At 52.0% G+C, this 115,343-nt stretch carries 100 protein-coding genes and 1 tRNA gene (2 of these 101 only partly in view); 62 read left to right on the top strand and 39 right to left on the bottom strand.

Annotation, left to right across the window (positions count from 1 at the left end; all coding sequences use genetic code 11):
- Positions 1 to 899: the 5' portion of a foldase protein PrsA gene (locus EV294_RS23400; RefSeq protein WP_132311251.1), read on the bottom strand. The gene continues 286 nt to the left of window position 1, outside the view; the window shows 899 of its 1,185 coding nt (coding positions 1-899); its start codon is at positions 897 to 899; its stop codon lies beyond the left edge, outside the window.
- 204 nt (positions 900 to 1,103) lie between these two features.
- On the opposite strand from EV294_RS23400, the gene EV294_RS23395 reads away from it, so the two are divergent.
- From EV294_RS23395 to EV294_RS23365, 7 genes are all read left to right on the top strand, one after another.
- Complete coding sequence (locus EV294_RS23395; RefSeq protein ID WP_132311249.1) at positions 1,104 to 3,155, top strand: bifunctional diguanylate cyclase/phosphodiesterase; 2,052 nt, start codon at positions 1,104 to 1,106, stop codon at positions 3,153 to 3,155.
- A 23-nt stretch (positions 3,156 to 3,178) separates the two neighbouring features.
- Positions 3,179 to 4,588 carry an HD-GYP domain-containing protein gene (locus EV294_RS23390; protein ID WP_132311247.1) on the top strand — a complete coding sequence of 470 codons (1,410 nt, stop codon included), beginning with the start codon at positions 3,179 to 3,181 and terminating at the stop codon, positions 4,586 to 4,588.
- A 181-nt stretch (positions 4,589 to 4,769) separates the two neighbouring features.
- A complete protein-coding gene (gene mgrA / locus EV294_RS23385; RefSeq protein WP_132311245.1) occupies positions 4,770 to 5,759 on the top strand; it encodes an L-glyceraldehyde 3-phosphate reductase in 990 nt (329 codons plus the stop codon).
- Positions 5,760 to 6,132: 373 nt separating this feature from the next.
- Positions 6,133 to 6,654, top strand: a complete 522-nt coding sequence (locus tag EV294_RS23380; protein ID WP_132311243.1) for a GrpB family protein — start codon at positions 6,133 to 6,135, stop codon at positions 6,652 to 6,654.
- Positions 6,655 to 7,181: 527 nt separating this feature from the next.
- Positions 7,182 to 11,021, top strand: coding sequence for a response regulator (locus EV294_RS23375; protein WP_132311241.1), 3,840 nt, complete (start codon positions 7,182 to 7,184; stop codon positions 11,019 to 11,021).
- Between the two features lie 104 nt (positions 11,022 to 11,125).
- Entirely contained in the window at positions 11,126 to 11,848 is a 723-nt protein-coding gene (locus EV294_RS23370) for a response regulator transcription factor (RefSeq protein WP_132311239.1), read from the top strand.
- A 168-nt stretch (positions 11,849 to 12,016) separates the two neighbouring features.
- On the top strand, positions 12,017 to 13,303 hold the full coding sequence (locus tag EV294_RS23365) for a putative bifunctional diguanylate cyclase/phosphodiesterase (protein ID WP_132311237.1): 1,287 nt from the start codon (positions 12,017 to 12,019) through the stop codon (positions 13,301 to 13,303).
- Positions 13,304 to 13,406: 103 nt separating this feature from the next.
- Here EV294_RS23365 and EV294_RS23360 read toward each other — a convergent pair whose 3' ends face one another.
- Positions 13,407 to 13,625: a hypothetical protein gene (locus EV294_RS23360; protein ID WP_132311235.1), complete on the bottom strand. Its 219-nt coding sequence runs from the start codon at positions 13,623 to 13,625 to the stop codon at positions 13,407 to 13,409.
- A 106-nt stretch (positions 13,626 to 13,731) separates the two neighbouring features.
- The gene (locus tag EV294_RS23355) at positions 13,732 to 13,935 is read right to left on the bottom strand and encodes a hypothetical protein (RefSeq protein ID WP_132311233.1); all 204 of its coding nucleotides are present in this window, start codon (positions 13,933 to 13,935) and stop codon (positions 13,732 to 13,734) included.
- Positions 13,936 to 14,347: 412 nt separating this feature from the next.
- Between EV294_RS23355 and EV294_RS23350 the strand changes: the two genes are divergently transcribed.
- A complete protein-coding gene (locus EV294_RS23350) occupies positions 14,348 to 15,157 on the top strand; it encodes a serine/threonine protein kinase (RefSeq protein ID WP_243711769.1) in 810 nt (269 codons plus the stop codon).
- Positions 15,158 to 15,226: 69 nt separating this feature from the next.
- A tRNA-Thr gene (locus EV294_RS23345) sits at positions 15,227 to 15,301 on the top strand.
- Positions 15,302 to 15,476: 175 nt separating this feature from the next.
- On the opposite strand, the gene EV294_RS23340 is transcribed toward EV294_RS23345, so the two are convergent.
- Both EV294_RS23340 and EV294_RS23335 read right to left on the bottom strand, forming a co-directional pair.
- Positions 15,477 to 15,863, bottom strand: a complete 387-nt coding sequence (locus tag EV294_RS23340; RefSeq protein ID WP_132311231.1) for a hypothetical protein — start codon at positions 15,861 to 15,863, stop codon at positions 15,477 to 15,479.
- A 550-nt stretch (positions 15,864 to 16,413) separates the two neighbouring features.
- The gene (locus EV294_RS23335; RefSeq protein ID WP_132311229.1) at positions 16,414 to 16,671 is read right to left on the bottom strand and encodes a hypothetical protein; all 258 of its coding nucleotides are present in this window, start codon (positions 16,669 to 16,671) and stop codon (positions 16,414 to 16,416) included.
- A 546-nt stretch (positions 16,672 to 17,217) separates the two neighbouring features.
- Here EV294_RS23335 and EV294_RS23330 point away from each other — a divergent pair.
- The gene (locus EV294_RS23330; protein ID WP_132311227.1) at positions 17,218 to 17,778 is read left to right on the top strand and encodes a superoxide dismutase family protein; all 561 of its coding nucleotides are present in this window, start codon (positions 17,218 to 17,220) and stop codon (positions 17,776 to 17,778) included.
- A gap of 61 nt (positions 17,779 to 17,839) precedes the next feature.
- On the opposite strand, the gene EV294_RS23325 is transcribed toward EV294_RS23330, so the two are convergent.
- From EV294_RS23325 to mscL, 3 genes are all read right to left on the bottom strand, one after another.
- On the bottom strand, positions 17,840 to 18,109 hold the full coding sequence (locus EV294_RS23325) for a phage holin family protein (protein WP_132311225.1): 270 nt from the start codon (positions 18,107 to 18,109) through the stop codon (positions 17,840 to 17,842).
- 762 nt (positions 18,110 to 18,871) lie between these two features.
- On the bottom strand, positions 18,872 to 19,504 hold the full coding sequence (locus tag EV294_RS23320) for an NUDIX hydrolase (protein ID WP_132311223.1): 633 nt from the start codon (positions 19,502 to 19,504) through the stop codon (positions 18,872 to 18,874).
- Between the two features lie 27 nt (positions 19,505 to 19,531).
- Positions 19,532 to 20,038, bottom strand: a complete 507-nt coding sequence (mscL, locus tag EV294_RS23315) for a large conductance mechanosensitive channel protein MscL (protein ID WP_132311221.1) — start codon at positions 20,036 to 20,038, stop codon at positions 19,532 to 19,534.
- Positions 20,039 to 20,281: 243 nt separating this feature from the next.
- Here mscL and EV294_RS23310 point away from each other — a divergent pair, with 243 nt between their 5' ends.
- Together EV294_RS23310 and EV294_RS23305 are read left to right on the top strand one after the other, a co-directional pair.
- Entirely contained in the window at positions 20,282 to 21,049 is a 768-nt protein-coding gene (locus EV294_RS23310) for a sporulation protein (RefSeq protein ID WP_243711768.1), read from the top strand.
- 244 nt (positions 21,050 to 21,293) lie between these two features.
- Entirely contained in the window at positions 21,294 to 22,367 is a 1,074-nt protein-coding gene (locus EV294_RS23305; protein WP_132311217.1) for an FUSC family protein, read from the top strand.
- 739 nt (positions 22,368 to 23,106) lie between these two features.
- Here the strand turns inward: EV294_RS23305 and EV294_RS23300 are convergent.
- The 5 genes from EV294_RS23300 to EV294_RS23285 form a co-directional block, all read right to left on the bottom strand.
- A complete protein-coding gene (locus EV294_RS23300; RefSeq protein ID WP_132311215.1) occupies positions 23,107 to 23,394 on the bottom strand; it encodes a transposase in 288 nt (95 codons plus the stop codon).
- A 27-nt stretch (positions 23,395 to 23,421) separates the two neighbouring features.
- Complete coding sequence (locus EV294_RS30425) at positions 23,422 to 23,565, bottom strand: hypothetical protein (protein WP_165930788.1); 144 nt, start codon at positions 23,563 to 23,565, stop codon at positions 23,422 to 23,424.
- Between the two features lie 95 nt (positions 23,566 to 23,660).
- The gene (locus tag EV294_RS23295) at positions 23,661 to 24,257 is read right to left on the bottom strand and encodes a TVP38/TMEM64 family protein (protein WP_243711767.1); all 597 of its coding nucleotides are present in this window, start codon (positions 24,255 to 24,257) and stop codon (positions 23,661 to 23,663) included.
- Between the two features lie 69 nt (positions 24,258 to 24,326).
- A complete protein-coding gene (locus EV294_RS23290; protein WP_165930793.1) occupies positions 24,327 to 25,496 on the bottom strand; it encodes an MFS transporter in 1,170 nt (389 codons plus the stop codon).
- A gap of 39 nt (positions 25,497 to 25,535) precedes the next feature.
- Positions 25,536 to 26,732 (bottom strand): diglucosyl diacylglycerol synthase, encoded by a 1,197-nt coding sequence (locus EV294_RS23285; protein WP_165930787.1) that lies wholly within the window; start codon positions 26,730 to 26,732, stop codon positions 25,536 to 25,538.
- A gap of 178 nt (positions 26,733 to 26,910) precedes the next feature.
- Here EV294_RS23285 and EV294_RS23280 point away from each other — a divergent pair, with 178 nt between their 5' ends.
- Positions 26,911 to 27,891: an aldo/keto reductase gene (locus tag EV294_RS23280; protein WP_132311207.1), complete on the top strand. Its 981-nt coding sequence runs from the start codon at positions 26,911 to 26,913 to the stop codon at positions 27,889 to 27,891.
- A 48-nt stretch (positions 27,892 to 27,939) separates the two neighbouring features.
- On the opposite strand, the gene ilvA is transcribed toward EV294_RS23280, so the two are convergent.
- A complete protein-coding gene (gene ilvA / locus EV294_RS23275; protein WP_132311205.1) occupies positions 27,940 to 29,208 on the bottom strand; it encodes a threonine ammonia-lyase IlvA in 1,269 nt (422 codons plus the stop codon).
- A gap of 101 nt (positions 29,209 to 29,309) precedes the next feature.
- Here ilvA and EV294_RS23270 point away from each other — a divergent pair, with 101 nt between their 5' ends.
- The 13 genes from EV294_RS23270 to EV294_RS23215 all read left to right on the top strand — a co-directional run bounded on the left by EV294_RS23270 (position 29,310) and on the right by EV294_RS23215 (position 45,811).
- Complete coding sequence (locus tag EV294_RS23270) at positions 29,310 to 29,855, top strand: hypothetical protein (protein ID WP_132311203.1); 546 nt, start codon at positions 29,310 to 29,312, stop codon at positions 29,853 to 29,855.
- A gap of 131 nt (positions 29,856 to 29,986) precedes the next feature.
- On the top strand, positions 29,987 to 30,994 hold the full coding sequence (locus EV294_RS23265; protein ID WP_132311201.1) for a LacI family DNA-binding transcriptional regulator: 1,008 nt from the start codon (positions 29,987 to 29,989) through the stop codon (positions 30,992 to 30,994).
- A gap of 1,232 nt (positions 30,995 to 32,226) precedes the next feature.
- On the top strand, positions 32,227 to 33,267 hold the full coding sequence (locus tag EV294_RS23260) for a LacI family DNA-binding transcriptional regulator (RefSeq protein ID WP_132311199.1): 1,041 nt from the start codon (positions 32,227 to 32,229) through the stop codon (positions 33,265 to 33,267).
- A gap of 83 nt (positions 33,268 to 33,350) precedes the next feature.
- Entirely contained in the window at positions 33,351 to 34,262 is a 912-nt protein-coding gene (locus EV294_RS23255; RefSeq protein WP_132311197.1) for an ABC transporter permease, read from the top strand.
- A 13-nt stretch (positions 34,263 to 34,275) separates the two neighbouring features.
- Positions 34,276 to 35,163 carry a carbohydrate ABC transporter permease gene (locus EV294_RS23250; RefSeq protein WP_132311195.1) on the top strand — a complete coding sequence of 296 codons (888 nt, stop codon included), beginning with the start codon at positions 34,276 to 34,278 and terminating at the stop codon, positions 35,161 to 35,163.
- A gap of 60 nt (positions 35,164 to 35,223) precedes the next feature.
- Positions 35,224 to 36,828: an extracellular solute-binding protein gene (locus tag EV294_RS23245; protein WP_132311193.1), complete on the top strand. Its 1,605-nt coding sequence runs from the start codon at positions 35,224 to 35,226 to the stop codon at positions 36,826 to 36,828.
- A 116-nt stretch (positions 36,829 to 36,944) separates the two neighbouring features.
- On the top strand, positions 36,945 to 38,927 hold the full coding sequence (locus EV294_RS23240) for a glycoside hydrolase family 2 TIM barrel-domain containing protein (RefSeq protein WP_132311191.1): 1,983 nt from the start codon (positions 36,945 to 36,947) through the stop codon (positions 38,925 to 38,927).
- Positions 38,914 to 40,374: a glycoside hydrolase family 30 protein gene (locus EV294_RS23235; RefSeq protein WP_132311189.1), complete on the top strand. Its 1,461-nt coding sequence runs from the start codon at positions 38,914 to 38,916 to the stop codon at positions 40,372 to 40,374. The genes EV294_RS23240 and EV294_RS23235 overlap by 14 nt, the downstream gene beginning before the upstream one ends.
- Before the next feature lie 33 nt (positions 40,375 to 40,407).
- The gene (locus EV294_RS23230; RefSeq protein WP_132311187.1) at positions 40,408 to 41,802 is read left to right on the top strand and encodes a glycoside hydrolase family 30 protein; all 1,395 of its coding nucleotides are present in this window, start codon (positions 40,408 to 40,410) and stop codon (positions 41,800 to 41,802) included.
- Between the two features lie 1,077 nt (positions 41,803 to 42,879).
- Positions 42,880 to 43,032 (top strand): hypothetical protein, encoded by a 153-nt coding sequence (locus tag EV294_RS30420; RefSeq protein WP_165930786.1) that lies wholly within the window; start codon positions 42,880 to 42,882, stop codon positions 43,030 to 43,032.
- A 41-nt stretch (positions 43,033 to 43,073) separates the two neighbouring features.
- On the top strand, positions 43,074 to 43,925 hold the full coding sequence (locus EV294_RS23225) for a hypothetical protein (RefSeq protein WP_132311185.1): 852 nt from the start codon (positions 43,074 to 43,076) through the stop codon (positions 43,923 to 43,925).
- A gap of 289 nt (positions 43,926 to 44,214) precedes the next feature.
- Positions 44,215 to 45,063 (top strand): AraC family transcriptional regulator, encoded by an 849-nt coding sequence (locus EV294_RS23220; protein ID WP_012772486.1) that lies wholly within the window; start codon positions 44,215 to 44,217, stop codon positions 45,061 to 45,063.
- Positions 45,064 to 45,133: 70 nt separating this feature from the next.
- On the top strand, positions 45,134 to 45,811 hold the full coding sequence (locus tag EV294_RS23215) for an SOS response-associated peptidase (RefSeq protein ID WP_132311183.1): 678 nt from the start codon (positions 45,134 to 45,136) through the stop codon (positions 45,809 to 45,811).
- Positions 45,812 to 45,915: 104 nt separating this feature from the next.
- Here EV294_RS23215 and EV294_RS23210 read toward each other — a convergent pair whose 3' ends face one another.
- The gene (locus EV294_RS23210) at positions 45,916 to 46,899 is read right to left on the bottom strand and encodes an electron transfer flavoprotein subunit alpha/FixB family protein (RefSeq protein WP_132311181.1); all 984 of its coding nucleotides are present in this window, start codon (positions 46,897 to 46,899) and stop codon (positions 45,916 to 45,918) included.
- 658 nt (positions 46,900 to 47,557) lie between these two features.
- Positions 47,558 to 48,376 carry an electron transfer flavoprotein subunit beta/FixA family protein gene (locus EV294_RS23205; RefSeq protein ID WP_132311478.1) on the bottom strand — a complete coding sequence of 273 codons (819 nt, stop codon included), beginning with the start codon at positions 48,374 to 48,376 and terminating at the stop codon, positions 47,558 to 47,560.
- Between the two features lie 423 nt (positions 48,377 to 48,799).
- Here EV294_RS23205 and EV294_RS23200 point away from each other — a divergent pair, with 423 nt between their 5' ends.
- The 12 genes from EV294_RS23200 to EV294_RS23145 all read left to right on the top strand — a co-directional run bounded on the left by EV294_RS23200 (position 48,800) and on the right by EV294_RS23145 (position 64,035).
- Positions 48,800 to 51,034, top strand: coding sequence for a (Fe-S)-binding protein (locus tag EV294_RS23200; protein WP_132311179.1), 2,235 nt, complete (start codon positions 48,800 to 48,802; stop codon positions 51,032 to 51,034).
- Positions 51,035 to 51,134: 100 nt separating this feature from the next.
- Complete coding sequence (locus tag EV294_RS23195; RefSeq protein WP_132311177.1) at positions 51,135 to 53,552, top strand: 3-hydroxyacyl-CoA dehydrogenase/enoyl-CoA hydratase family protein; 2,418 nt, start codon at positions 51,135 to 51,137, stop codon at positions 53,550 to 53,552.
- Positions 53,553 to 53,967: 415 nt separating this feature from the next.
- Positions 53,968 to 55,179, top strand: a complete 1,212-nt coding sequence (locus EV294_RS23190; protein ID WP_132311175.1) for an acetyl-CoA C-acyltransferase — start codon at positions 53,968 to 53,970, stop codon at positions 55,177 to 55,179.
- A gap of 54 nt (positions 55,180 to 55,233) precedes the next feature.
- The gene (locus EV294_RS23185; RefSeq protein ID WP_132311173.1) at positions 55,234 to 57,009 is read left to right on the top strand and encodes an acyl-CoA dehydrogenase family protein; all 1,776 of its coding nucleotides are present in this window, start codon (positions 55,234 to 55,236) and stop codon (positions 57,007 to 57,009) included.
- Between the two features lie 429 nt (positions 57,010 to 57,438).
- Positions 57,439 to 59,199 (top strand): long-chain-fatty-acid--CoA ligase, encoded by a 1,761-nt coding sequence (locus EV294_RS23180; RefSeq protein WP_481856088.1) that lies wholly within the window; start codon positions 57,439 to 57,441, stop codon positions 59,197 to 59,199.
- Positions 59,200 to 59,219: 20 nt separating this feature from the next.
- Positions 59,220 to 59,651, top strand: a complete 432-nt coding sequence (locus EV294_RS23175) for a PaaI family thioesterase (RefSeq protein WP_243711766.1) — start codon at positions 59,220 to 59,222, stop codon at positions 59,649 to 59,651.
- Between the two features lie 147 nt (positions 59,652 to 59,798).
- Positions 59,799 to 60,011 (top strand): hypothetical protein, encoded by a 213-nt coding sequence (locus EV294_RS23170; RefSeq protein WP_132311169.1) that lies wholly within the window; start codon positions 59,799 to 59,801, stop codon positions 60,009 to 60,011.
- Between the two features lie 187 nt (positions 60,012 to 60,198).
- Positions 60,199 to 60,387 carry a hypothetical protein gene (locus tag EV294_RS23165; protein ID WP_012772497.1) on the top strand — a complete coding sequence of 63 codons (189 nt, stop codon included), beginning with the start codon at positions 60,199 to 60,201 and terminating at the stop codon, positions 60,385 to 60,387.
- A 209-nt stretch (positions 60,388 to 60,596) separates the two neighbouring features.
- A complete protein-coding gene (locus EV294_RS23160; RefSeq protein WP_132311167.1) occupies positions 60,597 to 60,848 on the top strand; it encodes a hypothetical protein in 252 nt (83 codons plus the stop codon).
- Between the two features lie 130 nt (positions 60,849 to 60,978).
- Positions 60,979 to 61,719, top strand: coding sequence for a response regulator transcription factor (locus EV294_RS23155; RefSeq protein ID WP_132311165.1), 741 nt, complete (start codon positions 60,979 to 60,981; stop codon positions 61,717 to 61,719).
- Positions 61,716 to 62,771, top strand: coding sequence for a sensor histidine kinase (locus EV294_RS23150; protein ID WP_132311163.1), 1,056 nt, complete (start codon positions 61,716 to 61,718; stop codon positions 62,769 to 62,771). The genes EV294_RS23155 and EV294_RS23150 overlap by 4 nt, the downstream gene beginning before the upstream one ends.
- A 13-nt stretch (positions 62,772 to 62,784) precedes the next feature.
- Positions 62,785 to 64,035, top strand: coding sequence for a molybdopterin-dependent oxidoreductase (locus EV294_RS23145; protein ID WP_132311161.1), 1,251 nt, complete (start codon positions 62,785 to 62,787; stop codon positions 64,033 to 64,035).
- A gap of 50 nt (positions 64,036 to 64,085) precedes the next feature.
- Here the strand turns inward: EV294_RS23145 and EV294_RS23140 are convergent, their stop codons facing one another.
- Positions 64,086 to 65,681 (bottom strand): stalk domain-containing protein, encoded by a 1,596-nt coding sequence (locus tag EV294_RS23140; RefSeq protein ID WP_132311159.1) that lies wholly within the window; start codon positions 65,679 to 65,681, stop codon positions 64,086 to 64,088.
- 197 nt (positions 65,682 to 65,878) lie between these two features.
- Here EV294_RS23140 and EV294_RS30415 point away from each other — a divergent pair, with 197 nt between their 5' ends.
- A complete protein-coding gene (locus EV294_RS30415; RefSeq protein WP_207918184.1) occupies positions 65,879 to 66,883 on the top strand; it encodes a hypothetical protein in 1,005 nt (334 codons plus the stop codon).
- A gap of 59 nt (positions 66,884 to 66,942) precedes the next feature.
- Here the strand turns inward: EV294_RS30415 and EV294_RS23130 are convergent, their stop codons facing one another.
- The 4 genes from EV294_RS23130 to EV294_RS23115 all read right to left on the bottom strand — a co-directional run bounded on the left by EV294_RS23130 (position 66,943) and on the right by EV294_RS23115 (position 69,360).
- Positions 66,943 to 67,623, bottom strand: coding sequence for a DUF4386 domain-containing protein (locus EV294_RS23130; RefSeq protein ID WP_132311157.1), 681 nt, complete (start codon positions 67,621 to 67,623; stop codon positions 66,943 to 66,945).
- Between the two features lie 17 nt (positions 67,624 to 67,640).
- Positions 67,641 to 67,865: a helix-turn-helix transcriptional regulator gene (locus EV294_RS23125; RefSeq protein WP_132311155.1), complete on the bottom strand. Its 225-nt coding sequence runs from the start codon at positions 67,863 to 67,865 to the stop codon at positions 67,641 to 67,643.
- A gap of 1 nt (position 67,866) precedes the next feature.
- The gene (locus EV294_RS23120; protein ID WP_132311153.1) at positions 67,867 to 68,313 is read right to left on the bottom strand and encodes a hypothetical protein; all 447 of its coding nucleotides are present in this window, start codon (positions 68,311 to 68,313) and stop codon (positions 67,867 to 67,869) included.
- 183 nt (positions 68,314 to 68,496) lie between these two features.
- Entirely contained in the window at positions 68,497 to 69,360 is an 864-nt protein-coding gene (locus tag EV294_RS23115; protein WP_132311151.1) for a hypothetical protein, read from the bottom strand.
- Between the two features lie 185 nt (positions 69,361 to 69,545).
- On the opposite strand from EV294_RS23115, the gene EV294_RS23110 reads away from it, so the two are divergent.
- The 4 genes from EV294_RS23110 (at position 69,546) to EV294_RS23095 (ending at position 73,189) form a co-directional block, all read left to right on the top strand.
- Entirely contained in the window at positions 69,546 to 70,382 is an 837-nt protein-coding gene (locus tag EV294_RS23110) for a sulfurtransferase (RefSeq protein WP_132311149.1), read from the top strand.
- 734 nt (positions 70,383 to 71,116) lie between these two features.
- Positions 71,117 to 71,842, top strand: coding sequence for an adenylate/guanylate cyclase domain-containing protein (locus tag EV294_RS23105; RefSeq protein ID WP_132311147.1), 726 nt, complete (start codon positions 71,117 to 71,119; stop codon positions 71,840 to 71,842).
- 12 nt (positions 71,843 to 71,854) lie between these two features.
- Positions 71,855 to 72,565 carry an adenylate/guanylate cyclase domain-containing protein gene (locus EV294_RS23100; RefSeq protein WP_132311145.1) on the top strand — a complete coding sequence of 237 codons (711 nt, stop codon included), beginning with the start codon at positions 71,855 to 71,857 and terminating at the stop codon, positions 72,563 to 72,565.
- A gap of 18 nt (positions 72,566 to 72,583) precedes the next feature.
- Positions 72,584 to 73,189: a Pycsar system effector family protein gene (locus tag EV294_RS23095; protein WP_132311143.1), complete on the top strand. Its 606-nt coding sequence runs from the start codon at positions 72,584 to 72,586 to the stop codon at positions 73,187 to 73,189.
- Positions 73,190 to 73,806: 617 nt separating this feature from the next.
- Here the strand turns inward: EV294_RS23095 and EV294_RS23090 are convergent.
- Both EV294_RS23090 and EV294_RS23085 read right to left on the bottom strand, forming a co-directional pair.
- Positions 73,807 to 75,321: a hypothetical protein gene (locus EV294_RS23090; RefSeq protein ID WP_132311141.1), complete on the bottom strand. Its 1,515-nt coding sequence runs from the start codon at positions 75,319 to 75,321 to the stop codon at positions 73,807 to 73,809.
- 347 nt (positions 75,322 to 75,668) lie between these two features.
- Positions 75,669 to 76,502, bottom strand: coding sequence for a phytanoyl-CoA dioxygenase family protein (locus EV294_RS23085; RefSeq protein ID WP_132311139.1), 834 nt, complete (start codon positions 76,500 to 76,502; stop codon positions 75,669 to 75,671).
- 226 nt (positions 76,503 to 76,728) lie between these two features.
- Between EV294_RS23085 and EV294_RS23080 the strand changes: the two genes are divergently transcribed.
- Together EV294_RS23080 and EV294_RS23075 are read left to right on the top strand one after the other, a co-directional pair.
- Positions 76,729 to 77,622, top strand: a complete 894-nt coding sequence (locus EV294_RS23080) for a helix-turn-helix transcriptional regulator (RefSeq protein WP_132311137.1) — start codon at positions 76,729 to 76,731, stop codon at positions 77,620 to 77,622.
- Positions 77,623 to 77,762: 140 nt separating this feature from the next.
- Complete coding sequence (locus tag EV294_RS23075) at positions 77,763 to 78,803, top strand: NADH:flavin oxidoreductase (RefSeq protein WP_132311135.1); 1,041 nt, start codon at positions 77,763 to 77,765, stop codon at positions 78,801 to 78,803.
- A gap of 406 nt (positions 78,804 to 79,209) precedes the next feature.
- On the opposite strand, the gene EV294_RS23070 is transcribed toward EV294_RS23075, so the two are convergent.
- Genes EV294_RS23070 through EV294_RS23055 form a run of 4 tightly spaced genes read right to left on the bottom strand, consistent with a single transcriptional unit; the run spans position 79,210 to position 83,270 of the window.
- Complete coding sequence (locus EV294_RS23070; protein ID WP_132311133.1) at positions 79,210 to 80,322, bottom strand: GerAB/ArcD/ProY family transporter; 1,113 nt, start codon at positions 80,320 to 80,322, stop codon at positions 79,210 to 79,212.
- Positions 80,319 to 80,564: a hypothetical protein gene (locus tag EV294_RS23065; RefSeq protein ID WP_132311131.1), complete on the bottom strand. Its 246-nt coding sequence runs from the start codon at positions 80,562 to 80,564 to the stop codon at positions 80,319 to 80,321. Before EV294_RS23065 ends, EV294_RS23070 begins: the two co-directional genes overlap by 4 nt.
- Positions 80,565 to 80,579: 15 nt before the next feature.
- Positions 80,580 to 81,734: a Ger(x)C family spore germination protein gene (locus EV294_RS23060; RefSeq protein WP_167198949.1), complete on the bottom strand. Its 1,155-nt coding sequence runs from the start codon at positions 81,732 to 81,734 to the stop codon at positions 80,580 to 80,582.
- Between the two features lie 18 nt (positions 81,735 to 81,752).
- Entirely contained in the window at positions 81,753 to 83,270 is a 1,518-nt protein-coding gene (locus tag EV294_RS23055; protein WP_132311474.1) for a spore germination protein, read from the bottom strand.
- Between the two features lie 202 nt (positions 83,271 to 83,472).
- On the opposite strand from EV294_RS23055, the gene EV294_RS23050 reads away from it, so the two are divergent.
- Positions 83,473 to 84,183, top strand: a complete 711-nt coding sequence (locus EV294_RS23050) for a ThuA domain-containing protein (RefSeq protein WP_132311127.1) — start codon at positions 83,473 to 83,475, stop codon at positions 84,181 to 84,183.
- Positions 84,184 to 84,241: 58 nt separating this feature from the next.
- Here EV294_RS23050 and EV294_RS23045 read toward each other — a convergent pair whose 3' ends face one another.
- Positions 84,242 to 85,837 carry a GMC oxidoreductase gene (locus EV294_RS23045; protein WP_165930784.1) on the bottom strand — a complete coding sequence of 532 codons (1,596 nt, stop codon included), beginning with the start codon at positions 85,835 to 85,837 and terminating at the stop codon, positions 84,242 to 84,244.
- 187 nt (positions 85,838 to 86,024) lie between these two features.
- Positions 86,025 to 87,095, bottom strand: coding sequence for a YheC/YheD family endospore coat-associated protein (locus EV294_RS23040; protein ID WP_132311124.1), 1,071 nt, complete (start codon positions 87,093 to 87,095; stop codon positions 86,025 to 86,027).
- 342 nt (positions 87,096 to 87,437) lie between these two features.
- Here EV294_RS23040 and EV294_RS23035 point away from each other — a divergent pair, with 342 nt between their 5' ends.
- The 6 genes from EV294_RS23035 (at position 87,438) to EV294_RS23010 (ending at position 94,797) form a co-directional block, all read left to right on the top strand.
- Positions 87,438 to 88,586: a YheC/YheD family endospore coat-associated protein gene (locus tag EV294_RS23035; RefSeq protein WP_165930783.1), complete on the top strand. Its 1,149-nt coding sequence runs from the start codon at positions 87,438 to 87,440 to the stop codon at positions 88,584 to 88,586.
- Positions 88,587 to 88,588: 2 nt separating this feature from the next.
- On the top strand, positions 88,589 to 89,947 hold the full coding sequence (locus EV294_RS23030; RefSeq protein WP_132311120.1) for a YheC/YheD family endospore coat-associated protein: 1,359 nt from the start codon (positions 88,589 to 88,591) through the stop codon (positions 89,945 to 89,947).
- 149 nt (positions 89,948 to 90,096) lie between these two features.
- Positions 90,097 to 92,211: a GMC family oxidoreductase gene (locus EV294_RS23025; protein ID WP_132311118.1), complete on the top strand. Its 2,115-nt coding sequence runs from the start codon at positions 90,097 to 90,099 to the stop codon at positions 92,209 to 92,211.
- Positions 92,212 to 92,439: 228 nt separating this feature from the next.
- Positions 92,440 to 92,784 carry a YciI family protein gene (locus EV294_RS23020; protein WP_132311116.1) on the top strand — a complete coding sequence of 115 codons (345 nt, stop codon included), beginning with the start codon at positions 92,440 to 92,442 and terminating at the stop codon, positions 92,782 to 92,784.
- Between the two features lie 10 nt (positions 92,785 to 92,794).
- Positions 92,795 to 94,054 (top strand): RNA polymerase sigma factor, encoded by a 1,260-nt coding sequence (locus tag EV294_RS23015; RefSeq protein WP_132311114.1) that lies wholly within the window; start codon positions 92,795 to 92,797, stop codon positions 94,052 to 94,054.
- 113 nt (positions 94,055 to 94,167) lie between these two features.
- Positions 94,168 to 94,797: a nuclear transport factor 2 family protein gene (locus EV294_RS23010; protein ID WP_132311112.1), complete on the top strand. Its 630-nt coding sequence runs from the start codon at positions 94,168 to 94,170 to the stop codon at positions 94,795 to 94,797.
- Between the two features lie 60 nt (positions 94,798 to 94,857).
- On the opposite strand, the gene EV294_RS23005 is transcribed toward EV294_RS23010, so the two are convergent.
- Positions 94,858 to 95,589 (bottom strand): suppressor of fused domain protein, encoded by a 732-nt coding sequence (locus tag EV294_RS23005; protein WP_132311110.1) that lies wholly within the window; start codon positions 95,587 to 95,589, stop codon positions 94,858 to 94,860.
- Between the two features lie 194 nt (positions 95,590 to 95,783).
- Here EV294_RS23005 and EV294_RS23000 point away from each other — a divergent pair, with 194 nt between their 5' ends.
- Together EV294_RS23000 and EV294_RS22995 are read left to right on the top strand one after the other, a co-directional pair.
- Entirely contained in the window at positions 95,784 to 96,692 is a 909-nt protein-coding gene (locus tag EV294_RS23000) for a metallophosphoesterase family protein (protein WP_132311108.1), read from the top strand.
- A 115-nt stretch (positions 96,693 to 96,807) separates the two neighbouring features.
- Positions 96,808 to 97,722, top strand: a complete 915-nt coding sequence (locus EV294_RS22995; RefSeq protein ID WP_132311106.1) for an AraC family transcriptional regulator — start codon at positions 96,808 to 96,810, stop codon at positions 97,720 to 97,722.
- A 43-nt stretch (positions 97,723 to 97,765) separates the two neighbouring features.
- Here the strand turns inward: EV294_RS22995 and EV294_RS22990 are convergent, their stop codons facing one another.
- The 3 genes from EV294_RS22990 to EV294_RS22985 form a co-directional block, all read right to left on the bottom strand.
- Positions 97,766 to 100,654, bottom strand: a complete 2,889-nt coding sequence (locus tag EV294_RS22990; RefSeq protein WP_207918183.1) for an amidase family protein — start codon at positions 100,652 to 100,654, stop codon at positions 97,766 to 97,768.
- Positions 100,647 to 100,868 (bottom strand): hypothetical protein, encoded by a 222-nt coding sequence (locus EV294_RS30540; protein WP_207918182.1) that lies wholly within the window; start codon positions 100,866 to 100,868, stop codon positions 100,647 to 100,649. The genes EV294_RS22990 and EV294_RS30540 overlap by 8 nt, the downstream gene beginning before the upstream one ends.
- Positions 100,869 to 101,114: 246 nt before the next feature.
- Positions 101,115 to 101,477, bottom strand: a complete 363-nt coding sequence (locus EV294_RS22985; protein ID WP_132311104.1) for a DUF1304 domain-containing protein — start codon at positions 101,475 to 101,477, stop codon at positions 101,115 to 101,117.
- A 216-nt stretch (positions 101,478 to 101,693) separates the two neighbouring features.
- Here EV294_RS22985 and EV294_RS22980 point away from each other — a divergent pair, with 216 nt between their 5' ends.
- From EV294_RS22980 to EV294_RS22965, 4 genes are all read left to right on the top strand, one after another.
- Positions 101,694 to 102,662 (top strand): MraY family glycosyltransferase, encoded by a 969-nt coding sequence (locus EV294_RS22980; protein WP_132311472.1) that lies wholly within the window; start codon positions 101,694 to 101,696, stop codon positions 102,660 to 102,662.
- 121 nt (positions 102,663 to 102,783) lie between these two features.
- The gene (locus EV294_RS22975; RefSeq protein ID WP_132311102.1) at positions 102,784 to 103,551 is read left to right on the top strand and encodes a DeoR/GlpR family DNA-binding transcription regulator; all 768 of its coding nucleotides are present in this window, start codon (positions 102,784 to 102,786) and stop codon (positions 103,549 to 103,551) included.
- Positions 103,552 to 103,698: 147 nt separating this feature from the next.
- Complete coding sequence (locus EV294_RS22970; RefSeq protein WP_243711765.1) at positions 103,699 to 104,568, top strand: DMT family transporter; 870 nt, start codon at positions 103,699 to 103,701, stop codon at positions 104,566 to 104,568.
- 12 nt (positions 104,569 to 104,580) lie between these two features.
- The gene (locus EV294_RS22965) at positions 104,581 to 105,441 is read left to right on the top strand and encodes a metallophosphoesterase family protein (RefSeq protein WP_132311100.1); all 861 of its coding nucleotides are present in this window, start codon (positions 104,581 to 104,583) and stop codon (positions 105,439 to 105,441) included.
- A gap of 64 nt (positions 105,442 to 105,505) precedes the next feature.
- On the opposite strand, the gene EV294_RS22960 is transcribed toward EV294_RS22965, so the two are convergent.
- The 4 genes from EV294_RS22960 to EV294_RS22945 all read right to left on the bottom strand — a co-directional run bounded on the left by EV294_RS22960 (position 105,506) and on the right by EV294_RS22945 (position 108,309).
- On the bottom strand, positions 105,506 to 105,928 hold the full coding sequence (locus EV294_RS22960) for a DUF1259 domain-containing protein (protein WP_132311098.1): 423 nt from the start codon (positions 105,926 to 105,928) through the stop codon (positions 105,506 to 105,508).
- A 46-nt stretch (positions 105,929 to 105,974) separates the two neighbouring features.
- Positions 105,975 to 106,394 (bottom strand): DUF1259 domain-containing protein, encoded by a 420-nt coding sequence (locus EV294_RS22955; protein WP_132311096.1) that lies wholly within the window; start codon positions 106,392 to 106,394, stop codon positions 105,975 to 105,977.
- A gap of 304 nt (positions 106,395 to 106,698) precedes the next feature.
- Complete coding sequence (locus tag EV294_RS22950; RefSeq protein WP_132311094.1) at positions 106,699 to 107,340, bottom strand: nitroreductase family protein; 642 nt, start codon at positions 107,338 to 107,340, stop codon at positions 106,699 to 106,701.
- A 6-nt stretch (positions 107,341 to 107,346) separates the two neighbouring features.
- Entirely contained in the window at positions 107,347 to 108,309 is a 963-nt protein-coding gene (locus EV294_RS22945) for a DMT family transporter (RefSeq protein ID WP_132311092.1), read from the bottom strand.
- Between the two features lie 147 nt (positions 108,310 to 108,456).
- Here EV294_RS22945 and EV294_RS22940 point away from each other — a divergent pair, with 147 nt between their 5' ends.
- Complete coding sequence (locus tag EV294_RS22940; protein WP_132311090.1) at positions 108,457 to 109,797, top strand: aminotransferase-like domain-containing protein; 1,341 nt, start codon at positions 108,457 to 108,459, stop codon at positions 109,795 to 109,797.
- A gap of 13 nt (positions 109,798 to 109,810) precedes the next feature.
- On the opposite strand, the gene EV294_RS22935 is transcribed toward EV294_RS22940, so the two are convergent.
- Positions 109,811 to 110,614: a helix-turn-helix domain-containing protein gene (locus EV294_RS22935; protein ID WP_132311088.1), complete on the bottom strand. Its 804-nt coding sequence runs from the start codon at positions 110,612 to 110,614 to the stop codon at positions 109,811 to 109,813.
- 205 nt (positions 110,615 to 110,819) lie between these two features.
- Here EV294_RS22935 and EV294_RS22930 point away from each other — a divergent pair, with 205 nt between their 5' ends.
- Positions 110,820 to 112,295: a sulfatase family protein gene (locus EV294_RS22930; protein ID WP_132311086.1), complete on the top strand. Its 1,476-nt coding sequence runs from the start codon at positions 110,820 to 110,822 to the stop codon at positions 112,293 to 112,295.
- A gap of 67 nt (positions 112,296 to 112,362) precedes the next feature.
- Here EV294_RS22930 and EV294_RS22925 read toward each other — a convergent pair whose 3' ends face one another.
- Positions 112,363 to 113,604 (bottom strand): mechanosensitive ion channel family protein, encoded by a 1,242-nt coding sequence (locus EV294_RS22925; protein ID WP_132311084.1) that lies wholly within the window; start codon positions 113,602 to 113,604, stop codon positions 112,363 to 112,365.
- A 176-nt stretch (positions 113,605 to 113,780) separates the two neighbouring features.
- Here EV294_RS22925 and EV294_RS22920 point away from each other — a divergent pair, with 176 nt between their 5' ends.
- Both EV294_RS22920 and EV294_RS22915 read left to right on the top strand, forming a co-directional pair.
- The gene (locus EV294_RS22920) at positions 113,781 to 114,377 is read left to right on the top strand and encodes a GNAT family N-acetyltransferase (RefSeq protein ID WP_132311082.1); all 597 of its coding nucleotides are present in this window, start codon (positions 113,781 to 113,783) and stop codon (positions 114,375 to 114,377) included.
- 96 nt (positions 114,378 to 114,473) lie between these two features.
- Positions 114,474 to 115,343, top strand: partial view of an enolase C-terminal domain-like protein gene (locus tag EV294_RS22915; protein ID WP_132311080.1) — the 5' portion only. Its footprint extends 282 nt past the window's final position; only the first 870 of its 1,152 coding nucleotides appear in the window; its start codon is at positions 114,474 to 114,476; the stop codon falls past the right edge of the window.

Genomic DNA, 115,343 nt, shown 5'->3' with positions numbered 1-115,343 from the left:
CTCAGCTCGCCTTTTTTCAGGGCGAAGGCCGCGTCTTCGAAAGCTGGCTCCATGCTGCCTTTGGCGAAGAAGTTCAGGTCGCCGCCGTTGTCTTTGGTGCCTGTATCCGTCGATTTCTCTTTGGCCAGGGTAGCGAAGTCCGCGCCGGCTTTCAGCTGCTTCAGGATATCTTCCGCTTCTTCCTTCGTAGCTACGAGAATGTGCGAAGCACGGATTTGCTCAGGCGTCGACATGGATGCTTTGTTCTCGTCGTAGTACTTTTTGATGTCGTCGTCCGTTACCGTAACTTTAGGTTCAAGAATTTTGCGGATTTTCACTTGCACTTCCGCGTCTTGGCGCAGGCTGTCAACGGTCATGCCGTATTGTGCAAGCGTTTGGTTGAACTCGTCTTCGGAACCGAACGATTTCTTCAGGTTCTCGATTTCTTTGTCTACGTCCGCTTCGGTAACCGTTACTTTCGCGTCTTCCGCCGCTTGGTCGATCAGCTCTTGCGTAATCATATTGTCCAGCGTCGACTTGCCGCCTTGATCCACGAGGGAATCATACAGCTTGTCCTTTGTAATTTTAACACCGTTAACCGTTGCGACAGCTTTGTCGCCTGCGCCAAACGGCGGTTTAATCAGAACGATGATAAGCACGATGGCCAAAATCGCGGATACGGCAATCCAAGCTTTACCGCCGCTGCCGCTTCGGCCGCCTGCCGCTTGCGCCGGGGTTTCGGAAGTAGGCGCCTGCTCGCGCTCCTCTTCTGCAACTTCTTCGTCTTTCCCGTCTTGAAGGGCGTCTACGGCTTGATCGTCTTTGTTGTCATCCTCATAGACGTATTGTTGATTCTCTTGCTCCGCAGCCGTGTCGAGCTCCTCGTTTTCTCTTTTGTGCTGCGAGTCTTTGTTTTCCATTGTCAATAAACTCCCTTCAACAAAAAGGCACTATTTTTACAATCTTCACCTACTATAACAAAACAATCGCCCAAAAACCTTAATTCTAAATAAAAATATGTTGCATTCAGTCGCTTTTCGTATAATGGTATATGTATACAAAAATATTAGACTTTAGTCACATCAGATGTGTCCGGAGTACTAGTTGCGAAAGGTGGGGGACGTTTGGTCACATTACACGGAGAGTATAACGGCTGGGTTATTCTTCTCTCATTCATCATCGCGTTATTCGTTTCGTACTCTGCCTTGAATCTGGTGTACAAAATCTCGCAATCCCAAGGAAAGGTGCGGCTGGGCTGGATGCTCGCAGGCGCCTTTGTTATGGGCAGCGGGGTGTGGACCATGCATTTTATCGGGATGATGGCCTTTCACATCGGCATTCCGATTGCTTATGACGTACCCATTACTTTATTGTCGATTACCGCAAGCATATGCGCTTCCTACGTCGCCTTTTATTTAACGCTGGCCAAAGAAATTAACCGCCTTAAACTCCTTGGGGGCGGCTTTATCATGGGTGCGGGAATTGTCGCCATGCATTACACCGGAATGGCGTCGATGCATTCCCCGACAATGTCTATACAATATAACCCATTTATAGTGATATTATCCGCTTTGATCGCTGTCGCGGCATCATGCGCGGCGTTATATTTCTTTATAAATTTTCGGGACGGCAGTAAGGCTGCGTGGTCCAAATGGGCGGCTGCTTCGCTAATGGGGCTGGCGGTCTGCGGGATGCATTACACCGGAATGGGAGCCGCATCCTTCTGGTGCGGCGAAGCGGCTGCCTCCTCGTTAACGGAAGATATCCCGATCAATCTGTTTCTTCTAATAAGCGTCACCCTGGTAACTCTTTTGATTATGCTCGTTACCTGGACCGCGATTTATCTGGACCGTACCGTTCTTGAGCGCATGGCCTACAGCGACCCGTTGACCGGACTTGCGAACCGTCACGCGATGAACCGGTATTTCGATCAAAAGCTGGACAAAGCCCGTACGTACGGCTTGCTCTTCCTCGATCTCGACCAGTTCAAAATCATTAACGACACGCTTGGCCACGACATCGGCGATTTGCTGGTACAAGCTGTCGCGAAGCGGCTTCGCTCCCATGTGAGCGAAGGGGCGCAGGCCTTCCGCCTTGGCGGGGATGAATTCCTGTTGATGACGAGAGGGATGGAACCGTATGAGGTGGAGCAGCTCGCCAACCGGATCCTGGAGGACATCCGCAAGCCGTATTTGCTGGAGGGCAATGAACTCTACATCACCGGTAGTATCGGAATCAGCTTGTCACCGCAGCACGGTAACGAAAGATCGTCGCTTCTCATCGCGGCGGATACCGCGATGTACCAGGCGAAACGCAGGGGCAAGAACCAATACTGTCTCTACGACGAGCAGATGGAACGGGAGCTGCTGCGCCGGATGGAGCTGGAGAAGGATCTCCGGCTAGCCTTGCCGAGAGAGCAGCTCGTTGTTCACTATCAGCCCAAGTGGGATGCAGCCGTAAACCGGCCAATCGGCGTTGAAGCGCTTTTGCGCTGGAATCATCCTTTCCTCGGCCAGATTCCGCCGGAGGAATTTATCCCGATTGCGGAGGAGACGGGGCTTATCGTTCCGATTACCCGCTGGGTGCTGGGACAAGCCTGCCGGGATTGCTTCGAATGGAATGAAGGCAGGGCGGTCCCCCTTAGCGTCTCGGTTAATATGTCTGTCAGCGTGTTCGACAGTAAAAATCTCGAGGATATGGTCATCTCGGCGCTTCTGCACTCCGGCCTGGACGCCAATCTCCTGGAGCTGGAGATTACGGAGACCATCGTGATGCATAACGTCGAGGATGTCATTGAGCAGTTGAAGACCATCCGGGAGATGGGCGTTAATATTTCGATGGATGATTTCGGGGCAGGTTATTCTTCGCTTGGCTCGATCGATCTGATTCCCTTCCAGACGTTAAAGATAGATAAGCTGTACATGCAGCAGAGCGACTCGCCTTCGAAGCGCGCCATCATCCAGACGATTATTATACTGGCCAAGCAGCTTAATCTGGCGGTTATCGCCGAAGGGGTCGAAACGGAGCAGCAAATGGCGTTTCTGCAATCTGCCGGCTGCAGCATGATGCAGGGTTATTACTTCAGCAAGCCGATGTCGCGCGCTGATCTTGATCTTTGGTTACAGCAGTCGATGGTTGTTGATAGAAGTCAAACGTCGCAGAGCTTGTTCGTATAACGTAAGCCAAGGAGGGCGTCAATTTGAACAGTCAGGCGAAAATCTATCTGTATCTTCTTTTATCGCTCGCAGTCCCACTTATCGTATTCATGGTCCTTCATATGAATCCCGCTTGGGATTATCATCTGCACTCTCCTAACGTTCATTTCTACGTGGTCAGCATCGTGTCGGGCGCGGCATTTGCGCTTGCGATAGCAGTTGGCGTAGCAGCCATTCGGCTTCGCAATTTGAAAATCAGCTTCTTATCTTTGTCCTTCGTATCATTAGCAGCGTTATTCCTTGTTCATGGATTATCGACACCGAGAGAGGCGTATCACACTACGGCGCTGCCCAGCAATGCGGCTCAAATGAGCATATTGCTCGCCGTCATGTGGCTGTGGCTGTCGTCGATGTCCTCGGATCGCCGAATTATAAGCTGGCTGTCGGCGCATCAGCGCTGGCTGCTCCCGATCTGGACGGCGTCGATTGCCGTGATTTGCGCGTTGCTATGGCTATTCTCCGACCAGATGTCCTGGCTTCAAATGAAGCAAGGGCCAATCAAATGGTCGGCAACCTTGCTTATTTTCGGTTTAAACGGCTGGACGATGTACCGGTATCTGGAGACGTATCTGTCTACCAGATTTCCGCTGCAGCTGGCGATCGTGTACAGCTCCGGCTGGATGATTGCGGCCCAATTGATTAACGTAACGGGCGAAATGTGGATGTTAAGCTGGTGGATTTACCACCTGTTGCTGCTGGCCTCCATCTGCGCCATGGTTGTCGGCATTTATTATCAGTACCGCAGCTCCGGCTCCTATACGATGTCGCTGAAGCAGCTGTTCCAGAATGATCCCAAGGAATGGATTCACGCCTATATGTCGCCGGCGGTTCGCGAGCTTATCCGGACGACGGAAACACGCGACGCGTATACGGCTGGCCATAATTACCGCGTTGCGTTGTACGCCATACAGCTCGGAGAGGAGCTGGGGCTGAATCCCGACCAGCTTCGCGCTATTGCGCAAGGCGGAATCGTGCACGACATCGGGAAGCTGGCTGTTCCAGACCATATTCTGAACAAGCCGGGAAAGCTGACGCCCGAAGAGCGGGAGGTTATCGAGAAGCATCCGATGACCGGGTTCAACCTGTGCCGGCGGTTGGGCTTCATGCAGGAGGAGCTGGCCGTCATCCGCTCCCATCATGAGCGCTGGGACGGAAACGGCTATCCGGATGCGCTGAGCGGAGACAATATTCCGCTGCTGGCCCGCGTAACGGCTGTAGCCGATGTATACGATGCCTTGACGTCCTCCCGTTCTTACCGCGCGGCTTTGTCGCATGAGGAAGCGATGGCGATTATTTTGAAGGAGCGGGGGAAGCATTTTGACCCGTTATGCGTAGATGCGCTGGTGCGGATCGCCGGCGATAAGGGCTGGGCCTTTAAGGCGTCGGCCAGCTGAATGGAATTTGGCCCGATTGTAAAGATTGTTCATAGGCGTATAGCCCGGGTTTATTTCCATAAGCCGCGGGTGTATGATAGAGGAGTTACATAGACAAAGTTGTTCACCGCAAAAAGAGCCCTCGCATCTTCGAATGGCATCGATAAAGAGGTTTACTCAAGGAAGGGAAGGAATAAGAGATATGACATACGTAGCAGACAAGTCCCGTTATGAAGACATGAAATATTTCCGCGTAGGCAAAAGCGGCCTCAAGCTGCCTGCCGTTTCGCTTGGCTTATGGCATAATTTCGGCGGTAATGACCGTCTGGAGAACGGACGCGCGATGATCCACCGCGCTTTTGATCTGGGGATTACCCATTTCGACCTGGCAAACAACTATGGACCGCCACCGGGCTCGGCTGAAGAGACGTTCGGCAAAGTCCTGAAGCAGGATATGGCGGCTTACCGCGATCAAATGATCATCTCCACCAAAGCAGGCTATTACATGTGGGAAGGTCCGTACGGCGACTGGGGCTCCCGCAAATATCTGGTGTCGAGCCTCGATCAAAGCTTGAAACGGATGGATCTCGAGTATGTGGATATTTTCTACCACCACCGCCCGGATCCGGAAACGCCGCTTGAAGAGACCATGGCCGCGCTCGACCATATCGTGCGTTCGGGTAAAGCGTTGTATGTCGGCTTGTCCAACTACAGCGCGGAGCAGACGGCTCAAGCTTCGGCAATCCTGAAGCAGCTTGGCACGCCATGCCTGATTCACCAGCCGTCGTATTCGATGTTCAACCGTTGGATCGAAGACGGCTTGCAGGACGTGCTTGATCAAGAAGGCATCGGGTCGATCGTATTCTCGCCGCTTGCCGGCGGCTTGCTGACGAACCGTTACCTGGACGGTATTCCTTCGGATTCCCGAGCTGGCGGACCAAGCGTCTTCCTGAACTCGAACAGCATCACCGAAGAGAAGCTGGCTAAGGTCCGCGCCTTGAACGAAATCGCACAAAGCCGCGGCCAATCGCTGGCGCAAATGGCGCTTGCTTGGGTGCTTCGCGGCGGCCGCGTAACTTCCGCGCTGATCGGCGCAAGCCGCGTCGAGCAAATCGACGACAACGTTGCCGTGCTCAGCCGCCTCGATTTCTCGGGCGACGAGCTGCAGGCGATCGAGAACATCCTGGCGTAGGAATTGGGGATATCGACGTGTCGCCTGAGGAATGTATCTCCTTCCGGTTGCTGTTGTCCTCACATGGCTTTGATTGAATGGTTTAAAGAAGCCATGTTCGGACAAAGGCAAACGCTTCGCTCCTACAGGAGATACATTTCCTCTGGCTCTCATCGATATACTTTTAAACAGAGAAGGCTGCCGATTAATCTCGGCAGCCTTTTTTTGCAACATAGGTTGCTCCTCTTACATACGGCGTGTCGCTAACGAAAGTTTTAAAATCTAACGAAACCTGGTAACGCTATATGACCGATTTTGGGTTAAAAGAGGCGGTTAGATAGTAAATAACGATATGTGGTTTCGTTAGCCTGTTTTTAAAAGAAGGAGGGATAGCATGGAAGTGAGATTGAGCGAATACAAGGAAGACTGGGCTATGATGTTTCGGGTGGAAGCGGAGTGCCTAAAGTCTATCTTTGGCGGAGTGGAGATCCGATTCGAGCATTTCGGGAGCACGGCTGTTCCGGGGATGAAGGCCAAGCCCGTTATCGACATGATGGGAATCGTTGACGATATTAACAGGATTGATCTATTCAATGCTACGATGGATTCTCTCGGATACGACGTAGCGGGAGACTGGGGCATTTCCGGCAGGCGGTTGTTTCGCAAAGGCGGAGAGCAGCGCACCCACCATATCCACTTCTACCAATCCGATAGCCCCCAGATCGGACGGCATCTCATCTTCCGCGATTATCTGCTCTCCCACCCTGAGGAAGCTGCCAGATACAGCCGCTTTAAAGAACAGCTGGCCCAGCGATACGAACGCACCAACGAGTACAGCCCCGCCAAAAAAGCATTCGTAAGCGAAATGGAACAAATCGCCCTCAACTGGCACTCCCAATTAAACGAATACCCTTGATTTGCTCGCCGCCCTGCATGGTTACGTTGCACGCTTTACACTATATTTGCCCAAAATGCCTCTTCTCCTAGAATACGCTGCACGAAATACACCATATTTGCCTCATCTCCCCTCATTTTGCCCATATACAATAGAATATCCTGCATTCCATGCATCCTATCTCCCTCTACGCCCCCAAACCCTTCATATATCCTGCAAAACGTACAACGTATCAAGGGGATGGTTCTGCGCAAAAGGGAGCGAATTAGAAAGGAACTAGACTCCCCTCCATGCTGCGACAGGGAGGCCGCAAGGCTGATATGTGCGCACCGTCTGTCGGGCCTGCCGCAGGCAGGCAACCCGCCAAGGAACGGAGGCGGTTGGTTTGCGCCCTCCCCAACGAATCGAAGACGAGTGGAGGGAGATACATCTCCCGGAGTGAGCCCACGGTTCTGGCTGCACTCTCCTTCCGACAAATCGTCTATCGATTCCACCCCCTCGTGACGATATAATACATGTAGATTTACTCGGGAAGGGGACCGCGCGTCTTGAACAACCTATCATTGCGGACAAAAGGCCTGCTCATCATCGTCCTAATCACCTTCATTCCGCTTGGCATGGCTGGAATATTTAATTACCTGTCCGTTAAGCAGGAAATGATTAGTACCGCGTCTGAAAGGGTGGCCAGCCGGCTGAGCGTCAGCGCCAATTATCTGGCCTCTTGGCTGCAGATCAGGCGGGCCGAGGTAGTCGTGATGAGCCGCACGGATATTGTCCGTTACGGAAGCGATACGGAGAGGCTGAATTATTTCAGGAAGGAGCTGTACCGCTCGGATTATACCTATTACGCGATTGGGTATATTGATGCGAGCGGCCGGGCGATCCGTACGAACGGAGACCCGGTCAATATGGGCGGGCAAGCTTTTTTTCGGGATGCGATGAAGGGGAAATCGCAAATTACGGATCTGTTCCTTCCCTCTTTCGATAGCCTGAGCCTGAAGCAATCCCTTATTGTCATTCCGGTCTATGATCAGACAAACAAGATTAACGGTGTTTTATACGCATCGATGCCGATGTCATCGATTTCGCCCTATTTTCTTGTGGATAAGGATCCAAGCTCGGAGTATTGGCTCTACAACGAGCGGGGAGTAGTCTTGTTCCATTCCTACTCTACCTCTGCAGGCGTGAAGCCGATTCAGGGGCTGCTTAACGGGCAGCCGGGTCTAACTCTCGACAAGCTGCTTCACCCGTCCGGGCAAATCCATATCCAGCGCGGAAATATGGATCATATCCTTTTATACATGGACGTAGACAGCACCGCACCTTGGCATGCTGCGATCGAGATTCCGAAAGCGAGCCTCACTACAGGCGTGTCCAATGTATTGTGGCGGATCTTTGCCACAATCGCTTTGTCCGAAGTGGTGATCGTCATTCTCTTCTCGCTCTATTTCAATACGATTATTAACCGGCTGAAAGGAATCTTATCCGTCACGAAGCAGGCGGCCGACGGCCAATTCGAGGTGGAGCATCTGTCCCAGGAGCCCGGGGATGAGGTAGGCAAGCTGGCGGAATCGGTTAACGGGATGATGGAGCATTTGAAGGACATGTTCGGACGCCTCGAGGCGATTATCAAGCAGAACGAATACTCTTTTATTTTGCTGGACGAAAATTACCGCGTCAGTTATATGAACCAGGCGGCGGAGAAGCTGATCGGCTATACGACGGAAGAACTGAAGGGGCATGCGACACCTCTTTTGTTCATGGACCCGGATGAAATCGAGCGCGAAGCGGAGATTCTGTCGCAGAAGCTTGGCGTCCACATCGAGCCGGGCCTCGAAGTTTTCCGGACGCTGCGCCAGGTGGACTTCTCCTATGAACGGCAGTGGACGTATGTCCATAAGGACGGGACCAAAATTCCGGTACGCCACTTCTCGAACGGACTGCGCGACCAGCAGGGCCGCCTGACCGGCGTTCTTGGCATGGCTTATGATATCTCCGAGCACGTAAGAGTGGAGAAATCCCGCAACCTTCTGCTCGACATTATCGGCTCGGCCAAAGACCTGATCGCATCCATCGACCATAACGGGAAGGTTGCCTACATTAACAAGGCCGGCAAGAGGATGCTTGGCCTGCCGCTGGATTACAAGCCGAAGGACTATAAGAGCTACGTGGAGCCGTCCATGTACCTGTATTTGATAAAAGGCTCCCGGATCGCCGAGAAATTTGGCTATTGGGAAGGGGAAGCCGAGCTTCTCACTCAGGCCGGAGACAAGGTCAACGTCTCGCTTGTTATCGTAGCCCATCCATACAGAAATACAGGGGAGCTGTATTTCTCCTGCATCGCCCGCGATATTACCGAGCAAAAGCATACGCAAGAGGAGCTGATTCAGGCGACGCAGGAAGCCGAACAGGCGAATGCGGCCAAAAGCCGGTTCCTTGCGATGGTCAGCCATGAGATCCGCACGCCTCTTAACGGCATTATCGGCCTGACGCAGCTAATGCGCCGCACCGGCTTGTCCCCCTCGCAGAAGGATTATATGGACAAGCTTGGCAACTCCTCGGAATCGCTGCTTCGCATCATTAACGATCTGCTCGATTTCTCGAAGATCGAAGCGGGCAAGGTCGAGGTGGAGCGGGTAGCGTTCCAGCCTCAGGAGATGCTCAGCCGGTTGACCGGTCAGCTCAGCGTCTTTATGGGCGGCAAGGAGCAGTTCGAATTTATTTTGGAGGTTCCGGAGCAGCTGCCGACCACACTTCTGGGCGATCAGATGCGAGTGGAGCAAATTTTGCTTAATCTATGCATGAACGCCGTTAAGTTTACGGAACGCGGTCATGTGAAGCTTTCTCTTGAGGTGTTGGAGCAGTGCCCTGACGGGTTAAAGCTGCAATTCACCGTGGAAGACACCGGTATCGGCATGACGAAAAAACAAATCGACAGATTGTTTACCCCGTTCACGCAAGCAGACGGTTCCACCACCCGCAAATACGGAGGTACCGGCTTAGGACTTGTCATTGCGAACGGTCTCGTCAAAATGATGGGCGGAAAAATCCAGGTGGACAGCGAGCCCGGCATAGGCAGCCGGTTCAGCTTTGCCTTGTCATTCCCCGTCTTGTCTTCCGTCATGGAAGAGAAGCTGAATGTCGGCAAGGAGCTGGAGGACCAATGCATCTGGGTCGTGGAAGACAGCGACGAGATGCGGCTGCATTGGTGCGGGCTTGCGGAATCGTTCCGCTTGACCCCGGTAGCGTTCTCCTCTTGGGGAAGCGCGAGGGAAAAGCTGCGCCGGATGGGCGCGGGAGCGATGCCGAAGCTGATTATGCTGGATATGGAAATGCCCGATATGTACGGAGCGGAGACCTGGCTGGAATTCCACAAGCAGGCTACCGCCGCAGGAGTGAAGACGATTGCGCTTACGACCTCTTTCGGCCGTGACGAGCTTATGCAAATGCCGGATTCCGGCCGTCCTTACGCGATTCTGACCAAGCCGGTTACCCGTCTGGCCTTATTCCATGCTTTAACGGGAACGCTGGATCAAAGGGCGGTACCGGTCAAGGAATGGACAATGGCTGCCCAGGAGGCGGCCGTGTCCGCGGAGCTTCGGGAAAAAATACGGGTTCTGCTTGCCGAGGACAATCATATTAACCAGCTGGTAGCCATCGAATTGCTGAAGGAGCGGGGCTTCGAGGTCGGCCTTGCGGAGAACGGGCGGGAAGCTCTGGAGAAGCTGGAGCAGGGGAGCTGGGATCTTGTCCTGATGGATATTCATATGCCGGAGATGGACGGAATGGAAGCAACGACGTTAATCCGCAAAGATCCCCGGTACGAGCACCTGCCGATTATCGCGGTAACCGCAAACTCCCTTCGCGCGGATCATGAGCATTACTTGCAGCTTGGCATGAACGGGGTAGTAACGAAGCCTCTGGATCCGGATCAGCTCTACATCGTCATTATGAATCTGCTGAACAATAAGAAGTTTCCGGTGCTGCAGCAGCAGGCATGGGGCGTTTCCGGCTTATCGGTGCCTGAGCTGGACGGGATTCAGGTTGAGACCGCACTGGCCAGAGTCAGCGGCAAAGTCTCTATTTTGCGACATATGCTGGTGCATTTCCTGAAGGATTACGAAGGCTTCCCGGACAAGCTGACCGGGGAGTTGACCAATGGCCAGATCGCAGCCGCGAGACGAATGATTCATACGCTGATGGGGGCAGCCAGCTACTTGTCGGCCAATGACGTGGTGCAGGCGGCGGCAAGGCTGAACGAGATTTTGAAGAAGGAGGAGGGGGAGGAGGAGTGGAAGGCGCCGGCCGAATGGCTGAAAAAAGAGCTGGATCGCGTGATAGCCGGTCTGCAGCGGGCGTCGATTTCAACTTTCGACAGTTTCTCCTAACAATCTTCTAACATTTTATTGTTAACCCTTACAATCGTATTGTATATTAGAGATAGATTTATATTTTTTGACAGAAATCTTTCTTTCCCCAAGGGGTGGCGCCGGTGTATAAAGTTTTAGTAATTGAAGATGACGTCATGATGAGGGATATGCTGTCGATGTACTTGTCGGAAGAAGGGTATTCGGTTAGGCAGGCGGGAACGGGTGAAGATGGCTTGCGGATCGTTCAGGAGTTTGCGCCTGATGTTGTTTTGCTTGACCTGATCCTGCCTGATATGGATGGTATGGGGGTTTGCGCCTCTATTCGTGAACGATCGCATGTGCCTATTATGATTTTGTCGATGAAAAGCGAAGTCTCCGAGCGCGTTCAGGCCTTGAAGGCCGGAGCTGATGATTATATGTGCAAGCCATTTAGCATGCATGAGATGACGGCTAGAGTGGAAGCCCTGATCCGTCGTTCCCAGTTTAGTGCGGCGGAAGCGGAGACGGCTGGCGCGGCGGAAGCGGAAGCGATGGATCTCGCGCCGATTCAGCTGGACGCCGAGCGCAGAATGCTTCTTGTCAGAGGCAAGCTGATCGAGACAACCTTTTCAGAATTCGAGATGATGAAACTCTTCTTATCCCATCCGGGCAAGGTATTCAGCAGGGAAGAACTGATTAATACGATTAGAGGGTTTGATTCTTTTGTAACGGATAGAGCCATTGATGTGCATATCGTGAATCTTCGCAAAAAAATCGAGCAAAACCCGAAAGAGCCCCGTTTAATCCGTACGGTATGGGGCTTTGGTTACAAATATACGACCGACCACAGTCAGGAACATGATTAAGGTAAGCGACCTGAAGATCACCTCCGCTGCAAGGTGATCTTTTTTATACCCACTTGTCCGAATGCTGGCAAATACCTAACATACTTCTAAAGAACAATCCGCAATTTTTCTAATACTTATATGGGACTATAGGATTAACAGTAATGACAAAAGGATGGTGTAGCAATCGTGCATGGGTTAGCCAGTTTACCTGAACGGCAGGAGGCTTATGCTCAGCTGGAGGTGGCTTTGAGCCGCGCGCGGGCGTCAGGACAGCGGCTCGTTGTGGCATTGATTCAGATCGATCGTTTCTATGGTGTGAATGAGGCCAAGGGCTTAGAGGCAGGCAACCAGGTACTAGAAAGTATCGGAGGACGGTTAAGTCAAGGGGCTGAGACGGCCTTTGTTACCTTGATCAGCGGCGATACTTTTTTAATGGCTAGAGAAATCGGATACTCGCAGGCGGAATGTGCCAATGCGGTGGAAGAGATGAAATATGCAGCGCAATACCCGGTTTCCTATGGGGGAGCGGAATTGAATTTGACGGCAAGCATCGGTACCTGCCTGTTCCCGCAGAACGGACGGACAAGCGAGAGACTGCTCGGGCATGCCGAGACAGCGCTCTTCAAATCGCGGGAGCAGGGCGGCAACCGGATTACGTTTTACAGTGAAGAAGAGACGGCCCAGATGAACCGCTGGCTGGAGGTTGGAGCATTGCTGCGTCCGGCCCTTTACATGCGTCAGTTCCATCTGAGCTATCAGCCGATCTTCCGCACGGACGGCGGGCGTCTACGCGGCTTTGAAGCGCTTCTGCGATGGAATCAGCCGGAGCTTGGGGCGATTTGGCCGGCGGAATTTATCCCGATCGCCGAGCAGAACGGCCTGATCGTGCCAATCGGCGAATGGGCGCTGCGCGAGGCCTGCAGGATGCTGGCGGGCATGCAGGAGTATGGCCTGAAGGAGCTTGTTATTGCGGTTAATGTTTCGCATGTCCAGCTGATGGACAACAGCTTCTGCAGCATGGTTGCCCATGTGCTGGAGGAGGCGGGACTCGAGCCTTCTTGCCTGGAGCTTGAGGTGAAGGAGGATGTTATTCTTCATTTCACGGACAAAACATTAGCCGTACTCAGCCAGCTGCGCGCATTAGGCGTCAGAATTACGCTGGATAACTTCGGAGAAGGCTATGCTTCGCTTGCGAACCTCAAGCAGCTGCCGGTCAACAGCGTAAAGATCAGCAAATCGTTCATCCGCCAGATTGATGTGCAGAGCGTCGAGCGCCATATCGTGGAAGCCATGATCGGGCTGCTGCACAAGCTGGAGATTGAGGTTATTGCGGGCGGCGTCGAATACGAGGAGCAATACAAGCTGCTGAAGGAATGGAGCTGCGACTTTGTGCAGGGCTTCCTCCTGGGATCCCCGATGCAGCCGGACTTGCTCGATATGTCGATCATCCGGAAGTCGCCGCAAACGGCATAAATAATCAACCAGGTAAAATCTAAAAGCCCTGAAGGATTCGCGTTTGGCGGATCTTTCAGGGCTTTCGTATTTGCCGGGTCATTGGATTGGTTAATCGCCGTTGTTAGCTTACTTCAAGATACAGCTTCGTCCCGTCATTGTATTGGAAAATGGCGACATCGCGGACAACCTCGACCTTCGATATGCGTTTCCACTTCTTGCGGAAATCGAAGTTGTATTCCATCTCAAGCAATTTATGATGAAGTTGTTCAACGGAAGCCGCCTGTTCGTTAACGTAATAAACGGGAACCGAACGGTCTTTGAAGGTAATGATTTTCATCATACCATTCGCACCTCCACTCGTTTTTTTCCAGTTTACTAGAAACGTTTTAGCCGCTTATAAAAAGGTCATAAGGATATTGTTTAGTTTGCTAACAATATTCTAACAATTAGCTGCTGTAGCTGCCATATTTCTTCTTGTAATGGCTATGACCGTATGGGGGCTGCTGCGGCGGATAATAGTTTCCTTTTTTGTAATCGCTGCTGCTATGGCTGCGGTGACCGTAATGGCCGTTGTGGCCGTAGTGCCCATGTTTGTTATAGTGTTTACCTGTGACGGAGCCGAGGAATCTTTGCAACAAGTGTTTAAGCATGATTGACCTCCTAAAAAGAATTATCACCCAAACAGACCAATAGGGACTGTTCGTGATGATTCTTGCTTCGAAAGCATAAGCCTAAAGAATTATCACCCAAACAGGCCAATAAGGACTGTTCGTGATGATTCTTGCTTCGAAAGCATAACCTTAAAGAATTATCACCCAAACAGGCCAATAAGGATTGTTCGTGATGATTCTTGCTTCGCAAGCAGCAGCTTACCTATAATTAAGTCTTTGTTAAGGAATTGAAACATTCCGGACTTATGAAATACTACGCGGCCGATAAACTCTGGTTTCATGAAAAGCCGCCTATTCCGCTGCTCCGCGCGGAAACCAAACCTACTCTCATCCCGTATGCAAAGGGCAAGGAGGGATTCCTATCTGGTGGAAGCAATGGATAAATAATTGGGTGGACTACCCTCTGAGGCAGGGGATGATCTGGGGCGGGAAATACCGGATCGAGGAATTTCTGGGGATGGGCAGCTACGGTCAAGCCTACCGCTCGACGGATTTGCGGAGCGGCGAGACCGTTCTTCTGAAGCGGGCAAAACCAAGCAAGCGCGATACCGGCCGGAGATTGCTGGAGCGGGAAGGCGATATACTTCAAAAGCTTGTTCATCCGCAGATGCCGAAGCAGTTGGACTGGACTGTTCACCGCCGGGAAGAGGCGCTTGTTATGACCTATGTTGAAGGCATGACGGCAGAACAGGCTATTCTGCTTGAAGGAAGAACGTTCACGCAGCTGGAAGCCCTGCGCATCATAGAGGCTTTGTTATCTCCCCTGCAGTATCTGCATGAAGCCGGTTATGTGCATCGGGATGTGCGAATCCCGAATGTTATGATAAACGCAAAGGGGATTTATCTGATTGACCTAGGCTTAGCCTGCAGGATTGGTGAAGAGAACCCTGACGGACGAGACGCTGCCGGACCGCCTAGCGGCTTCGCGGATAGCTGGGGAGCCGTGAAGTTCCGTATGCGCCAGCCGGAGCAGGCCAGCGATTTATATGGGCTCGGACATTTTTTTCTGTTCCTGCTGTATGCTGGATATACGCCGCGGAAGGGCGAGGAGGAACGGAGCTGGGAAGAGGAACTTGCGCTTGAGCCGGAAATCAGGAGCTTCGTGAGGGGATTGCTTGACGGCAGGTGGACGTCGGTAACCGAAGCAAGACAGTTGCTGGAACAAATGATGAAGCATTATTCCTCGGGAAATAACGAATAAGGCTGCAAAATGTCGAATGATAATACGGTTGACTTTTACCGCAAAAATTCGTATCCTAAATAATGTCTCGCTGATGTAGCTCAGGGGTAGAGCAACGCACTCGTAATGCGTAGGCCGGGGGTTCAATTCCCTTCATCAGCACCATTTTACTAAAAAGTCCGTTAAATCAACGTTTTGACAATGTTGAATGTTACGGATTGACATACGGAGGGCTACGCATTCCGCGCAAAGATTCGGACGTGCGTAGCTCCATAATACGGGGCCTCTCGCGAAATTCGCGAAAGGCCTTTTAGTTGTCAAATCAATATATTCCTTACATTCAGATAATTATACGATACCAATCTAACAATGCATTTTTAACTGCGGTTCTAATCTCTTTTTCCATGAAACTTCCTGAGTATATTCGGGTCTTAACCGAGTCAAACACAGCCTCGATGTTGATGCTATCTAAACTGGTTGCCGACACCCATAGGCCATAGAGCCTTGAGTTTGCATACGAGATATAAATAGCTCGAGATCTATTCGATTGCATTTCCAAAGTACGATCAGTATCGACAAACGCTTTAATAACTGGCATCATTTCAGACTTCACACGCTTTATCACGTCGTTTACATCTTCTTGATCACTGTAGCTTTTGTGCTTTTTCTCATTCTTCAATTTCTTCATTTGGTCACGGAAGTCTACGAATTCATCTTCTTTACTCATTTAGTGTTACTCTCCATTCCAAAATGTAATGCCTTGGTAGGGCTGCCCGTCTCATGGCGGTCTGTATTGATGCCCGTGGATTCTCAATAAAAAGGGTACGGATTATATTCCGTACCCTCTAAATAGACACCGACAGAATGGATTCGACTTCGCATTCTTCTCTTTAACGTCGAGATGAATGCAGCGAGATTGCTTGAATACTGCGAGGATTAATGAACAAGACTTCATTATCGACCAAGAACAGTGCAGAATTCCCTTCAAATCCAAGGAATGTCGCATTGATCCCACGTGGACCCGTGTGGTCAAATACAACGTCTACGCGTACCCCCGGAGAGAGACGGAATAGAATGCTTGGAGCTCCACCAAACCCTCCATTAAAACCAGAACCGCAACTCATATTTTTTTCCTCCCTTCAATGATTCTCATACAGAATATGAGAGTTGGTTAGCAAACGACAAGGCTAATCTACTAATGAATGAATGGATTTTGTGAGATTAATAGAGTACGGATCATAGTAGCCTTAATTAGGCAATCGCAAGAAGGTAGTGACTTAACATCCTTCTCTGTGATTTCGAGGCGCATGCAACGAGATTGCTTGAATACTACGAGGATTAATGAACAAGACTTCATCATCGACCAAGAACAGTGCGGAATTCCTTTCAAATCCAAGGAATGTGGCTTGAATCCCACGTGGACCCGTGTGGTCAAATACAACGTCTACCTTTACTCCTGGAGAGAGACGGAATAAAATGCTTGGAGCACCACCAAACCCTTCATTAAAACCGACACCACCACAACCACAACTCATATATTTATCCTCCTTCAATGATTCTCATGCAAAATATTAGATTTTATTAACAAAAAACAAGGCTAATCTACTAATGAATCACATTCTTCTCCTTTAATTTCGAGATGAATGCAACGAGATTGCTTGAATACTACGAGGATTAATGTACAAGACTTCGCAATTGACTAAAAACGTTGCAGAATTCCCTACAAATCCAAGGAATGTAGCCTCGATCCCACGTGGACCCGTGTGGTCAAATACAACGTCTACACGTACTCCTGGAGAGAGACGGAATAGAATGCTTGGAGCACCACCAAACCCACCATTAGAACCAACACCACAGCCACAACTCATATATTTTCCTCCCTTCAATGACTCTCAAACAAAATATGAGAGTCTGCTTTTATACTATTCGGATTTGAAAGAGAGGTATGGACGACTGACTTAGTCGAAACGCGTAAATTAATTGACATATAGATTTATAGAGCAAAATATTTAGGCAACGAATGAATATTTATCCTCCGCCTGGAAAAGCTAACTTGGAAATTAAGCCCCAAGGAGGATAACATGAACAAATCAATGATGCTGTGTTCGCTTGGCTTCCTCGTCGCAAGCTGCGGATTTTCCAGTGCAGCAATGGCAAGCCAAGGACATGGCCACCACACGCGCAGTCATGTGATGGAAGCGAAAGCCGCTTTTATCGATACGAAAGGTAATCAAATTGGGACTGTCGTATTGACGGAGGAAAAAGACGGCGTGCATCTGAAGCTGGAGGCTAAAGGTCTTACTCCAGGCGTTCACGGCATTCACTTCCATAATGTCGGAAAATGCGAGGCGCCGTCCTTCGAATCGGCCGGCTCGCACCTGAATCCGAAGAACAAACAGCATGGCTTTGATAATCCGCAAGGGTTCCACGACGGCGATCTGCCGAATATTACGGTAGGCAAAGACGGCACTGTGAAGGCCGAGATTATTTCGAAAAATGTAACGCTCGACACAGAGGCGCCAAACTCGCTGCTTCCAGCGGCCGGCACCGCGCTTGTTATTCATGAAAAAGCGGATGACTATAAGACAGACCCATCAGGCAATTCTGGCAGCCGCGTTGCCTGCGGCGTAATCCAGCACTAACATACAAAAGGCACAGCCGTCCTCTTCGGACAGCTGTGCCTTATTCAATTCATCCGCGGTTTTATCCCTTACCTCTTTTTATAAACGTCTGCTTCACCAGCTGGCTTCCGTACACGGAGAAGGCTCCGCATAAAATACCCTGCAGTACGCTTTCCACATGAAAGCCTAAGATGAGACAGGAACAGAGGATGGCTACCGCCGTTACCGCATACACAATGGTCCAATCCGGCACAATCGGTGTCTGCTTCAGCATATAACCGATTACCCAGCAGGCTGCCACAACAATCATTAACCGGGGGTCAATGAGATTCGTAATATCCTCCCACGACATACCGCCACTTCCTTCGCTCCACGCTTTAGCATCGTACTTTATTCTATGAATCCATGGAGCGTAATGAGGGGGCTTTAGCCTATGTCATACAAATAAAGCGCGTTGCATGAAGCCTGGAACCGTAACGGCGGCATAGCAGGCCATTCCTTTTTGTCTGACAGGGCATTTCTACACTCATTCATCGGCCTACGCATACGATATGTCAGATATGTTACAGGAGGCGAATGACAATGCCGATTATCCCAAACTTCCCGCGGGAATGGATGGAGGAGCATACAGTATGGCATCATCAGCATCATGTGACGCCGGGCACGATACCTCCGGTCGGGTTTGGCGAGCAATTCTTGCGTTTTCACCGATATTTTATCAATAAGGTGTATAACTGGTTCGACCGTATGGGCTACGACAAAAGGGTCGTTGCCGGCTGGCCGGAAATGCCGCCTGGAATATTGCAGGCGCCATGCATGAATCAGCAGGCGTTATACCGCATTCTTTACAATCCGCGATCATTTCCTTCGCTTGACGAGTTTGGCCGGTTTATAGAGTACAGCGGTGTTCACGGCTGTATCCATGCCACCGCTGCGCAATTGTATAACAACCCGGAGATCGATAACTTTGACCTCTGCACAAGGCAGACCTTGTTCTACAACATCCATGGCATGGTTGATCAATGGTACCGGAACTGGGAAGCGGCCTGGGGAGTTCGCTCTGACAGCTATGACAGCAGTGTCCGCAAGCCAGGATTCCCAAGCGGCGTATCGGTTACGTACAATCGCGCAAAGCCCGCATTATCGATGCGTAGTAGCTCGGTTCCCGAGGCACGAATTCAGCAGCTCGGACGGCTCTCGTCGCCTTGGATAGGACACCATCGGCCGTTATCTCAACGCCCTGGCATACAAGCTCCGGCAGCTCGCTCTCGAACAGCGCAATCATTTGTTCGACGTCAGCCTCGTATACAGCCGCCACTTCTTCAGCTTGCAGCTTTAAGGCATCAAGCGGAACGGGGCATACAAGCGCAAAAACGTCGCTGACTTCGCGGTCGATAAAAGGCACGCCTTTTACGTCGCCAAACATTTCCTTGCGTGCTTCGCCGAGCGGAATGAGATCCTCGAAACGGACGGCTACGCCAAGCTCCTCTTCGATTTCGCGGACCGCATCCTGCATGGTCTCGCCAGCAGAGAGGTGACCGGCTGCGGTAATATCGTAAAAGCCGGGATAGGTATCCTTCCCGGCTTGCCGAAGCTGGAACCGCACGAAGCGGCGGTTCTCCTCTCGGCGCGTCAGCCAGCAATGAAAGGATCGGTGCCAATAGCCCAGCGCATGAGTCTCGGTACGGCTTGCGGTGCCAAGGGGGTTAAGCTGTTCGTCGTAAATATCGAAGCGTTCTTCTGCCATCGGAACCTCCACTTTTTTTACCGAGTTCTAGCTGCCGGCTGCCGTTCCTTCTTCCAGCACGGAAGTGCAATGCTTGCAGCGCGTAGCTTTGACCGGAATTTGGGACAAGCAGTACGGGCATTCTTTTTCCGTCGGCTCAGCTGGTGCGGGAGCTTCCTCCGGTTTAATGCGGCGTAGAATATTAATCCCTTTAACGAGCATAAAGATACATAAGGCAACGATGAAGAAGTCCAGCAATACGTTGATAAACTGGCCGTACGCGATAACGGCTACGCCGTATTTGGTCGCATCCGTAAGGGTATGGATGTCGTGCATCGCAACGCCTTCCGGCAAAGGCTTGTCCGAGCCCAAGTTAATGAATAAGTCCTTGAAATCCGCGCCGCCGAGCATACGCCCGATGGGAGGCATAATAATATCGTTAACGAGAGAGGTAACGATTTTGCCGAAGGCGCCGCCGATAATTACACCGACTGCAAGATCGATTACATTCCCCTTAATGGCGAATTCCTTGAACTCTTGAATGATTTTTCTCATAAATAAAATTCCTCCTACATTGACAATCGAGCCGGTTCTTGCGCAGAGAAGCATTCTACTTCCTACTATAACCAAACTCTATGTAATCTACTCTACTATATTAGTCGATCTTGCTTCCGATAGAAAGTGCCAAGGTCCAAGAGGGCCAAATCCTTCCGGAAAAATGCAACTTCTCTAACCGGTGCGCCGTAATAGGCTTAAGCAATATTTTAATCCAATGATAAAAATGAAGGGATGGATGACATGTTTAACCGTTTATTGGCCAGTATTGGAATTGGTTCCGCCAAAATCGATACGCTTCTTGAAAAGTCACAATACGTGCCTGGCGAAGAGGTACGGGGTGTAGTCAATATTCGAGGGGGAAATGCTCCGCAAAACATAGATACCATCCAAATGTCGGTAATGACCGAATACATCCGCGAGAGCAACGACAATAAATTCCGGCAGCACGGAGAAATCGGACGCTTTCATGTGAGTGCTCCGTTTACGCTGGAGGCCGGCGAGACAAAGGAAGTGCCTTTCAGCTTCCGCTTGCCGTATCAAACGCCGCTTACCATCGGCAGAGCGCCGGTATGGGTGAAAACCGAGCTGGAGGTACGCGGCGGGGTGGACCCGGGAGATAACGACCGTATCGATGTTCTGCCTACCAGCGCCATTAACACGGTGTTCCATGCGCTGGATCTGCTTGGCTTCCGGCTGCGTCAGGCGGAATGCGAATATGCCCCGCGGCACGGCGGCGGAATGCCGTTTGTGCAGGAATTTGAATTTGTGCCAACCGGCCAGTTCCGGGGTCAGCTCGATGAGCTCGAGATTATGTTCTATTCGTCCGACCGCGAGCTGGAGCTGCTGCTTCAGGTGGATCGCCGGGCACGGGGGCTGGGCGGAATGTTTGCGGAAGCGTTTGACCTGGATGAAACGTTTGTACGCTGCAGATTTACCGAGGAACAGCTGCAGGCGGGACCTACCGTTATTGCCCGCCAGCTGTCCGAATTGATCGCCAGAACGATCTAGCTGCTTGGCTAGGTCGGGCGCCCGGGACGAGTCCGAGATGCTTCCTTTTGGGCATCTCGGGCTTTTTTTTTGCGCGAGTCGGGGATGGGGAGGCGAATCGCGGCCGGAGATATCCGCCGATTGGTTTGATTCAGCTTCCCGTTGATTGGTTAATAAGGGGAAAACCTTGGCTATTTTAGCGTTTGTGGCATAATAAAGGGAAGACAAGGAAGGGCGAGTTGTCGCTCACGAAGGAGAAGTTGGTATGACGATTGGAGCGCGGGTGCTCAAGACAGGCATGGCAGTCGCACTTGCCATATACCTGAGCGGATTGTTTGGTTTTGCGTCTCCGTTGATTACAACGGTCGCAGCGATTCTGACGATCCAGCCGTCCATTTACCGCTCTTGGCAGCAGGTGCTGGATCAGTTCCAGACGAATCTGCTTGGGGCTGCGATGGCACTGGCCGCAATGAAGCTGTTCGGGCAAACGCCGATTGCGGTAGGACTTGTATGTATCTTGGTTATTCTGGTCAGCATCCGGTTGAAAATGGAGACAACCATCGGCGTTACGTTGGTGACGGTTGTCGCGATTATGGAAGCGCACGGTCAGGTAACTACGATGGCGCTTGAGCGGTTTCTGATGGTATTAGCGGGGATGGGGGCAGCGTTTACCGTGAATGTGCTGGTATTCCCGCCGAGGCCAAGAAAGCAGTTCACCGAGCAGGTGCACCACGCTTTCTCGCAGATGTCGCTGCTGCTGCGGACGGCAATCTCAAACGAGATGAAGGAGCAGGTGTACCGCAAGGAGAAAGAGAAGCTGCACAAGACGCTGCGCAAGCTTGAGGACCGCTACAACCTGTTCGAGGAAGAGCGGAAAATACTGGCCCGTACGAAAATCAGCCACGCCCGCCAGCTCTTGGTTTCCAAGCAGATGATCAAGGCGCTGCAGAAGGGATCGGATTTGCTCGAAGTCGTCGAGGAGCATTATTTCTCCACGCCGAAGGCAGGCGACTGGGCTATGCGCTTCGATCGTCAAATCGAAGATTTGACGAAGTATCACGAATCGATCGTGCTGAAGATCGAGAACAAGATGAAGCCTAACATGTCGATGGAGCCGGGCGAGGAGCGGGAGGCGCGCCTTGTTGCCGAGCTCACCGACTACGTCCGCGAGGACCCGGACGAGCATAAGCGGCTGATCTTCGTCGCCTCGGCGTTGTTCGAATACGCCTACCATTTACGCCGCCTGGAGAAGCTCGTCGATCACATCCAGCGCCCCCACGGTGAAGCCGAAGAGCGCCGCAGCGCGGAGAAAGCCGACGCCGCCGCGGTTCGGGAGTAGTAGCAGCTCGTTGAGCGTCATAAGACGGATGTTCTAGCCGGTGCGAGTCGCGAAATAAGAGGAAAAAACCGAGTTACAGAGGTGCGGCCGTTCGAGTACGGGGTTAAAGCAGCTTAATAAGACGGAAAAACCGTGCTGCAGCCGGTGAACGGATGGTCTGACTGGTGCGAGGCGGTGGGTGGATAGTGTGATGCACATTTCAGAGCTTAACGATGTGCGACATCTCTAAGCGTTCGAGAAGGCAGCCTAGCTACCACCTTAACGATGCGCGACATCGTTAAGGAATGCAAAAATAGCCCGTGAATTCCAAAGGTAGCGTTTCGAGCTAACTTAATGATGTGCCACATCGCTAAGCGCTCGAAAAGGGAGCCTAGCTGCCACCTTAACGATGCGCGACATCGTTAAGGGATGCAAAAATAGCCCGTGGATGGCCAAAAGTAGCGTTTCGAGCTAGCTTAACGATGTGCCACATCGCTAAGCGCTTGAAAAGGCAGCCTAGCTGCCACCTCCCTCCAGACCTGAGGTCGGCCAGCTGAGCAGCCGACCACAAACGCCCCCTCATCCAAAAATGAGGGGGCGTTTGTGCGTTTTTGGGGGACAGGGAATGTGTCTCCCGAGGAGCGGAGCATTTCTTGCCTTGATGTTCAAGCAAAGTGTGTACAACCGCAGCCGAAGGAGCTACATTCCCGTCACCGCCGATCCCAAGCGGCCAAATCAGCCAGCAGCCAGCAATCGCAGGCTAAGAATCCGTCTTATTGCTCCCCTTGTGGCGCCGCGGATGCTGCATATGCGCTTCCGGATCGTCGTCATCGTCTTTTGCAATCAGACGCGGATCGGTACGGCCCTCGTGGTGATTGTCGAAGTCAAGCTCGACAAGCTCCCACTCGGTATTGCCGTTCTGCGGATCGGCTGGGAATACATCGCCGCGCTCCAGCTTTTCCACGCGGCCGATTTCGTTTTTATAAACACCCGACACCTCGACATGCTCGCCAGACATCGGATCCATTTCATTATGCTGTTCGCTCATGGCCCACTCACTCGTCCTTCCCTTAGCTTATAATCCGTGCTTCGGTACCGCTGCCGCATCGGCTTCGGATTGCTTCTGACTAGCTTGCTGTTTGCCTTTGCCGGTACGATCGGCTAATGATTGCGCTTTGCTGGCTTCGACTTGTTTATGGGACGGCCATTCACCTGACATGCTGCCATCCTCCTTTCGGCTGTTAATCCTTTAGAAGTGTGCCACGAAAGGAGGCTATGTATGAGTCGTCAAGGCCAAGAGGAACAAATTACTGCTTAATTCACGTGATAGCGGGATTCGATTTTTTTGCCGCCGAACCACATGACGATAATGACGGCACAGGTGACGAAGATGCGCCAAGGCTCCTCGCGGAAGCTGCCGATATTGAAGCTGATCAGCGAGATGCTTAGAATCATGACCCCTTTTCCCAGCACGGTCGCAAGAACAAAGGTGCGCAGCGAGATTTTGCTGAAGCCCGAAACGATATTAATGATGGACGACGGGGAGAACGGAAAGCAGGCCAACAGAAAAAGCGGCGTAAAGCCCTTTTGATCCACCCATCTGAAGAACCGTTCGGTTTTGGGAAACCTGCGTTCGATTTTCGACTTGACGTTCTTCCCAAGCTTGCGGCTGATCAGGAACACGCAGATCGCTCCGACGGAGACCCCAAGCCAGGAGAGCAGAAAGCCAAGCCACAGCCCGAAAATATTCGCGTTAGCCGCAACAATAACGATTAAAGGAAGGAAAGGCAGGAACGATTCGAGAAGCGGCAGCAGAATGCCGGGCAAAATACCAAACTGCGAGTAACTCTCCAACGTTCGCTGCAAATGCTCAAGGTCCAGATTTTTCATTTGGACGTACAAATTATTCATGCTCTCCATCACATGCATGGCTGTTACCTACCCCACTTAACCCCAATCGGGAAAATATTTCGTTCTATTTCATTTGCCGTTCATTTTCGTTGCCGGAATCAGCACATAGAGCAGGGCAATGAGTCCAAACAGCATGGCGCTTACCCAGATCACCGTGGGAGAGCCAAAGCTTGCAGCGAGTATTCCTCCGGCCAGCGGTCCGATCATGCCGCCGAGACCTTCAACGGTCGACAGCAGTCCCCAGCCCAAGCCTTCCTGCTTGGGCGGCACGTAAGCCGCGAGCAAAGCATTCCAAGCCGGCAGAATAGCCGCATAAGATAGACCAAGAATCATTACAATAACTAAACAATACCAAAACGGAAGCCGCCATGCCAACAAATAGAGCCCGGCAGCGAAAACGGCAAAGCCGATAATCAGAAACCACTTCTTGCCGCCAAGCTTGTCCGACAGCCGCCCCATCGGAATAAGACCGGCTGCCGCGCATACGCCGCCTGCTGTAAGCAGCAGGGAATATTGAGCGCCTGCAAGGCCAAGCTCGCTTTCCGCGAAGCCCGGAAGGACGGGGACAAGCATGCTGGCGCCTGCCGTCTGCAGAATCATGCCCGGCAGAAGCATGCGCATAGCTTTTATACGTTCCGTTAAGGCAACAAGTTGCCGTTTTAACGGAATCGCCTGAATCTGCTGTCCGCCGGCCTTTGCGCTATTCATGAAGAAAGCCAGGAACGCGGCTAAGATCGAGAGGATCAACAGAAGGAAGTAAGTTCCGCTCACGTAATAATCGAGCAGAATATTGCAAACAATCGGACCGGCGCCAAGTCCCGTAAGCCAGACGGTGTAGAGAAAACCCATTTGGCTCGCCCGTTTATCGTCCGATACCTTCGTCAGACAAACGATCCAGATCGGCGACATGCCGATGCCGTAAAGAGCAGCGGCCGCTATGAACAGCCAGGCAATATGGGCGAACTGAATCAGAAACACGCCAGCGAGCGAGATCAACAGGCCTGTCCGCACGACAAACCGGATCGAGAACCGGTCGAGCAGATAACCGATGACCATCTTGAGCAGCGTATCCGTCAAATAATGCGCCGTAATCGCGATGCCGATGATATCCAGAGATAACCCGAGGACCTTCGTTCCGTAAATGGGGAGCAGGCTGATCAGCACCGCGCCCCGTACGAATTCCACCAAAAACAAGATCGCGGAGATGAGCCGCATCTCCGCTCCGAACCTCATGCCCATATTTTTCACGAGCGGCCAGGCTCCTTTACGATTTTACCCTTAACTATAGCGTTGACCAAATTTTTGATTCCAACCGCATTCCCGCAAAATATGATGGGCAATGCTGTCCGCTGCCGCATCCTCCGTCTGGAGGCGCTGCACGGCCGTTCTGCTGTGCTGCAGCTTTTCTGGATCGCTGATCAGCTTGATGATACTTGCGGCTAGTTTCTCGGGATTATGGCTGATGACGGCCGCTCCTTTGGATTGCAGATAACGGGCGTTCTTTTTCTCCTGGCCCGGAACCGGCCTGTAGAGGAATAGCGGCAGGCCCGCCCATATCGCTTCCGCAAGCGTGACGCCGCCCGGTTTGGATACGAGACAGGTTGCCAGAGACATCAGCTCATGAACCTGATCCACGAAGCCGAACAGATGAAGGCGGTCCGCCGAAGGGTGATTCCTGAATTGGTCTGCTATCGAAGATTTCAGCAGGCGGTTACGCCCGCAGACAAGCGCAATTTGCGCATGAGGATGTTGTTCCAGGAGAAGACGGCACAGCTCGTCGCAGTCCGGCATGACGCCTTGCGCGCCAGGCATAAGAAGAATGACGGGCTGCCTTGGGTGAAGCCCATATTTTTCGAAGAGCTCAAACGAAGGAGTCGGGCTGCTCTGAAAGCCGCGTCCAAGCGGTATGCCGGTGACGGATACGCGTCCGGGATGGATGCCAAGCGAGCCTAACTCCTGTTTCAGATCGTCGGTAGCCACGAAATAACGGCCGATACCGGGATGTACCCAGCGGCGGTGCAGATCGAAGTCGGTAATAACCGTGTAGGTTGGGATGGAAGCTCCGGGATGGATCGTCTTGCTGAGCCGGCCGCGGTGAAGGGCAGGCAGCGCGAAGAAAGGAAAGGTATGTATCACCGCGTCGGGCTGTTCTTTTTGCAGCAGCTTCTTCATCTTGTCGCGGCCAAAGGAGTGAAGGAAGCCGCCGAACAGGGAGTTATGCTTCATGGGCCTCGTAACATCGTAGACCCAGCCGTACAAATGAGGGATATGCGTATAGCTTTTCAAATACACCCGTCTTGTCATCTCGTTCAGCCAAGGATGAGACTCGGCCATCAGATCAACCATGACGGTCCGGTTGTTGCCCGCCTCTTCCAGCGCGTCGCGGATCGCTTTGGCGGCCTGTAAATGGCCTTCCCCATACGAAGCATACAAAATCAGCACCTTAGGCTGATAGCCGTTATTCGCACGAACCAATAGATGCACACCTCCTGCCGCAAGTATAGCGGAACAATGTCAACGCATTGTGATCATGTTGGTTCCCTCTTGTTAATTTTGTATAATGGGACATGTATCCAAAATTTAATCTGAGCTTTTCCTTGGGCTGCCCGCATGCGCCGCAGGGAAAACTCACAAAGTGGGAGTGAATCGGAAGATGAAGTACACTTATTTGGGCCAGTCTGGCCTACGTGTGAGCCGGCTTTGCCTCGGAACGATGAATTTTGGCGTTGATACGGATGAGAAGGAAGCGTTCCGCATTATGGATGCGGCGCTTGACGCAGGCATTAATTTTTTTGATACCGCAAATATTTACGGCTGGGGCGAGAATTCCGGCCGCACGGAAGAAATTATGGGACGCTGGTTCGCGCAAGGCGGCGGACGCCGCGAGAAAACAGTGCTCGCTACCAAAGTATACGGCGACATGCATGATCCTTATGACGGTCCAAACCGCGAAGCAGGTCTTTCTGCCTATAAAATTCGCCGCCATTTGGAAGGCTCGCTGCGCCGTCTCCAGACGGATCATATCGAGCTGTACCAGATGCATCACGTTGACCGCAACGTCAACTGGAACGAGCTGTGGGGAGCATTCGAAACGGCTGTTCATCAAGGCAAAATCGGCTATGTAGGGTCGAGTAACTTTGCAGGCTGGGACATTGCGGTGGCGCAAGGGGAAGCCAAGGCGAGAGGCGCTCTTGGTCTGGTCTCCGAACAGCATAAATACAATTTGCTATGCCGTCTGCCCGAGCTGGAAGTGCTTCCGGCTTCGAAGGCGCTTGGTCTTGGCGTTATTCCTTGGAGCCCGCTGGATGGAGGATTGCTCTCCGGCAGTCACCGTCATGGCGGAGCCGGCCGCAGAAGCGGCGAGAGAAACGAGCGCTTTGCGCAGGTGAAGCCGCAGCTGGATGCGTACGGGGCATTATGCGACGAGCTGGGAGCGCCGGAGGATCTGGTATCGCTGGCTTGGCTGCTTGCGAACCCGGCCGTTACGGCACCGATTATCGGGGTGCGCACGCTGGAACAGTTCGAGCGGTCTTTGCGCGCGGTTGAGCTGACCCTGGACGAGTCGGCGCTGAAGCGGATCGACGAGATCTTCCCGGGTCCAGGCGGAGACGCGCCGAAAGCCTACGCTTGGTAAAAGTTCAGCAAGCGGTAAGCCGTCGGCGCGCCGTATAGAGCCTATTTATTAGATCAAGAGATTAAAAAGGACGGGGTCTTTGTTCAGTTCGACGAACTGGAAGCCTTTCTTCTGCATCCGCCCGATAAGCGCCGAGTAGTCCTCGCGCTGCTTGAGCTCAATGCCGACAAGGGCCGGGCCGTTGTCTTTATTATGCTTCTTCGTATATTCGAATCGGGTAATGTCGTCGTTTGGGCCAAGGACATCATCGAGAAATTCTCGGAGCGCTCCTGCTCGCTGTGGAAAGCTAAGCATGAAATAATGCTTCAGTCCTTCATAGATGAGCGAGCGCTCTTTGATTTCCTGCATCCGGTCGACATCGTTGTTGCCGCCGCTGATGACGCAGACGACCGTTTTGCCGGCGATTTCATCGCGCAGCGCGTCAAGCGCCGCAATCGGAAGCGCGCCGGCCGGCTCGGCGACAATCGCGTTCTCGTTGTACAGATCAAGAAGAGTGGTGCAGATCTTGCCTTCCGGTACGGTCCGCACATCGTCAAGCAGCTCGCGGCAGATGGAGAAGGTCATATCGCCGATCCGTTTGACCGCAGCGCCGTCCACGAATTTGTCGATATGCTCAAGCGGCGTCACTTCCCCGGCATCCAGGGAGACGCGAAGCGACGGCGCGCCTTCCGGCTCTACGCCGATCACCTTCGTCTGCGGGGAGACTGTCTTCACATAAGAAGCGATGCCCGCAACGAGGCCGCCGCCGCCCACGGATGCCAGCACATAGTCCGGCACCGTCTCCGCGGCTTCCATGAGCTCCTGGCCAACGGTTCCGTTGCCCGCGATGATCTTCGGATCATCGAACGGATGGATGAAAGCCATGCCGCCGCGTTTGCATTCGGCTACGGCTTCGGCATACGCATCGTCAAACGTGTCGCCGGTCAAGATGACTTCGACAAATTCGCCGCCGAAGAAGGAGACCTGGTTTACCTTTTGACGGGGCGTCGTGCTTGGCATATAGATTTTTCCCTGCACGCCAAGCGCCTGACAAGAGTAAGCCACACCCTGGGCGTGATTGCCCGCGCTTGCGCAGACAACGCCCGCGGCAAGACGCTCCGGCGGCAGAGAGCGCATGAGATGGTAGGCACCGCGGATTTTGAACGAACGGACGATCTGCAGATCCTCGCGCTTCAGGTATACGTTACAGCCGTAACGCTCGGAAAGAACGCGGTTGTATTGCAGCGGGGTGCGCGTAATGACATCCTTCAGATGCATTTGCGCATGAACGATATCTTCAAGTCCGATCTTGGAGGAATAGGATGATTGGAATTCCATAATATAAAAGTCACCTCGTTAATAGTCGCGATTCGACAAACACTGATGATTCATTATAGCATTATCTTTGTTGTTATGTAGGCGAAAAGGAGGTAGACAAAATGTTCCGCTGGCTGAAATGGTTGATCCTTACCGTGGTGCTGCTTGCTGCCATTGCCGCAGGCGGGGGATTATGGCTCAAATCCTATGTTGCTCCCGAGGAGAAGCTTGATTTAGCTTATGATCCTGTCTCCATAAAGGATAAAGCGGTGGAGATGGTTGCCAATCTGAAGCCGGAGATCGTGCTGTCGGAAGCGGATGTGAACAATTTGATCAAAAGCCAGCTGCAGAGCAGCCCCGCGTCGCTGCCCCCGGATATGACCCTGGACGGTGCGCGCTTCGAGGTGAACGGCGACAAGCTGATTGCCCATCTGAATATGACTTATCATGAATTTTTGCCTGTAGGCATGCTGGCCACTTACAAGATGACCTGGCAGGCGCCGAATCTGACCTTCGAGCCCTTGTCCCTGACCGTGAAAAACTATGATCTGGGGAAGGACCGGCTTGACCGGATCGTTGTCCCCATTGAGCTTCCCAGCCTGATTTCGATCGGCAATATGGAGTTCCAGCAGGATCGGATTGTGATCAGGCTGCGGCTTCAGTTATAAGCTTGGCCTCTGTCCGCGCGACAGAGGTCTTTCATTTTGCTCCCAAGGGCTATCAATAGCAAGAGGCTGTATTGAACTTGGTAGAATTTACTCATATAATTAGAAAAAACGTTACGTTAAGGGATCATATCGTGGACAAAAAAATAGTGGATGTTGCGAAACGGGCAGGCGTATCCGCCGCTACGGTATCGCGGGTGCTTAACGAGAGCAGTCTTGTATCGGAGAAAACGAAAATAAAGGTGCTCAAAGCAATCGAAGAAATGGACTACCATCCCAATGCGGCAGCCAAGCATCTGCGTTCCCAGCGGACGATGACGCTTGGCATTATCGTTCCGGATATTAACGTCTCTTATTTCTCCGAGATTATTAAAGGCATCGAGAATAAGGCGTACGCGCATAAATATAAGGTGCTTATTTGCGACTCGGATAACCAAATCGAGAAGGAAATGGAGTACCTGGGACTGTTGCCGGACAAGACGGTTGACGGCATGATTCTCGTTACGCCGCGTGTTAGTGACGACACCATTAATGAGTATGTGCAGAAGGGTTATGTCATTGGCGTGGTTGGACGGGCAGTCGTGCACGAGGATATACTGAGCTGCAAGACGGATAACGTAAAGTTCTCGAATGAGGCGGTGCGGCATCTGGTTGAGCAGGGACACCAGCAAATTGCCTATATCGGCGGCTATTCCGATTCCCTCGAGAACTATGAGCGGATGGAAGGCTACATGAAGGCACTTAAGGAAGGGAAAATCCCGTTCCTGCCTACCTTGATTGATAATGGCGACTTCGAGGAGACCGGCGGCTATCAGGCGTTCAACCGTCTGCTTGAGCGCAATCAATCGTTTACGGCGGTCTACTGCGCCAATGACGAGATGGCGCTTGGGGTGTACCGGGCCTGCCGGGAGAGGGGAATCCGCATTCCCGAAGACATGGCGGTCGTTGGCGTCGATAATAACAGGATTACGGAATATTTGCTGCCTGCCCTTAGCACGGTAGAACAGCCGAAATACGAGATGGGCTCCCATCTCACCGAGAAGCTGATCGCCCAGATGAACGGAAACGAACAAAGCGCGCAGAAGAAATACGTTATTGAGTCCAAGCTGATCAAAAGGGAATCCTCCAGCTTTAAGCGCTAACAGTGGAATAGAGAAAGAGCTTGGTTGGGTCGCCCGCTAAGGCTCTTCACATTGAAGCTGCCATCTTGGCAGCTTTTTTGCTGTCTGGCCAACTGTAACCTTGCGGGAACGCGCTACAATAACTAACTTGGTTGAACGCACGATAATGCGCTGAGTCGGTTCATGCTGCACAAACTGCAGGATATATGCCCATTTTGAGCAGAATGGGCGAATTATGCTGCACAGAATGCAGGATATTGCGCCTAAAGGGGCTCGCTGGGGCTGCTTTTCTCTGATATCCTGCATTCCGTGCAGGATATTTCGGGTTACCGGATCTAATCGCACCGATATGGTGCATTTCGTGCAACGTAGGCACGTGGCGGCACTTTAACTAACTATAGTTACTTGGCTCGTACGCGAATGCGCTAGCATGCTGCTGGACCGCTATATATGCTGCTCAAAATGCAGCGTATATGCCCATTTTGGGCAGAATGGGCGAATTATGCTGCACGGAATGCAGGATATAGCGCCTAAATGGGCTCGCTGGGGCTGCTTTTCTCTGTTATCCTGCATTCCGTGCAGGATATTTCGGGTTACCGGATCTAATCGCACCGATATGGTGCATTTCGTGCAACGTAGGCACGTGGTGGCACTTTAACTAACTATAGTTACTTGGCTCGTACGTGAATGCGCTAGCATGCTGCTGAACCGCTATATATGCTGCTCAAACTGCAGGATATATGCCCATTTTGGCAGAATGGGCGAATTATGCTGCACGGAATGCAGGATATTGCGCCTAAATGGGCTCGCTGGGGCTGCTTTTCTCTGTTATCCTGCATTCCGTGCAGGATATTTCGGGTTACCGGATCTAATCGCACCTATATGGTGCATTTCGTGCAACGTAGGCACGTGGCGGCGCTTCAACTAGTTAATTACTTAGCTCATATACGGCCCAATGCCGCGTGACAGCAGCAGACATCAAGAATGCGTTGCGAAATGTAATCGAAACGCAAAAACTCGGCAAATCCAGGTTCATTTTCAGAAAATGAGCGATTTCCCCTTTAACTTTGTTATCGATTTCACAAAGATAAGATTCACATCATCAATCAGGAAAACGAAAGAAAGCCCATAAACACGCGGTTTCCGAGGGTTTTCGGAAAAAAATCGGACAAACTTTGAAAAATGTTATTGAAATCGATTTCAGCACGTGCTAATATCGGTGTATAAAAGTCAGGCAAAAAGAAAGTGATGCAATGAACGAGAGCAAGATTATTGACGTAGCGAATCGCGCTAAAGTGTCCGTAGCAACGGTTTCAAGAGTGCTGAATCGAAGCGAGCTAGTAAGCGAGAAGACGAGGAAACGGGTGCTCGAGGCCATTCAGGAGATGAATTATACGCCCAATGCCATGGCCAAGAACCTGCGGTCCAGGAAGACGATGAAGATTGGCGTTGTTGTCGCGGATATTGAAGTTTCTTATTTCGCGGAGATTATTAAAGGCATCGAGAATATGGCAAACTCTCTCGACTATAACGTCATTATCTGCGATGCGCAGAACAAGAAGCAGAAGGAGCTCGAATATGTCTCCTTGCTGCAGAACAGAACCGTTGACGCCATGATCTTCGTTACCCCCGAGATGACGAACAAGGAACTCATCGGATTGGTGGAGGACGGCTATAGCATTGGCGTAATCGGGAGAAATATCGACCATGAGCAAATTCCTTGCGCCTTCACCGATAACGTGAAGATAGCCAGGGACGTTGTGAATCATCTGATCGGGCAGGGGCATGAGAAGATCGCGTTCCTGAGCGGATACGCGGATGCCATCGACAGCTATGAGCGTCTTGAAGGTTATATGAAAGCGCTTCGAGACGCAGGGATGCCCTTCATTCCGGATCTCATCGACAACGGGGATTTCAATGAAGACGGCGGCTACCTCAGCTTTATGAGGCTTCGCGAGAAGAACGATGACTTTACGGCGATTTTTACGGCTAACGACGAGATGGCCTTAGGCGTGTACAAAGCCTGCAAGCAGTTATCGATACAGGTGCCGCAGCAGCTGGCGATCGTAGGCGTCGACAATATCAGGCTTACGAAGTACATTGTGCCTCGCCTCAGCACGGTTGATCAGCCCAAATACACGATGGGCGCGCTGCTCGCCGAGAAGCTGATTGACCAGATGAACAACAATGAATTCAAGGACAAACGGACCTTCAAGGTCGAGTCCAAGCTGTTGATCCGGGAATCTTCCATGTTCGATAGAAATCCCGTGAAAAGCAGCGAAGCTTCGAAGTAAAGCCTCTTTTTTTTGCAGAATAAAGAAATCGATTACATTTTTAATTCATTTAGCTTATTTTGAAGTCACGGAGGAATGCCGGTATGAAAGGTTTTTTCCAGGAGCTCGTACGGAATCGAATTTTGTTCCTCATGATTGCGCCTGCGTTGTTATTCTTTATAGTCTTTGCTTACGTTCCGATGGTGGGGGTCTACTACGCGTTCACCCGGTTCAGCTTTGACGGAGGGTTGTTCGGGGGAGAGTTCATCGGATTCAAGAACTTCGAATTCCTGTTCAACTCGGGGGTATTGTGGAACCTGACGAAAAATACGGTGCTCTACAATATCGCCTTCATTATTATCAGCAACGTCCTGCAGCTGGCATGCGCGATTTTCCTAAGCGAGCTGCCGGGCAAATGGTTCAAGAAGTCGACGCAGTCCATTATGTTCCTGCCGTTCTTCGTTTCGTTCGTCCTTGTAGGCGCTTTCGTATTTAACCTTTTCTCGAACGCTGGCGTTGTGAACACGATGCTGACATCGCTGGGCTTCCAGCCTTACGACTTCTATCTGCATACGGCGCCATGGAAATACATCATCGTCTTCTTCCATGTATGGAAAGGGCTTGGCTACGGTACGGTGATCTACTTGGCAGCCATTATGAGCATCAGCGATGAGTACCATGAGGCGGCCAAGATCGATGGAGCCAACATCTTCAAGCGGGTTAGGCATATTACGCTTCCGCTGCTTGTTCCGACGTTTATCCTGCTGATCCTGCTCAGCCTCGGCGGCATTCTGAAAGGCCAGTTCGACCTGTTCTACCAAATCATCGGCAACAACGGTATGCTTTACAACTCCACGGATATTATCGATACGTACGTATACCGCTCGCTTGCGGTCAACTTCGATATCGGCATGGGTACGGCAGCCGGTCTTTATCAATCGCTCTTCGGCTTCGTGTTAATTATCTTGGTTAACTATATCATTCGGAAAGTGCAGAAGGACTACGCACTGTTCTAAGGAGTGAATCGACATGAAAATTAAAATGGAAAGAGCAACAATCGTCTTTAACATCATGGGTTACGTGTTGATCGCCATCCTGACCGTGCTGTGCCTGCTGCCATTCCTGCTTATCGTCTCCGGCTCGTTTACGCCGGAGATCCAGATTATATCGAAGGGCTTCAGCCTTATTCCGGAGACCTTCTCCCTGGATGCCTACAAAGCCGCGTTCAGTAATCCGAAGCAAATTCTGGACGGCTACAAGGTAACGATCTTCATTACGGTTGCGGGTACGGCAGTCGGCTTGTTCCTGACTTCCATGGCGGGCTTCGTGCTCTCCCGCAAAGACTTCAAATACCGCGATCAGCTGTCCTTTTTTATCTACTTCACGACGCTGTTCAGCGGCGGTCTGATTCCCTGGTACATCCTCATTACAAAGCACCTAGATCTGAAAGATACCTATATGGCGCTTATCGTGCCGTCGCTCCTGAGCGCATGGAACATTATCCTCATGAAAAACTTCATGAAGTCGATCCCGGATTCCATCGTGGAATCGGCCAAGATTGACGGCGCGGGCGAGTTTACGATCTACCTGAAGCTTATCCTGCCGCTTTCCGGTCCCGGCCTTGCCACCATTGGCTTGTTCATGGCGCTTGGCTACTGGAACGACTGGTTCATGGCGAATCTGTTCATTACAAGCGAATCCCATTATCCGCTGCAGTTCCTGCTCTACAAGATTCTCGCAAGCGCGGCCGTCCTGAAGACCAACGTGGCGGGGAACCTGTCTCCTACGTTCCAGCCTCCGGCGGAAACGCTCAAGATGGCGGCAGCCGTCATCGCGACCGGTCCTATCGTATTCTTGTACCCGTTCGTTCAGCGCTTCTTCGTAAAAGGGCTGACGATCGGCGCCGTGAAAGGTTAGAACCGGTCCCAAGGCCGGCTAACATATAGGTTCACTAAATAAAAGGAGGAGTCATCAAGCATGAAAAGAAAGATAAAAACAATGGGCACTGTGCTCGTTTCGACGGCTATTATGGCAAGTATGCTTGCAGCCTGCGGTTCCGACAACAATAACAATTCGAACAAATCCTCGAATGCAAGCTCGAATCCGGGTACGGAAGCCAGCTCGAACACAAACACAGGCACGGATGCAAAAGCGCCGGACACTTCGAAGAAGGTTCAATTGACCTGGTACCTGCTCGGCGATCCGGCTCCGGACCAGGAGAAGGTTGTTGCGGAATGGAACAAAATGCTTGAGCAGGACTTGAATACGACCGTTAAGCTGAACTTCACCACGTGGACGGATTGGCAGACCAAATACAACCTGCTGCTTGCTTCCGGCGAGAAAATCGACATGATCTTCGCTTCCTCATGGGCGGACTTTTATAAATTCGCAAACCAAGGCGCTTTCATGCCACTGAATGACCTTTTGCCAACGTACGCTCCTACCACATGGAGCAGCGTGCCGGAGCAGGATTGGAAGGAAGCTACGGTTAACGACAAGATCTATGCGGTTCCCGCTACTTATCCGGAATACACGCCGGACGGCCTGGTATACCGCGACGACTGGAGACAAGAGCTTGGTCTTCCCGAGATCAAAGACGTTGACTCCATCGAGGCTTACCTGGACGGCGTGAAGAAATCCAAAGGCATCACGCCGATTAACGGCAAAGCTTACAACGAAGTATTTACGATGTTCAAAGCGTTCGAAGGCTACCAGCAAATCGGCGGCGACAGCGGCGTCATCGTAGCGAAATCGTACGACACTCCGCGCGATATCGTAGCTTATCCGTTCACTCCGGAGTTTGAACAGTGGGTGAAGAAGATGAAGACTTGGGCAGGGAAGGGCTTCTGGAAATCCGATACCTTGTCTGACCAAAAAGAAGCCGGCGACGCCATCAAAACAGGTCAAGGTGCCGTGTACTGGCGTAATGCTCCGGGTGCAGGCGGCTTTATCGTAGGTATGGAAAAATCCAATCCGGATATCAAGCTCGGCTACTTCCCGTTCAGCCGCTTCCACAACCTGACGATGCCTACGCTGTCGGTTAACAATGCAATGGCTATTCCGAAGAGTGCGCCTAACGCGGAGCGTTCCCTGATGGTTCTCGACAAGCTGCGCAACGATCCGAAGTACTATGATCTGATGAGCTACGGTCTTGAAGGCACGGACTACTCGATGGATGCAGACGGCAAGCATATCGTTACGCCTCCTGCCGGCGTAGATGCCAAAGACTTCAAAGGCTATGGCATCGCAAGCTGGGGCTACCGCGTGGAATCGATGGAGCGCGTGAAGCAGGCCGGCGGCTGGGAAGGCTTCGACGCTCTGCTTGAAGAGTTCAAATCGCAAAGCAAACCAAACATTTTCGCGCAGGTTATCATGGACTACGCTCCAGTGAAATCGCAGCAAGCAGCCGTTAACTCGGTTATTCAGCAGTACGGCATGCCTCTGATGATGGGTCTTGTTCCCGACGTGGATAAGGCGCTCGCGACTTACCGTAAACAGCTGGAAGCAGCCGGCGTGAACGATGTACTGAAATACGTGCAGGAGCAAGCGAACAAATCGTTTGATGCGCAAGGAATAAAATAATAGGTTTTGCATGACCAAGGGGGATGTGTGACCTGTGCGTAAGGGATCGGCGTACGCATTCGTCCTCATCCTCCTTTTTTATTTTCACTCAATGAAAAAGAGACAGGAGAGACATCATGCTGAAGACAACTTTAACGCTGGAAAAAGTAAATGGCGTAAACGTTCCGTTTCAGAACGGCATTCCGGTACCTTCCTTCGAGCCGCAGACAAGAGAGAAGATCACGCTGAACGGCGAGTGGCGCAAGCGCCGTCTGTCGATGGACCACGATTTCTCGATGGCGGCCCGAAGCGATAGCTGGCTGGCGGAGCTGGAGGAACGGGAAGGGGAATATGTAAGCGGCGATCTAACGGAGCAGTGGCAGCCGCATGCGGTCCCATCGCCGGAAAACAAGCTGACCGGCTTGCCGGAAGCGAATGCGGCGGAAACGTATGAGGACGGTGTCTGGTACCGGAGAGCATTCGCGATTGCAAGCAAAAACGAAGGCTATGCTTATACGCTTAAGTCGCTTGGCATCAGCTACGTAGCCGATATTTGGATCAACGGGGAATGGGTGGGCTGCCATGAGGGCGGTTTTACTCCGTTTGCTTTTGATCTTACGGCGTACTTGCGCACGGGAGACAACGAGATCCGCATCCGCGTCGACAACCCGCCATGGGGAAGCCGCGCGGATACGATTCCGGCCGTTGCGGGAACGGATTTCTTCAATTATACGGGTATTATCCATGATCTCTATATCGAAATCACTCCTCAAGCCGCGATCGTCCGGGCGGATATCGTTCCGCTGGATGTCAGCGGCGGGCTGAACGTGAAGGTTGTACTGCATAACCGGGGCAAAGCTGCGGTTCAAGTAGGGCTGGAAGGAAGTCTGCTGGAGGCGGACCCGGAAGCGCCTAATTTCCTTGATTCTCCGCTGGCCTCCACGCTTATGGGCGTGCCGGCCGTTACGGATAAGCCGATGCACAGTGAACTGACCTTGCAGCCGGATGAAGTAAAGGTCGTCCAGTTCGAGGTAACCGTCCGGGAGCCTAAGCTGTGGTCGGTCTGGCAGCCAAATCTGTATGTCGCGACCTTCAGGCTGACGGCGGCAGGATCTGTGGCACAAGCGCAGGACTCGTTCAGCACGCAATTCGGCATTCGGACGGTACGGACGGATAAGACCCGAATTCTGCTCAATGAACAATCCGTCTTTATGGCCGGCATCGCCCGTCATGAGGAATGGCCGGATACCGGACGGACGGCGGCATGGGACCGCATTCGGACGGACCTGGAGCAGATTCGCGCGCTGAACGTGAATATGGTTAGAACCGGACATTATCCGAATCATGTGTACACGTATTTGCTGCTGGACCGGATGGGCTTTATGGCGATGAGCGAAATTCCGCTATGGCAGTTCGAGACCGAGCATTACGAAGCGCAAGGCGAGAAGCGTCTTGCCGATCAGATGTGGCGCGAGATGGTGTTCTCCCAGTATAACCGTCCGTCCGTGCTCATGTGGAGCACGCAGAACGAATCCAAGGAAGTATGGCTTCGCCTCGCTTATAACGAACGCCTGGTCCGCGACTTAAGGGAGAATTACAATGACGGACGCCTGCTGACCCAAAGCTCGGCAGCCGACCAGCCGGGTCCCCATGATCCGTCGATGGCGCCGCTGGATGTAGCGGCTTGGACGATGTATTTTGGCATTTTCCATGGCGGGACGTATTACGAAGGGACACGGCAGTTCCTGGAGGAAGCAAACCGCATCTACCCGGATAAGCCGATCCTCAATACCGAATTCGGCCACTGGTCCTCCGACGGCAACGAAGGCGAGCAGGTCCTTACTTATGAAGAGACGCTGCGTGCCTTGATGGAGAAGGGGACCCTGACTGCGGAGGGAGAGGACAATCCGGACGGGTATGTAGCCGGCATCGACTTCTGGATTATGTACGACTGGTACGTGAATCACAACAACTGGATCGATACGTTTGGCATTATCCATATGGACCGCAGCACGGAGAAGCCGGTTGCACCGCTCATCCGCCGCGATTACGGCGCCATTACCCGTCATAAAGGCGGCTTGGGTCAAAAGCTGGAGGGAGCGGCGAATGAGAAGGTTTAGCGCATTGATGCTTCCCGTTCTCCTGGTTGCCTTGCTGGCCACGGCCTGCAGCAACGGGAACTCGGGCAGTTCGAGCTCGGCTGGCGGGCAGGTCCAGGTGTGGCTGACCACCCCGGACAAGAGCAAGCTGCTGCAGCAGGAGGACAGCCTGAAGCTGACCAAGGCCAAGGATTCCGAAGAGAATGTCATTACAGTCGATGACCAGAGGGTCTATCAGCAAATGGATGGCTTTGGCGCTTCGTTAACGGATTCCTCGGCTTGGCTGATTGCGAACAAGCTGAACGATACGCAGCGGGAAGAGCTGATGAACAAGCTGTTTGACCATGAGAAGGGAATTGGCATCAGCTATATGCGCGTGCCGCTTGGGGCTTCGGATTTTGCCGTGAAGAACTATACCTTCGACGATATGCCGGCCGGTCAAAACGATCCTGAGCTGAAGAACTTCTCCATCGATCACGATAAGGAGTACATTATTCCGACGCTTCGGCAGGCGCTTAAGATCAACCCGGATCTGAAGCTGATGGGTAGTCCGTGGAGCGCTCCGGGCTGGATGAAGACAACCGACTCCGTTATCGGGGGCAGCCTGAAGCCGGATGCGTATGAGCCGTTTGCGAATTATTTTGTCAAAATGATTCAGGGCTACCAAGCGGAAGGCGTGCCGTTTGACGCGATTACGCTTCAGAATGAGCCGCATTACACGCCGGAGGACTATCCGGGCATGCGGATGGAGCCGGTCGAGCAGGCCGAGCTGATCAAGAGCTTTGTTGGCCCGGCCTTCGAGAAGAACGACATCAAGACCAAGATCGTGATCTGGGATCATAACTGGGATGAACCGTATTATCCGCTGACCATTCTGAACGATCCGGATGCTTCGAAATATGTAGACGGAACAGCCTTCCACGGCTATGCGGGCGAGGTTGGCAATCAGGCGCAGGTGCATGAAGCTTACCCGGACAAAAATCTCTATTTCACCGAAAGCAGCGGCGGCGCTTGGTCAACGGACTTCGGCGGCAACCTGAAATGGGATATGGAAAATCTGATTATCGGCGCAACCCGCAACTGGTCGAAGGTTGTCCTGAAATGGAATCTTGCGCTCGACGAGAACTATGGGCCCACGATTGGCGGCTGCAAGGATTGCATGGGCGTCGTGACGATTAATCAGGGCACCGGCGACGTAACGTTAAACTCGGAATACTATTCGTTTGGCCATGCGAGCAAATTCGTGAAATCCGGCGCATACCGGATTGAATCCGGCGAGTCGGTGAGCGGGGAGATCGAGCAGGTCGCCTTCAAGAATCCGGACGGCTCTATTGTACTGGTTGCGCTAAACGCGGCAAGCGAGGACAAAGATTTGAAGGTTAAGCTCGGCGGCAAATCGTTTGCGTACACCATGCCGGCAGGCGCCGTGGCTACGTTTGTATGGCCGGGAACGGACAACGGCAAATAACAAAACTTAAGAGGGATAGAGGAGGAGACGCAAGTGTCTGCGATACTTAAAACGGCAGTAACGACAAAAGAAGTTGAAGTTTGGCTCAGCTCGGAAATGACCCCTGGGAGCACCCGCTGGTTTGAAGGGCCAACGGACCCGGCCTATGCGTTAAGCGGGCAGCCGAAGCTGGCATTAACCGCTCCCTCTGTCTCGGATCTGACTACGATTCTAGTAACGCCTGCCCATGCCTACCAGCAAATGCTGGGGATCGGAACATCGTTGGAAGAAACAACGATCAACAATCTGCTGAAGATGGACGCCGCTTCGCAGGCGAGCTTTATTCAGCAGCTGGCGGACAAGGAGAAAGGGCTCGGCTTTAATCTGTTCCGGATTACGATCGGGACCTCGGATTTCACCGCGCAGCCTTTCTATACGTATAACGATCTTCCCGAGGGAGAGACCGACTTCGAGCTGAAGCGTTTCAGCGTGCAAAAGGACATCGAGCTGTCGATTTTCGAGACGGTGCAGCGTCTCTTGAAGGCGGTGCCGGATGCGAAAATTTTCGCTTCGCCTTGGAGCCCGCCCGCCTGGATGAAGACGAACGGCGATCTGAAGCGGGGACGCCTGAAGGAAGGCGCCGAGTATACCGAAGCGCTGGCGAAATATTATCGCATGGCCATTCAGGCGTACGAAAAGCATGGCATTCCGGTCAGCGCGATGACGCTGCAAAACGAGCCGCTGCTCGAGACCGACTACCCAAGCTGCTACATGTCGCCCGAACGTCAGCGCGAGCTGGCGATTGCGCTGAAGCGCGAGTTCGAGGAGTATGGTCTGAAGACGGAGCTTTGGATCTTTGATCACAACTTTGCGGATGCGATGGGCTATGTCACGCCGATTCTGAATGACTCGGAAGGCTATGCGGCGGTAGACGGCATCGCGCTGCACGACTATGACGGCTCGCCGGAAGTGATGAGCGAGATTCATGCGGCTTATCCGGAGAAGCCGATTTACCTGACGGAGCGTTCCTTGTGGGGAACGGCCGGCGCGGACCGGATGGCGCAATATTTCCGCAACTATGCGAGCAGCTATAACGCTTGGGTGACGATGCTCGACAGCAAGATCGGCACGCATCAATGGCTGGGGCAGCCCGGTCCAACGATGCTCGTGCAGGATGCGGATGAGCCAAGCCGCTTCTGGCGCACGCCGGAATTTAACCTGCTTGCGCAATACTCCCGCTTTGTCGAGCGCGGCGCATACCGGATCGGCAGCACCTACGGCTCGCCGGAGACGGTAACCAACGTAGCGTTCCGCAATCCGGACGGCCGCCTTGTTATGATTGTTGTCAATCAAACGGCGGAAGAGCAATCGTTCCGCGTGCTTTGCGACGGCAAGCAGTTCCTAGCGACGCTTCCTGCCGGAACCGTTGGCACGTACCGCTGGCAGTAATAGAGAAAAGGCTGTTCCCAAAGGCATTGATGGGGACAGCCTTTTTTCTATGCTTAACGGCTTGCACGACTTGTTGAACATGTCCAAGGAGTCGAGCTCCCCTTGCGATAAGAAGAGCTGCAGATTCGGTTGCGATACCCCCGGGTGCACGGAGAAGGCGCGTACGCCATGGCGTTTGCCGATGGTGTCAAGCGCGACCGCGGACAGGGCTTGCCAAGCCACGACTCGACCGAGATGCACGGCATACGTCCCCGCACCAATATAACCCGAGGATAAACAATCGGCGACTTCCAAGCCTAGCACTCCGTACACGACACTCCACATAGGCTACACAGCATACCCACACGCCAAGCTGCACTTCGTTTGTGCCCGGCTTCACACCGTAACTCTGGTACCGCACCTCGATCAAGGAACTCACGCCGCATTGCATGTTTACCCTGAGCCTCGCGCACGGCGACCTTATGCGATACCTCGTACCTAGCGCCGCCAGCCGGGTACTTCACGCGTCGGATACGTTGTACGTTTTACAGCATAATCGGCCCTAAACGCCTGTTTTGTCCCTTTATGCTGTACGATCTGCAGGATAATTCACTTAGACAAGCCCATTTCGAGGCCCAAAAGGGACCTACCCTGCATTTCGTGCAGTATAGAAAGCAGATGTGGCTAAAATGATGGAACTAGGCTGCATAAGGAGCAATGCAATGACAAGCAGGTCTGACAAGTTGGACGGAAAATTTGTCAGCAAGACAGATATTTTGGCGGGAGCGGGCATACATTGTAACATTATGCGTAGCATTTGCGAACGAGGGCAGTCATGCGGTGAGGCATGGCTGCTGCCGGTGTCGAATATAACGCATCTGAACCTGCAGCCCAAAAGCGTGAAAAAGATGCGCTAAGATTAAGGACTTGGGTACGGTTGACAGTCCTATTGAGAATGGTTATCATGTTATTAACGAAACTGATAATCATTATCATTAAAAGATGGACTAGATGGTTTAATGTTTCTTGCGGAAGCATACACCGAGTTAAACGCACCACCGGGTAAGTCCGGGCTTCGCACAAAGGGAGGTTCTAACGTTGGGTTTATTGTATGAAATGGTCTTGAAGAAGAAGAAACAAATACATCCAGTCCGTCAGACGGAGCGCGAAGAACGGGAAGCGAGCCCGTGGCAGGTCGAGTCCATCATCATTCACGATGCAGCAGATGAGCAGAAAGAACAAAATAAGTAAGCCTGCGGACGCGGGCCTTACATAGCATTGGAGCTGAAAACGTGAAGGAAAGTCGGTTTAATGAGAACGGTCAGCCGGGGAATTCGGCGGAACGGATCAATCACGAGGGCAAGCCGTGGAACTGGATGCTGTTTCCTTTTTCGTCGGTACGGGTTAGTCAGGATTCCATCATAGCCGCTTCGGTTGGTTACGGCGTATACGAGATTAACGAATTCGGAGAGTGGACGAAGCTGGCGTCGGGGCTGCCGCCTCATGCAAGCGTGAACAGGCTTCAACTGCACAGCGGTATTTTGCATGCCTGCACGAGCGAAGGGCTATTCCTGTTCGAGGATGAGGAGTGGGTAGATACGGGACTTGCCGTCCCATGCTTCCAATACCGCATTCTGGGCGGAACCGGCTATGCGGCGACCGAATACGGGCTGTGGTCGGAGGTGCGCGGCGAATGGCAAAAGTTTGCCTGTCCGGGCAAAAAGGTGTTCGACTTCATGAACCTGCCGCAATATCTCGTTGTTGGCCATGAGAGCGGAATATCGCTGTATGACCGGTTCATGGACGAATGGGCCGAGTTCGAGCTGAGCCGGGCGGTCACCAGCCTGTCGGTGTTTCGCGGGAATTTGATTGGAGCAAGCGATAAGGGAGAGCTGCTGGTCGGGGATAAAAGAGGCCGGTTCGAACGGGTGCGCTTCAGCGGCAGGTTTATTTTCTCCGTTGTCTCCATTGGCATTGATACTTACGTGTGCACAGATCATGGGCTGTTCCGGCTCAGCATGATTCAGAATCAGTTCGCGCTTCTATCCGTAAGGCTTGGTTTTCCGGTAACGGACGTAGAGCTGCGCGATGGCAGATTGTACATGGCGACTTTGTTTCAAGGCATTCAATATTTAGATATCTAAGCGTTCAATAGTCATTGTGTGCCTGAGCCACGTTGAGGAATCAGCTCATGCAACCGGAAAGCCCTATTCTTCTACAAGAGGAGGAATAGGGCTTTCTTTTTAGTTCTAAGAGTTTCTAAGTTTTTTCTTATCCATGGCTTAGAATTCTCCGGATTACCGCTTCACCTTCCATAGATTCGTTCTGCCCTAAGTTTGTAGACAAATGGCTATGATTTCGGTAACATGGCAATAGCTTTTATGAAGTTTTTGCATACATACACACCATTGAGACAACAAGGAGAGGTTTATTGTGTCGGAGGAATTGCTGCTGACCTTTCGGTCGCCGCCGCTGCCATTTTTCATAGAATCGAATCGGAGAACGTATCAGGCGGGGGAAGAGCATCCGAACCGGACGAATCTGGGCGTATTTGATCTGCTGTTCGTTCAGCAGGGTTCGCTCTATATCGCGGAGGAGGGCAACCGCTGGACGCTTCAAGCCGGGGATGTGCTTATACTGCGCCCGGATCGTTGGCATCACTCGTTTAAGCCTTGCCAAGAGGAGACCGTATTCGACTGGGTGCATTTCCAGACGGTTGGAGCCTGGGAGGAAACGGAAGCAAGCCAGGGATCGCTTCGCGGGGATTATTACACGTATGCCATCCGCCTGCCGAAAAAAATGCATTTATCGTTTCCGGACGAAGCGAAGCTGCTGTTCTCCCAGCTGCATGAAGCGGCGCAAAGCTCCTCGCATGGCGCCTTTTGGGAACGGCAGCAGCGATTTCTTCATTTGCTGCAGATGCTTGACGAGGGCTGGCGCTCGGATGCCGCGAAGGCCGGGGTATCGGTTGCGGAACGCGCTGCCGCTTATCTGAAGATGAATTACCGCAGCGTGATTACGAATACGATGCTGAGCGAAGCGCTTCAGCTGCATACCAATTACATTACCCGCTGCATGACCGAGGTGTTCGGGTGCACGCCGCAGCAATATTTGCTGTATTACCGTCTCGACCAGGCGAAGCTGCTGCTGATCAAGACGGACTGGCCGATCGCAAGAGTGGCGGAGGAGACGGGATTCCGGCAGACGCCGCATTTCTCCAGGCTTTTTGCCGCGCAGACCGGCATGCCGCCGCTTAAATTCCGCAAACGATTTACGAATTAATGGAAATGAACGCATAATCATCCCGCGCTTTAGAGAATACTTGGTTAAAAAGCGCTGGGGGTTATTGCACATGATTGAACGTTATTCCATTACCGCGGATGTTGGAGATATGATTGAGGCTTTTAAGGTGGAGCAGTTGATTAATTGTTATACGAACCGGTTTAATGTAGCGCCGACGCAGACGGTGTCCATCGTAATGAACGATCGCTGGGGACTCCGGACGATGCATGACGCAAGATGGGGACTGTTCCCGTTCTGGGCGAAGGATTCCGTAAACGCCGACAGCTCGATGCTGTCCAGCAAGCCTTTCCTCGAGCGGATGCTGCGCAAACAGCGCTGCGTGGTGCCGTGCAGCGGATTTTTCGGCTGGCAGAAGGGGCAGAAGGAGAAGGACTCGCGGGCGATGCATATCGTGGTGCCGAACCGCAGAGTGTTCGGGATCGCCGGCTTCTTCGACGTATGGCGGAATTACAGCGGGCAAGAAGTACGCGCTTTTACGATGATTACCGCCCCGGCAACCGGGACGATGTCGCAATGGCAGCCTAACGTGCCGGTCATTATGGACGAAGAGGGGATGGAGGATTGGCTGAATCCCCGCATCTCGGACTTCCGCTCGCTGCGCAAGCATCTGGAGCCAATGGATAGCTACCGCATGAGAGCTTATCCGGTCACTAACGCGGTGAACGACGAAGCTTACGAATCTCCGGACTGCGTCCGGGAAATCCGCCCGGATTTTGCTTTGAAATAATTGTAAAGGGACTATTCCCGCAAGCCTCACGGTTTGCAGGGATAGTCCCTTTTTTGTTGCGGCGGGAGCCGGTGGTGGGCAGGCCAAGGCTTAAAATCATCAAGTTAACCGGATTGCGTTCTGCGGAACTCCTCCGTTAACAGCGGAACAACCTCGAACAGGTCCCCGACGATGCCGTAATCGGCAACGCTGAAGATGGGCGCGTCGGGGTCTTTGTTAATCGCGATAATGACGCGCGATTGGCTCATGCCGGCAAGATGCTGGATAGCGCCGCTTATCCCGCAGGCAATGTAGAGCTGCGGCGTAACAACCTTGCCGGTCTGCCCGATCTGCAGGGCATAGCCGCAGTAGCCGGCATCGCAGGCGCCGCGCGAGGCGCCAACCGCGCCGCCGAGCACGCCCGCAAGCTCTTGCAGCGGCTCGAAGCCGGCCGAGCTGCGTACGCCTCTGCCGCCGGAGACGACCACGTCGGCCTCGGCGAGATCGATTTGACCGCCGGCGCGGCGCACAAGCGAGCGCACCGCGGTCAGGATTGGCGGCACCGTGAACGGCAGCGCCTGCACGGTGCCTTGCGGCTCGCCGGCCGGCAGCGTCTCGGCCGGCTCGAAGTTGTTCGGGCGGACCGTGACGACCCACGGCCGGCCCGGGGTGAAGCTGCGCCGCTCGAACGCCTTGCCGGCGTAGAGCGGCCGCGTGAACACGCCATCGGTCTCGTCGATGGCGGTCACGTCTGCGACGTGGCCGGCGCCGATGGCCGCGGCCACGCGGGGCGCGAGCTCGCGCCCCGCTGCGGTATGGCCGAGCAGCAGCGCGTCCGGCCTTACCGCTTCAATAGCTGCGCGCAAGGCGGCGATGTACGCCTCGGGCGCAAAGGCGCGAAGGGCCGGGTCGTCCGCGACATGGACGACGTCCGCCCCTCGCGCAGCGAGCGCGGCTGCTTCGTCGGCCGCGCCGCCGGGAGCCGCGAGGACGGCATGGACCGAGCCGTCCGCACCGGCCAGCCGCCGCGCGGCGCCAAGCGCCTCAAGCGCTACGCGGCGCAGCTTGCCGTCCCGGCACTCGGCGAACACGAGTATCGTTGTTCCCATCTTATTTCCTCCTTTGTTGCAGGCGAACTGCATATGAGTTTTTATCGCAAACGTTGCTGAAAGTAACTATTTGTTTGGGGATTGGGGCAATAAGACCCTGGGAGGGCTTTATTGCAACAGATGGAGTGGTGACTGTATAGGATAAGACCCTCATAGGGTCTCATTTCTGCTCCATCGAGTCTTTGTGACGCTTTTTTTAGCTGCGGCGGTTCAGATAAGACCCCGGCAGGGTCTTATTAGATGCAAGGGAAGTTAAGGGCTTAGCTGGTTAAGAGCCCTGAGGGCACTTAACCAGCTGAAAACGCAAGCTACTTGGCGTGTTAAGGTCCCTTAGGGGCCTTAACATTCAGCAAACGAGCGCAAAAGCTGCCACGTAGGCGGGTCCGCACAAGGTTAAGAGTCCTGAGGGCACTTAACCCACTGAAAAAGCAAGCTGCTTGGCGCGTTAAGGTCCCTAAAGGGCCTTAACATTCAGTCAGTGAGCGCAAAAGCTGCCACGTGGTCGGGTCCGCACAAGGTTAAGAGCCCTGAGGGCACTTAACCAGCTGAAAAAGCAGGCTACTTGGCACGTTAAGGTCCCTTAGGGACCTTAACAACAAGCAATCGGACGGACTCCGTTCTAATTAACCGCCTTAACGTTTAACGCCGTGCAGCCGCCTCACTGCGGCAGCTGGCCCTCCGCCTGCAGCAGGCGGACAAGCTCCGCCGCCTGCTCGCCGGGCGTCCCCGCGAGACGCCGGCCGGCTGCGCGCGGCGCCGGCGGAAACAACTCCAGGCGCGATGTCCGCGCGCCTTCCTCCTCGCCGCCTGCGGCTGCCGAAACCCGGGCGAGCGGCTTCTTCTTCGCCTTCATAATGCCCGGCAGCGACGGATACCGCGGCTCGTTGAGCCCTTGCTGCGCGGTAATCAGCGCTGGCAGCGGGATCGCAACCGTCTCCGTGTCGCCCTCGACATCGCGCTCCACGACAGCGAACCTCGCCGCCGACGCTGCGCCCGGCGGCAGCTCTCCGGATGCCTTCGCCTCATCCGGCCCTACAATGACAACCTTCACCGCTGCCGACGCATGCGGCAGACCAAGCCGCTCCGCGACCTGGAGCGCTACGCTCCCGGAGCCGCTGTCGACGGCGAACAAGCCCGCCAGCAGCAGATCCGGCTTCAGCGGCTCGATAACCTTCGCCAGCGCAGCGGCCAGCGCGAAGCTGTCGCCGCTGTCGACGGTAGCCGCGTCGAGCCGGATCGCTTCATCCGCGCCCATCGCAAGGGCGGTCCGCAGCGCCTCCTCCGAGCGGTCGCCGCCGCAAGAGACAACCCGTACCGCGCCGCCCTGCGCCTCGCGCTGGCGCAGCGCCTCCTCGAGGGCATATTCGTCATAAGGATTAATGACGAGCTTGGCGTCCGCTTCCGCAACGGCGCCGTCCTTTACGATAATTTTTTCTTCCGTATCAAATGTCTGCTTGAGTAGAACGACAATGTTCAGCACTGCAGCAACCTCCTCAGACTATAGTTCCATGCTCAATTCTCGCCGGGCTGAAACGCCGCTCCCGCAGCATGGCCGCGGCCGGCTGCAAGGCTCGGCTAAACCGCTTTCCATCAGTGCTACGATATGAGTCAACTCGGCCAAATAGACCGTCCGCACCGGCGAAAGGGGCGGCATGTTCATGCTAACGGGCTCATATACTGGAGCACCGCGGTTTTTTTGAAAATGCTGCCCATTCACTTAAGGACGGCACAGCCGTTTCTCCTTGAATTCTAAGCGTTAATAAGTTTTTTCTTGCAAACACAACTTGGAATTCACCGGATTGAAACGCGCTCTCCCGCCTTAGGATGGAGCAGCCGTTTTTCCTAGTCACAACGCTTAAAAGCTTGTCCGAATCGAGGGCTGCAAAAGGGGGCGTGGCCATTGCTGGAATGGTGGTCGGCAGATGTTGCGACAGCTGCACTCAGGTGGATTTTGTTCGCGGCGGTATTGGGGCTTGCCGCAGCCCTTTTTGTTACGGTCGTCTTGCGCAGGGTGGGCTATATCAAGCTTGGCCGGGCGGCTGCCCATGAGGCGATGCCATCGGATGAGCGGAGGGAAGCAGCCGGACGTCCCTCGGTAACGGGACAGGTGCTCGGGCACAGCAAGCTGCTGCGCGATATCCGGAGCGGCGTCATGCATTTCATTTATTTTTACGGATTTATCATTCTGCAGTTTGGAGCGGCGGATATTATCTGGAAGAAGCTCAGCGGTCACCCGATTCCGTTTCCCTTCTACGGCCAGTTCGCCTGGTCGCAGGAGCTGACGGTCTCGCTTGTCCTGCTCGCGGTCCTGTACGGGGCTTTCCGCCGGTATATCGAGCGGCTGCCAAGACTGAAGCGCGGCTGGAAGCCTTCGCTTGTGCTGTGGTTTATCGGCGGCCTGATGCTGACGGTCCTGCTGACGCTTTCCTTCGAGCGGCTGTCGGGAGATCCCCATGCCGTAGCTGGCCGTTTCGCCCCCGTTTCCTCCGTGCTTGCGGACTGGATCGGGAAGCTTGGCGTGCCTGCCGGAAGCATAGCGTCGGAAGCGGGTTACGAGCTGTTCTGGTGGCTGCATCTGCTCGTCCTGCTGTCTTTCCTTGTGTACGTGCCGCAGTCGAAGCATTTTCACCTGCTGACGGCTCCCGTGAATTTGTGGCTCGGGCGCAATGCGCCGGTGGGCCGGCTGGCGCCGCTTAATCTGGAGGATGAGGATGCGGAGTATTTTGGCGCGGGCAAAATCGAGCATTTTACGCAAAAGCAGCTGCTCGACCTGTATGCCTGCGTGGAATGCGGACGCTGCACGAATGTTTGCCCGGCTTCGAATACCGGCAAGCTGCTGTCGCCGATGCATCTCATGACCAAGCTTCGGGATCACCTGACGGAAAAAGGCGCCGCCATTACGTCCAAGTCGCCTTGGGTTCCATCGTTTATGGGCGGGCAGGCGGCAGGGGCGCATGTGATGGGGGCGCTGATTCCGTCCTGGGAGGACAGTCCCGAAGGAAGCGTGACCTCCATTATTCCGACCATGACGGCCCAGAAGCTGGCTTGGAATGCCCGGGAGGCAGCGAAGCCGGGTGAGCTGGAGCTGATCGGAGACGTCATGAGCGAGGAGGAGCTGTGGGCATGCACGACCTGCCGCAACTGCGAGGAGATGTGCCCGGTTGGCAACGAGCATGTGGACAAAATCATCGATATGCGCCGTTATCTCGTGCTGATGGAAGGCCGCCTGCCGTTTGACGGCCAGCGCGCGCTGCAAAACATCGAGCGCCAAAGCAACCCGTGGGGACTTCCGAGAGCCGAACGCGCGGCCTGGATCGACGAGTGCGAAAGCCGTACCGGCGTCCGCGTGAAGACGATGCAGGAAATTAAACGTGCGGGAGCGCCTAAGCCGCAGTTTCTGCTGTGGGCAGGGTCCATGGGCTCCTACGATACGCGCAGCCGGAAGGTGCTGTATGATCTCGTGCGGCTGCTCGACCAGGCGGGCGTGTCGTTTGCCACGCTTGGGGCAGAGGAGCGGAACTCGGGCGATACGCCGCGCAGGATCGGCAACGAGCTGCTTTTCCAAGAGCTGTGCCGAGAAAACATCGAGACCATCGCCCGTTACGGGATAACCCGTATCGTAACGGCCTGCCCGCATACGCTTAATACCTTCCGCAAGGAGTATCCGGACTTCGGCCTTCCGTCGGACGTCAGGATCGAGCATCATACGGAGCTGCTTGCCCGCCTGCTTAAGGATGGGCGGTTAACGCCCGAGCACCTCGTTCAAGAACGCGTGACCTACCATGATTCCTGCTATCTTGGGCGTTATAACGGCATCTATGATGCACCGCGCGAGGTGCTGAAGGCGATTCCGGGCATCGAGATCGAAGAGATGGCGAGAAGCCGCGAGAACGGCATGTGCTGCGGAGCGGGCGGCGGACTCATGTGGATGGAGGAGCAAAGCGGCGTTCGCGTTAACCGCGCAAGAGTATCGCAGGCGCTGGAGGTGCGGCCTACGGTCATCGGCTCGGCTTGCCCGTATTGCCTGACGATGATGGAAGACGGGCTGAAGCTTCTGGAGGCCGACGAGCACACGGCGGCACGCGATGTGGCAGAGCTGCTAGCGGCAAGCGTGTTTGGCAAAGAAACAGTTTAAAGGCCCGGTAAAAAGACAGCTCATGCTTCTGAAGCAAAAACCATCAGGAATCCGCTGTCTCGCTGTTTGCAGGATCATTCTTTTCAGGAGGGACTATTCAATGCAGATGAATCGAACAGGGACAGTAAGGCGCGCGGCCGTCATCGGCTCCGGCGTAATGGGCGCGGGAATTGCCGCGCATCTGGCGAATGCCGGCATGCGTGTGCTGCTGCTCGATGTCGTGCCGCAGACCATGCTTCCGGAGGAGGAAAAACGCGGACTGACGCTCGCTTCCCCGCAGGTGCGCAGCCGCTTGGCCCAAGCTGCCGTTGCACGCATGGCGAAGGCGCAGCCGGCACCGCTGTATGAGCCTTCTTTCGCCGGGCGTATTACGGCTGGTAATCTCGAGGACCACCTGGCGGGATTATCCGAGGTGGATTGGATTGTGGAAGCGGTTGTGGAGCGGCTGGATGTGAAGCGAAGCCTGTTCGAGCGCGTGGAGAGCGTGTGGAAGCCGGGCACGATTGTCTCCTCCAACACATCGGGCTTATCGGTAGCCGAGATGGTGGAGGGAAGGAGCGACGCGTTCCGGCAGCATTTTGCGGTGACGCATTTTTTCAACCCTCCGCGTTACATGAAGCTGGTTGAGGTTGTGCCGACGAGCGACACGGATCCGGAAGTTACGGCATTGCTGACCGCGTTATGCGAGGAACGGCTTGGCAAAGGCGTGGTTGTGGCGAAGGATACGCCTAACTTCATAGCCAATCGGATTGGCACGTACGGCATGCTGGTGACGCTGGAGGAGGTTTTGAAATTCGGGCTTACGGTGGAGGAAGCGGATGCGCTGACGGGGCCTGCGATGGGGCGGCCAAAGACGGCAACGTTCCGGATGCTGGATCTGGTTGGCCTCGATACGCTGCTTCACGTCGTCGACAACGTCCGGGAGAAAAGCACGGATGCGGCTGAACGCGAGACGTTCGCAAGGCCTCCGTTATTGGAGCAGCTGGTGTTATCGGGCCGGTTGGGCGAAAAGAGCGGCGGCGGGTTTTACCGGAAAATAAGAGGTCCGAAGGGCGGCAGCGAGATCGAATCGCTTGATTTGGAATCGCTTGCTTATCGGCCGCGGAGCTCGGTAAAGGGTCCAATCATCGACGCGGCCAAGGCGGCGAAAGGCACGGGCGGCAAGGTTCGGGCGCTCATCGGCACGGATCCGAAGCATAAATACGCCCGGTTCGCCTGGCAGACGATTAAGCGCACGCTCCTCTATTCGGCATCCCTGGCTGGCGTTATTGCCGATTCCATCACGGATATCGATAAAGCGATGAAATGGGGCTTCAGCTGGGAGCTTGGGCCGTTCGAGCTGTGGGATGCGCTTGGGTTAGAGAAGTCCGTAGCCCGGATGAAGGCCGAAGGCGACGCGGTGCCGGAATGGGTGCTGACGTGGATTGCGGAAGGAAACGGCAGCTTTTATAAGGTGCAGGAGGGCAGACGGCTCGTATACGCCGGCGGGGGCGGAGGGTATGCGGCCGAAGAGCTGTCACCGGATGAGATCTCGCTTGCTGCCCTTAAGGAAGCCGGCAGGACGGTACTGCGCACCTCGGACGCGAGCCTTATCGATCTTGGCGACGATGTGGTATGTCTCGAATTCCATTCGCAGAACAATGCCATCGGCGGCGAGATTCTGACGGCGATCCGGCGGACGGCCGAGGAGGTCAGCAAGAATTGGCGCGGGCTTGTTATTGCGAACGACGGACGTAACTTCTGCGTAGGCGCGAACCTGCTGCTTCTCTTGATGGAGGCGCAAAACGGCGAGTGGGACGAAGTCGAGGACATCATCCGGATGTTCCAGAGCAGCATGCTTTCGATCAAAAAATTAGATCGTCCCGTCGTCGCCGCGCCTCACCGGATGACGCTTGGCGGAGGCGTCGAGGCGTGCCTGCCGGCCGATCAGATTATTTTTTCGCCGGAGACTTACTTCGGTCTCGTCGAGACCGGGGTTGGGCTGATCCCGGCGGGCGGCGGCTCGAAAGAGGCTGCCGTTATGGCTGCGGCTAGGGCAGGAGGCGGCGACATTCAGCCGCATTTGAACGCGTTGTTCGAGACGGTTGCGATGGCGCGCACGTCCACCAGCGGCTTCGATGTAGGCCGCATCGGGCTGAAGCGCCCGCAGGACCGCGTCATAATGCGGCAGGACGCGCGGATTGCCGAAGCGAAGCGGGCCGTGCTTGAACTGGACCGGGCCGGCTACACGCCGCAGCCCGAGGCCCGCGTCCGCGTGGCCGGCCGCGAGGGCAAAGCCGTGCTTCGCATGGGCGTGCACAGCCTGCTGCTCGGCGGCCAGATCAGCAAGCATGACGCGCTGATTGGGAATAAGCTCGCGCATGTGATGGCCGGCGGAGATGCCGCGCCCGGAGCGGAGGTCAGCGAGCAGTACCTGCTCGATCTGGAATGCGAAGCCTTCCTCAGCCTCTGCGGCGAGCGCAAAACGCAGGATCGCATGAGCCACATGCTCTCCACCGGCAAGCCGCTGCGGAATTAGGTCGAAGTAGGGTCAGATCGCCCGACGCAATCGTCATAAGGTGCTGATCGCCGGCCTTCTGCTTAAGCCGTAAGGGTCCTTTAGGGGCCTTAACGTTAAACTAACTTGCAATATGAAGCGCATTAAGGTCCCTAAAGGGCTTTAATACTCAGATTTCAGGTGGAAAATGTTGCGTATCATGCTGATTTCACAAGGTTAAGGTCCCTAACGGGCCTTAACCACCCTAACAAACGCCGAACGAGGCCTCATAAGGTCCCTGAAGGGCCTTAACGTCGAAACAAGTCCAGAAGCTGCTCGAAAACACGGCTAGCGCAGCTAATAAGACCCTCGCAGGGTCTTATCGCAAAAAGAACCACAACAAAAGCGCCGCCTGCGCGATGAGGAAGAGGCGGCGCCAAAAAGAAGGAGGCGCTCTATGGGAGCAGCGGGCAAATTTGCGGATCATGACCGCGATGCCGTTATCGTATCCGCGGTACGAACCGCGGTGGGCAAGGCGAAGAAGGGAAGTCTGGCGGAGACAAGGGCTGAGGACCTTGGACGGGCCGTGCTGACTGCGGCGGTAGGCCGGGTTCCGGGTCTTGATGCCGCCGACGTCGAGGATGTCATCATCGGCTGCGCCATGCCGGAAGGCGAGCAGGGGCTGAACATGGCGCGAATTATATCGCTCTATTCCGGCTTCCCGGTTACGACGCCGGCCGTGACGATTAACCGGTTCTGCGCTTCGGGTCTGCAGGCGATCGCTTACGCGGCTGAACGGATAAGGCTCGGCGACGCCGACATTCTCGTCGCCGGCGGCGTGGAAAGCATGAGCCATGTGCCCATGACCGGCTTTAAGCTGTCGCCGCATCCGGGCATTGTGGATGCCATGCCGGAGGTCTACATGGGCATGGGCCACACGGCGGAGGAGGTGGCGCGCCGCTACAATGTTACCCGCGCGGCGCAGGATGCGTTTGCCGCTTCCAGCCATCGCAAAGCGGCGGCCGCCATTCAGGAAGGCCGCTTCAAAGACGAGATCGTACCGGTGACGGCAACCCGGTCCGATGTGAACGAGTATGGCCGGCCAATTGAACGCACCTTCACCTTCGACACCGATGAAGGCGTCCGTCCGGATACAACGCCGGAGACGCTGGCGCCGCTCAAGCCGTCTTTTGCCCGGGAAGGTACGGTTACGGCCGGCAATTCCTCGCAGATGAGCGATGGCGCAGCCGCGGTTGTTGTGATGAGCCGTGCCAAGGCGAAGGAGCTTGGGCTGACGCCCCTTGCCGCTTTCCGCACCTACCGGGTAGCCGGGGTAGCTCCCGAAGTAATGGGCATCGGCCCGATAGAGGCTGTTCCAAAAGCGCTCAAGGCAGCCAATTTAACGGTTAACGACGTTGATATTTTCGAGCTGAATGAAGCTTTTGCCGCCCAATGCGTGCCGATTATCGAGGAGCTTGGCATCGATCCCGAACGCGTGAACGTAAACGGCGGGGCGATTGCGCTTGGTCATCCGCTTGGCTGTACGGGGACAAAGCTGTCGGTATCGCTTATTCACGAGCTTAGGAGACGCGGTGGCGGAATCGGGGTTGTCACGATGTGTGTTGGCGGAGGAATGGGAGCCGCTGGCGTGTTTGAGGTATACGCGTAGCATAGCGCGCAAGTGGAGGATGCAGGAAGGCGAAAGGGAAAGGGGACGTATAGCATGGGGGAAAACATTCGGTTTGGCGGTCGTTTCGTAATCGAGGATGCTCTGCCGTCCGCGACGGTGACGCCGGAGGATTTCAACGAAGAGCAGAAGATGATGGCGGATGCGGCGAAGCAGTTTGTGGAGGGAGAGATTTTTCCGCTTGATGAGCAGATTGAGGGCCTCAACTATGAGTTGACGGTAAAGCTGATGCGCCAGGCCGGCGAGCTTGGCCTTCTTGGAGCGGATGTACCCGAAGCCTATGGCGGTCTTGGACTTGATAAAGTAAGCACTACCCTGCTGTCGGAGACGCTTGCCCGCGCCTCCTCTTTCGCGCTGTCCGTTGGCGCGCATACGGGGATCGGCACGCTGCCGATCGTCTTTTTCGGAACGGCCGCGCAGAAGCGCAAATACTTGCCGAAGCTCGCCACGGGTGAGCTGATCGCCGCCTATTGCTTAACGGAGCCGGCCTCCGGATCGGATGCTTTAGGCGCCAAAACGACGGCAAAGCTGTCGCCTGACGGCAGCCACTATATTCTGAACGGCTCCAAGCTGTACATCACCAACGCGGGCTTTGCGGATGTGTTTATCGTATACGCGAAGGTGGACGGGGAAGCGTTCAGCGCGTTTATCGTGGAAAAAGGAATGCCGGGCTTCAGCCTTGGTCCGGAGGAGCACAAGATGGGCATAAAAGGCTCGTCGACGCGCCCGTTATTTTTCGAGGATGTCGCGGTGCCGGTGGAAAACGTGCTTGGCGAGATCGGCCAAGGGCATAAAATCGCGTTCAACATCCTGAACATCGGGCGGTTCAAGCTGGGAGCGGGCTGTCTTGGCGCGGCAAAGGAAACGATCGAGCTGGCCTCCAAATACGCCAACACGCGCAAGCAGTTCGGCCGCGCCATCTCCTCTTATCCGCTGATTGGCGCCAAGCTGGCGGATATGAATATCAGAACCTACGTGCTGGAATCCATGGTATACCGGACCGCGGGCTGGATCGATGCCATGCTGATCGCCGAGGGTGCCGGAGCGGATGCGCCGGATGCCGGAATGCGGGCGGCGAAAGCAATCAGCGAGTACGCGCTGGAATGCTCGATTAATAAGGTGTTTGCGTCGGAGACGCTGGATTTTGTCGCGGACGAGGGGATCCAGATCCACGGCGGCTACGGCTATATCAAGGAATACAAGGTGGAGCGTATTTACCGGGATTCGCGGATTAACCGGATTTTCGAAGGGACCAACGAGATTAACCGGATGCTCATTCCGGGAACCTTGCTGAAAAAAGCGATGAAGGGCGAGCTCCCGCTGCTCGAAAAAGCGCAGTCCCTGCAGGCCGAGCTGCTGCAGCCGATGCCGGTTCCGCCGTTTGATGAGCCGCTCAGCCGGGAGGCATACCGCGTATCGCAGGGGAAAAAAGCATTTCTTGCCGTCGGCGGGCTTGCCGTGCAAAAGCTTGGCATGAAGCTCGACCAGGAGCAGGAAGTGCTCTGCTCGCTTTCGGATATCATGATTCAGCTCTTCGCGGCGGAAAGCGCGCTGCTCCGCACGCAAAAGCTCGTGCATAGCGGCGCGGATGCGGGGAACGCGATTCAAATGACGGAAGTCTTCGTACAGGAAGCGCTGGAGAAGATCGAAGCGATTGCGAAGGTTGCTCTGGCGGCGCTGGCGAAGGGAGATGCCTTGCAGATGCAGCTGTCGGTCTTGAAAAAGCTGATGCGCGGTCCGCTGGTCGATACGATTGCGGCCAAGCGGGACATTGCCGCGCGCGTCATTAGCGGGGAGCAATATATTGTGTAGGAGGGGGAACGCCATATGGGTAAGGCAGATCCGGAAAACCCGCTTGTACCCGAGGATCGGCAAAAGCCGGCCAATTCCGCACCTGACAAAACGCCGCTATCGCCACGGCAGGAGGAAGCCGCAGCCCCGCAGCTCATAGAAGCCGAGCCTCAGGCGGCTCCGTCCGCGGGGGCCGAGCCAAGCGAGGAAGCTGCCGCAACCGATGAAGCCCCAGCGACTAAAGCTGCTCCGTCGCCGGCGGAGGCCGAGTCGAGCGAGGAGCCTGCCGCAGCCAATGCCGCCCCGGAGGCAGAGCCATCCGCGGAAGCGATTGTGCCGGAGGCTGCGCCAGCAGCGGCCTCTGCTCCATCGGCAGAGGCCGAGCAGAGCGAAGTGCCTGACGCAGCAGACGCCGCTCCGGAAGCTGCGCCTGCACCGTCCGCCGCAGACATGCCAGGCGATGAGCCGGCTCCCGAGGAAGCCGTTGCCTCCGCGGCATCGGAGGAGCCCGATGCTCCTCCCGTCATTCCAAAGCCGTGGCTGCGGCATTACCCGCTGGAGATCCCGGCTTCCCTGGATTACCCGAATCATGGCATTCCGCAGTTCCTCATGAATGCCGTGGAGAAATTCCCGGCGAATGAAGCCGTTCATTTTCTCGGCAAATCGCTCACCTACCGCGAGCTTTACGACCATACCTGCCGCTTGGCTAACGGTCTGATCTCGCTTGGCGTCAACCGCGGCGACCGCGTGGCCATTATGCTGCCGAACTGTCCGCAGGCGGTGATCTCTTACTACGCCGCCCTAATGATTGGCGCCGTTGTGGTTCAGACCAATCCGCTTTATGTGGAGCGGGAGCTGGAGCATCAGCTGAAGGACAGCGGGGCGACAACGATCATTACCGTCGACCTGTTCTATGAGCGCCTTGCCAACGTGCGCGGCGAGCTTCCGGAGGCGGGAGCCGTTCCGAAGCTCAGGAACGCGATCATTACGTCGCTGAAGGACGGACTTCCTTTTCCGAAAAATCTCCTCTATCCGCTCAAGCAGCGCAAAGAAGGCTTCAAAGCCGATATTCCGTACGGCCGTCACGGCGTTGTCTCTTATAAGAAGCTTCTGTCCTCCAGCTCTAATCTTCCCGTCCTGACCGATATCCACGGCGGCGATCTCGCCCAGCTTCAATATACCGGTGGCACGACCGGAACGCCGAAAGGGGTGATGCTGACGCACCGGAACCTTGTGGCCAATACGATGCAGACCTCCGCCTGGTGCTACAGGGTGAAGGATGGCTACGAAAGATTTCTGGCGGCGCTGCCGCTATTTCATGTATTTGGCTTAACCGTGTTAATGAATTTCTCCGTTATGCGCGCCGGCTCGCTGGTGCTTCTGCCGCGATTTGAGACCGAGACGGTGCTCGATACGATAAGCCGGCAGCAGCCCACGCTGTTCCCGGGTGCGCCAACGATGTATGTGGCATTGATTAATCATAAGAATTCAGCCAGCACCGATCTTTCCTCGATCGAGGCTTGCATCAGCGGATCGGCGGCGCTGCCGCTGGAGGTGCAGGAGCAGTTCGAGAAAATGACCGGCGGCAAGCTGATCGAAGGCTATGGCTTGACGGAAGCTTCGCCGGTGACGCATGCCAATCTGATCTGGGGCAAACGCAAAATCGGCACGATCGGCATGCCTTTTCCGGACACGGAGGCCGCGATCTTCAGCCCGGAGGGCAAGCCGCTTCCCGCTCGCGAGGTTGGCGAGCTTGTCATTCGCGGTCCTCAGGTCATGAAGGGCTACTGGAACAATCCGAAGGAGACCGAAATCGTGCTGAGGGATGGCTGGCTGCACACCGGCGACCTTGGCTATATGGACGAAGACGGCTTTTTTACGATTGTGGACCGGATCAAGGACGTCATTATTGCGGGGGGCTTCAATATTTATCCGCGCGAGGTCGAAGAGGTGCTGTATGAGCATCCGGCCGTCATGGAAGCCTCCGTCCTTGGGGTGAAGGATCCGTACCGCGGCGAGACGGTGAAGGCTTTCGTTGTACTTAAAAAGGGCTCTTACGTATCGGCGGCCCAGCTCGACGTCTGGTGCAGGCAGCGGCTTGCCGCGTTTAAGGTGCCGCATCTGTACGAGTTCCGGGACTCGCTTCCGAAGACGATGATCGGCAAGGTCTTGAGACGCAAGCTGATGGAGGAGCTGGAGAAGGAGCAATAACTTAAGAGGCGGTGATGCGCGTGGCGGAGGATTTTGCCGCGGAGCAGGCGGATATCGAGAGGCATTTGGCGAAGCTGGAGGAGCTGGCCAGCGGGACTTTTTGGAGCGAGCTTGGTTGCGAGGTTGTCTTTGCCCATGCGGAAAAAGCGGCGATCCGGCTGCGCGCGGAGCAGCGACATTTGAATCTGATTGGCATCGTGCATGGCGGGGTATTGATGTCTATGCTGGATAATGCAATGGGTCTGGTCGTCATGATCGCATGCCGCGAAAAGACGGTTACCGCAGGCCTGAACACGCATTTTCTGGAGAGCGCGAAGAGCGGCAATCTGGTGTGCGAAGCCGAGATCATGCACCGGATTGGACGGACGATTACCCTGCAGGCAACGGTGAAGGATGAGGAAGGAAGATTGATCGCGTGGGGAAGCGGAACCTATCGGATTGTGTCGCGATAACGAATATTTAGTCAATTTGGCCGAGTTGCTGACGGACGGTTGGTTCGATATAATATATCCTATATATGGAAGAAAAATTTATAGACGAATAAACTGAAACCAAAACAGCTTTCAGCCGATAAATATAAGAAGAGAGGAGGCGGGAGCATGGTCGATGGATGGATTACCGCGGTCGTTTTGCTATTTGGGATTGCAGTTGCGATAATTGGCGTTTTTGCCTATTTACGAATGTTTAACAGGAACGAAACGCACCATTCATCCATGGACGTTCCGCCTCCGTCAATTCCCCCGAAAGCCGCTCCGCCAAAGGCCGATGAGCCTCCGGCTAAGCCGCCTCGGGAGAACGAAGGCACGGGTTAGATTAACATTTGTTTATTTTACAATCTTGCCCGAAATGTTATAATAGTAAGAAAAATGCAAACATTGTGACTCATTGACCATGGAGTTGCCTGCACTGAAATGGGGGGTAATTTGCGGCGTAAATGCCGCATCCGTTCTCGGATTTGTTGTTTAGGACGACCATCCAACGTATAGGGGAGGAGATTTCATGGCGAAACATAGCCAGAATGAGGTCAAGGAAAGCCTGAAGGAACTCACGAGAATTTTTCAGCCGAAGGATCCGCGCAAGTTTGTTAAAGACTATATCCGGAAGTATAGGATAACGGGCGGATACGAGGATGAATTAACAATTTTAGTGGAAGACGAGATGGGTAAGATCAACTCCTCGGTCAGTTGAGCGCATACGAAATGGCTTTGCATCTGTATGATACAGGTGCAAAGCCTTTTTTGTGCTGCGGATAAGAGATTGGACTGGATGCAATCCTTTTGTAAGGATTTGATAATGCTTTTGCAAGAGCCCCGTTCTTCAATGGTTAGCTTTTTCCGGTAAGCTAGGAGTCGTGAGTAGCTTGGGTGGCACTCATAGGCTTGAAAGGGGAGATAAACATGAAGAAACAAGTATGGGCTATCGTTGTGCTGGGAGGCGTACTGCTGTTAAGCGCATGTAATGCAGACAATAATAAGGACAAGATGAGCAATAAGCCGGCATCGGAGATGAATGACAACAAGGCTATGAACGAAGACAAGCCGATGAACGACGACAAGCCGATGAACGACAACAAGTCGATGAACGACGACAAGATGATGAATGACGACAAGTCGATGAACGACGACAAGTCGATGAACGACAGCAAATAAAGCCCGTTGCGCGTTATCCCTCTGCCCGGCGGCAGGGGGATGCTCTTTCTTTTGCCGGGTACAGTCGTAACCGATTTAAACAAGCCGTATAATAGAAGCATCAAGAGGTTGTTGGACGGGAGGGCAGCGGATGGGCGCAAGCATAATAGTAGCGGACGATGAGAGGAATATTACGGATGTATGCCGGCGGTATTTGGAGCGGGAAGGCCATGTGGTGTGGATAGCGGAGAACGGGGAAGAGGCGATCCGCCTATGGAAGGAGCATCGCCCGGACCTGTTGGTGCTGGATTTAATGATGCCGAAGGTGGACGGAATTGAAGTTTGCGATAGGATTCGGCAGGTCGACGATACCCCGATTATCATGCTTACAGCCCGCGGCGAAGAGCCGGACCGGCTGCTTGGTCTCACGATGGGCGCTGACGATTATATGACGAAGCCGTTCAGCCCTAGAGAGCTTGTGCTTCGAATCCATAATATTTTGCGGAGAGTGGGCCGGAGAAGCGATGCATCGCCCGGGGAACGGGATGCGGAAAAGCTTCCGGAGGAAGCATCGGGTCAAGCGATTTATCTCGAAGGCTTATCGATCTACCCGCAAGAGAGAAGGGTTTCCGTTCTGGAGTCGGATGTCGAGCTGACCGTGAAGGAATTCGATCTGCTGCATTTGCTCGCCATGTATCCCGGCAAGGTGTTCTCGCGCAGCCAGCTGCTTAATCAGGTATGGGATATCGCCTACGACGGGGATACGACAACCGTAACCGTGCAAGTCCGGCGCCTGCGCGAGAAAATCGAGCCTAATCCGTCCGACCCGCGCTGGATTAAAACGGTATGGGGTATAGGCTACAAGCTGGACCCCAAAGGGAGCCCGGGATGAAGCTTCGAACCTATCTCTTGCTCGCCAACACGATTAGCATTGCGTTTATTATCGTGCTTCTTCTTGTTTTCTTTCAATACATGCTGGTTACGCGGGAGCAGCTGATATGGCTTTGTATCGCTACGGTAGGAGCAGGAATGGCATCCGCGCTGCTCTTCTTCCTTCTGGTTCGTCCGCTTGAAGCCTCGGTGCGCCGGGTCGGGGAAGGTGCTGCCCGAATTGCCGCCGGGGAGCTGCAGACAAGGGTGGAGCCTGCTGGTCTGAAGGAATTCAAGCAGCTGGCGGATCAATTCAACCGGATGGGCTCAAGCTTGGAGCAGAGCTTCCTGCAGGTTCGCGCGGCCGAGTCCGCCCAGCGGGAGCTGGTGGCCAATATGGCTCATGACCTGCGTACGCCGCTGGCTTCCATGCAATCCTATGCGGAAGCCCTGGAGGACAGGGTCCTTGAAGACGAAGCGGAATACCGCCGTTATCTGGGCACGATCCGTTCGGAGACGATGCGTCTGAGCGAGCTTATACAGGATTTGTTCGAGCTGTCTACTCTGGATGCGGAGGCGCAGGACAAAGAAATTAGTCACACGGCCGTTGTGGAGGACGTGCTTCTCGAGCTGCATCCGCGATTCTCGCTTCAGCTGGAGGAGATGGGACAACAGCTTCGCGTCCGTCTACCGGAGCGTCCGCTGCGGGTCAACATGAAAGCCCGGCATCTGCAGCGCGTCCTGCAAAATCTGATCGAGAACGCCGTTCGTTACTCTCCTCGCGGCGGCATTATCCTCATTGAGGCCGACGAGCTGGAAGGCAGCATGCTCCGGTTATCGGTGACCGACGAAGGAGTCGGGATTGCGGAAGGCGAGCGGGAGCGGATCTTTGACCGCTTCTACCGGACGGATCGCTCCCGCAGCCGCGAAGGCGGCGGTTCGGGTCTTGGGCTGTCGATTGCCAAACGGCTGGTGGAGCAATACGGGGGCTCTATTGGAGTCGAGCAGCCGGACGGTCAAGGCAGTCGATTCTGGTTCACGGTTCACGAAGGGAAGAAGACGTCTCATTTATGAAAGGAGGACGAGGATGGGAGATTTTCTGAAATGGGTACGCAAGGGGTTTGGCCGGAAGCTTACCCTCCTGCATGCTTGGAACGGCTGGATTGTGGTCGTGCTGGCTTTGTCCGGGATCATGCTGGTGATGAATTACTGGCGCGGCGTGCTTGGGGAAGGAAGGGTGTGGCTGAAGGAGCTGCACATTATCGTCGGCTTGTTGTCCCTTGTTCCGGTCGTATTCTATCTCTTGCTCGCGGCCAAGCACTGGAAGCAGCTGAGAGGTAAAGGCTGGCAGAAGTTTAATGTTTTTGTCGTGCTTGGCCTGCTTGTCGGATGGCTCATCTCGGGCGTGCTGCTCTGGCAGTTCCGCGCCGTAGGGCCGTGGTGGTCGAACCATGCGCTGACTGTACATGATCTCTTAACCTGGATTGGCCTGCCTTATATTATTTACCATTCCATTACCAGGACGAAATGGCTCAAGGAGCCGAACCGGCGAACGGTGCGCACGGAGCGTGAACAGAAAACGGTGGACGTACCGATTCATCCCGCGGCAAGCCCGCAGTCGTACTTGTCCCGGCGTTCATTTGTAAAATGGGCGGTTGGAGGCGGTATTGCGATTGCGGTTGGACCGTCTTTTCTGAAGTGGACCGTCAATACGCTTGGCGTCAGCCTCGGGAGTCCCTCTTACGAGGAGATTGTGACAAGGGATGGCAATCAGCTCGCACCTCTGCCGCAGCCCATGCCAGCCTCCGCGCCTCCTATAGGCGGGGGAGCCAAAGGCGACTTCCGGATCTATTCCGTGACGCCGATTCCGTCCTTCTCCAATGAGACCTGGTCCTTCACCATAGACGGGCTGGTCGATAAGCCCATGACATGGAACTGGGAGCAATTCGTGAAGCTGACGCGCAAGGTTCAGGTGAGCGATTTTCACTGCGTGACGGGCTGGTCCGTGTACAAGAATACGTGGGAAGGCATTCCGCTCAAGCAGTTTCTGCAGGAGGCCGGGGTTAAAACAAACGCGAAAACGGTGAAGTTCTACTCAGGCGATGGCGTATACACCGATGCGCTCACCCTCGAGCAGGCGCAGATGGACGACATTATGGTCGCGATGCTGCATGACGGCAATCTGATCCCAAGCGAGCTCGGCGGCCCGGTCCGGCTGATCGTGCCAAAAATGTACGCGTACAAGTCGGTGAAATGGCTTAACCGGATCGAGCTGATCGACAAGGATCATATCGGCTATTGGGAAGAGCGGGGCTATGATATTGATGCTTGGGTGTAGGGAAAGGCCAGAAATCCTCTGCGAGGAAATCTGGCCTTTTTGTTGATTGCTCATACCTTTGAATTAATATTAACGGAAGAGCTTTTACTGTCCCAGCTTACGTTCTTCCCAAGAGCTTCCGCTACAAAACGAAGGGGTACAAAAGTAGAATTTTTGAACATCTTTGGAGCAATACTCAATGACTTCGCTTGTCCGTTCACATAGGCCGTTCGCGAACCCATTTTCATTTGAATCGTTAGTCCTTCCTTTGTACCGGTTATCGTTTGCGAGGAGGAATTCCAGCCAACCTTCAAGCCCATACTCTCAAACAAGGAGCGGAAGGGGACTAACACGGAACCATTATCCATTATAGGAGCTACCGACATAGGCAAATAGCGATTATCCTGATAAACCTGGATTTGTTTTTTGCCAAAGGCTACAAGTCCAATGTCGTCATTAATGGAATAGAGGTTACCGCTGTTTCCAATGACGACTTCTGTATGTTTATACCAATAAGCATTTCTAAGAAAAGCGAATATTTCTTGTCCATCGCTGTTGAGACCAATGATATTGCCAACCCCCGTACCGAAATAGAGATTCCCCTTATCATCCGTTACGAGAGGCTTAGTAGAGCCTGGTCCGTATTTTTCAGATGGCCTTGGTATGTACGACCATTTAATAGCTCCTTTATAGTCAAGCTTTTGGATATCTCCTCTGTTTTCGAAGTAGTAACCGCCGTTGCCGTCGGTTGGAATACCGGAGGAGCGGATATCCGATAGATCGGATTGACCGGAAAGCTTAACCTGGCTGCCGTCCGTACCTGTCAAGGCATGCAAACCGCTGGAAGTAAGCATGTAGAGGATGCCTGCATCCGAGAAATAAGGATAGAATACGTCAAATTGGTTCAAGTAGCTTTGAGGCGTTGAACGCCATCTTTCCGTTCCATCAGGATTGATGGAGATAATCTCTTTGCTCTCGGAATCCACGTATATATTTCCTTTTGGGTCAATAAATAAATAGGAGGAACGCGTGCTTGGCGATGGTTTGTTCGGATCGGAAGTACGAATTTCTTTGTTTGTCCAATTAACCTCCCCCTTTGCATTACGAGAGATTAATCCGTCTGCAGAGAAATAGACAAAATTGCCGTGAGAATCACCGGCAAAATGCGAGTCGAACCTGCTATAAACCATGGTATCGGGCGGTAAATACCATTTGACCTTTCCTTCTGGCGATAGGGCATATATGGAGGTCATGCCGGGCTGCGTAAGGAAATCAGAGCTGTAAGCATAGATCGTTCCATCCTGGCCTAAAATTAAATAAATAACGGATAACTCAAAGCCCATATCCAATTGAACGCTCCATTTTTCCTTTCCATTTGGATAGACGGCATGAACCTTATTGTCCGCATCGCTCATATAGAGGACCCCATTCTTGTCCTGAACAAGGTTAAATAAGAGCGAGTTATCTCTTTTCCATTTGTATTCATAGTTCGCCGAGTTAAGGAGCTTCAGATTCGGGCGTTTCGGAGGGGTTTCGTCGAAATCCCAGTTAAGCGCAGTGCCGGAGGAGTCAGGCAGATATACATTGGCTGCACTAAATCCGGTAAAAGGTATACTTAAAACAATTAAGAGCAAGACGATAAAGACCATGGAAATCTTTTTCAACATCCTTCACATCCCTCTCTGGAATACTTTCTATTATAGGTTGAAATGGATAAATACGACAGGTTGTCGTTATTTGAAAATGAAAATAAAATAGTCGCTTTCCTCAGGAACAAACAACGTGCCGGGACAGGTCCCTACCCAATACACTGTTAACCATATACAGATCATAGATCAGTTATATGAGTGGAGGGATAGAGGCTTTGCCAAGAGCAAAAAGACTTACCGTTGAGGAGCGGGTCAGCAGGCTGGAGCGGCCGATTACGGCAAGCAGGATTGCTCCCAGAGCAATAACGGCCACCAAGCTGGCGAGAAATGCAGTAACGCCAGGCAAACTATCTTCGGATGTCATTCCCGCTTTGATTGCCAGTCCGAATTTTAACCGTTCCATTGTCTCTGCCTTGCCTGAGGTATTAGCGACCCCTGCTTTTGACAGGGTTGTCCGCACGGTTCTGCCGCAAGTCATCGAGCATCCCGTATTCGATAACGCGGTCCGTTCCGTACTGCCCGGAATTGTGTCTTCTCCGGCTTTCGTGCAGGCGATACAGGCTGCGAATCTCACAGGGGCAGAAGCTACGGCGACTTCCGATGTTGCCGGTTTACAAAGAGAAGCGATACAGCGAGATGTGCAAGGGGCGCAAGGTGCACAGGGCGCACAAGGAGCTCAAGGAGCTCAAGGAGCTCAAGGCGTGCAAGGCGTTCAGGGGCCGGTCGGGGCACAAGGAGTGGCGGGAGCTGCGGGGCCGCAGGGAGTTCAAGGTCTAACCGGACCTTCGGGTATTGCGGATATCCGCTTCTCCGGCAGCAGCGAACAGATTGACCTGGTGAATAACCAGGCCACGGTAGAGCTAACCTTAACGCCGATCGTGCTCTTGGCTAACCAAGTGGTGAAGCTGGATGCTTTTGCGAATGTGGATTTTACAGTGGTTCAGGGCTATTTGGTTAACGGCGTTCTCTCCAGAAACCCGGAAGACGTTATCGCTGCCGATAATGAGGCGATAACGCAGCAGGGAAATCAGGCGGATTTCTCCCAAGTTTCCGTGACTAGCGCTCTCACCTGGGTAGACAGTCCGGGGCCGGGAACGTATACGTACTCTTTTACCGTGACGGCCTCTGCCGCCTCGCAACAACAGCTTGCCGGGGGTTCGATCAATACCCGGGGCTTAACGGCTACGATTATTAACACGGTTACGAGTGAGACTTTTTAAATCGTAAAGGCCGGATTTCCTTGGTGAAATCCCGGCCTTTTTGGCATACGCGCAGCTCTTCAGAGCGCCGCTTTGTTAAAACCTTTCGCAATCAGCCAAACGGCCAGGATCATCTCGTTTGCCGCTACCGGCAGGGAGAGGAGACCGCCCCAGACCGACAGCTGAGAGAATACGCCAAACATCTCGAACAGCGAAGCGCTGAACACGAGTACGGCGCCGGTCATGCCAAGGATCGGAATGAAGCGGGGGACAAGCCCGGATTTGTAGAAAATGTAACTGTACAGCATCGTATTAATGCCGAGCAAGAAGTTAGGGCCAAGCATAAAGGTCCAGTCATGCACGGCCAGGAACAACGTTCCGGCGGCTTCGTAAGAAGCGGGATCGGGAGCGCCAGCGGCGACATATTGCCGGCTTAAGGTGACGAGGGACAACATGCCGACTAGGCCAACCGTGATAACGACGGCCTCGAGCAGGCGGAAGCACACATGGCCGAGGGCGATACTTTCGTTATATTTTTTGAGAAAAGGATACATCGTGACAGCAGTGCCAACGGCAGAAGCAACCAGGATCAGCTCCATTAGCGCTCCGAGGATGATCTGGCCTGCGTGCACGGAGCCATTCGTCAGGTAATTCGCGTGGTTAAGGATAGGGCCGTAGAACAGAAGACCCAATACCGAGGATACGGCTGCGAGTATAAACAGGGTGCCGGTTACTTTCGGAGTTTTGGTGATGGAAACCATGGTATTCCTCCTCATAATTATTGGCTCGTATCATCCCCGTAGAAGAAGATCTCTTCAATTGGCAGTCCAAAAGCTTGGGAAATCCGGAAGGCTAGCTCGAGGGACGGGGAGTAGTTGCCTTTTTCCAATGCGACTATCGTTTGTCTCGTGACGCCGACCTTGTCAGCCAATTGCTGCTGTGTCATTTCGTTGTGATTAAACCGTAATTTGCGGATGTGGTTGCCGACAAGATTTTTAGCCATATTACACTCCTTTCCGGTAGTGGTACAGCTTCGTGATCGAACCGGAGACGTCGGACAGGAAACCGGATGCGATCAGGATAAGGAACATCAGGTTCAGTGGCTGATCGGCAGCAAGAGACACCATGGCAAGCAGAAAACCGAGTATGAATAGGAAAAAAGAGTTCCGGTGAGCTTTCAACTCAATAAGTTTATCCAATTCGTCGGCAAAAGCGGGTTCCTTCTCCCCGGTAGTGATCCGGAAGATGATGTTGAAAATAATGCTGATCGCAATATGCGCGATAATCGATACCAGCGTCAGGACCAACACGAAGGAGCCCCAGTAACGGATGCTTTCTTCAAGTGCCATTCCTTCCTCCGGGTACTGCGCGTACTTATACAAGCAATAGACGGCAAAAATAAGCACGGCGCTAATTAACGTGGTGATGCTTTTCTTCTCCTGGTAGGTCAAGCAAGGTACCTCCTTGAATGGTAAAATAAGTTAAGTTCTATATACAAAATGTAATCTAAACTATACTTAATGTCAAGTTAACTTTACACGAATGACAGGCCTATTTTTTCAGATGAAAAAAGCCCTCCCACGCATAAAGCTTGGCGCGGGAGAGCCTTTGGATTAGGATTTATAAGATTCGGATTAGTAACGGTCCATAATCAATTGGGTTTTCAGCGAGTCCTGAGCGAGGAACCAGCCTTTGTTTTGCAAGTACGTGACCAGCTCATCATGCTTAGTGGAAGCGGTTGTTGCGCTGTTCGTTTTGAAGGAAGCCTCGACCACATATTCCGTGCCGGTGCCTGCGGCGTTCTTAATCGGCCATACTTCGATGTATATCTGCATGCCGCTCCATGTCCCGATGGAACGTTTGGCGAGCACCGGGCCAAAATATCGGGAGGTTTGCAGCTTGGTCGTACCCCAGTCGTTAAACAGCCAATCGTTGAATTTATCCGGTGCGTTGTTGATCATCAGGCTGCGGGCGTCGCTGATCGACGGGAGATCCATGCCGCTGTAGCCGGACTTGCTGCCGCTTTTGGTGCGGGTGATGCTGAGCGTTTTCTTCAGGTAACCCCACTCGACTTGGGCTTCATAGTTCGTATCGCCGGAGTTAAAGCCATCGTTGTTCGCTTGCGTCAGCGCCGCGTTAATATCGTTATTGGTAATGGCGTAGCGCTTCTTGTAGGACAATTCGAAGTCGTCTTCGCCTTCCGTCTTGCGGATGCGGGTGCTCCAGCCGTTGTTGTAAATGTCTTTGGCATTGGTATCAAGGAAGGCCACGTTCATCTTCGTTACCGTTGTAGGCATCGAGAAGGCGCTTAATACCGAGCTTGTCAGCTTGAAATCCGGACCAAGCGTTGTACTTGGGTTCATCAGAAGCTTAACCTCGTAATCCGGAACCATGTTGCTTGCCGCATGCGCCTCGGAAGGGGCGATGCCGGCTTCGGTAACGAGCGCAGCACCCAGAGCGATAATGACGGCTGCCGTACCGATGAAACGTTTGAACATAAATTCATCTCCTTTGATAAAATATTGGAATAACTATTCCAAAGAAGATATTATCTATGAATTATTAGCGCATGATTATGCTTGTATGCAATATTTGTAAACGGTGATTTACAGGGTTAGAAGATAGGGACCGGAATCATGTATAATGCTCATATAGCATACATACGAAAGGCGGTTATTCCTTCATGAACAATATCGTATCGTTAAAATGGCTTCTTGCCCGCTTATATGAGACAGACCTCGTTATCGTCGACTGCCGGTTCCAGCTTGGCAAGCCGGACTTCGGCCGCGAAGCTTATGAAGCCTCCCACATTGCAGGCGCCGTGTATTTGGACCTGGAAAAGGACCTGTCCGCTCCAATCGACGAGCATGGCGGACGCCATCCGCTGCCGGACATCACCGATCTGACAATCGCGCTCAGTAAGGTTGGCATCAGCAATGAAACCCGCGTTGTCGCTTACGACGACCAAGGCGGAGCATATGCTTCCCGTCTGTGGTGGCTGATGAAATATTTGGGCCATGAGCAGGTGTTCGTGCTGGACGAAGGCTTTACCTCTTGGCAAAATGCCGGCTTCCCGGTGAACGCGGAGCAGAAGACGCTTGTTCCTGCGCGTTACCTTGCAACGGTGCAGCACAACATGCTGATCGAGATGGACGAAGTGAAAGAGAAGCTTGGCGCTGAGCACATCACGCTGATCGACTCCCGCGACGGCGCACGCTACCGCGGCGAGGTCGAGCCATTGGATCGAATTGCCGGCCATATTCCGGGAGCTATCAATCGTCTCTGGTCGGAAGGCAAGGGAGAAGACGGCAAGTGGAAAAACGCGGACGAGCAGGCAGCCCGGTTCGAGGATCTGCCGAAGGACCAGGAGACGATCGTCTACTGCGGCTCCGGCGTAACGGCATGCCCGAACGTGCTTGTTTTGCAGGAAGCGGGCTTTACGAAGGTAAGGCTGTATGCGGGTAGCTGGAGTGATTGGATTTCGTATGAGGGGAATCCGATTGAGGTTGGGGAAGAGTAAGGGCTAATAAAGGTATAGAAGTATGTACACAATGAATACATCGCCATGCGGCTCAAGTGCCGGGCGATGTATTTTTTTATGTCCTAAGTCAACAACGAGTCAACAAGCAACTCCTGAAAGTACTTTCACGACAGTTCTAACCGAGCGTCCGCTCGCATGTCCTCAATGCCCTGTACAGACACAAAAAAAGCCGGTTCTGCCCCACCTTTGCGGTGTTGCAATGCATGACCTGTCCGATTAATTTGACATAGAATGTTTTTGGAATCAACAGATTTTTGAACTCAAGATCAGTCAACATCAAGTCAACTCTTGTATAAAGAGTAAATTTCATGTCGAATTTTGTTGACTGAATAATCTAATAAATCGAGCTTTACCTGCCTACCAAATCTGTAATATAATAGATTAGCACTCAAGGCTTATGAGTGCTAATAACGAAAAAGGAGGCCGAGTTGTATTCTAAAACCTAGCGAAATTGTTTATATAACCAAGCAAGTTAATAGCTCATTAAAGCGCTAAAAACCAAGCTATTGTGTGCAACCACATTAGCTTGGTTTCGTTGGTTAAAAGTAGTTAGATGTACAAGACAAGGTATGCAACTACCTGTCATTGTATAGTTGATGTTAGTGTAATTGTTTCTCGTAGCTGATATAGAATAATTACACATTTAACTCTAAACTCCTTCTAACTACTCCTATTATTAAGAAATTCTCATTTATTCTCTAGGGGGAGATGTAATGCATAGTAATTATAAAGAATACGAGCATATAAAAAGTTACGACAGATTACAAGAGATTTTAGATGCAAGTGACAATTCATATAGCGAAGTAAACGATATACCTTCGCGTGAAAAACTCACATTTACAAATGGGTATTATACATATTGTTCTGCTTTATATGTAGATATACGCGACTCAAGTGAATTACCAAAGAAGTACAATAGACCAAAGCTTGCAAAATTATATCGTAGTTATATATCAGAGATGGTAGCAATCATTAATGGAAACGTGAATTGTAAAGAAATAAATATAGAAGGTGATTGTGTTTTTGGAGTGTTTAGCACCCCTAGCAAACGAGACATTGACAATTTATTTAGTACTGCTGCAAAAATCAATAGTTTAGTCAAAGTCCTCAACTACAAGCTGAAAAAGAAAAATTACGACCATATAAAAGTAGGTATCGGCCTTCACTACGGACGTGCACTGATGATTAAAGCTGGATATAGCGGAAGTGGTATTAATGATGTTGTTTGGATGGGTGACGTTCTTAATGATGCGGCCAAATTATGTGGGTTCGGTAGTAAATCAACTCAAGACTACCCCATAATGATGTCTGATGTATTTTATTCAAATTTGAATGATGTCAACAAAAAGCTCTTATCATACAATTACAACAGATCTTGTTATCATGGGAATGTTATAAATACGTTAATGGAAGATTGGTATCAGGTAAATTGCAAATAGGGGTGCAAATAGATGGCGTTAGACATACTTGAAGTCAAAAGAATCGCTAGCGAGAATTATAAAAGAGCACTTGATAGTCTAAATAAAAGCATGGTATTCCACGAAGCTACAGCTGCAATTTCTGATGTGGTTCCTGGTTACAAAGCAAAGTCTATGGAGTTTGGGGACTACATCAGGGATAATTTTACTGTTTTGTTTATAGACATGCGTGGTTCCACTAATAGAGCAGTAAATGTTGGGCCAGAAGCTACATTTTTAACTATGCATGCATATTTTCCAGCTGTCTCATATGTAGTAGAACATTATGGAGGCTATACTATGGACTTTACCGGTGACGGTCTAATGGCTTTTTTCGGTGGAAATAATTCTGGAATGGCTCGAGTCCATGCTATGAAAAAAGCTGGTTCTTGCGGCCGTGATTTGCTAAGAGTCATAAGTGAAGTAGTGAATCCTATTCTTCAAGAAAACGGCCAAAGATGGCCGTTAAAATGTGGTGTAGGAATCGACCACGGAAATGTAATTGTCACGAAAATCGGAACGGACATGACATTTGATGTAAAGGCATTCGGAGACTGTGTGAACGGTGCAGCTAAACTTTGTCAAAAGGCAAACGATTGTGTACTCGTTAGTAAAAAAGTTAAGGATGACTGGCCAAGCAGCGACAATGGGCGAATACGGTTCCGTTCCTTTGAAGACGGCTATGTATTGTCTCGTAGTGAATAATAAGAAGGAGGTTATTTAGTGGAAGCTAAACTAGAATATATGTATAAAGCCATTGATGATACGCAACAAACAATACGATTTTTGGATACCAAAGCTACTGCGGTACAGGTGGGAGGTATTTTTCTAGCGGCATACTTGGCTAAAATAGGAAAACACATGCTGTTACATGCAAGTGAAGCGCAAACAATGTGGACCATTCTAGCGTACTTGCTAGGTATCACTTTTTACAGTTTATTGATTGGAACAATTTTAATTGCTTTCAAAGCTATAAATCCAATGTCAGCACCACATGAGCATATTAAAAATGAAAACCCTATTTTGCAATCAAATATTCAATATTATTTATGGGACATAAAGCCAAAGCCAACTTTTGTCGATCTTTTTTTTGAGCGTTCAAAGTCAAAACTAAATCACAATGTTTCCTCTTTTTATTCTTCTTTGATAACATCACCTAATGGGCAAGATGATGATCTACTCAAGAGTTTGGTAATAGAATTTCATAAACTATCATATATTAAAGCCAAGAAGATGTTCCGTGTTTCAAGAGCAATTCTTCTATTGAAGTGGTCTATAATAGTAGTAATACCGTTGCATATTGCTTACTATTATCTTGGGTGGAACTAACACTTTAAAATTGGAAGTACTTAAAGGCGAGTGTCACATAGACACTCGCCTTTATAATCTAATTTACGGAATTTAATAGAAGGTCAGCTGCTTTGTAGTCCAAGCCGTTCACTGACGACCTTTGGATGTAAGTTCTACGTAAGAAGAACACTGGCATGGGTATGTCTAAGGTCATGAAACCGTATCTTCGGCAAGTTAGATTTGCCGAGCAGGTCGAGCCAACGGCATTCCAAGTATATGGACTTACAGGACAACCGAACTTCGTTTGAGTTATTAGCCCATGGTCGTTGTATTTTTGGTCCTGCCGCCAGCTTGTTCTAGGCAAGCTGGCCTCTTTGTTGTTTCAATGCATCTATTGTTATCTTTGGCAAAGCAATCGTGCGTATACCGGCCTTTGTTCTTGGCTCTGAAAGAATATGTCCCAATCGCCTAATGTAAATAATTGCTTGACCTTAACGTACCGGTTTGAAGGTCAGCAACCTCCCAACGCAAAGCTATAGCTACTGCGCGACGAAGACCGCAAGTCGCTGCCAGTAAAATGCCCCTACTTTACATAGAAGACGGGAATATTGTGTTGATTGATTTTGATTTCAGAAAGATATTTAAATAACTGGGTTTTATAAATTTCTTAATTCATTAAATATTCCCTGGATTAGAACGACACAAAGGTCATCATTCATAATTTCTTTATGAGATATAAAATTTTTCTCTTCATCACATATGTGTAACTCGATTCTATTGAATTTGTTTTGTGTTTTCTTATAAAGAAAATCCAAAAATTTTTCACTTATTTGTATCGAACATTCTATTTTTGCATTTTGGAATTGTAGAGAGAGAATAACATTCGTCTTATCATTTGATAACTTCATTCCATAAATTACATGAGTAGCTTCTCTAATTTGTAAAGCAATTTCCTTTGAGCAACTCCCATGTATTGATAAAACTTCAAAATAATCGTCATGTTTTTCTAAATATATTCCTGGGCTTATTTCTTCGCCTACAGCATATTTCTTGTCTTGATGATAATATTTTTCGAAAATATTAACAATAATTTCAAAAACTAACTCAAAAGATTGGACAGAGATCGTATCAAAAGGTCTAACTCCATCCAGTATATAATTTGCAAATCGGTTTTTTGATAATGCTATATTTGTTTTTGTGTTATTATTAAATATATCCTTTTTATTGTTAATTTTATCATTTATTTTGTAAACTTTATTATCTATAATGTGATTAATTTCCGTCTTGTCGTTAACAAGTAGTGTGTAAACATCTTCAAAAATAGAATGCTTACCCGTTGCTAAATCAAATTCATTTGCTAGATACAATCTTCTATGGTCTGCATCTTTTGTTTTTATCTCACTATCCTGATAGTAATTTTCTATGCTTATTAATGGTGTTGCTTCCCTATGTTTTGGTATGGGGAGGACAAGTGAGTATACATTATTTCCATGGTAAATATAATCGTGGCCGCGATGTTCATTATTAATTTTTTTGTCATCCGAATCAAAAATAAATATTTTTAATTTTTCATTTTCAAATAACGACTGGTAAGAACATATGCGTTTTAAAACATCGTTTCCCATTTGAACCTCATCTTCATACTCGAAGAAGTCAATGTCTAGTTGATTAAATTTTCCTTCCGCTTTTAGTTTTAATAGAGCGTTTTTTAAGTGTTTCCAGTCTGTTTTGCCCTCTGTTATTATTAAGTGATTTTTAGATTCTTCAATTTCATGTAATCTTCTTTCCATATTAGGTAAATACATTTTGATATAAATCTCATTGAACATATTTTTTTCTTTATATATCAGTTTGACCTCATCTAATTCAATTGAACATTCTGTTTGTACTAAATTGATTTTACTTAGAAATAATCTATCTGAATCTTCAAGCCCGTAAATGCGAATAGAATTATCATCAAAATAAATATCTCTGACTCTAAATTTTGAATAAATACCAGATTGGGATGAATCATCGTTATATTTATAAATATTAGTTATGAAATTTACGTATATCCATTTATCTTTAAACGTTTTAATGATTTCTTCTGCTCTTTCTAGAGGTATTTTATACAATCTTATATCAGCAGCTAGTGAATTGTATTCCTGTTTATTTTCTTTGAAGAAACGCATAATAGGGTCTCCTTAACTATCTTTGTATATATTACATGTCCGGATAATAAAATATTTTGTTTAAATACTTGTCTGGATAAATAATCAAAATAAATATCCATGTAATGGTAATTGTATAATATATAAAATAACTGGTAAAGGGGGTTCTCTGTACAGGTTCTAATTATTAATTGTAGATATGTTGTTAACATGATGCATCGGATTGAGGATTTAGTAGACTGCGTCTCGTAACGCGTAACCTTTTTCCACCAAACTAGGCACTTTTGTTGAGAAACCTGATTTTTCCACTCTCTCTAAAGTCATTAAACAAAAAGCCGCGCTATCCGCGCGGCTCCTCCTAAAAACCATTAAACCTGTACCCCCTGCTTCCGGTACACCTCCGGAAAATGATCGCCCACGAGCAGCTCGCCCGGCTTTACGTTGACGTAGGAGAGCATGACATGCTCACCCACAGGCTCGTAGCGGGTGTGGCCCGGCATGTAGTGCACGGCGATGGCGCGGCGCTTCATCTCGGAGCGGTTGTTCGGGCTGCCGTGCCAAGTCAGGCAATGGTGGTATCCTACCTGGCCTTTCTTGATTTCGAACGGCACGGCTTTTACTACCGCGTTGTTCGGCAGCATCTCCGGCTGTTTATGGTACGGCATGAAGTCCGGTGTATTCGCCAGATAGCGCTGGTGATTGCCCCACTTGTGGCTGCCCGGCACCATCCACATGCAGCCGTTCTCGATAACGGCATCGTCAAGCGCGACCCAGGCACTGACGAGGTCGGAAGGCTGGATGATCGGCCAGAGCGGGTGATCCTGATGCCAGTTCGTAGGTCCGCCGGTAATCGGCGGCTTATATTGCACTTGGTCATGCCAGATGCGAAGCGAATTGGAATGGCACAGCTGCGCCACTTCCTCGCAGATGACCGAATGCGCGGCATGCTGGAGGAAACGATCGCTGGCGAGCCAGATATTAACGATCTGGACGACACTCTCGCTTGTGATCATTTTCATATTGTCATAGGGCGAATCCGAATCCAGCATGTTGCGATTCAAGACTGGTTTATTGACGGTCTCGCCGTTCATCACCTTATCTAGCTCCTCGCGAAGTTCCTCTACCTGGTCGTCGTTCAACACGACCCCACCTTTTAGAAAACCGTTGTTTTCAAACTCCGCGATTTGTGCTTGACTTAACATAACAACAACTCCTCCTAAAATGAATTATCACCACAATAGACCGTGTACGGGCTATCGAGATGATTCATACTTCGAAAGCATAAGCTTAATAATCAATCGAACTTGCGTTATGGCTTGATGTGCTAAGCATAGCGGAGTTTATAAGCGGTGTATTTACAGATACGAAACAGGTCTTTGCACTTTTCAAATATCCTGGATCATTCCTGTCATGAGGTGATTTCGCCGTATGTTTCAAGACTCGCTGCATTCCATTCCGGATATCGTCCTGGGCTCTATCGATGACCTGCAGCCAACGGTTAATTTTGCAAGCCATGCCGAAGTGCCTGCCGCAGAGCAATGGGGGCCTCGCATCATCCCGGACTATCAGCTATTCTGCCTGCTCTCGGGCGAAGCCGAGATAAGTATCGGCCAAGAGCAATATACGCTGGCAGCAGGAGACAGCGCGTTGTACGGACCCCATTGTCCGCATCGGATTATCGCTCGAATGGGTGCCGTCTTCATCGGCATCCATTTTGCTTACCGGCAGCCGTCGCCAGAGCCTGTCCATCCCGCATTCTCGATTGAAGCCTGCAGCGAGGAGAAGCTTAAGGCCAGTATCCGTCCCAGCTACAAGCTCGAGCTCCCAAACAAAGAGCTGCTGGAGCTGCCGCCTTTCTTCACCAAGCCTGACCTCAAACCGATCCTGATGCGGATTGTAAAAGAATACATGAACGAGCAGCCGGGCTACCGCATCTTGCTGCGATCGTTAATGACAGAGCTAATTACTACGCTTGTCCGCAGTCAGCTGACGACGCGTCCGAGGTCACCGGAACAGGACAAGATTGATCCTGCCCTCCAGGCGATCAACGAGCAGCCGGAGAAGAACTGGACCGTAAATGAGCTGGCTGCTCTATGCGGCTATCACGTCATTTATTTCTCATCGCTGTTTCGCAAATGTACCGGAGATAGCCCGAAGCAATATCTCATCAACGAACGTATCCGTAAAGCGAAATATTACCTGCTGAGTGGCGAGAAGATGGATGTGATCGCAGAGCGGCTTGGCTACGCCAGCGTCCATTATTTCTCCCGCAATTTTAAAGAGGAGACCGGTCTGACGCCTACGGAATTCAAAAATGGATAGTCCAAACTCGATGCATCGATTATCCACTTACGTTATCCTATGTTATTCTAAAACTGTATCGAATGGATTTTCTATAACGAGAATCCGATTACGGTTTGCTAATTTTAATGACATTCAACTCATGATCGGAGGTTAAAACATTGTCAACTTCTACAGCCGTACAATCCTTGTTCCGACCGTTTACTCTTGGGCAGCTTACACTAGCAAATCGCATTGTGATGGCGCCTATGACCCGCGCTATGTCTCCGAATGGGGTGCCTGGAGCGGATGTTGCCGCTTATTACCGCCGGAGAGCCGAGAATAATGTAGGCCTTATCATAACCGAAGGAACGGTGGTGAATCATCCCGATTCCTCAAACTCCAAGGATGTGCCCCATTTTTATGGTGAAGAAGCTTTAAAAGGATGGGCTAACGTCGCAGCCGAGGTTCATGCTGCAGGAGGCAAAATTATGCCGCAAATTTGGCATATGGGCACGAAGAAGCAGGTGAATGACTATTCCGAAGCGGAGATTACCGCTATCGTCCAAGCATTCGCCGACGCGGCTTTTGAAGCTAAGAGGATCGGCTTCGATGGCATAGAGCTTCACGGAGCGCACGGCTATTTAATCGACCAGTTCTTCTGGGAGAAAAGCAATCAGCGTACGGACCGCTACGGAGGCAGTCTGGTGGCCCGCACCCGTTTCGCCGAAGAGGTCGTCCGGGCTTGCCGCGAAGCTGTGGGGCCCGATTTCCCGATTGTGCTGCGGCTTTCGCAGTGGAAAGAAAGGGAATACACCGTGAAGCTGGCTTATAATCCTGAAGAGCTGGAGCAATTTCTGAAACCGCTGGTGGATGCCGGCGTGGATATATTCCATTGCTCGACCCGCCGGTACTGGGAGCCTGAATTTGCCGGATCAGATTTGAATCTTGCGGGCTGGGTGAAACGGACCACTGGCAAACCAACGATTACCGTCGGCTCGGTTGGACTCGACAGTGATTTCATGACCTTCTTCACGGAAGGAAAAAGCTCTGCCAATACAGGAATTGACGGGCTTGTGCAAAAACTCGAAAATGATGAATTTGATCTGGTGGCGATCGGCAGGGCACTGCTGGTTGACCCAGCATGGGCCAGCAAAATCCGTGAAGGTAAATTGACTGAATTGGTGCCGTTCACGCCTGAAGCGCTGAAGACACTATTCTAAAAGAAGCGTATGTTGTAATCCGGAGCAGATTCTGCAGCTGGAGCGATTGAGGAAAAGGCTTAAATGGTATAGAAGTATGCGACTCAGAGTACATCGTTCATTTGGCGATGTACTTCTTTGCGTTGTGCTCGAAGATCGTCGAAGTCGACAAGGAGTCAACGCTTGCTCTCACAAAGTACTTATATGGTGGGTCAACCGAAGTCCGCTCGTATTCTCTCAATGCAGACACAAAAAGGGCCGGATCTACCTCGTCATTGTGGTGTTGCTTACCCAGCCCCTAAAATAAAGACAACACGATTAATACAAGATGAGATTAATCAACAGAAGATCAACACTGACAAAATGTCTTGTCAGCGTTCTTGTAAGTCTCTTTAGCCACCGATCCGGATATACAATGACAAAGTGGCTAAGAAGAATGCTGCGGCTCACTGAAAAGCTCCTTGACGGCAGCAACCCCTGCGATGATTAGAAGCGGAAGCACATAGACAACGGCAACCCAAAGCGGATGCACGATAAATACCAGCTCCTCCCATCGTTTGGTGTTACTCGGCATCGTTAAGGCCAGCAAGAAGACCGCAAGACAGATCGGGTTGGTCAGCAGACGGTCGTTTTTCAGCTTGAACAGCTCGGTTATGATGAGTTGAATCGCATAAAGCGTAATCGTCGCCTTCATCAAAGAACCGGCTATCAAGGCTAACCCTATAACGGCTTCGACCCGCTCAATGATATCGCCGACTTCGATCATTTGCGCGATGACAAATACGGAGAACCTCTTCTCCGTAGCCATCGGTCCGAGCTCCATAATCGTACAAAGGGTCGAGATGATCAATGTGGCCGCGTTCGCCAGCAGGGCCCAGAAAAGGGCCTTCTTGAGCGGCTTCGTCTGTTTCGCCCTTGAAAAAGGCAGCAGCATGGCGAACAGAACCACCTCTCCATACGGGAATCCGGCTGTTGAATAGGCTCCGAGCAGCGCAGGCTTAAGGCCTACAGGAAAAACCGGACGCAGAAACTCCGGGTGATATTGCGGAATCAGGAGGAGCAGCACAATGGCCCAAAACGCCATAACGAACACGATTAAAATACTGAACATCCGGGCCATTGGTTCGATACCTGACCGCAAGAGCAGCGCGGCAAGAAAGTAGAGCATCCCCATGAATATGTAGTTCGGCGTCTCAGGCAGCATCATGCTGGTCATAAAAGTCGAAACGTCAATAATGATGCCGGATGCCATATGCAGCGCCATTGTCAGCATGGCGCAGGCCAAGATTACGGTAGGCCAGCGGCCGATCGTCTTGTTGCTTATGGCAATTAACGTCAATCCGGGATTCTTGTCATGCAAATAAAAAATGATGAGGAGCAGCAGGGCGCCGAAGGAAGCCGAAATGAGGATCGACAGCCATGCCGCATTAAATGCCATTGAAATGAGCGGACCCGGGATGACGATCTTGGCCGATCCGGTGACATAAGCGAAATATAATATCGCCATTTGTGAAATGCTGATGGTCTCAAGCTTCTTCATATCGGCTTCACGGTAAGAAACTCAACGATCATTTTGGCCGGACGGGTCAAGGTGAGATCGACAAGCGTATGGATATCCGGCAATTCGGGTTTAATGAGATAATCGGTGCTAAGATACAGCGAAATCGCGATAATCCCGAAATAGATGATCTTGGGGCGAATCTGAGCATCGCGCAGATTATGGATATCCGTGACAAGCGCAAGGACGTAGCTTATCATCAGAACAATGATTTTTTCCAGCATCTGTATCCTCCTGGATTACTTGGCGCTGACCGGTTTCCCCACTGTCGTTAACGTATGGGTAATATCGGCCGTAACCTCGATTTCAAAGTCGGCTTCCGCGTAACGTTCACGCCATGTTTTTTTCCACTCCTTCCACACCTTCGTATGGTTGCGGTAGAGTGAATTGCCTAACCCGATCAAGTCGATTTGCTGTTCCTGCGTGACCCGGATCGTTTCCATCAGCTTTTTTTCCATCTCCTCCTTCAATCTTTGCTGGAAATGGATCTCGTCTTCGGGCTTGTCCAATCTGCTGCACTTCAACTCGCTGATGTTGCCGATGATCAGAACCTTCACGTTCACTTTAAGTTTGTCCGGATTCAGAACGGGAGTAATTTTCGTCCGTATGGTGTGCGTTTCAACCGCTTCAACCTTCGGCTTCGTATTATTGCCGGACGGTTCGCAAGGAAGTCGCAGAGCCCCGTGCTTGAATTGATTCGTGAGCATAAGAATATTCTCGGTCTGGCTGCCGGTAAGCGTCCCGATCATCTTGCCGTCCTTAATCATGGCAGCGCCCGGCAGGATTACGCCTCCTTTCCGTTCTATTGCGTACGGAAGGACAGTGTCGGGAACCTGGCTTTTGAGAGCCTGTGCCAGCTGAAGCAGATTGACAGCAGGAACTTTCCCCGATTCGCGGAGTCCTATTTCTTGCATCCGGTTCATCTGATGGGTGACGGTTTGCTCGATAAGAGGTTTAATCTCAAGGTACTTGCTTGCATTTCCTTGTGAGATCACCACTTTCGTGCTCATACGCGTTTCATGGTCGCGGTAAAACTCATCGAGAAGCGAAAGAAGAGGTGTTTTACCAGCCGTTTCATCATCGATAATAATGACCCGAATATGGCTCCACTGGGCTTTCCGTCCTAGATGAAGCGTAATGTCGCGAACGGCGTCAAATACGGACTCGCTTTTGGTTTCGATATTGACATAAGGCTCGGCCTGTTTGCCTCCTTGAACACCGGCCTTTTGCCCCGGTTTATAGATCTGGACAGCAAGCTTGATTTTATCCGGCTTGATCTGATCAATCGCGGCTCCCAGAATAAACCCTTTCTGCGGCAATTCGGATCTGTTCCAGCATCCGGTAAGAATCATAGTGGCAAGCCAAAGAACAAGAATCTGCTGCAGCCATTTCATCAAGCCATCATTCCTTTGCTATTCGGAATGTTGCGGCGCCGGTTTGGAAGCCTGTTTGCTGCGAGGCGAGCGGTCCATGTACTTAATGGGTGCGCGGACGAACGTATCGAGCAGCTGGCGCGGACTGAACGGCTGCAGCGTGCCCAGAAAGGGCTGTCCCAATGAACGCAGCGTCACCATATGCCATAATATCGCCAAAAGCCCGCACAGCAGCCCAAATCCTCCAAACGAGGCTGAAAGCGCCATTAATGGAAATCTAAGGATTCGCAAGGCAATCGCCATGTTATACTGGGGAATCGCGAATGAGGCAATCCCCGTCAACGCGACGATAATGACCATCATCGGCGAAGCGAGGCCGGCGTTGATGGCTGCCTCGCCGACGACGAGGGCGCCAACGATGCTAACGGCGGAACCGACAGGGCGGGGAAGCCGGATTCCGGCTTCGCGAAGCAGCTCGAAGAAAAATTCCATGATCAGCGCTTCAATGAATGCCGGGAACGGAATGCCTTCGCGGGAATCCAATATCGTCAGCAGCAGCACCGTAGGAATCATTTCGGAATGAAATGTCGTCACGGCGATGTAAATGCTAGGCAGCGTCAAAGCCATGAAAAACGCGAGGACGCGAAGCCAGCGGATTAAACTCGAATAGACGGTGCGCTGATAATAATCTTCGCTCGACTGCAGCAGCTCTATAAACAGCCCCGGACAAAGGAGCATGGTCCCGGTTCCCTGTACCAGCACGACGATTTTGCCGTCAAGTAATGCGGCGACCGCCACGTCCGGCCGCTCTGTAACGCGAAACTGGGGAAATGGCGAATACGTCGAGTCTTGGATTAATTCCTCGACATAGGAGGTCTCCAGCACTTCCATCGATTTCGTTTCTTCCATGCGTTCTTTGAATTCGGCCAGCATTTCCGGGTCGACGCTTCCCTCCAGATAGCAATATGCAATCTTCGTCCGGGTCTCGCCGCCCGAGTTTAACATTTCCAGCTTAAACAACGGACTCTTCAAGCGGATCCGAAGCAAGCCGATGTTTATATTCATATTCTCGACCGTGCTTTCCCGTGGTCCTTGAACGACGGATTCGCTGGTCGGCTCGGTGATCTGCCTTGTCTCTAGGCCCGAAGCCTGGAACACAATTGCTTTGTCCCAGCCTTCGAAGAAAATGACCAGATTTCCGTCCAGAATATGATCCACGAGCGTTTCGAAATCATTTTCCAGACTTGCCGACTCGGCAGAAACGACGTCATCTTCGAAATATTGAATGATGCTTTCCGTTGTCACTTCCGTCCCAGGACCAACCTCGTGCGTCACTAGATCCTGGAGCACGGATTTCATATAATTGAGCTGCTTTTTCTGGATGATGGTGCCGAAGTAGACGGATAGCGCGTGCCGCGACATATTCGGACCGAACTTCCAAGCCAAGTAAGTCAAATCGCTGCAGCTCTTGAAGACCTCTTCCAGCAGTTGGCGGTTAACTTCAAGCTGCTTGGATATCGGCTTCGCCGGCTTGGCGGTTTGATTTGGTTTTTGCATCTGTATTTCACGATTTACAACGTCTCCGTTTTGATTCGTTGTCGTATTGCCAATGTCGCTTCCCAGAATATCTGGCATATAGACCACCACCTGGTGTTATTATGCAATCGATGGAAATAAATATGCATTCGAGATGTAGATCATAGGCCGATACATCACCGCATAAATTGGTCGGGAGAAAATACTGGAGGGAAGGGCTGTCATGAACCATTCGCAGGCCTTCGGGGCAGGTTCGGCGCGTCCTTGGCAGAGCTTGGAACGCAAGAGCGCTTTAATCGTGCAGGGCGGTTACCCTGGGCATGATCCGCGCGAGGTGGCCGGGATACTGGCTCAGATATTGCGGCAGGAGCATTTTATAGTGGAGGTATCCGATACGCTTGATGTGTTTCTGGACATGGAGAAGCTGAAACGAACGGATTTGATCGTACCCGTATGGACGCTCGGGACGATTACCGGACAACAGCTGGACAATTTGCTGAATGCGGTTGCCAGCGGGACGGGAATCGCAGGGATTCACGGCGGAATCGTCGACGCATTCCGCGGCGAAGTCAGGTATCAGGGAATGATCGGGGGACAGTTCATCGCGCACCCCGGCGAGCAAGGGGCGACTTACAGCGTTTGCATGACGGACCCATACAACCCGCTTGTCATCGGTATTGGCAATTTTGTCCTGAAGATGACGGAGCAGTTCTACGTGCTGATGGATCCTTCCATACGAGTGCTGGCCGTCACTTGCTTCGACAGGGTGAATCCTCCTCTCGTATGGAGACCGGTCACGATGCCCATCGCGTGGTGGAAGATGTATGGGAAGGGCAAAGTTTATGTGCTCACGCCGGGCCATTCCCCGGATATCGTGTTAGTTCCCCAGATAACGGAGATGATTCGGCGGGGCATGGTATGGGCGGCAAGGTAAGTTAATTGGAAAAGAACCCCGGATCCGCATAGACGCGGATGTCCGGGGGGTTCGCTGTTCATTTTACTGCTTTAAATTGCTTAATGATATGGTCTGCCGTACGTATAGCCAATGCTCCGGTAGTTAAGGTCGGATTCACCGGACCGAATGAAGGAATTAGACTATTATCCGCCACGTAAAGACCGGATATCCCATGAATTTGGCCATTGCGATCCGTTGCCGATGTCGCCGGGTCATCTCCCATACGGCATGTTCCGGCATCATGGTTCTCCGCTCCCGGAGGCCAGATGCATATCTCTGGCCGGTCGGATGCAGGGGTCAGATTCATTTTCATGACGGAAGCGACTTGACGGATGGCTTTAACCATCTGCGCCATAACGGCTTTATCCTCATCATTGTAGGAGAAATTCACCCGGAAGCTTGGAATGCCGTAGTCATCCGTTCTGCTCGGATCCAAGCAGACGTAATTGTCAAAGCGTGGAACGATTCTGCCCGAGACATCGAACTCCAAGTACGTCTTCGTTCCACCGATTTTAAACTGATAAGGACGATTCTCCGTCTGAGGAATGAATAGAGATACCATGCCTTCGGCCGTGTCCTCCGGTTTCAAGGTTCCCTGAGATTTCATATAAGAATGGTTGATCAGATAATGCCCGATCGCTCTTCCCGGAATCCCTGAGGAGAGCAGCAGCCGTGGAGTTTCGAATGAGCTTCCTGCTACAATTACGGTCCTTGCTCTTAGCAAATGCGATGTTTTATCCGGAGACATCACTTTTACGCCGGTGACGCTCCGCCCATTGGTCAGGATCCGGACGGCTCTGGCATTAACGGCTAAATCAAAGTTTCCAAGACGTAAGGCTTCCCCAAGGAAGTTAAGAGAGCTGAAAAGTACGCTGAAGCCGTTGCGGTCTACCGCTTCCGGTACTAATCCCGACTCGGGGTACCCCCCTTGCCAAAGCCGTCTTAGCAGAAGTTGATTGTAGGGCGAGCTATATCGGTTTACTTGCATGGCCTGCTCTGCGAGATTGTAATAGGGCTCGATCTCTTTGTAGGTGATCGGCCAGTTCGCAAATTCAAAAGGAGGAATTCGGGGTGTAGTACCAGCCCAGAATAGTGTCCTTCCTCCGAGAGCATACACCATTCTCAACCCTGAATATTCAGGCAGAAGGTCGCCTATTGGCTCCGTAATGGCCGGACTTAAGTAATATTTCATCATATTATTCCAATTGGATAGTGTCGGAGTGTTTAACGCGTTTGTAGGCAGCAGCAATCCGCCCCGATCGATAATCCCGATCCTAATGGAGCTTTTGCCTAACTGTTCGCAGAGTCTCCATAACGCGGCAGTGCCGCCGATACCGGTACCGATAATAAGGACATCATATTCAGCTTGTTCCATTTCGGACAAGGGTGTCAGGGGCACCCATTGGTCGAGAAGCCTGACAGGTTGGGCTATAGGGCACACGGGGACAGGCAAGGGGGTGACCCTTGCCTGAGGGCGCGCATTAAGCTCGGGGATGTTGACAATCATGCCTTGAATAATCATTTCCGGGTTCGTTATATGCGGATTGATGAAGAGGAGATCATGCACGTCAACCTCCCAATGTTGAGCTATGCTTCTAAGGGTATCTCTTTCCTTGGCCACCCAAATCTTCATGTGTTCACCCCGGTTGTGGTCGTCAATGATTATTAATATATATACGCTTTTCGGTGAACGTATTAAAGGGGCGCTTGGATTGTTGTCTGGGGCTAGTGACTGCAACCTCGAATAATCGTTACAAGCAGGATAGTATCGCCCATCAGCATGAACTTCTTCATCATAGCTATTATTCCGGCAATGCCATTCATTGCTTGCGCCGAGTTTTTCCCCCCGAAAGCCTCCTATGCAAGAAGCCCGCATAATAAATCGGAAGCTGCAGGCTTTGATTGAACACTTTTGGAGATGCGGCCCGCTTAAACACCTCTTTGCCGGGTATGGCGTTAGCCTCGATGATCCAGATATGGAACTGACGGTCAATCCCGAAATCAAGGCCAAGCTCGACCAGCCGTTTTTGGAAGGATCGTTCCAGCTGTGCAGCTATTTCAAAGGCCAGCTCCCGAAGCTTTTGCTCAAGCCGTAATGCCCGCGTATGGCCGAATTGTTTGGATAAGAAAGAGATAATCTCCTTCGCGCTGCCTTCAGTAGCTAGATTTGATGTAATGTTTCCTGCTTTCCCCAAACGTACGCCCATCCCGGTCAGATGCCATTGTCCAAGTACATTTTTCTGAATGAGTACGCGAATATCGTAGACTCTATTCGCAGCATCGGTTATATCTACCCATCTTTGAACGAGATAATTCCTCTTTCTGCGCAGCTGAGCAAGCTTCCCATGCAATCCCTCTTTAGATAAGTGGATGCTTTTCCTTCTATTTTCCTCTATCACATATTTCCCGTTCAAATAGGAAAGCTTCAATATGCCCGTTCCTTTGTGGGTGCCAAGCGGTTTAATAATGGCCTTTTTATATTTATGAAGCATCGTATGCACGGCTTGATCATGGCTTAAGAGCAGAGTAGGGATGAGATAGGGACGAAGCTTTGTATTTACCGAGAGGTGTTTATGAATCGTCCATTTATCGTTTCCCAGCCAATCCCCCGCAAAAGGAATGCCGATGGTTTCTTTCACTTGTCTAGCTTCCTTGAGCATTCGGCCGCTATAGATGCCGCGATCGTAGATGATAGAAGGATACGGGGATTTTGGCTCATAGCGCCATTGATTATTCTCATAGACCCATCCGGAAATAGTTCGATATCGTCGATCGACACGGTCGGGCTTAAACAATAACAACTTGTCAAACCCGGCTGCTCGAATGGCCTTGGCCTGCCATTTGAAAACGCCCTTATTCATCCGATCCCACATGATTCCGAGTGTTGCCACAAATAAAGCCTCCCCTCCTTGATTTTATTTCAGTGTATGAATCAAGGATGAAAAGGACACAAGGCCCAATTATGATCAACAAAGTAACACTGTAGAACACGAATAATAGACTAATGCATAGCTGATTCTTAATGGAAGGAAAGTATCCCAACCATGATCAAGATTCGCAGTCGTGCCTCTCTACCGCCTGATACGGTCCTGGTCGCTTCAACATTCCTGAAGAAGTGGAATTTATCCCGAAACCAAAGTCTCTTTCTCCAATTCGGTGTTACGACCATTCCAATGAAATTGATGACCTCAGAGAAGGTTCCGCAAGGCCAAATGCTCGTCTCTGATGCATGCATGAAACAATTAAAGATACCGGCAGAAGGACAATTTCAAGTCCGTAAGGATGGTAATACGCTGATCGTAGGCCCTTATATCGGTCTTCTTGTGGATAAGATAAAGGGCAGTCTTCCCTTTAAAAATTTACTCCATTACGCGAAGACGCACCGTCACGTAAACGGCGCATTGCTAGCGTTTTCCCCGAATGATGTTCAACCTCGGACGAAGACGATTCGAGGGTTTATGTATTCACCTGTAAAAAAGACATGGATATACGGCCAATACCGGTATCCCTCGTCCATCCTGAATAAATCGTTAACCAGTACGCCATTAATGGCCCATTTTCAACAGAGCCTTGGAAGAACCGTCTTTAATAACTTTCGACTGGATAAATGGAGCATGCACAAGCTTCTCTCCCGGAACGGAAGCGTTAGAACCCATCTGCCCAGAACCATTCTGTATCAGAGTCCGCAGGACATTACCCGAATGCTTGAGCAAAGCGATGAGGTCTATATGAAGCCGGTACAAGGATCATTCGGGAGTCATATTCTCAAAGTGTCCAAACAAGATACTAAAATTACGGTTACGCATAAAGGCTCGTTGAAGAAGGTTTTTGGCAATGTGCGGGAGCTGGGCCAATTCCTTCGGAAACAAAATCATCAATCCGGCTATCTGATTCAAGAAAGTATAAAGCTGGTCTCCTCCCAGGAGCGTCTCATCGATTTTCGGTTAATCCTCGTGAAAGACGGGCGGGGGAAATGGAAGCGGATGGGGATTATCGCAAGGCTCGGACCTCGAAGGTCCATTGTAAGCAATATATCCAAAGGCGGAACAGCCATGGAGGGTAAACGGGCGCTTCGAAGGATTCTGCATAAGGGGGAAGCCGAAGCTGGAGCAACTTGCCTCAGGATGGAAAAGATTGCTCGAACTATTGCGAAGCAGCTGGCGTCATCGGGTTATCATGCCGCTAATCTGGGCTTTGACTTTGCTCTGGATACACGGAATAAATTATGGATTATCGAGGTTAATCATAATGATCCCAATCATACGATCGCTTTGGACGCAGGAGAGACACAAATGTTCCACCGGACGATTAAAGCGAATATGCTGTACGCCAAAAAACTAGCCGGCTTCGGCACAAGCCATCCGTTGAAAGGAAGGCCGTGATCATGGCGATGTATGTTAAAAAGCTGCATCATGCGGAGAAAGACAGCTTACACGTCAACCAAGCTTTTTTGCGGAAATTAGCAAGTAAACCATCAACCGTAAAGGTACATTTCGGAGCCTGGAACAGACAACTAAAGGTGAAGGTATCACCAAACTTGCCAAGCGATACAATCGGTATTTCGTCGCAATCGCTGGAGGGGTATAGCCTTCCTTCTTTGAAATATAAGGTATTGGTCAAGGGGAATCATGTCCACATCGGTCCAGTGCTGGGCATCGTCGCGTTTAAACCTGGGGCTGCCATTACCATGGAGAAAGTAAAGAATTACAATGATTACTTACGCCCCTATTCTCAGATACAGGGCTTAATCTATATTTGCCGGGCAGACGATATTTCCTTGCAAGCGAAAAAGATTCGAGGGTACTATTATACTCCGGGAGGCGCGAAGCCGAATTGGACCCTTGGCACTTTCCCGTATCCTTCCGCTTTATATCGAAGAGCAGCGCTGAACCCGCCCACTTATAGAGCTCTCAAACGGGTGCTTGGCCCGCGTCTGTTCAACGGTTATTTCCTTGGCGACCATTTCAACAAATGGAAGTTGTGGAAATGGCTTTCCCCGCATCCGGCGATCCGCAAGCATTTGCCTCATACGAGAAAGCTGCAGAGCCGCAAGGATTTGGATGAGATGTTATCCCGCTATAACGCCGTTTATTTGAAGCCTACGATGGAATCTATGGCCAGGGGGATAATAAAGGCGGTTCGCAAAGGGGATGGCTATCAGTTCATTTACCCCGAAAATAATAAAAAGGCCAGTCCTTATCGAATCGTATCCGTAGGGTCCAAGGAAGCAGCCGGTTTTCTAGCGAATCTCCTGCGGGAGCATCAATATATCGTGCAGCAAGGGATAGAAATGAAACGACAGGGCGGCAGAGGCATCGACTTCAGAGTGATTATGCAAAAAAACGAACAGCTTCAGTGGTCCTGTACGGGTGTCATCGCAAGGTTCGGCAAGAAAAACGGCATCGTTACGAACTTCACCTCCGCCGGCTTTGCAAGCAAAGGTTTAAATGCTTTGCAAGGTACCTATGGCTATAGCCGAAGTCAGTCGCTGCGGACGCAGCAACGAATGATCGAGATCTGCACCAAGGCGTGCAAAATATTCGATTCCAAAGGCGGGAATTACGCCGATATTGGCGTTGATGTGATGGTGGATAAAAACGGTCATATTTATGTGCTCGAAGTGAACATTTTACCCGATCATCATCTGGCGTTGTATGCCAAGCAGAGGGACCTATACCTGAAGCAAGTTGCTAAGCCATTGCTGTACGCCAACGCACTCTCCGGCTTCAAAGCTTCTAATTAAAGCGAGAAAAGGAGGGCCTCATCGCCAGACCTCCTTTTCTCGCTTTATTCTTTCTGGGACAAGACCGCAGAGCAAGAGAAAGATGCTTGAATGCCATACGTATAGAGGTTTATGATGAAAGCAGCTAGAAACAGGGAGGGATTAGGGAAATGAGTCAAGATCATTTGCATTTGGATGCTCTTTTGAAAGCGATTACGGACCGGATGATTCCAGGCGATGATTGGCCTTCAGCAAGCGATGCGGGAGTCTTAACCTATTTGGAGCGTTATGCCGAGCAAGACGCTGCTGTCTGGGCGAAGGTGATTGAACCCGGACTCCGCTCCTTGCAAGAGGAAGCCACAAGGCTTCATGGGAAGCTGTTTCCGGATTTATTGACCGATGAGCAAGATCAATTGCTGCAAAAGGCGGAATCCGGTGCCTACCCGGACTGGCCTGTTTCGTCCAAGCTATTTTTTGATACGTTATTGAATCTATCAGCTGAAGGTTATTATGGAACTCCCGAAGCCGGAGGGAATAGAGAAGGAAAGTCGTGGAAAATGATAGGCTTTCGTCCTGGCCCTGTGGCGGAAGCTAGCGCGCCGGCTCTTGAGGCCGACTTTCCGCATAAAACGCTTGAGCAGCTGCGGGACCGATACGATGCGGTTGTGATCGGGGCTGGAGCCGGGGGTTCCGTAGCTGCGGCTGTCTTGGCCGAGTCGGGCATGCAGGTGCTTGTTGTCGAGCGCGGAAGCTGGCTGAAATACGATCAGGTTGGCAGGGATCACCTGCGGAATCACCGGATTAGCAAATACGGGCATAACACGGGGCCGGGCCTGGAAGGAAACCCTCGCACGTTTGTTATGGCGGACGGCAGCGAGCGAATTACGCTGCCTATTGATGGCGATTACCACAATAATGCAATGACGGTTGGCGGAGGAACGAGGGTATATGGGGCGCAGGCGTGGCGGTTTCATACGATAGATTTCCGTATGGCAAGCCATTACGGGGTACCGAAAGGCAGCTCGCTTGCCGACTGGCCGATCTCTTACGAGGATCTTGAGCCCTATTACCAGCGGGCGGAATGGGAGGTTGGCGTATCGGGAAATGGAAGCGCCCATCCTGGAAGGGGCAGGCGCCACGGTCCGTATCCTATGCCCGCGATGCCTATGACGCTGGAAGCCGAACGGTTAGCCCGTGCTGCCCAAAAGCTGGGCTGGCATTCCGGGGCCGTACCGCTTCTTATCAACTCGGTTGAAAGGGATGGCCGGCAGGCTTGCGGCAGATGCGGTCAATGCGTGGGATTCGCCTGTCCAACGAACAGCAAAAACGGCGGGCATAATACGATGCTGGTAAGAGCGGTCGCTACGGGTAATTGCGATCTGATCTGCGATACTGTTGTCGAGTACATAGATACCGAGGGAGGAAAACATGCAACCGGAGTTCGTCTGGTGCAGGAATTGGAAGGTTCGGTCCAGCGCCGGCAAATACGGGCGGGGCATGTGATCGTTGCCGCGGGAGCGATTGAAAGCGCGCGGCTCCTGCTTAACTCCGCCAGCGCTTCAGAGCCGGACGGAATCGGCAACCGGAACGGCCAAGTGGGAAGAAACCTGCAGGGTCATGTTTATTCCGGCGCTTACGGGATTTTTGACGAGGTGGTTCAAGACGGCCTTGGTCCAGGAGTCAGCATAGCCACTTTTAATACGGAACATAGCCATTTGGGGATTATCGGGGGAGGGCTGCTCGCGAACGAGTTTACCCGGCTGCCTCTTATTCATTGGTATCGGGCGCTTTCGCCGAATGCGGCGAGATGGGGGATGAAGGGCAAGGAAACAATGCGCGATACCTTCTTGCGCACGAGCCAAATTCAAGGACCCATTCAGGAAATCCCTAACCCCGACTCCAGAGTGCAGCTGTCGAAGTCGGTAAAGGACCGTTTTGGCATACCGGTTGCTTCCTTGTCCGGCAGCGTTCATCCCGAGTCCCTTCGGGCTGCGGCTGTGCTTGGAGAGCAGGCGGAGAAGTGGCTGTGGGCTGCCGGAGCGCGCGAAGTCTGGCAGACCAAGCCGGGCGGGGGCTTAAGCGCGGGTCAGCATCAAGCGGGCACGCTGCGCATGGGGAATGATCCCGAGACATCCGTCACCGATCCGTCTGGCCGCGTGCACGGATACGACAATCTGTGGGTGAGCGATGGTTCCGTTCACGTGACGAACGGCGGAGTAAATCCGGTGCTCACGATTATGGCTTTGGCTTTCCGCACGGCGGACAATCTGGTGAAGCTGGGCTAGAGGCCGGCTGCCCAAGACGTGAAAAAGCCGTTTCGAACATAGGAATGGGCTGTAACGGGCTGCAGATGGCAGACTGTTGCGGCCCTTTTATGTGCTAAAAATAAAACGGACGCATATGGCTTACCCGTATCTTTTGGTGGATTTTTATCGTTAATTGTAGAAATCCGCATTCCGAGATCGACATAAGTACGTGAGGCAAATAAGTGATCGATGAGAGGAGCTTGAAGCATGCATTTTACGCTGATGTTTTTTGAAAGCACGGAGGATTTCGCCGCCCGCAAGGATCCTGAGAAACAGCAGGAATATTTGGCAGGCTGGTCGCATTATGTTCATGCCCTGCGTGATTCCGGAGTTGTTGTTACCGGGTTTGGACTACATGCGCCGGAGACGGCCGCGACCTTAAAGCGAAATGACGGAACGATTTTCGTGCAGGATGGCCCCTTTACCGAAACGAAAGAACAGCTTGGCGGATTATTCGTTATCGACGTGCCGGATTTGGATGCGGCACTGGAGTGGGCGGCCCGCGCTCCCGTAAACGCCGTTGAAGTAAGACAAAATCTCCCGGCCATGTAGAAGGAGCAAGATGGATACTTACCGGACGATCGAAAATACCGTTCGCGACTCGTATGGCCGAATCCTCTCCTATCTGGCCGCGGATTGGCGCGATCTGGAGGCGGTTGAAGACGCGCTTGCGGATGCCCTCGTCTCCGCTTTGGAATCTTGGCCGAAGAAGGGGGTTCCGGATAAACCGGAGGCCTGGCTGCTTATGGTGGGCAGGCGGCGTCTTACGGATCGCCTCCGCCGTGAACGTGTTTCCGAAAAAGCTTATTCGGCTCTGATCGCCATGTCGGAGGAAGCTGAGCAGATGGATTCCCCGGCCTTTCCCGATGAACGGCTGAAGATGTTGTTCTTGTGCTCGCATCCCGAGATCGATCCGTCCGTCCGCACGCCGTTAATGCTGCAGCTCGTGCTTGGCATCGATGCCTCCCGCATTGCGTCCGCCTTTGTGGTAAAGCCCTCTACGATGGGGCAGCGGCTTACACGCGCCAAAGCAAAAATCCGCAGAGACCGCCTAACCTTTACCATGCCTGACGTTGAAGAATTGCCACAACGCTTGGACGCTGTGCTGGATTCGATTTATGCGGCCTATGGCAATGGCTGGGATGATCTGGCAGGCGTGGATTCGCGGCGTAGAGGTTTAGTGGATGAGGCTGTTTATCTGGGAAGGCTCCTTGCCGCGTATATGCCTGATGAACCCGAAGCACAGGGGCTTCTTGCGCTTATGCTGCATTGCGAAGCGCGGCAAAAAGCCCGCCGCGACGATACAGGGAACTATGTTCCGCTAAGCGAGCAGGATACCTCGCGCTGGTCCGTCCCCCTAATAACAGAGGCAGAGTATTGTCTGCATAAAGCCGCGCGATCCGGCCGAATCGGACGATTTCAGCTGATGGCCGCTATTCAGTCGGTTCACGCTCAGCGGGCGCGGACCGGACATACGGAATGGAAGGAAATCGCTTTGTTGTATGAGGGGCTGAGCCAATTGAGCCCAACTCTTGGGATTCTTGTGGGACGCGCGGCTGCTGTTGCGGAGGCCTACGGTCCAAGGGAAGGACTGGCGCTTCTTGGAGCGATACCTCCAGTGAAAAGAGACAGCTACCAGCCTTATTGGGCGCTATTGGCTCATCTTTATAGGGTAACGGAAAATGTCGAAGAGGCCCAAGGCGCTTATAGCCGTGCAATTGGTCTTTGCGAAGACCTTTCCGTGAAACAGTTCTTGCACCAGCGCGCAATGGAGATCTATTCGTCAAAGCTTAGCGGTTCGTATGGCGATTCTGCGTTATAACGATGTATTTTTATTATGATTGCGTGAACGCCATATACTTCCCTTCAAATAGGCAGGACGATTGCCGATAATACTTTTGGAATAAAATAACTGTTAAGCTTAGGGGCCATTACATGCTGGGACTCATCCAAAAACTGCTTTCCGTCAAACAAATCTTTAATAAGGAGGCTTCGGAGAAGCTTCGCGCGATTCACCCTGGTTTGGAAACGGCGGCAACCGATTATTTGAATCATTTTAACTCCGTAAGCGCGCATAGCCGTTATGTCACATCGGCTTTTATCCGGGAAGTCTACTATGCCACTATGCAGCATCCTCTCCAGAACATTCCGGTAGAGTCCATGAAAGAACGGCTTGAAAGTATCGAGAAGGAGAGAGCCTCCCTTCGTAAATACGAAATTCTCGAGGTTGAAGAGCTCCGCCCGAAACAGACGGTAAGTCTTACAGTTAACCGCAAATTCAGCAACAGAAGCGAAAATAAGGTCACCTATCTCTTAGAGCAGGTCGCTGGACAGTGGAAAGTTAACCATATCGCCAGAATAATTTCGGGGACTGTGCTTGAAGTTAACCGAATCGACGGACAAACCGCCTATGTCGTCGGTGATTCGTCGCATGCCATGCTGTTCCTGGATACGAATAATTACGATCTGAGGGTATCGGAGCAAGTTACGGTGAGGGGATACTTGGAAACTTCCTATTATTTGCAAGACAGCTTCTTCTATCACATTGTTCATGTGCAAAAATAAACGAGGACCGGAACCCCTTCCAGAGGGCTTAACCGGTCCTTCGTCTATCCCTGTTTCTCGCTAGAACAAGCCAAACAGCTTCTTGCAGGTGTTTTTGCGCCTAGGATCGATAATTTGCTTTATTTCGGATTTTTCCAGCTTTGCCAGCAAGGCATCCGCTCCATGCTTGAGCTTGTAGTTCATTTCATCGTTGTAAAGAGGGGTCAAACTAAAGAAGTGGACCTCTTTGCTCTCTGATGCCTTGAGCGTAAAGAACTCTTCAAGAGATTCTACGGTTGAAGGGATGGTAATCATCATACCGGACAGCTTCGTGGATTCGGCATAAGGCTCGGCAGGATCGCCGTTTGGAATCGTATGATCGGTATAAAACCACGTGTTGTACTCATGAGGAAGGCGGGCAAGCATTTTGAGGCATCTAATAGGCCAATAGTTGTTCTCATCCTCGAAGCTTTTTTCAGACATTTGCCAATCAGCAGGGAGACAGATCATGAGTTCTGCGTATCGGAATGCTTCGGCTCCATCGGGGACGGTCATAGGCAGGCTGCTCATTCCGCAGGTTACCAGGGTAATGTAATTTTTTTCTTTGGTTGGAGCGACGTACAAAATATCAAGATGGATAAGATCGGATATAATTTCATGAAATACGGCCTCAACCGGACCGATATGCCGTTCGACATGCTGAGTGATGAGTTCAATCGTTTCTTCATCGCCTCTTGCCGGGGTGAAAGGCCTGTCTGCCTCTTTATGACGGTAAATAATACTTCCTGCGGGCGATCGTTCTTCTATGGTCATAGGAGCTCCTTTTAAATGAAAGATATAAAACTATCATACGAAATGGTTTTATTTTTGGGAATATTTAGTTTTTCGGGCATAGGAAAAGCAGGGAAGAATTCGGAGCAGCGATCCACCCTCCTGGCAAGGAATATGATGGGGTAGTGGATAAGTAATAACAGTGAAGAATAATAACTTCGCGGGAGGCTTAAACGATGGAACAACAATTGGCATTTCGCAAGGACGGGACTTTTAAAATCATTCAGTTCACGGATGTCCATGTCTATGACGGGTTAGGGGAAAAGGATATCCGATCGCTGGCGTTAATCAAGAACCTGATCGAATCCGAGAAGCCGGATCTGATTGTTTTCACGGGAGACGTAATTTTTGCCGATAATGAGACGGGCGACCTAAGGGGGGGATTCCGGAAAACGGTGCAAATCGCCGATCAATCGGGTATTCCGTTCGCCGTTATTTACGGCAATCACGATGCGGAGAGAAATGTGAAGAAGCCGGAGCTGCAAGAGATTTTATCCGAATTCGACAATTGCATCAGCGAAGCCGGTCCGGGGGACATTGGCGGCATAGGCAATTATACGGCAACGGTCAAAAGCTTTTCGTCCGAAGAAGACGCAGCCGTTCTTTATTTCATGGATTCGGGCGAATATGCGGATGCAAGCATCGGCGGATACGCATGGATTCAGCCTAGTCAGGTTCAATGGTACAGAGAACAGTCTCGCCAGCTTGCCGAGAAAAATAACGCCGTGCTGCCTGGGCTTGCCTTCCTTCATATCCCTCTTCCCGAATATAACGAGGTATGGCAATCCGGTGAGGCAGAAGGCACGAAAGGAGAGCAAGTGTGCTGCCCTAAGGTCAACAGCGGGTTGTTCGCCGCCCTGTTGGACAGGGGAGATGTTATGGGAGTGTTTGCCGGGCATGATCATAATAATGACTACATTGGCGTGCTTCATGGCATCTCGCTTGGCTATGGCCGTGCTACCGGCTACAACACGTATGGGGATTTGAAGCGCGGCGCCAGAATCATCACCCTAATTGAAGGCGAGCGCCGGTTCGAAACTTATATTAAAGAGGATGAACAATCCGAAAGCGGAAGTTTGCAGTAAACTCGGAGAAGCAGCGGGACACGGATTAAAACGGACAAGCTATCATTTTATTGCATGAATTGTCAGGCTGCTTGAACATCGCGGTGTTATGCTCCTTACGAAAGGAGGGATCGAGATGGATTGGCTTCAGCGCATGAATCTGGCTATCGAATACATTGAAGATAACCTGGAGCACGATATCAATTACGAGCAGATAGCTAGGATTGCCTTATGCTCCGTCTATCAATTTCAGCGTATGTTTTCGTTTGTGCTTGAGATGCCTTTATCCGAATATATAAGGCGCAGACGGCTGACGCTTGCCGCTTTTGACTTACAGGACAGGAAGAACAAAGTAACGGACATCGCCTTGAAATACGGTTATGAAACGCCCGAATCATTCTCGCGGGCATTTCAGAATCTGCACGGACTGACGCCTACTGCGGCCCGGCAGGCGGGTAGCCCATTGAAAGCGTACCCTCGTCTCTCCTTTCAAATTATTCTCAAGGGAGCTGCCGAGATGAATTATCGAATTGAGGAACGGGAAGCTTTTCAAGTGTTTGGACTAGAAGATATATACGGCATGGACAATATCGCGAATCAAGACGGAGTAACGATCCCGGAAGTCTGGCAAAAAATTTCTAAGAATGGCGAATTTGACCGGCTGTTTCATTCATTAGCCGGAAATTGGCGGGCTGAAGGCCATTTCAGCAAAGAGCTTGGAGAGGTTTTCGCATTTGATTCCTACAGATTCACAAGCAATACCACATTTCCTTATTTAATCGGGTGTTATAAATCGGCTGGAAGCAAGATAGAGGGGTATGCGGTTATTGATGTTCCGGCATCTACTTGGGCGGTATTCTCCACATTAAATGATGGAAACGGGAGCGGGAACTACGATTTGCGTTCGCATAAAAACCGGATATTCTCGGAATGGCTGCAAACGTCCAAGTACCAAATTATTGACGGCGGTAATTTTGAAATGTATTGTACGCATCCAAGCGGCGATGAGTACTGCGAATTATGGTATCGTATCGAGGAAAAGAAAGAATAAAGAAACGGACGGATGCTTGCCGGCGTCCGTCCGTTTCTGTGTGCTAGCTTTGAAGAACCCGTGTAATCATGGTTGCGAATTCCGCTCTGGTTATTGCGGAGTCGGGGCGGAAGGTGCCGTCGGCATACCCGGTAACGATCTTGTTGGCTATAAGGGCTTCTATATAGGTATGCGCCCAATTGCCTGCCTGCACATCAGGGAAGGCAGTGGTGCTGCCGCCGCTGAGCTGGAAGGCTCTGGCTACAAGGGCGGCCATTTCTGCCCGGTTAAGCTGATCGTCCGGGCGGAATTTCCCGTCGGCATAACCGTTCATGAGTCCGGACTTCTGAGCGGCTCCGATGTAGCCGGCAGCCCAATGCGCGCTAGGCACGTCCGAGAAGCTGCTTGCCTGCGATTGAAGTCCAAGCTGTATCGCCAGCACCTTTAAGGCCTCTGCGCGCGTAATCCCAAGGTCCGGGCGGAAGGTGCCGTCCGGGTAACCGGCCAATAACCCCTTCTTGACCAGGAAGTCGATGCTTGTCTTCGCCCAATGTCCTTCTGTGTCGGCGAACGACACAGGATCTTCGCCCGGTGTTTCATTGCCTCCCGGAGGCGTTCCGTTATTATTGCCCGGAGGCGTTGTTGTTGGCGGCGTTGTTGTTGGAGGTGTTGTTGGCGGCGTATAGCTCAGCGCTGGCGCAAAGGCGGTTACGCTGCGAGCTAAAGTATGCTGCTCCAGGGCGTAGCCCATGGCCAGAACGTTCGCGTCATCCCACGCTTTGCCGACCAACTGCATGGAAATCGAATAGCCATTCGGGTTCTTGCCTACGGGTACTACGACCGTTGGCAGTCCAACGTTGGAGGTAAGTACGCCGGTGCCTCTGTCTGAGCTTAGCTGAGCTGCGGCGCTGTCGTTGTTATACATATCGCTGATAAAGCCTGCATACACAACGCTGTCCACATCGTATTGATCCATCCAGTCCGCGATAATCTTCTTGTAGTTCGTTCTGTAAGCGAGGTACGCCTGTACTTGGCTTTCGGTCATTCGCGGACGTACCTGCAAGCTTGCTTGATTGTATAACAGCAGCTTTGGCGAGGCGAGCAGATCGTCGCCCGTGGCGTAAGGGAAATCCGGGTTCAACTCGATGTAGCGTGCCCAGCCCTCGGAGCCTGCATTGCCCGCGGGTCTTGTGCCGCCCCCCGGAGGCGCGCTCATCTCGACCATGGTAGCCCCTGCTTCCACCAGGTCTTCGAAGTGCTGCATGACGGCTTGTCCCGTGCCGTCGTCGGCGTATGTGGACACGAACGAAGAAGGGATATAGCCGATTCGCTTGCCTTGCAGGGCGTTGCGGTCTAGAGCCTTGGTCCAGTCGCTAGGTTTTTTGGCATCTGCCTCTTGCGTCAGCATATCCTGCGGGTCGGTGCCGGTTGTTGCGTTAAGGATATAAGAGAGGTCGGTGACGGTGCGGGCAATTGGTCCGGCATAGTCCTGCCCCCATGTCAGCGGCATTACGCCGCGCGTGCTTGCCATGCCGTCCGTTCCGCGGAAGGCTGCCAGGCTGCCGCCCGTAGACGGCGCGTACAGCGATACGCCGGTCTGCGTGCCCATGGCGGCTGCCGCAAAGCTTGCAGCGACGGATACTGCGGGGCCTCCGCTGGAACCAAACGAAGTTTTGGACGGATAGAGCGCATTCCAGGTTTGCATCCAGCCGCTTTCGCTAAAGCTGCCGCTGTTGGCAAACTCGGATGTGTTGGCTTTGCCGATGATGATGGCTCCTGCTTCTCTCAGCTTCTGAATCTGGTAAGCGTCCGCTTTAGGCTGCCAGCCTTCCAACGCTTTGGAGCCGCCGGTGGTTGGCATATCCTTGGTGTCATAGATATCCTTGACGGCAATCGGAATGCCAAGCAATTGGCCTGTCTTGCCCTCTTTGCGAGCTTGATCCGCTGCCTTGGCCTGTTGGATGGCCGTTTCGGAGACGTGAAGGAAGGAGTGGAAACCGAGCTGTCCGAGATCATAAGCGTTAATGCGATCCAGATAAGCCCTTGTGATCGCTTCGGAGGTCGTGATGCCTTTCTCCATATCGGACTGCATTTGCTCAATGCTTTTGTTGATGACATCGTAATTAGAGGTCGTTACGGCAGGTGCTGCTGCAGGGGCTGCCGGAATGTCGAGACGCGTGACATCCGTGCAAGCGGCAGTATCAAATCCAGGGAGACTGGACAGATCCCAGTTGCTAAGCGTACATATTTCCGCGGGGGACAAGTGGGTGAGGTCGGGATTTTCGGTCAGTTGATCGAGCGAATCCGCGGCTTGGGTTAGTCCAGCCTCGCCTGTTTCTCCGGCAAGAACGTATCTGGCCAGCGATTTGGTATGACCGGGTTCGATTGTGAGCTTATGAATGAAGCCGTAGAAGTTCGCATCATTGCCGGAGGTTGGCAGCGGGGTGGTGAAAGGGTTCTGCTGCTGATCGCCGGTGCCTTGCAGCGCTCCTTCAAACGGAGCGGGGGAGCCAAGAATGACGCCGATTGGGCGGTCCGCAGCTCTGCTTGTGCCTATCAAAGCCCATGAATCGTCGGCTGCGATGGCTGTGTCGCCGTTAGAGGTCGTTTTTACGGCCCCGTAATTTTGGCCGGTGCCGTAGCCGAGCGATCCGCCGAAGGACACATTGACGGTTACGGGAGCGTTGGTTGTGTTGGTGAAGGTATCGAAGAAACGAACGCTGTTGCTTGCGCTGTTCAGGTAAACATCGCGTGTAATGAGGACGTCGCCAAGATTGACGGACTGCGTAGTGTCGAAGGTGTCGCTGCCGTCGAATTCAAGCCCGAAGCCTCTCATTAATTGACCGTTCATCCGGGGCGACGGCGAGGTGGATACCTGGACGAAAATATTGCCAAACCCCTGTATAGGCGTGTTGCTCGCTCTGCGGATGCTGCCTGTGTCCAAGTTAGGCATCGTGAATCTCCCAATCTATTCCGCCTGCGGATGTCAGTTTCGTTAACGCGTAGGCGTTATTGGATGGAATAACTCCCGCGAAAACCATGGAAAGCGCGAGGGTTGCCGCGATAGCGTACTTTTTGCTCCAAGCGCGTCTCGATCCCCGGGGAGTCTCGCGATCGGAGGTAGATTGTCGTTTGTCTTGCGATTGATGACTTTTGCTTTTGAACAATTTCATGCAACTCCTTCCATATGAACTCGATAGAGATTCTATCACCATGTCAATATAGCGTCAATAAAACTAACGTGAATTCATATAAAAGTAAAATTTTTAAATAAATCTATTCTTTTCTAATAAGTTATGTTATGTATTCTAACATGTTATTTACGCTTACTTTATTGTAAAGGGTAAAAATCAATATAAAAAATGGCTGCGGAGATAGACTCCGCAGCCATTTTTATTCTTCCTGGCAAAATACTAAGTTAAAAGCACGGCAATAAGCGCGATAAGTGCCGGCAGGCCTTGAACGAGAAGAATAGAACGTTTTGCCGTCAGCCCTCCGTAGACCGCCGCTACAAGTACGCAAGCCAGGAAAAACAGCTGAATTTGGTGTCCGGCCGAAGCATCGGGATGGACAAGTCCCCAGAACAGACCCACGGCCAAGAAACCGTTGTACAATCCCTGGTTGGCGGCAAGCGACTTGGTTGCTTCCGCAAACGCCTTGTCGGTTCCGAAGGCTTTCCTCGCTCTTGGACCCGTCCACAGAAACATCTCGAGAATCAGGATATACACATGTTCGATCGCAACAATCGCCGTTAGGATGACGGAGACAAGTAGCATAGCTGTCCAGCACTCCTTTTTTTAAATAAATTGCGTACAATTTGTTCGACAAGATTATACATGAAAAGCCCTTATTATATAACCCGCTGCTTAAAATATACGGTAAATATAGCATTCTCTTAAAAGCCCGGCGTCAGTCGACAGTCAGTGAATCATCAGTCGACACCATTCGTGATGAATATATAATGAGAGATAAGGTATATTCACGTATTGGTGGTGATTGCGATTTTATACGTTGCTGCTTTTTTATTGTCCTTTGTGACGGTGCTTGCGTTGATTCCTCCGTTCAGCAAGCTTGCGTTTAAAATTGATTTTGTAGACAAGCCAAGAAAGGACGTCGAGCGCAAGCTGCACCGGAAGCCGATCCCTCTGACGGCCGGCTATGCGATTTTTATTGGCTTTTTTATCGCTTATTTGGCTGTAGTCCGGGATTTCTCCATGCAGACGGGGGCGATATTCCTAGGCGGTCTATTGCTGCTGGCGATCGGTACGGTTGACGATTGGTATAAGACAAAAGGAAAGGATTTTCCCGCTCTGCCCAAGCTGATTGTTCAACTCTCCGCCGCCGTATTGGTTTACGCCTCAGGCGTTGTGTTTGAGGGCTTCGTTAATCCGTTCTCCGGCCATTATGTCGAGCTTCCCGTCCTGTTGCAATTTGTCTTGACGACGCTGTGGATCTTTGGAGTCACGACGGTTATCAACTTCTCGGACGGGCTGGACGGGCTGGCGGGAGGATTGTCTGCCATCTCAGCGATGACTCTGTTTATCGTAGCGTTGGCAATGGGACAGTCGAGCTCCGCGAATATGGCGATTATTCTAGTAGGCATAACCTTAGCGTATTTAAGATTCAACAAACCTCCGGCCAAAATATTCATGGGCGATGCGGGGGCGACCTTCCTCGGATTTATGCTGGCCGTCATTTCGCTCGACGGAGCCTTCAAGCAAGCGACGGCGCTTTCTATTTTTATCCCGATCCTTGCGTTAGGGGTTCCGATCTTCGATAATTTGTACGTGATGCTCAAGCGTTTCCTGCAAGGGAAGGCGATCTATCAGGCGGATGCGAGCCAAGCACATTACCGTCTGCTGCGAGCTGGTCTCAATCACAAGCAAGCTCTCATGGTATTGTGTTTAATGGGTACATGCCTCGGCTTGTCCTCTATTATTCTTATGCTGGTCGAGATATAAAGGTTAAGGCTGGAGCCCTGTCCGTGGGCTCCGGCTTTTTTGTTGTAATGTGTATTTGTGTGTTATTCTAGAAGAAATAGCGAATAGTGACCATGCAGTCCGCATTATTGGGGGAGTATCCATGCTTATACATGACCGGCATCAACAAATCATACAGCTGCTTCATGAATCGCAATCGGTAAAGACGGCGGACTTAATCGCGCGGTTCGGCGTATCGTTCGAGACGATCCGAAGAGATATGGAGTATCTGGAGCAGGAAGGCTTCCTGAAGAGAGTTCATGGAGGGGCTACCCTGCCTCCGGTGGACTACCGGAAGGAGCTCCCCTTCACCGTGCGGGAGACGAAGAGACATCCCGAGAAACGAGAATTGGCCCAGACGGCTCTTCGTTATGTGGAGGAGGGGCAATCCTTGTTCCTGGATGTAAGCACCACAAATACGGAATTCGCCAAAGCATTGGCCGCTCGTTTCGAACGGTTAACGATATTAACCAACTCCTTTCCGATCGCCTCCATCCTTATGGCTAAACCCCAGTTCACGATTATTTTCGTAGGCGGAGTCGTTCGTAATTCGGAGCAGTGCGCGGTTGGGGATTTTGCCGAGTCGTTTGTCTCCCAGTTCCACGCCGATCTGTTCTTCATGAGCGTGAGCGGCATTTCCCTGGCCGAAGGGCTGACGGATTACGGGATAAGCGAGATTCAACTGAAGAAGAGAATGCTGGAGCGGTCGCGGCGGGTCATCGCGCTTGCGGACAGCAGCAAGTTTGATATCGTGTCGCTTACGCCGGTATGCGGACTGGATAAGATCGAGCGTATTGTCACGGATTCCGGGCTTAGCTCCGATATCCTTGAGCGATACAAGGAAGCCGGCATTTCCGTTGAATGCAAATAGAAGCCGAGAAGCAAGAAGAGAGCCTTCCCCGAGGGCTCTTTTTTAATTGCTTTTCTCATTGACAGGGTAAAAGGCTCATGCTACCATTTGCGTAAAGTTGCATTTATGTGTGTTTATGTGTGTATTGATTAGTCGGTTGTTGTAGTGGTGGGAGGGGTCATTATTTCGCATGCCGTATGGCTTGTATTGGGTTCCGGCGTGGCGCATGCCGTATGGAATTTGCTCACGAAGAAGAGCGGGAATAAGCAATTGTTTTTGTTCATGATCTATATTCCTGCTACGCTAACGCTTCTGCCGGCATTTATTTCGGAGATGGTCTCCGTTCAAGTGCCATTATCAGGTTATGTCCTATTGATCCTGTCGCTGCTGATTCAGGCAGGTTATGCGTACTTCTTGTCCCGAACGTTAACCTTCGGTGACTTGTCCCAGGTGTACCCGATGATGAGAGGGATCGCGACCTTCCTGCTGCCTCTTTGCGGGGTTATTTTCTTGGGCGAGCGGCTGTCAGCCTGGGGTTGGCTGGGCCTTGGGTTAATTGCTCTGGGGTTCTTCCTGTTAAGCGGGTTCTATGGGAGAAAGCAGCGGTTTCAAGCTTCGGGAAAAGTACTGTCGTCTATTCTTGCCGTAGGCCTCTGCACAATGGCTTATGTGATGGTGGACAAAGTGAATCTGCGGCATTTCTCGCCGGTTGTGCTGTTAGAGATATCGAATATCGGATTTATGGCGGGGCTTGCTCCGTTCATCCGGTTCCGGGAAATAGGCTGGGTACGGGAGATAAAGGCAAACGGGAGGCTGCTTGCGGCAGGCTCCATTCTGTCTCCGGGCTCTTACCTGCTGTTCCTGTTCGCCATGAGCATGTCGCAGCTGACGTATGTGGCGCCGCTTCGGGAGATCGGGACCGTCTTTGGGACCTTTATGGGCGTATGGCTGCTGAAGGAAGGAAAAGGCGGCCTGCGGTTAGCGTCCGCCAGCCTGATTTTTACGGGTATTCTGCTTGTGGGGATATTGGGTATATAGGAGGTTGCGAATATGACAAATGAAGAGGGCAAAGGGAAGGCACGACTTCAATTTCAGGTCATTACCGATACGCATGTGAGGACGGATCCCGGACATACGCATAATCGCAACCTGGCGCGGGCGCTCGAGGATATAAAACGGGTGGCGCCCGACAGCGACGGGATTATGCATGCAGGCGATATCACCGATCACGGGCATGCGGAAGAGTATGCGGAGTTTCGCAAAATATGGCGGGAGCACGTAGAAGGATTGCCAACCGCTTATTTTGCTTCCGGCAATCATGATGTCGGCGGGGGAGAGTGGCCTTTGCGCCTGGGCGCTTATCTGGACGCCACGGAGATGGGCGGGCCGTATCACGCTCATTTGGTGAAAGGATATTCTTTCATCTTCCTCGGAACCGAGCGGGGGCTGGATCTGTTCTCGTTTCTGTCGGAAACGCAGCTGGCCTGGCTGGACCGCAAATTAGAGGAAAGCAAGAGTCTGAATCGTCCTGCCTTCGTGTTCCTGCATCAGCCGCTTAAGGATACGGTTGCGGGCTCCTGCGAGTCGCAGAAGTGGTATGGCGTAACCCAAGATGAACAGCTCAAGGAAGTACTGTCCAGACATCGGCATGCCGTTCTGTTTACCGGGCATACGCATTGGGAGCTGGAAGCGCCTAATACCCTGTATGACGATGAACAAATGCCCCGCATGTTTAATGCGGCATCCGTTGCCTATCTCTGGACGGATGAAGACGAGCATAAGGACGGAAGTCAAGGGCTGTTCGTCGAGGTATACGAGAATCGGATTATCGTCCGGGGACGGGACTTTGCCGCGGGCCAGTGGCTCGAGAGGGTCCGGTATGAGTGGGAGATTCCGAGTCATCGGTTATAACTATGTAACAAAGGGGGTCTCGCCGTAGCTGCGATTCCCCTTTATTTTTAAATGATGCTAATCATTAGCCCAAGAAAGCGATCGAACGTTTTACTTTTTTAGCAAACTCAATAGGATTATCAATGGACTCCCAGTGGACGTACATGAGACGCGGATTCTCGAACAACCAGTGATTATGAACGGCCGTAACTTTTATCCCGTTCCTCCGAAGGTTTGTGAGCAAGCGATTGACCTGGTTTTGGAAAAGCGCCGTTTCTCCCAGACAGAGTGCTCGTCCGGAACTGTCCAATGACTCAAACGAGAACAATTGATAACGAACGAGAGGGGACGCGGTGCGTTTTCCTAAAATAGAGGCTTTTATAATTCTGTTTCTTGAAACGAAACAAACCGGCCCTTTCGTAATTTCATGCTCTGTCCCGCCCAAAATGGAGGAGAAGCGGTTGCATATTTTTTTAAATTGCGGACTTGCCTTTACAGGTTGCGCCATTTACAGATCATCCTTTCATGTTTAAAAATAAAAAAATACTCAAACATTAGCCGAGGAATGCGATAGATGCCTTGGTTTTTTTGGCAAACTCTACAGGATTCATATCAGCTTCCCAGTGCATATACATTAAGCGCGGGTTCTCGTTAAGCCAGTGATTATGAAGAGAAGTGACTTTGATTCCGCGTTTACGAAGATTCGACATCAATCGATTAACCTGATTTTGATGCACGGCGGTCTCGCCTAAACAAAGCGCGCGGCCCGAAGCGCTTAGAGACTCGAACGAGAACATTTGCATTTGAACCAAAGGAGAACGAGTTCTTCTGCCCAAAATGGTCTCTTTTAAGTTCGTCATCCGAGTGACGAAACAAACCGGACCTGCTTCAATCTCCGATTCACCTCCCAGAATTTTCGAGAATTGCGTGCACAGCCTTGCGAATTGCGGACTTACTTTTACTTTTTGCGCCATATAAATCCTCCTTTAATCAGTACTGCTGTAATCTATGTTGAATCTAGTAAAGCGCGCTGTGCGGAATTACTAGATTTAAGAAAATGTCCTTTTGGCGCTCCTGGCCATTCCCTTATACCTGCAAAACGTCATCCTCCAACCATTGCGGAGTTTTGCAGTGCCGACGAAGTCAACTAGCAAGAAGCACTTGAATGATGAACTAGCCTCAAAGGCGAGTGGGTTTCCTGCTAAAAAAGGTCCAGGAGTGCGCACCTATTGGCACGCATTCCTGGACCTTATTTTTTCAAAACAATCTAAGTCGTTGTTATTCCTGTTGGAAACCGTTCCAAACAATGGTCTGTTCAACCGGAAAACGCAAGGAGGCGCGGGCCGGGGCCGCCGCCTTGCCAATCGCGATAAGCATAACCGGAATATATCGGGATGGTATATGAAACGCTTCGATAAAAGCATCCGCGCTAAATCCGCCCATCGGGCAGGAGTCGAGTCCTTTCGCCTTTGCAGCCAGCATAAGCTGCATGGCCGCAAGCGACGCGTTGCGAATGGCTTCCTCGCGCGCATAGGCGGGGGAATCCCCGTATGCCGCATCTATTTGATCGATTAGACTAGCCTTGATATCCTCCGTCATCAGTCCGGCTTCCACATCGGGTCCAAAGACATCTTCAGCGTTGCGATGGGCTTCAAGGTCGCCAAGTACCGCTATGACGACGGAAGCTTCGACGACTTGCTTTTGCCCGTAAGCGATGGGCAGGAGCTTCTCTTTAGCAGCCTGACTATGGATGGAAAGATACCTCCAGTGTTGAAGGTTCCAGGCGGACGGCGCTTGGCTTGCAATCTCCAGCAGACCGATGATCTCTTTCTCGTTTAGCCGGTGCGCGGCATCATAATGCTTAACGGAATGGCGCTCCCGGATAATCGCATAAAAATCGGCAAAAACGGTTGATGACATTGATCTTCAACTCCTTGAATGGTTTACGGCGTTTAGTTTTTCGCTCTTTCCGCCCCCGGCAGCCTTTTTTCGGCCAAGCCTATTCGTGCCGATCACACCGGCAATGATCAGCACCGAGCCGATCAGATGATAGATCGTTACTTTTTCCCCAAGAAAGACTGCTCCGGCCGTCATGGATACAATGGTAGAGAGATTGGCAAACACGCTCATTCTCGACGCCTCCATCCTGGACAAAATGTAATTGGAGGTCAGTGCCGTTAACAGCGAGGATACGATGCCCAGGAAAATAAGCGATGCCATGAAGGTGCCGCTCGCCAGAGGCGCGAATATATGGGAAAGGGTCCCTGCCGAGGCATGGCTGGTAAATGCGGTAACCGCAAAAAAGACAAAGCCGATGCCCATCATCAAATAAGTGATTTCCGCCGGGCTGAACAGTCCGGATAACGAACGGGCCAGCACGGTATACCCGGCAAAAGCGAAGCAGGTAAGCAATAGCAGCGAAATGCCAAGCAGATTGGACAGATCAATGCCGCTGCCTTTCATGACAAAGATAAACACCACCCCAAACACCGACAGGAAGATTGACAGCTTCTGCGGAGCGGTCGTGGTTTCTTTAAGGAACAGGGAAGCGATAATCATCGTAACGACCGGCGTGAATGCATACAGGATGCCACCCTCCGCCGAGCTGGCATGCTGCAGCCCATAGGCCTGAAGCGTGAAGAACCCAAGCGGGTACATGGATGCCAGCAGCAGCACTTTGCCAAGCGGCTTGCCGCGGTAGGAAAGCTTCATCCAGCCGGCTGCGACCGGAATAGACATAACCAGAAACGATAAGGTAAAGCGAAAAGCAAGCGTATCAAGCGGACTGGCGTAATCCAGCGCCGTCTTGGCAAACAAAAAAGATAATCCGATAATGACCGCGTTAAGCACGGCGAGGAGATAAGGGAGCCTCATTTCCTTGTGAACCATGTTTCATCATCCTCTCAGAGCCTACGGCAGCGTGTTCGCGAACGTCTGTAACCGTTAATTTGAAGATACGGGATATCGGTTAACCAAACAACGCCGTTTTACTCCAATTGTATCGATACAGTTGAACGGGAGCGCAAGGAGGCCAGAATGAAAAAATATTATAGGATCCTATCCGACATGGAGGAGAAAATCCGGCAGGGGAAATACCGCCCCGGTCAAAAGCTCCCGTCCGTCCGCAATGCCGCGGAAGCTTACGGCTGCAGCATCAGCACCATTACCAGGGCTTATGCCGAACTGGAAAAACGACACGTCATTTATTCGGTGCCGCAAAGCGGGTACTACGTTGTTGTGAAGCCCGGCGATTGGCGCGACCGGCGGGATAGCAGCATGATCTATTTCGCGACGGTCCTGCCGGACCTGGACGCTTTTCCTTATTTGGATTTCCAGCATTGTCTCAACAAAGCTATCGATATTTACAAGTATGACCTGTTCACTTATGGCGACCCGCTGGGGCTGGAGTCCTTCCGTCACACCCTTGTTTCGCATTTGGCAAGCGATCAGGTATTCACCAAGGTCGAGAGAATCTTCATTACCTCCGGCGCGCAGCAGGCGCTGGAAATACTGGCGAAGATGCCGTTCCCAAACGGCAGGGAAGCGATATTGGTTGAGCAGCCCAGCTATGACCGGTACTTGCGGTTTCTGGAGACGGAGAACATTCCGGTGCATGGCATCGCCCGAACGGCTGCCGGCATCGATCTTCAGGAGCTGGAGCGTTGGTTCAAGAGCGGCAACATCAAACTTTTTTACACGATGTCGAGGTATCATAATCCGCTTGGCACTTCTTATAATGCCGAGGAACGAAGAGCAATCGCGAGGCTTGCCGGCAAATACGGCGTCTATATCCTAGAAGACGATTATATGGCCGACCTCGGGGCAGACCGGCAAACCGATCCGATTTACGCTTCGGATGGGGGCGAGCATGTTATATACGTAAAAAGCTTCTCCAAGATTATCTTTCCCGGCCTAAGGTTAGGCGCAATCGTATTGCCGGAGCGGCTGCTTAAGACCTTTTACGCTTATAAAATATATCCCGACACGTCGCTGCTCTCCCAAGCGGCGCTTGAGGTGTATATCAAAAATGGCATGTACGAACGGCATAAGCACAAGATAGCCGGCCTGTACGCCGCGCGGATGTCGGCCTTGAACGAATCGGTGAATCGGCATAACGAGCCGGGCTTAATGGAGGTGCCGGATATCCGATCGGGGATATACACGCATTTCAAGTTGAAACAGACGGTGAACGTAGAGCAGCTCTTGAAGCGCCTTGCGGAAAGGAACGTCAGCGTTGTGTCCGGCAAGGGGTTCTACCTGTCCAACTATCTGGATAAGGAGAAGTTCCTTCGGATCAGCATTTCCCAGACCGGGCCCGAGCAGATTGAGGAAGGAGTCCGAATAATTACGGAAGAGGTGCGTAAGGGAAGCTGGTGAGTGTAGGGCTTGCTTAAGGGAACGGCTGGGGCAAGTCCTCCGTCCTGCCGCGGGCTATGAATTCGGACGGTGACAGGCCGACATGCTTCTTGAACATCCGGAAAAAATACGAGGGGTCGTAGTAACCCAGGTACTGGGCGATGTCCGCGACGGTCATGTCGGAGTGGAGCAGAAGACGGCAGGCTTCAAGCAGGCGCAGCTGATGCATATAGCGGATGGGAGACTGGCCGAAAACCTCTTTGAACAGAGCGGTGGCATAATTCGGCGAACGATCAATAAGCTCCCCAAGCTGCCCGATTTCCACATGCTCGCGGTAATGGTCCAGCAAATATTGCTTCATCAGCTGCGCGTAAAACATCTTGGCGGGAGTCACCTCCGGCTTCTCCAGTTCTCTTGCAAGCAGGCCGATCAGCTCCTGCGTTAGTCCGAGGCCAATATAGGAGTGAAAGCTGCGGCCGCTCCTCATCTCTTCGAACAGCTTCATGAATTTGCGCTGCGTGGAATGAAGGCTGGAGAGCCGGAACCGAATAAATTCTCCCTGGTCAAGAAACGGAATATCCAGCTTGCTGCCTGGTTCCGTCGTAATTAAAACCGTATATTTCTGATGAGGGCTGCCGGGGACCGTATCTCCGCTGCGAAGCGTAGATTGCGGAATGTACAGGAAATCTCCCCGTTCCGCGATAATCTCTTGCCCATTAATGGTGTATCTAACCTTGCCGTCCGTAACCAGTACGAGGACATGATAGCTGAGCACCTCGCTTTGGGTGCGCCAGTTCGGAATGCGGTCGTCGAAATTTACGCTTAACAGCTGCAGCATGGGATCCCCGTCCTTTTACAATGACTCTAATGAAATACTAGCAAAAATAACCGGTTCGGGTAAATGGCCGTTCCCGACTTATCGCTCATAGTATCGTTGAAATGTACATGGACGGGATGGAATGTACGTCGACCGGACCAAGGCTCCAAACCTATAATACGGGTACAGCCGTCATGGCAAACGATTGAAGGAGAGGAGCAACCTTATGAAAATTTTGCTGCTGGATTTGGATTCGACGAGGCCGGATCATCTGGGGTGCTACGGTTACCCCCGCCGGACATCTCCGAATATTGACCGGATTGCCGCTCAAGGCGTCCGCTTCGATAATTACTATACCTCCGACGCGCCTTGCTTCCCGTCGCGGACGGCTCTAATGACCGGCCGCTTCGGCATTCATAACGGAGTGGTGGGACATGGCGGGTCTTCGGCAGACGTTCGTCATGAAGGCGCGTCAAGGGATTTTCGCGACCGGCTTGCCTCCGAAAGCTTTCCGGCATTGTTCCGGCAGGCGGGAATACGTACCGCGCTTGTCAGTCCGTTCGGGGAGAGGCATTCCGCTTGGACCTTTTATGCCGGCTTTAACGAGATCTACAATACGGGCAAAGGCGGAATGGAATCCGCTGAGGAGGTAACGCCCGTCGTCCTGGATTGGATTGACCGGAACGCGGAGTCGGACAACTGGATGCTGTACGTCAATTATTGGGATCCGCATACCCCGTACCGGGCCCCGGAATCGTTCGGCAATCCGTTTAAGGAAGATCCGCTGCCGGAGTGGATTACGGACGAGGTGCTTGACGCGCACATGCGCAAGGTGGGACCGCATAGCGCCAGCGAAATCAATATGTACGACAACGCCACGTCGCCGGATTATCCGAGGCATCCGGGGGATATCCGCAGCCGGGAGGATCTGCGGCGCATGGTGGATGGCTATGATTGCGGGGTCCGCTTCATGGACGAGAACATCGGCCAATTATTTGCCTTGCTTGAGCAAAAGGGCGTCATGGACGAACTCGTCATCATTATTACGGCCGATCACGGCGAGAACATGGGCGAGCTAGGGATTTACGGGGAGCATGGCACGGCGGATCAGGGAACCTGCCGGATTCCGATGATCATTCGGTGGCCGGGCATGAAGGAGGGAATTGTCGATAAGGGCCTCCATTACCATTTGGATCTGCCGCCAACGATAGCCGAGCTCCTCGGTCGGCAGCCTATGCCAAGCTGGGACGGCGCCAGCTACGCGAAGGTGCTGCAGTCCGGCGAAGAGGCGGGACGAGAATATTTGGTTGTGTCCCAATGCGCGCATGTGTGCCAGCGAAGCGTGCGGTTTGGCGATTATCTTTACATTCGCACGTATCATGACGGCTATCATCTGTTCGACAAGGAAATGCTGTACAACCTGGCCGATGACCCGCATGAACAGATCAATCTTGCGTCGGAGCGGCCGGATCTGTGCAGGGAAGCGGTATATCTGCTTAATGATTGGCACGATACGATGATGGCTTCGATGCCCTACGACACGGATCCGTTGTGGACGGTCATGAAGGAGGGCGGTCCTTATCATGCGAAGGGAGCGCTGCCGCGTTACCTGGAGCGGCTTGAGCAGACGGGACGGGGGGAAGCCGTGCCGGAGCTGATCCGCAGGCATTCTCGCGAGTTGGAGGGACAACGCAAGCTGTAAAAATAAGAGAGGCCGCGCCGTCATCAGCTGGACTGACGATGGCGTGGCCTCTTATTCGCCAAGGCTGTTAATAAGCCTCAACCTTTGGCAAGCTCTTGAAATCTTGACCGGACGGGTTTTGGAAGACATGAAGTCCAAACTCCGGCGCAACGGCCAGAATATGATCGAAGATATCCGATTGAACTCCCTCGTACACCGCCCAGTTAATATCATTGGTGAAGGCGTAAATTTCGAGAGGCAGTCCGTTCTCGGCTGGGGCGAGCTGTCTGACGATCCGCGTCATGCCTTTATGAATCTTTGGATGCTGCTCCACATACCGTTCGATATAGGCCCGGAATACGCCGATATTCGTCATGGCCCTGCCATTCACCGAGACGGTAGGATCAATCTCGTTCTCCAGGTTGTAGTGGAGAATTTCCTTCTCCTTATCCAGGATATATTCGCTAAGGAGATGGATTTTCTTGAATTTCCCGATCATTTCGGGCGTGCAAAATCCGATGCTGTTCATATCGATGTACACGGCCCGTTTAATGCGCCGGCCGCCGGCATCCTGCATGCCTCTCCAGTTCTTGAACGAATCCGAAATCAGGGCATAGGAAGGGATGGTCGTGATCGTCTTGTCGAAGTTCTGCACCTTGACGGTATGCAGCGAAATATCAATGATGTCTCCGTCCGCTCCGTATTTGGGCATCTCGATCCAATCGCCTACCTGGACCATATCGTTAGTTGACAATTGAATGCCTGCAACCAGGCCGAGCAGCGAATCTTTAAAGATCAGCAGCATAACCGCGGACAAGGCGCCAATCCCGCTAATGAGAATAACGGGGCTTTCGCCGATCAGGTTCGAGATGGCCAGAATCCCGCCGATAATGAACAGGAAGATTTTGACCACCTGCACGTATCCTTTGATAGGGCGGCTCCTCGAAATATCGTAGGTTCTGTAAATATCGTTTACCGCGTTAAGGAAAGCATCCAGCACCAACAGGATGACAATAATAAGATAAATCGTAATTCCCTTCAGAATAAGAGAATGATAGGCCGCAAAGCTAAACGAGAAATAATAGAGTATGATGGCGGGAACGATATGGGACAGCTTATGAAATACTTTGCGCTCCAGCAAATAATTGTCCCAACGGTACCGGTTGTTCCGGATGTAATGGCTGACGATGCGCAGCACAACCTTTTTGGTTATAAAGTTGGCGGCTATGCTTACAATCCCTGCGATAATAACAATGGCAATGCTGGCTAGGTAGACAGCTAGATTGGTGTTGACTCCTAAATCGACAAGCAAATCTTTAATATAATTCATTACTCCTCCTTCAATCCATAGAGCCCCTGGGGGCTTTTCTATTTTAAGATGGTACTGAAAGCCGGGCTTCCCGTCAACCTGTAGAAATGCTTGCAAAATAATACAAATATTCGGTTCCTTCCTGCATTCATGCCGCCCAGTCCTATTGGTAGGATAGTGGAAAAGGAGGGCTCGCTATGAGATTTCGTACGAATCTGACGTTGGAAAACCGTAAGGTTATTCTTCTGCCTTTGCAGGCGGCGCACGTTAAGGAGCTTGCCCGGCTGCTTAGCGATCCGAGAGTCTGGGAGATGACCTGGCGGAGGAACAATATGGAGCAAGCGATCGAGCTGGCGCTTGAGTCCGCTCTGGTAAATAGAGAAGCGGGGACGCAGCTTCCGTTCGCCATCATGGACAAAACCAGCGGACGAGTGGCGGGAACAACCCGGCTTGGCGATCTCGACGTCAATAACCGAAACGTGGAAATCGGCTGGACATGGATGGCTCCGTCGTTCTGGGGACAAGGAATAAACCAGGCCTGCAAGCTGCTGCTTCTTCAATATTGTTTCGAAGAGCTTGGCGTAATTCGGGTCCAGTTCTCTGCCAGCGGCCGCAATCTGCGGTCGCAAAGGGCGCTGGAGAAAATCGGAGCAGTAAGGGAAGGGGTGCTGCGCAGGCATCGGGTGGATGCGACGGATGGCGGCACGGTTCATGATAACGTGTTTTACAGCATTTTGGAGGAGGAGTGGCCTCTAGTTAGAGAGCGGCTTCTTCGGAAAATGAATCCGTTTTAATATAATGAATATATTTTATTTTGACATATTTGTTTCGGGCGATATATAGTGGAAGGAGCTGGAACTATTCCTTCATTCATTAGGAGTGAAACGACAATGGATCTATCTCTTATTCAGCCCGAATGGAAAGTAGAAAAGATCGAGGTTGCGACTCTTACGGGCGAGCGCGCGCGAAACGCGGGTTCAAACGGCAGGCTTGGCAATCACGGCAAGCATTGCTCGGTCCGTATCGCCCGCCTTACGATTGACGGGGAGACGGGGTTTGGTCACACGGGCTCGTTAACGGAGGAGCTGGCGGATGCCGTTATAGGGATGAGGCTCATAGATTTGTTCGATGCCAATGGCAGAGTCCTTAAGCCTTACCGCATTCCGCTCGAATACCCGATTCTGGACTGGCTGGGACGCAGACTGAATACGCCCGTGTATGAATTGATTTCCGCCGTTAACCGCGCACCGGGATCTCCGCTGATCGTGCCTTGCTATGATACATCGCTGTACTTCGATGACCTGCACCTGCCGAGCGAGCAGGATGCGGTCGCGCTGCTGAAGGAAGAGGCGATGCAGGGCTTCTCCAAAGGCCACCGCAATTTCAAGATTAAAGTGGGCCGCGGCGGAAGACATATGCCCGTGCAGGAAGGGACGAAGCGGGATATCGCCATTATTCATGGCGTCGCCGAGGTTGCCGGACCTGAAGGAAAAATCATGATAGATGCCAACAACGCGTATAATCTCAATTTGACCAAGGAAGTGCTCGCTGCCGTTGATGACGTGAATCTGCATTGGATGGAAGAAGCCTTCCACGAAGACGATGCTTTGTATGCGGACCTGAAGGCGTGGCTGCAGGAGCGCGGGCGGAATGTGCTTATTGCCGACGGCGAAGGGCTGGCGTCGCCGCATCTCGTGAGCTGGGCGAAAAAAGGCTTTGTTGACGTGCTGCAATACGATATTATTTATCCGGGCTTTACG

Origin of the sequence: Paenibacillus sp. BK033 (assembly GCF_004345425.1) — a bacterium.
GTDB lineage: Bacteria > Bacillota > Bacilli > Paenibacillales > Paenibacillaceae > Pristimantibacillus.
Note: the sequence above shows the minus strand (reverse complement) of the source record. Positions and strands in the feature narration are given on the sequence as shown.

Excerpts from the sequence above, each read along its gene's own strand:
- EV294_RS23380 (WP_132311243.1), top strand. The coding sequence starts at position 6,133 with ATGGAAGTGAGATTGAGCGAATACAAGGAAGACTGGGCTATGATGTTT.
- EV294_RS23035 (WP_165930783.1), top strand. The coding sequence starts at position 87,438 with ATGAAACAATTAAAGATACCGGCAGAAGGACAATTTCAAGTCCGTAAG.
- EV294_RS23090 (WP_132311141.1), bottom strand. The coding sequence starts at position 75,321 with ATGCGTTTCTTCAAAGAAAATAAACAGGAATACAATTCACTAGCTGCT.
- EV294_RS23085 (WP_132311139.1), bottom strand. The coding sequence starts at position 76,502 with ATGTTAAGTCAAGCACAAATCGCGGAGTTTGAAAACAACGGTTTTCTA.
- EV294_RS23330 (WP_132311227.1), top strand. The coding sequence starts at position 17,218 with ATGAACAAATCAATGATGCTGTGTTCGCTTGGCTTCCTCGTCGCAAGC.
- EV294_RS23255 (WP_132311197.1), top strand. The coding sequence starts at position 33,351 with ATGAAAGGTTTTTTCCAGGAGCTCGTACGGAATCGAATTTTGTTCCTC.
- EV294_RS23245 (WP_132311193.1), top strand. The coding sequence starts at position 35,224 with ATGAAAAGAAAGATAAAAACAATGGGCACTGTGCTCGTTTCGACGGCT.
- EV294_RS23065 (WP_132311131.1), bottom strand. The coding sequence starts at position 80,564 with ATGCTGGAAAAAATCATTGTTCTGATGATAAGCTACGTCCTTGCGCTT.
- EV294_RS23070 (WP_132311133.1), bottom strand. The coding sequence starts at position 80,322 with ATGAAGAAGCTTGAGACCATCAGCATTTCACAAATGGCGATATTATAT.
- EV294_RS23355 (WP_132311233.1), bottom strand. The coding sequence starts at position 13,935 with ATGCTTAAACACTTGTTGCAAAGATTCCTCGGCTCCGTCACAGGTAAA.
- EV294_RS23215 (WP_132311183.1), top strand. The coding sequence starts at position 45,134 with ATGATTGAACGTTATTCCATTACCGCGGATGTTGGAGATATGATTGAG.
- EV294_RS22920 (WP_132311082.1), top strand. The coding sequence starts at position 113,781 with ATGAGATTTCGTACGAATCTGACGTTGGAAAACCGTAAGGTTATTCTT.
- EV294_RS23010 (WP_132311112.1), top strand. The coding sequence starts at position 94,168 with ATGCTGGGACTCATCCAAAAACTGCTTTCCGTCAAACAAATCTTTAAT.
- EV294_RS22935 (WP_132311088.1), bottom strand. The coding sequence starts at position 110,614 with ATGCTGCAGCTGTTAAGCGTAAATTTCGACGACCGCATTCCGAACTGG.
- EV294_RS23305 (WP_132311217.1), top strand. The coding sequence starts at position 21,294 with ATGACGATTGGAGCGCGGGTGCTCAAGACAGGCATGGCAGTCGCACTT.
- EV294_RS23195 (WP_132311177.1), top strand. The coding sequence starts at position 51,135 with ATGCAGATGAATCGAACAGGGACAGTAAGGCGCGCGGCCGTCATCGGC.
- EV294_RS22940 (WP_132311090.1), top strand. The coding sequence starts at position 108,457 with ATGAAAAAATATTATAGGATCCTATCCGACATGGAGGAGAAAATCCGG.
- EV294_RS23260 (WP_132311199.1), top strand. The coding sequence starts at position 32,227 with ATGAACGAGAGCAAGATTATTGACGTAGCGAATCGCGCTAAAGTGTCC.
- EV294_RS23100 (WP_132311145.1), top strand. The coding sequence starts at position 71,855 with ATGGCGTTAGACATACTTGAAGTCAAAAGAATCGCTAGCGAGAATTAT.
- EV294_RS22925 (WP_132311084.1), bottom strand. The coding sequence starts at position 113,604 with ATGAATTATATTAAAGATTTGCTTGTCGATTTAGGAGTCAACACCAAT.
- EV294_RS23000 (WP_132311108.1), top strand. The coding sequence starts at position 95,784 with ATGGAACAACAATTGGCATTTCGCAAGGACGGGACTTTTAAAATCATT.
- EV294_RS23335 (WP_132311229.1), bottom strand. The coding sequence starts at position 16,671 with ATGAGTTGTGGTTGTGGTGGTGTCGGTTTTAATGAAGGGTTTGGTGGT.
- EV294_RS23250 (WP_132311195.1), top strand. The coding sequence starts at position 34,276 with ATGAAAATTAAAATGGAAAGAGCAACAATCGTCTTTAACATCATGGGT.
- EV294_RS23295 (WP_243711767.1), bottom strand. The coding sequence starts at position 24,257 with ATGAATAATTTGTACGTCCAAATGAAAAATCTGGACCTTGAGCATTTG.
- EV294_RS23015 (WP_132311114.1), top strand. The coding sequence starts at position 92,795 with ATGGATACTTACCGGACGATCGAAAATACCGTTCGCGACTCGTATGGC.
- EV294_RS22975 (WP_132311102.1), top strand. The coding sequence starts at position 102,784 with ATGCTTATACATGACCGGCATCAACAAATCATACAGCTGCTTCATGAA.
- EV294_RS23160 (WP_132311167.1), top strand. The coding sequence starts at position 60,597 with ATGAAGAAACAAGTATGGGCTATCGTTGTGCTGGGAGGCGTACTGCTG.
- EV294_RS22950 (WP_132311094.1), bottom strand. The coding sequence starts at position 107,340 with ATGTCATCAACCGTTTTTGCCGATTTTTATGCGATTATCCGGGAGCGC.
- EV294_RS22945 (WP_132311092.1), bottom strand. The coding sequence starts at position 108,309 with ATGGTTCACAAGGAAATGAGGCTCCCTTATCTCCTCGCCGTGCTTAAC.
- EV294_RS23325 (WP_132311225.1), bottom strand. The coding sequence starts at position 18,109 with ATGTCGTGGGAGGATATTACGAATCTCATTGACCCCCGGTTAATGATT.
- EV294_RS23170 (WP_132311169.1), top strand. The coding sequence starts at position 59,799 with ATGGTCGATGGATGGATTACCGCGGTCGTTTTGCTATTTGGGATTGCA.
- EV294_RS23125 (WP_132311155.1), bottom strand. The coding sequence starts at position 67,865 with ATGGCTAAAAATCTTGTCGGCAACCACATCCGCAAATTACGGTTTAAT.
- EV294_RS23240 (WP_132311191.1), top strand. The coding sequence starts at position 36,945 with ATGCTGAAGACAACTTTAACGCTGGAAAAAGTAAATGGCGTAAACGTT.
- EV294_RS23165 (WP_012772497.1), top strand. The coding sequence starts at position 60,199 with ATGGCGAAACATAGCCAGAATGAGGTCAAGGAAAGCCTGAAGGAACTC.
- EV294_RS23290 (WP_165930793.1), bottom strand. The coding sequence starts at position 25,496 with ATGGGCATGAGGTTCGGAGCGGAGATGCGGCTCATCTCCGCGATCTTG.
- EV294_RS23005 (WP_132311110.1), bottom strand. The coding sequence starts at position 95,589 with ATGACCATAGAAGAACGATCGCCCGCAGGAAGTATTATTTACCGTCAT.
- EV294_RS23020 (WP_132311116.1), top strand. The coding sequence starts at position 92,440 with ATGCATTTTACGCTGATGTTTTTTGAAAGCACGGAGGATTTCGCCGCC.
- EV294_RS23360 (WP_132311235.1), bottom strand. The coding sequence starts at position 13,625 with ATGATGAAAATCATTACCTTCAAAGACCGTTCGGTTCCCGTTTATTAC.
- EV294_RS23055 (WP_132311474.1), bottom strand. The coding sequence starts at position 83,270 with ATGCAAAAACCAAATCAAACCGCCAAGCCGGCGAAGCCGATATCCAAG.
- EV294_RS23105 (WP_132311147.1), top strand. The coding sequence starts at position 71,117 with ATGCATAGTAATTATAAAGAATACGAGCATATAAAAAGTTACGACAGA.
- EV294_RS23340 (WP_132311231.1), bottom strand. The coding sequence starts at position 15,863 with ATGAGTAAAGAAGATGAATTCGTAGACTTCCGTGACCAAATGAAGAAA.
- EV294_RS23280 (WP_132311207.1), top strand. The coding sequence starts at position 26,911 with ATGAAGTACACTTATTTGGGCCAGTCTGGCCTACGTGTGAGCCGGCTT.
- EV294_RS23235 (WP_132311189.1), top strand. The coding sequence starts at position 38,914 with ATGAGAAGGTTTAGCGCATTGATGCTTCCCGTTCTCCTGGTTGCCTTG.
- EV294_RS23155 (WP_132311165.1), top strand. The coding sequence starts at position 60,979 with ATGGGCGCAAGCATAATAGTAGCGGACGATGAGAGGAATATTACGGAT.
- EV294_RS23080 (WP_132311137.1), top strand. The coding sequence starts at position 76,729 with ATGTTTCAAGACTCGCTGCATTCCATTCCGGATATCGTCCTGGGCTCT.
- EV294_RS22990 (WP_207918183.1), bottom strand. The coding sequence starts at position 100,654 with ATGCCTAACTTGGACACAGGCAGCATCCGCAGAGCGAGCAACACGCCT.
- EV294_RS23050 (WP_132311127.1), top strand. The coding sequence starts at position 83,473 with ATGAACCATTCGCAGGCCTTCGGGGCAGGTTCGGCGCGTCCTTGGCAG.
- EV294_RS23145 (WP_132311161.1), top strand. The coding sequence starts at position 62,785 with ATGGGAGATTTTCTGAAATGGGTACGCAAGGGGTTTGGCCGGAAGCTT.
- EV294_RS23110 (WP_132311149.1), top strand. The coding sequence starts at position 69,546 with ATGAACAATATCGTATCGTTAAAATGGCTTCTTGCCCGCTTATATGAG.
- mscL (WP_132311221.1), bottom strand. The coding sequence starts at position 20,038 with ATGAGAAAAATCATTCAAGAGTTCAAGGAATTCGCCATTAAGGGGAAT.
- EV294_RS23130 (WP_132311157.1), bottom strand. The coding sequence starts at position 67,623 with ATGGTTTCCATCACCAAAACTCCGAAAGTAACCGGCACCCTGTTTATA.
- EV294_RS23310 (WP_243711768.1), top strand. The coding sequence starts at position 20,282 with ATGTTTAACCGTTTATTGGCCAGTATTGGAATTGGTTCCGCCAAAATC.
- EV294_RS23300 (WP_132311215.1), bottom strand. The coding sequence starts at position 23,394 with ATGAGCGAACAGCATAATGAAATGGATCCGATGTCTGGCGAGCATGTC.
- ilvA (WP_132311205.1), bottom strand. The coding sequence starts at position 29,208 with ATGGAATTCCAATCATCCTATTCCTCCAAGATCGGACTTGAAGATATC.
- EV294_RS23150 (WP_132311163.1), top strand. The coding sequence starts at position 61,716 with ATGAAGCTTCGAACCTATCTCTTGCTCGCCAACACGATTAGCATTGCG.
- EV294_RS23025 (WP_132311118.1), top strand. The coding sequence starts at position 90,097 with ATGAGTCAAGATCATTTGCATTTGGATGCTCTTTTGAAAGCGATTACG.
- EV294_RS30425 (WP_165930788.1), bottom strand. The coding sequence starts at position 23,565 with ATGTCAGGTGAATGGCCGTCCCATAAACAAGTCGAAGCCAGCAAAGCG.
- EV294_RS22960 (WP_132311098.1), bottom strand. The coding sequence starts at position 105,928 with ATGGCGCAACCTGTAAAGGCAAGTCCGCAATTTAAAAAAATATGCAAC.
- EV294_RS23045 (WP_165930784.1), bottom strand. The coding sequence starts at position 85,837 with ATGAAGATTTGGGTGGCCAAGGAAAGAGATACCCTTAGAAGCATAGCT.
- EV294_RS22985 (WP_132311104.1), bottom strand. The coding sequence starts at position 101,477 with ATGCTACTTGTCTCCGTCATCCTAACGGCGATTGTTGCGATCGAACAT.
- EV294_RS23060 (WP_167198949.1), bottom strand. The coding sequence starts at position 81,734 with ATGAAATGGCTGCAGCAGATTCTTGTTCTTTGGCTTGCCACTATGATT.
- EV294_RS23270 (WP_132311203.1), top strand. The coding sequence starts at position 29,310 with ATGTTCCGCTGGCTGAAATGGTTGATCCTTACCGTGGTGCTGCTTGCT.
- EV294_RS23180 (WP_481856088.1), top strand. The coding sequence starts at position 57,439 with ATGCCAGGCGATGAGCCGGCTCCCGAGGAAGCCGTTGCCTCCGCGGCA.
- mgrA (WP_132311245.1), top strand. The coding sequence starts at position 4,770 with ATGACATACGTAGCAGACAAGTCCCGTTATGAAGACATGAAATATTTC.
- EV294_RS22965 (WP_132311100.1), top strand. The coding sequence starts at position 104,581 with ATGACAAATGAAGAGGGCAAAGGGAAGGCACGACTTCAATTTCAGGTC.
- EV294_RS22995 (WP_132311106.1), top strand. The coding sequence starts at position 96,808 with ATGGATTGGCTTCAGCGCATGAATCTGGCTATCGAATACATTGAAGAT.
- EV294_RS23210 (WP_132311181.1), bottom strand. The coding sequence starts at position 46,899 with ATGGGAACAACGATACTCGTGTTCGCCGAGTGCCGGGACGGCAAGCTG.
- EV294_RS23115 (WP_132311151.1), bottom strand. The coding sequence starts at position 69,360 with ATGTTCAAACGTTTCATCGGTACGGCAGCCGTCATTATCGCTCTGGGT.
- EV294_RS23030 (WP_132311120.1), top strand. The coding sequence starts at position 88,589 with ATGGCGATGTATGTTAAAAAGCTGCATCATGCGGAGAAAGACAGCTTA.
- EV294_RS23140 (WP_132311159.1), bottom strand. The coding sequence starts at position 65,681 with ATGTTGAAAAAGATTTCCATGGTCTTTATCGTCTTGCTCTTAATTGTT.
- EV294_RS22955 (WP_132311096.1), bottom strand. The coding sequence starts at position 106,394 with ATGGCGCAAAAAGTAAAAGTAAGTCCGCAATTCGCAAGGCTGTGCACG.
- EV294_RS22930 (WP_132311086.1), top strand. The coding sequence starts at position 110,820 with ATGAAAATTTTGCTGCTGGATTTGGATTCGACGAGGCCGGATCATCTG.
- EV294_RS23320 (WP_132311223.1), bottom strand. The coding sequence starts at position 19,504 with ATGGCAGAAGAACGCTTCGATATTTACGACGAACAGCTTAACCCCCTT.
- EV294_RS23185 (WP_132311173.1), top strand. The coding sequence starts at position 55,234 with ATGGGGGAAAACATTCGGTTTGGCGGTCGTTTCGTAATCGAGGATGCT.
- EV294_RS23190 (WP_132311175.1), top strand. The coding sequence starts at position 53,968 with ATGGGAGCAGCGGGCAAATTTGCGGATCATGACCGCGATGCCGTTATC.